The sequence below is a fragment of the Nocardioides sp. S-1144 genome, from assembly GCF_005954645.2.
GTDB lineage: Bacteria > Actinomycetota > Actinomycetes > Propionibacteriales > Nocardioidaceae > Nocardioides > Nocardioides dongxiaopingii.
The window spans coordinates 511,243-626,585 of sequence record NZ_CP040695.2; the positions used below are offsets into that span (position 1 = coordinate 511,243).

Annotated in this window: 94 protein-coding genes and 1 pseudogene (1 of these 95 running past the window's edge); 63 read left to right on the forward strand and 32 right to left on the reverse strand. The window is 73.4% G+C overall.

Features of this window, described 5'->3' with window-relative positions; genetic code table 11:
• Positions 1–59: 59 nt before the first annotated feature.
• Positions 60–521: a MerR family transcriptional regulator gene (locus FE634_RS02485; protein WP_138874985.1), complete on the reverse strand. Its 462-nt coding sequence runs from the start codon at positions 519–521 to the stop codon at positions 60–62.
• Positions 522–619: 98 nt separating this feature from the next.
• Here FE634_RS02485 and FE634_RS02490 point away from each other — a divergent pair, with 98 nt between their 5' ends.
• Positions 620–1,054, forward strand: a complete 435-nt coding sequence (locus FE634_RS02490) for a hypothetical protein (protein WP_138874986.1) — start codon at positions 620–622, stop codon at positions 1,052–1,054.
• 280 nt (positions 1,055–1,334) lie between these two features.
• On the opposite strand, the gene FE634_RS21835 is transcribed toward FE634_RS02490, so the two are convergent.
• From FE634_RS21835 to FE634_RS02500, 3 genes and pseudogenes are all read right to left on the reverse strand, one after another.
• Positions 1,335–2,405, reverse strand: coding sequence for a PP2C family protein-serine/threonine phosphatase (locus FE634_RS21835; RefSeq protein WP_396954639.1), 1,071 nt, complete (start codon positions 2,403–2,405; stop codon positions 1,335–1,337).
• Between the two features lie 304 nt (positions 2,406–2,709).
• A pseudogene (locus tag FE634_RS21840) lies at positions 2,710–3,153 on the reverse strand (PAS domain-containing protein); the annotation flags it as partial.
• A 504-nt stretch (positions 3,154–3,657) separates the two neighbouring features.
• Positions 3,658–3,840, reverse strand: coding sequence for a hypothetical protein (locus FE634_RS02500; protein ID WP_137294421.1), 183 nt, complete (start codon positions 3,838–3,840; stop codon positions 3,658–3,660).
• A 212-nt stretch (positions 3,841–4,052) separates the two neighbouring features.
• On the opposite strand from FE634_RS02500, the gene FE634_RS02505 reads away from it, so the two are divergent.
• The 11 genes from FE634_RS02505 (at position 4,053) to FE634_RS02555 (ending at position 21,940) form a co-directional block, all read left to right on the forward strand.
• Positions 4,053–5,171, forward strand: coding sequence for a response regulator transcription factor (locus tag FE634_RS02505; protein ID WP_138874989.1), 1,119 nt, complete (start codon positions 4,053–4,055; stop codon positions 5,169–5,171).
• Between the two features lie 110 nt (positions 5,172–5,281).
• Positions 5,282–7,291 carry a BTAD domain-containing putative transcriptional regulator gene (locus FE634_RS02510; protein ID WP_138874990.1) on the forward strand — a complete coding sequence of 670 codons (2,010 nt, stop codon included), beginning with the start codon at positions 5,282–5,284 and terminating at the stop codon, positions 7,289–7,291.
• A complete protein-coding gene (locus tag FE634_RS02515) occupies positions 7,288–9,351 on the forward strand; it encodes a transcriptional activator protein (protein ID WP_148240322.1) in 2,064 nt (687 codons plus the stop codon). The genes FE634_RS02510 and FE634_RS02515 overlap by 4 nt, the downstream gene beginning before the upstream one ends.
• Positions 9,348–11,306 (forward strand): TOMM precursor leader peptide-binding protein, encoded by a 1,959-nt coding sequence (locus FE634_RS02520; protein ID WP_137294425.1) that lies wholly within the window; start codon positions 9,348–9,350, stop codon positions 11,304–11,306. The genes FE634_RS02515 and FE634_RS02520 overlap by 4 nt, the downstream gene beginning before the upstream one ends.
• Positions 11,307–11,342: 36 nt before the next feature.
• The gene (locus tag FE634_RS02525) at positions 11,343–12,959 is read left to right on the forward strand and encodes a SagB family peptide dehydrogenase (RefSeq protein ID WP_148240323.1); all 1,617 of its coding nucleotides are present in this window, start codon (positions 11,343–11,345) and stop codon (positions 12,957–12,959) included.
• Positions 12,959–15,799, forward strand: coding sequence for a lantibiotic dehydratase (locus FE634_RS02530; RefSeq protein WP_148240324.1), 2,841 nt, complete (start codon positions 12,959–12,961; stop codon positions 15,797–15,799). The genes FE634_RS02525 and FE634_RS02530 overlap by 1 nt, the downstream gene beginning before the upstream one ends.
• Positions 15,796–16,857: a lantibiotic dehydratase C-terminal domain-containing protein gene (locus tag FE634_RS02535; RefSeq protein ID WP_137294428.1), complete on the forward strand. Its 1,062-nt coding sequence runs from the start codon at positions 15,796–15,798 to the stop codon at positions 16,855–16,857. Before FE634_RS02530 ends, FE634_RS02535 begins: the two co-directional genes overlap by 4 nt.
• Positions 16,854–18,140: a M50 family metallopeptidase gene (locus tag FE634_RS02540; RefSeq protein ID WP_138874995.1), complete on the forward strand. Its 1,287-nt coding sequence runs from the start codon at positions 16,854–16,856 to the stop codon at positions 18,138–18,140. The genes FE634_RS02535 and FE634_RS02540 overlap by 4 nt, the downstream gene beginning before the upstream one ends.
• A gap of 83 nt (positions 18,141–18,223) precedes the next feature.
• Complete coding sequence (locus FE634_RS02545; RefSeq protein ID WP_138874996.1) at positions 18,224–19,204, forward strand: ABC transporter ATP-binding protein; 981 nt, start codon at positions 18,224–18,226, stop codon at positions 19,202–19,204.
• A complete protein-coding gene (locus tag FE634_RS02550) occupies positions 19,201–20,010 on the forward strand; it encodes an ABC transporter permease (RefSeq protein ID WP_137294431.1) in 810 nt (269 codons plus the stop codon). Before FE634_RS02545 ends, FE634_RS02550 begins: the two co-directional genes overlap by 4 nt.
• The gene (locus FE634_RS02555) at positions 20,003–21,940 is read left to right on the forward strand and encodes a TOMM precursor leader peptide-binding protein (RefSeq protein WP_148240325.1); all 1,938 of its coding nucleotides are present in this window, start codon (positions 20,003–20,005) and stop codon (positions 21,938–21,940) included. The genes FE634_RS02550 and FE634_RS02555 overlap by 8 nt, the downstream gene beginning before the upstream one ends.
• Before the next feature lie 233 nt (positions 21,941–22,173).
• On the opposite strand, the gene FE634_RS02560 is transcribed toward FE634_RS02555, so the two are convergent.
• From FE634_RS02560 to FE634_RS02570, 3 genes are all read right to left on the reverse strand, one after another.
• The gene (locus FE634_RS02560) at positions 22,174–22,362 is read right to left on the reverse strand and encodes a hypothetical protein (protein WP_138874998.1); all 189 of its coding nucleotides are present in this window, start codon (positions 22,360–22,362) and stop codon (positions 22,174–22,176) included.
• Between the two features lie 47 nt (positions 22,363–22,409).
• Positions 22,410–22,574 (reverse strand): thiazolylpeptide-type bacteriocin, encoded by a 165-nt coding sequence (locus FE634_RS02565; protein WP_134767766.1) that lies wholly within the window; start codon positions 22,572–22,574, stop codon positions 22,410–22,412.
• Positions 22,575–22,718: 144 nt separating this feature from the next.
• Positions 22,719–23,942 carry an amidohydrolase gene (locus FE634_RS02570; protein WP_138874999.1) on the reverse strand — a complete coding sequence of 408 codons (1,224 nt, stop codon included), beginning with the start codon at positions 23,940–23,942 and terminating at the stop codon, positions 22,719–22,721.
• A 61-nt stretch (positions 23,943–24,003) separates the two neighbouring features.
• Between FE634_RS02570 and FE634_RS02575 the strand changes: the two genes are divergently transcribed.
• On the forward strand, positions 24,004–24,567 hold the full coding sequence (locus FE634_RS02575) for a hypothetical protein (RefSeq protein ID WP_138875000.1): 564 nt from the start codon (positions 24,004–24,006) through the stop codon (positions 24,565–24,567).
• Between the two features lie 76 nt (positions 24,568–24,643).
• Positions 24,644–24,886 carry a DUF3072 domain-containing protein gene (locus FE634_RS02580; protein ID WP_137294435.1) on the forward strand — a complete coding sequence of 81 codons (243 nt, stop codon included), beginning with the start codon at positions 24,644–24,646 and terminating at the stop codon, positions 24,884–24,886.
• A 108-nt stretch (positions 24,887–24,994) separates the two neighbouring features.
• On the opposite strand, the gene FE634_RS02585 is transcribed toward FE634_RS02580, so the two are convergent.
• Complete coding sequence (locus FE634_RS02585) at positions 24,995–25,258, reverse strand: hypothetical protein (protein WP_137294436.1); 264 nt, start codon at positions 25,256–25,258, stop codon at positions 24,995–24,997.
• A 169-nt stretch (positions 25,259–25,427) separates the two neighbouring features.
• On the opposite strand from FE634_RS02585, the gene FE634_RS02590 reads away from it, so the two are divergent.
• Positions 25,428–25,616, forward strand: a complete 189-nt coding sequence (locus FE634_RS02590; RefSeq protein WP_137294437.1) for a hypothetical protein — start codon at positions 25,428–25,430, stop codon at positions 25,614–25,616.
• On the opposite strand, the gene FE634_RS02595 is transcribed toward FE634_RS02590, so the two are convergent.
• Entirely contained in the window at positions 25,613–27,082 is a 1,470-nt protein-coding gene (locus tag FE634_RS02595) for an MFS transporter (RefSeq protein WP_138875001.1), read from the reverse strand. The two genes, FE634_RS02590 and FE634_RS02595, sit on opposite strands and share 4 nt — an antisense overlap.
• Positions 27,083–27,313: 231 nt before the next feature.
• Between FE634_RS02595 and FE634_RS02600 the strand changes: the two genes are divergently transcribed.
• Positions 27,314–27,793, forward strand: a complete 480-nt coding sequence (locus tag FE634_RS02600; protein ID WP_137294439.1) for a pyridoxamine 5'-phosphate oxidase family protein — start codon at positions 27,314–27,316, stop codon at positions 27,791–27,793.
• 84 nt (positions 27,794–27,877) lie between these two features.
• Here FE634_RS02600 and FE634_RS02605 read toward each other — a convergent pair whose 3' ends face one another.
• Positions 27,878–28,525, reverse strand: a complete 648-nt coding sequence (locus FE634_RS02605; RefSeq protein ID WP_138875002.1) for an NAD(P)H-binding protein — start codon at positions 28,523–28,525, stop codon at positions 27,878–27,880.
• Positions 28,526–28,664: 139 nt separating this feature from the next.
• A complete protein-coding gene (locus FE634_RS02610; protein ID WP_148240326.1) occupies positions 28,665–29,492 on the reverse strand; it encodes an alpha/beta fold hydrolase in 828 nt (275 codons plus the stop codon).
• Positions 29,493–29,658: 166 nt separating this feature from the next.
• Here FE634_RS02610 and FE634_RS02615 point away from each other — a divergent pair, with 166 nt between their 5' ends.
• The 4 genes from FE634_RS02615 (at position 29,659) to FE634_RS02630 (ending at position 34,094) form a co-directional block, all read left to right on the forward strand.
• A complete protein-coding gene (locus FE634_RS02615) occupies positions 29,659–30,657 on the forward strand; it encodes a phosphatase PAP2 family protein (protein ID WP_187366806.1) in 999 nt (332 codons plus the stop codon).
• Positions 30,658–30,860: 203 nt separating this feature from the next.
• Entirely contained in the window at positions 30,861–32,075 is a 1,215-nt protein-coding gene (locus FE634_RS02620; protein WP_246060811.1) for an acyl-CoA dehydrogenase family protein, read from the forward strand.
• A gap of 31 nt (positions 32,076–32,106) precedes the next feature.
• Positions 32,107–33,279 (forward strand): acyl-CoA dehydrogenase family protein, encoded by a 1,173-nt coding sequence (locus FE634_RS02625; RefSeq protein ID WP_138875005.1) that lies wholly within the window; start codon positions 32,107–32,109, stop codon positions 33,277–33,279.
• Between the two features lie 14 nt (positions 33,280–33,293).
• Entirely contained in the window at positions 33,294–34,094 is an 801-nt protein-coding gene (locus tag FE634_RS02630; protein WP_138875006.1) for a crotonase/enoyl-CoA hydratase family protein, read from the forward strand.
• Between the two features lie 60 nt (positions 34,095–34,154).
• On the opposite strand, the gene FE634_RS02635 is transcribed toward FE634_RS02630, so the two are convergent.
• The 3 genes from FE634_RS02635 to ppgK form a co-directional block, all read right to left on the reverse strand.
• Complete coding sequence (locus FE634_RS02635) at positions 34,155–37,505, reverse strand: PAS domain-containing hybrid sensor histidine kinase/response regulator (protein WP_148240329.1); 3,351 nt, start codon at positions 37,503–37,505, stop codon at positions 34,155–34,157.
• A gap of 155 nt (positions 37,506–37,660) precedes the next feature.
• Complete coding sequence (locus FE634_RS02640; RefSeq protein ID WP_138875008.1) at positions 37,661–38,527, reverse strand: class I SAM-dependent methyltransferase; 867 nt, start codon at positions 38,525–38,527, stop codon at positions 37,661–37,663.
• Between the two features lie 7 nt (positions 38,528–38,534).
• On the reverse strand, positions 38,535–39,290 hold the full coding sequence (gene ppgK / locus FE634_RS02645; protein ID WP_138875009.1) for a polyphosphate--glucose phosphotransferase: 756 nt from the start codon (positions 39,288–39,290) through the stop codon (positions 38,535–38,537).
• A 101-nt stretch (positions 39,291–39,391) separates the two neighbouring features.
• Between ppgK and FE634_RS02650 the strand changes: the two genes are divergently transcribed.
• Together FE634_RS02650 and FE634_RS02655 are read left to right on the forward strand one after the other, a co-directional pair.
• Positions 39,392–39,976: a TetR/AcrR family transcriptional regulator gene (locus tag FE634_RS02650; protein WP_137295586.1), complete on the forward strand. Its 585-nt coding sequence runs from the start codon at positions 39,392–39,394 to the stop codon at positions 39,974–39,976.
• Between the two features lies 1 nt (position 39,977).
• Positions 39,978–41,162, forward strand: coding sequence for a GDSL-type esterase/lipase family protein (locus tag FE634_RS02655; protein ID WP_138875010.1), 1,185 nt, complete (start codon positions 39,978–39,980; stop codon positions 41,160–41,162).
• Positions 41,163–41,185: 23 nt separating this feature from the next.
• Here FE634_RS02655 and FE634_RS02660 read toward each other — a convergent pair whose 3' ends face one another.
• Positions 41,186–42,232, reverse strand: a complete 1,047-nt coding sequence (locus FE634_RS02660) for a zinc-dependent dehydrogenase (protein ID WP_137295588.1) — start codon at positions 42,230–42,232, stop codon at positions 41,186–41,188.
• A gap of 222 nt (positions 42,233–42,454) precedes the next feature.
• Here FE634_RS02660 and FE634_RS02665 point away from each other — a divergent pair, with 222 nt between their 5' ends.
• Complete coding sequence (locus tag FE634_RS02665; RefSeq protein ID WP_138875011.1) at positions 42,455–44,458, forward strand: PTS mannitol transporter subunit IICBA; 2,004 nt, start codon at positions 42,455–42,457, stop codon at positions 44,456–44,458.
• Between the two features lie 113 nt (positions 44,459–44,571).
• Here the strand turns inward: FE634_RS02665 and FE634_RS02670 are convergent, their stop codons facing one another.
• Positions 44,572–45,429 (reverse strand): calcium-binding protein, encoded by an 858-nt coding sequence (locus tag FE634_RS02670; protein ID WP_138875012.1) that lies wholly within the window; start codon positions 45,427–45,429, stop codon positions 44,572–44,574.
• Between the two features lie 199 nt (positions 45,430–45,628).
• On the opposite strand from FE634_RS02670, the gene FE634_RS02675 reads away from it, so the two are divergent.
• Complete coding sequence (locus tag FE634_RS02675; RefSeq protein WP_138875013.1) at positions 45,629–46,558, forward strand: enoyl-CoA hydratase-related protein; 930 nt, start codon at positions 45,629–45,631, stop codon at positions 46,556–46,558.
• 28 nt (positions 46,559–46,586) lie between these two features.
• Here the strand turns inward: FE634_RS02675 and FE634_RS02680 are convergent, their stop codons facing one another.
• On the reverse strand, positions 46,587–47,087 hold the full coding sequence (locus FE634_RS02680) for a thioesterase family protein (RefSeq protein ID WP_138875014.1): 501 nt from the start codon (positions 47,085–47,087) through the stop codon (positions 46,587–46,589).
• 51 nt (positions 47,088–47,138) lie between these two features.
• Here FE634_RS02680 and FE634_RS02685 point away from each other — a divergent pair, with 51 nt between their 5' ends.
• From FE634_RS02685 to FE634_RS02700, 4 genes are all read left to right on the forward strand, one after another.
• On the forward strand, positions 47,139–48,176 hold the full coding sequence (locus FE634_RS02685) for a phosphotransferase family protein (RefSeq protein WP_138875015.1): 1,038 nt from the start codon (positions 47,139–47,141) through the stop codon (positions 48,174–48,176).
• Between the two features lie 99 nt (positions 48,177–48,275).
• Complete coding sequence (locus FE634_RS02690; protein ID WP_137295593.1) at positions 48,276–49,547, forward strand: acyl-CoA dehydrogenase family protein; 1,272 nt, start codon at positions 48,276–48,278, stop codon at positions 49,545–49,547.
• A 4-nt stretch (positions 49,548–49,551) separates the two neighbouring features.
• The gene (locus FE634_RS02695) at positions 49,552–50,658 is read left to right on the forward strand and encodes a phosphotransferase family protein (protein WP_148240330.1); all 1,107 of its coding nucleotides are present in this window, start codon (positions 49,552–49,554) and stop codon (positions 50,656–50,658) included.
• A 34-nt stretch (positions 50,659–50,692) separates the two neighbouring features.
• Positions 50,693–51,781, forward strand: coding sequence for a CaiB/BaiF CoA transferase family protein (locus FE634_RS02700; RefSeq protein ID WP_138875016.1), 1,089 nt, complete (start codon positions 50,693–50,695; stop codon positions 51,779–51,781).
• A gap of 32 nt (positions 51,782–51,813) precedes the next feature.
• Here the strand turns inward: FE634_RS02700 and FE634_RS02705 are convergent, their stop codons facing one another.
• Positions 51,814–52,560 carry a TetR/AcrR family transcriptional regulator gene (locus FE634_RS02705; RefSeq protein ID WP_138875017.1) on the reverse strand — a complete coding sequence of 249 codons (747 nt, stop codon included), beginning with the start codon at positions 52,558–52,560 and terminating at the stop codon, positions 51,814–51,816.
• A gap of 166 nt (positions 52,561–52,726) precedes the next feature.
• Between FE634_RS02705 and FE634_RS02710 the strand changes: the two genes are divergently transcribed.
• The 5 genes from FE634_RS02710 to FE634_RS02730 all read left to right on the forward strand — a co-directional run bounded on the left by FE634_RS02710 (position 52,727) and on the right by FE634_RS02730 (position 59,024).
• Positions 52,727–53,962: an ABC transporter substrate-binding protein gene (locus tag FE634_RS02710; RefSeq protein ID WP_137295594.1), complete on the forward strand. Its 1,236-nt coding sequence runs from the start codon at positions 52,727–52,729 to the stop codon at positions 53,960–53,962.
• Positions 53,963–54,059: 97 nt separating this feature from the next.
• Positions 54,060–54,929, forward strand: coding sequence for a branched-chain amino acid ABC transporter permease (locus FE634_RS02715; RefSeq protein ID WP_137294214.1), 870 nt, complete (start codon positions 54,060–54,062; stop codon positions 54,927–54,929).
• A complete protein-coding gene (locus FE634_RS02720) occupies positions 54,926–56,983 on the forward strand; it encodes a branched-chain amino acid ABC transporter ATP-binding protein/permease (protein WP_137294215.1) in 2,058 nt (685 codons plus the stop codon). Before FE634_RS02715 ends, FE634_RS02720 begins: the two co-directional genes overlap by 4 nt.
• Positions 56,980–57,693, forward strand: coding sequence for an ABC transporter ATP-binding protein (locus FE634_RS02725; protein WP_148240331.1), 714 nt, complete (start codon positions 56,980–56,982; stop codon positions 57,691–57,693). Before FE634_RS02720 ends, FE634_RS02725 begins: the two co-directional genes overlap by 4 nt.
• A 41-nt stretch (positions 57,694–57,734) precedes the next feature.
• Complete coding sequence (locus FE634_RS02730; protein ID WP_137294217.1) at positions 57,735–59,024, forward strand: acyl-CoA dehydrogenase family protein; 1,290 nt, start codon at positions 57,735–57,737, stop codon at positions 59,022–59,024.
• A gap of 42 nt (positions 59,025–59,066) precedes the next feature.
• Here FE634_RS02730 and FE634_RS02735 read toward each other — a convergent pair whose 3' ends face one another.
• The gene (locus FE634_RS02735) at positions 59,067–59,876 is read right to left on the reverse strand and encodes an IclR family transcriptional regulator (protein WP_137294218.1); all 810 of its coding nucleotides are present in this window, start codon (positions 59,874–59,876) and stop codon (positions 59,067–59,069) included.
• 209 nt (positions 59,877–60,085) lie between these two features.
• Between FE634_RS02735 and kduI the strand changes: the two genes are divergently transcribed.
• The 10 genes from kduI to FE634_RS02785 all read left to right on the forward strand — a co-directional run bounded on the left by kduI (position 60,086) and on the right by FE634_RS02785 (position 76,881).
• On the forward strand, positions 60,086–60,868 hold the full coding sequence (kduI, locus tag FE634_RS02740; RefSeq protein ID WP_246060749.1) for a 5-dehydro-4-deoxy-D-glucuronate isomerase: 783 nt from the start codon (positions 60,086–60,088) through the stop codon (positions 60,866–60,868).
• Positions 60,865–61,620 carry a 2-dehydro-3-deoxy-D-gluconate 5-dehydrogenase KduD gene (gene kduD, locus FE634_RS02745; protein ID WP_148240332.1) on the forward strand — a complete coding sequence of 252 codons (756 nt, stop codon included), beginning with the start codon at positions 60,865–60,867 and terminating at the stop codon, positions 61,618–61,620. Before kduI ends, kduD begins: the two co-directional genes overlap by 4 nt.
• A 107-nt stretch (positions 61,621–61,727) precedes the next feature.
• Positions 61,728–62,825 (forward strand): sugar ABC transporter substrate-binding protein, encoded by a 1,098-nt coding sequence (locus FE634_RS02750; protein WP_137294221.1) that lies wholly within the window; start codon positions 61,728–61,730, stop codon positions 62,823–62,825.
• 62 nt (positions 62,826–62,887) lie between these two features.
• Positions 62,888–63,835, forward strand: a complete 948-nt coding sequence (locus FE634_RS02755) for an ABC transporter permease (protein ID WP_138875023.1) — start codon at positions 62,888–62,890, stop codon at positions 63,833–63,835.
• Positions 63,832–65,394: a sugar ABC transporter ATP-binding protein gene (locus FE634_RS02760; protein WP_137294223.1), complete on the forward strand. Its 1,563-nt coding sequence runs from the start codon at positions 63,832–63,834 to the stop codon at positions 65,392–65,394. Before FE634_RS02755 ends, FE634_RS02760 begins: the two co-directional genes overlap by 4 nt.
• A complete protein-coding gene (locus FE634_RS02765; protein ID WP_137294224.1) occupies positions 65,395–66,387 on the forward strand; it encodes an ABC transporter permease in 993 nt (330 codons plus the stop codon). It abuts the gene before it with no gap.
• A gap of 98 nt (positions 66,388–66,485) precedes the next feature.
• Complete coding sequence (locus FE634_RS02770) at positions 66,486–67,985, forward strand: aldehyde dehydrogenase family protein (RefSeq protein ID WP_137294225.1); 1,500 nt, start codon at positions 66,486–66,488, stop codon at positions 67,983–67,985.
• On the forward strand, positions 67,982–68,638 hold the full coding sequence (eda, locus tag FE634_RS02775) for a bifunctional 4-hydroxy-2-oxoglutarate aldolase/2-dehydro-3-deoxy-phosphogluconate aldolase (protein ID WP_138875024.1): 657 nt from the start codon (positions 67,982–67,984) through the stop codon (positions 68,636–68,638). The genes FE634_RS02770 and eda overlap by 4 nt, the downstream gene beginning before the upstream one ends.
• On the forward strand, positions 68,635–69,732 hold the full coding sequence (locus FE634_RS02780; protein WP_138875025.1) for a sugar kinase: 1,098 nt from the start codon (positions 68,635–68,637) through the stop codon (positions 69,730–69,732). The genes eda and FE634_RS02780 overlap by 4 nt, the downstream gene beginning before the upstream one ends.
• A gap of 363 nt (positions 69,733–70,095) precedes the next feature.
• Positions 70,096–76,881 (forward strand): LamG-like jellyroll fold domain-containing protein, encoded by a 6,786-nt coding sequence (locus tag FE634_RS02785; RefSeq protein WP_148240333.1) that lies wholly within the window; start codon positions 70,096–70,098, stop codon positions 76,879–76,881.
• A 175-nt stretch (positions 76,882–77,056) separates the two neighbouring features.
• Here FE634_RS02785 and FE634_RS02790 read toward each other — a convergent pair whose 3' ends face one another.
• Positions 77,057–77,284 carry a tautomerase family protein gene (locus FE634_RS02790; protein WP_137294229.1) on the reverse strand — a complete coding sequence of 76 codons (228 nt, stop codon included), beginning with the start codon at positions 77,282–77,284 and terminating at the stop codon, positions 77,057–77,059.
• A 258-nt stretch (positions 77,285–77,542) separates the two neighbouring features.
• Between FE634_RS02790 and FE634_RS02795 the strand changes: the two genes are divergently transcribed.
• The 5 genes from FE634_RS02795 (at position 77,543) to FE634_RS20900 (ending at position 83,556) form a co-directional block, all read left to right on the forward strand.
• On the forward strand, positions 77,543–79,249 hold the full coding sequence (locus tag FE634_RS02795) for a copper resistance CopC/CopD family protein (protein ID WP_262347554.1): 1,707 nt from the start codon (positions 77,543–77,545) through the stop codon (positions 79,247–79,249).
• A 4-nt stretch (positions 79,250–79,253) separates the two neighbouring features.
• The gene (locus FE634_RS02800; protein WP_138875027.1) at positions 79,254–80,069 is read left to right on the forward strand and encodes a phosphotransferase; all 816 of its coding nucleotides are present in this window, start codon (positions 79,254–79,256) and stop codon (positions 80,067–80,069) included.
• A gap of 16 nt (positions 80,070–80,085) precedes the next feature.
• The gene (locus FE634_RS02805; RefSeq protein WP_138875028.1) at positions 80,086–81,471 is read left to right on the forward strand and encodes an NAD(P)/FAD-dependent oxidoreductase; all 1,386 of its coding nucleotides are present in this window, start codon (positions 80,086–80,088) and stop codon (positions 81,469–81,471) included.
• A complete protein-coding gene (locus FE634_RS02810; RefSeq protein ID WP_138875029.1) occupies positions 81,468–81,944 on the forward strand; it encodes a hypothetical protein in 477 nt (158 codons plus the stop codon). Before FE634_RS02805 ends, FE634_RS02810 begins: the two co-directional genes overlap by 4 nt.
• A 592-nt stretch (positions 81,945–82,536) precedes the next feature.
• Positions 82,537–83,556, forward strand: coding sequence for a hypothetical protein (locus FE634_RS20900; RefSeq protein WP_187366807.1), 1,020 nt, complete (start codon positions 82,537–82,539; stop codon positions 83,554–83,556).
• A 20-nt stretch (positions 83,557–83,576) separates the two neighbouring features.
• On the opposite strand, the gene FE634_RS02820 is transcribed toward FE634_RS20900, so the two are convergent.
• Both FE634_RS02820 and FE634_RS02825 read right to left on the reverse strand, forming a co-directional pair.
• On the reverse strand, positions 83,577–84,323 hold the full coding sequence (locus tag FE634_RS02820; RefSeq protein WP_138875030.1) for an SDR family NAD(P)-dependent oxidoreductase: 747 nt from the start codon (positions 84,321–84,323) through the stop codon (positions 83,577–83,579).
• 50 nt (positions 84,324–84,373) lie between these two features.
• Positions 84,374–85,354: an LLM class F420-dependent oxidoreductase gene (locus tag FE634_RS02825; protein WP_138875031.1), complete on the reverse strand. Its 981-nt coding sequence runs from the start codon at positions 85,352–85,354 to the stop codon at positions 84,374–84,376.
• A gap of 133 nt (positions 85,355–85,487) precedes the next feature.
• On the opposite strand from FE634_RS02825, the gene FE634_RS02830 reads away from it, so the two are divergent.
• The gene (locus FE634_RS02830) at positions 85,488–87,080 is read left to right on the forward strand and encodes a class I adenylate-forming enzyme family protein (protein ID WP_187366808.1); all 1,593 of its coding nucleotides are present in this window, start codon (positions 85,488–85,490) and stop codon (positions 87,078–87,080) included.
• A 49-nt stretch (positions 87,081–87,129) separates the two neighbouring features.
• Entirely contained in the window at positions 87,130–87,738 is a 609-nt protein-coding gene (locus FE634_RS02835) for a TetR/AcrR family transcriptional regulator (protein ID WP_137294237.1), read from the forward strand.
• A gap of 15 nt (positions 87,739–87,753) precedes the next feature.
• Here FE634_RS02835 and FE634_RS02840 read toward each other — a convergent pair whose 3' ends face one another.
• On the reverse strand, positions 87,754–89,205 hold the full coding sequence (locus tag FE634_RS02840; RefSeq protein WP_148240335.1) for a glycoside hydrolase domain-containing protein: 1,452 nt from the start codon (positions 89,203–89,205) through the stop codon (positions 87,754–87,756).
• Positions 89,206–89,326: 121 nt separating this feature from the next.
• Positions 89,327–91,222 (reverse strand): zinc ribbon domain-containing protein, encoded by a 1,896-nt coding sequence (locus tag FE634_RS02845; RefSeq protein ID WP_138875034.1) that lies wholly within the window; start codon positions 91,220–91,222, stop codon positions 89,327–89,329.
• 290 nt (positions 91,223–91,512) lie between these two features.
• Between FE634_RS02845 and purL the strand changes: the two genes are divergently transcribed.
• From purL to FE634_RS02860, 3 genes are all read left to right on the forward strand, one after another.
• Positions 91,513–93,819, forward strand: a complete 2,307-nt coding sequence (gene purL / locus FE634_RS02850; protein WP_262347555.1) for a phosphoribosylformylglycinamidine synthase subunit PurL — start codon at positions 91,513–91,515, stop codon at positions 93,817–93,819.
• A gap of 67 nt (positions 93,820–93,886) precedes the next feature.
• On the forward strand, positions 93,887–94,210 hold the full coding sequence (locus FE634_RS02855; protein WP_137294239.1) for a GNAT family N-acetyltransferase: 324 nt from the start codon (positions 93,887–93,889) through the stop codon (positions 94,208–94,210).
• 44 nt (positions 94,211–94,254) lie between these two features.
• On the forward strand, positions 94,255–95,130 hold the full coding sequence (locus tag FE634_RS02860) for an alpha/beta hydrolase family protein (RefSeq protein WP_212721756.1): 876 nt from the start codon (positions 94,255–94,257) through the stop codon (positions 95,128–95,130).
• Between the two features lie 22 nt (positions 95,131–95,152).
• Here the strand turns inward: FE634_RS02860 and FE634_RS02865 are convergent, their stop codons facing one another.
• From FE634_RS02865 to FE634_RS02875, 3 genes are all read right to left on the reverse strand, one after another.
• On the reverse strand, positions 95,153–95,869 hold the full coding sequence (locus FE634_RS02865; RefSeq protein WP_138875035.1) for a hypothetical protein: 717 nt from the start codon (positions 95,867–95,869) through the stop codon (positions 95,153–95,155).
• Positions 95,870–96,025: 156 nt separating this feature from the next.
• Positions 96,026–96,844 carry an ABC transporter permease gene (locus tag FE634_RS02870; RefSeq protein WP_148240336.1) on the reverse strand — a complete coding sequence of 273 codons (819 nt, stop codon included), beginning with the start codon at positions 96,842–96,844 and terminating at the stop codon, positions 96,026–96,028.
• Positions 96,841–97,866, reverse strand: a complete 1,026-nt coding sequence (locus tag FE634_RS02875) for an ABC transporter ATP-binding protein (RefSeq protein WP_138875036.1) — start codon at positions 97,864–97,866, stop codon at positions 96,841–96,843. Before FE634_RS02875 ends, FE634_RS02870 begins: the two co-directional genes overlap by 4 nt.
• Before the next feature lie 62 nt (positions 97,867–97,928).
• Between FE634_RS02875 and FE634_RS02880 the strand changes: the two genes are divergently transcribed.
• Positions 97,929–98,882, forward strand: coding sequence for a helix-turn-helix transcriptional regulator (locus FE634_RS02880; RefSeq protein WP_212721757.1), 954 nt, complete (start codon positions 97,929–97,931; stop codon positions 98,880–98,882).
• Between the two features lie 14 nt (positions 98,883–98,896).
• Here the strand turns inward: FE634_RS02880 and FE634_RS02885 are convergent, their stop codons facing one another.
• The 4 genes from FE634_RS02885 to FE634_RS02900 form a co-directional block, all read right to left on the reverse strand.
• The gene (locus FE634_RS02885) at positions 98,897–99,676 is read right to left on the reverse strand and encodes a helical backbone metal receptor (protein ID WP_138875037.1); all 780 of its coding nucleotides are present in this window, start codon (positions 99,674–99,676) and stop codon (positions 98,897–98,899) included.
• Positions 99,673–100,017: a DUF4333 domain-containing protein gene (locus FE634_RS02890; RefSeq protein ID WP_138875038.1), complete on the reverse strand. Its 345-nt coding sequence runs from the start codon at positions 100,015–100,017 to the stop codon at positions 99,673–99,675. The genes FE634_RS02885 and FE634_RS02890 overlap by 4 nt, the downstream gene beginning before the upstream one ends.
• Positions 100,018–100,113: 96 nt before the next feature.
• Entirely contained in the window at positions 100,114–103,341 is a 3,228-nt protein-coding gene (icmF, locus tag FE634_RS02895) for a fused isobutyryl-CoA mutase/GTPase IcmF (protein WP_187366809.1), read from the reverse strand.
• Positions 103,342–103,463: 122 nt separating this feature from the next.
• Positions 103,464–104,081: a TetR/AcrR family transcriptional regulator gene (locus FE634_RS02900; protein ID WP_262347556.1), complete on the reverse strand. Its 618-nt coding sequence runs from the start codon at positions 104,079–104,081 to the stop codon at positions 103,464–103,466.
• An 81-nt stretch (positions 104,082–104,162) separates the two neighbouring features.
• Between FE634_RS02900 and FE634_RS02905 the strand changes: the two genes are divergently transcribed.
• Positions 104,163–105,587 carry an MFS transporter gene (locus FE634_RS02905; RefSeq protein WP_148240337.1) on the forward strand — a complete coding sequence of 475 codons (1,425 nt, stop codon included), beginning with the start codon at positions 104,163–104,165 and terminating at the stop codon, positions 105,585–105,587.
• Between the two features lie 9 nt (positions 105,588–105,596).
• On the opposite strand, the gene FE634_RS02910 is transcribed toward FE634_RS02905, so the two are convergent.
• The gene (locus FE634_RS02910) at positions 105,597–106,622 is read right to left on the reverse strand and encodes a LacI family DNA-binding transcriptional regulator (protein ID WP_137294246.1); all 1,026 of its coding nucleotides are present in this window, start codon (positions 106,620–106,622) and stop codon (positions 105,597–105,599) included.
• A gap of 169 nt (positions 106,623–106,791) precedes the next feature.
• Between FE634_RS02910 and FE634_RS02915 the strand changes: the two genes are divergently transcribed.
• The 8 genes in view from FE634_RS02915 to FE634_RS02950 are tightly spaced (at most 58 nt apart) and all read left to right on the forward strand, a layout consistent with a single transcriptional unit that may run on beyond the window.
• On the forward strand, positions 106,792–108,327 hold the full coding sequence (locus FE634_RS02915) for a sugar ABC transporter ATP-binding protein (RefSeq protein WP_222847657.1): 1,536 nt from the start codon (positions 106,792–106,794) through the stop codon (positions 108,325–108,327).
• Positions 108,324–109,367: an ABC transporter permease gene (locus FE634_RS02920; protein ID WP_137294248.1), complete on the forward strand. Its 1,044-nt coding sequence runs from the start codon at positions 108,324–108,326 to the stop codon at positions 109,365–109,367. The genes FE634_RS02915 and FE634_RS02920 overlap by 4 nt, the downstream gene beginning before the upstream one ends.
• Complete coding sequence (locus FE634_RS02925) at positions 109,364–110,467, forward strand: ABC transporter permease (protein ID WP_137294249.1); 1,104 nt, start codon at positions 109,364–109,366, stop codon at positions 110,465–110,467. Before FE634_RS02920 ends, FE634_RS02925 begins: the two co-directional genes overlap by 4 nt.
• Positions 110,468–110,494: 27 nt before the next feature.
• Positions 110,495–111,535 (forward strand): rhamnose ABC transporter substrate-binding protein, encoded by a 1,041-nt coding sequence (gene rhaS, locus FE634_RS02930; RefSeq protein WP_137294250.1) that lies wholly within the window; start codon positions 110,495–110,497, stop codon positions 111,533–111,535.
• Positions 111,536–111,593: 58 nt separating this feature from the next.
• A complete protein-coding gene (locus FE634_RS02935) occupies positions 111,594–111,938 on the forward strand; it encodes an L-rhamnose mutarotase (RefSeq protein WP_137294251.1) in 345 nt (114 codons plus the stop codon).
• 2 nt (positions 111,939–111,940) lie between these two features.
• On the forward strand, positions 111,941–113,125 hold the full coding sequence (rhaI, locus tag FE634_RS02940; RefSeq protein WP_137294252.1) for an L-rhamnose isomerase: 1,185 nt from the start codon (positions 111,941–111,943) through the stop codon (positions 113,123–113,125).
• Between the two features lie 58 nt (positions 113,126–113,183).
• Complete coding sequence (locus FE634_RS02945; protein ID WP_138875040.1) at positions 113,184–115,244, forward strand: bifunctional aldolase/short-chain dehydrogenase; 2,061 nt, start codon at positions 113,184–113,186, stop codon at positions 115,242–115,244.
• Positions 115,241–115,343: the 5' end (the start) of a rhamnulokinase gene (locus FE634_RS02950; RefSeq protein WP_138875041.1), read on the forward strand. 1,376 nt of this gene lie beyond the right edge of the window; only the first 103 of its 1,479 coding nucleotides appear in the window; the start codon lies at positions 115,241–115,243; its stop codon lies off the right edge, out of view. Before FE634_RS02945 ends, FE634_RS02950 begins: the two co-directional genes overlap by 4 nt.

The following is a 115,343-nucleotide window of genomic DNA, read 5'->3' on the forward strand; positions in this document are numbered from 1 at the left end:
GGACCGCGGCGTCCAGTGGGGTCGGCCCGGTCAGGCGCGGGCCGGGAGGGGTGGCGCGGTCAGGGGCGCCGGGTCTCCTTGAGCTGGTCGGCGAGGACGCGCGCCTCGCCCGCGAGCAGCGCGGCCCGGTCGGCGTCGCCGGCCTCGACCGCGTGCCAGTAGTCGATCTTCAGGCGCACGTAGCGCTGACGCAGGGCGATCGCCTCGGCCTCGGCGGCCAGGCGCCGCTCCTGGGCGGCGAGCAGCGCGGCCTGGTCGCCGGCCGCGGACGGGCCGACCTGGCCGTTGGCGACGTAGCGCCGCATGTCACCGACCGACATGCCGGTCGCGGCGAGGCAGGCGATCCACATCAGCTGGTCGAGGTCGGCCTCGTCGTAGACCCGGTGCCTGCTGCTGGCGCCCCGGGCGATGGGTGCGACCACGCCGATGGACTCGTAGTAGCGCAGCGTGCTCGCCGGCAGGCCGGTCAGCGTGGCCGCCTCCTTGATCGTGTACCCGCGCTGCGTGGTCCTGGCCTCCATGCTCACGACGGTAGGAACTTCGAGTACTTGAAGTCAAAGGTCGACCAGGTCACACGGGCCCGGGGAACCAGCGGCCGCGCGCCGGCGTCGGAGCAGGTATGACGACCACCACTCGCCACCTGCTCGTCGCCGTCGTCCTGGGCCCGCTCGCGCTGACCGGGTGCGGGGACGACGCCGGTGCCGGGGCGGCCGACGTCCCGGCGCAAATGCTCACGATCGAGGCCTCCGACTGGAACGGCTGGGACCCCGAGCACCAGGCGACGCCCGAGGTCACGACCCTCGAGGTCGAGGTCGGGGCCACCGCCACGGTCGAGAGCGTCGGCGAGGAGATCACCTTCGAGGTCACCGAGGTCGGCGACGGCGAGGTCGAGGTGTCCAGCGACCAGCGGCTGGCGCCGTCCGGCGAGTCGGGCGGGAGCAACCTCAACGACCTGGTCGAGGAGTTCACGGTCGTGACCGGCGAGGAAACCTCCCTCGCCACCCCGACCCTCGACGCCGGCTACTCCTACCTCCTCACGCTGACCCGTCGCTGATCAGCGACGGGTCAGCGCAGAAACCAGGTCGACCCGTCAGTGATCAGCGACGGGTCAGCGCAGAACCCAGGCTGACCCGTCAGTGATCAGCGACGGGTCAGCGTAGAAACCAGGCTGACCCGTCAGTGATCAGCGACGGGTCAGCGAAGAGCCAGCGCCCCACGTCCGTCTGGGGGGGATTGCGGACGCGGGGCGCTGGTCGGCCGTGCCCGGAGGCGGGCCGGTCGAAGCGTAACGGGGCGGGCGCCGTCGTGCCCGAGGATCCCCGCGACCGGTCCGGCTAGTCCAGCCGGACGGCGACCAGGGCGATGTCGTCGTCGTGGTCGGAACCGCGCGTGAGGTGCTCCACCAGGTGCTCGACGAGGCCGGCAGGGTCGGCGGGGCCGACCCGCACGTGGTGCAGCAGCCGGTGCAGACCCAGGTCGAGGGACTCCGTGCGGCGCTCGACGAGCCCGTCGGTGTAGCCCAGCAGCAGGGTGCCGACGGGCAGGGTCGCGGACTCCTCGTGGCGGTCGGGGTGCCCGACGCCGATCAGGGGGTCGTTGCCGTCGGTCCGGCCGAGCAGCTCGACGCGGCCGTCGGGGTACCGGACGGCGAGCGGCGGGTGCCCGGCGCACGACCAGACGAGGTCCCAGCCGTCCGGCGTCCGGGTCAGGAACACCTGGAGCATGGAGGCGATCGTGCGCAGCTGGAGGTCGACGAGCAGCCGCTCGACCCGTGCGATCACGCTCGACGGGGTGGCGTCGGGGTCGTGCACGCAGGCGCGCAGGAGCCCGCGCAGCTGGCCCATCGCGGCCGCCGCGAGGATGTCGTGCCCGACGACGTCGCCGACCGCGAGGGCGATGGTGCCGTCGGCGAGGGTGGTGAGGGTCGTAGAAGTCGCCGCCGACCTGCGAGCCGACCGCCCCGGCGTGGTACTGCGCCGCCGAGCGGATCCCGCGGATGACGGGCAGGTCGGGCAGCAGGCTGCGCTGCAGCACCTCGGAGTTGCTGCGCTGGAGCTCGTGGAGCCGGGTGTTCTCGACCAGGACGCCGACGCGGCGGCCGAGGTCGGCGGCCACCTCGACGTCGTCGCGGGTGAACTGCGGGCGGTCGGGGGAGCGACCCAGGACCAGCACCTCGGTCGCGGGGCCACGACCGGGCAGCGGCACCAGGACGGCGGAGCGCACCGGGAACGCCGCGCTGGCGGCGAGGTAGTGCTCGTCGGCGATGTAGTCGCGGCGGGTGTCGCTGCCCTCGGGGGTGTCGAGGTCGGTGAGCAGGCGCCCGCCGTCGGCGCCCACGAGGACGTCGACCGGGGGCCCGGCGACGAGCGCGGCGGCCAGGCCGTCGGCCACGTCGCGGAGGTCACCGACGAGCTTCTCGGTGCTGTGCTGGGCGGCGAGGACGCCGAGGTCGTCGGTGCCGCTCGGCCCGAGGACCAGGGCGAAGTCGGCGACCCGCGGGACGAGCAGGTCGATCAGCCGGCGGTGGGCGTCGGCGACGTCGGTGGCGCCGACCAGGCCGCTGCTGGCGTCGACGAGCAGCTGGAGCCGCTCCTCGGCGGCCTCGGACGCCGCCCGGGCCCGGCGCTCGGCGAGCAGCGCGGCGTCGCGGGCGCGGTCGGCCTCGATCCGCCCGGTCACGTCGGTCTGGATGCCGACGAAGTGGGTGAGCGCGCCCTCGGGGCCGTGGACCGGGCTGATGTGCACCTGGTTCCAGTACGCCGTGCCGTCCTTGCGGTAGTTCAGCACGGTGCACGTGACGTCCTCGCCGGCACGGACGGCCCGGCGGATGCGGTCGACGTCGGCCGGGTCGGTGCCGGCGCCCTGGAGGAACCGGCAGTTGCGACCGACCGACTCCTCCAGCGTGTAGCCGGTGGTGGCGGTGAAGGCGGGGTTCACCCAGACCAGGGGCAGGTCGGGGTCGGTCGCGTCGGCGAGGGTGAAGGACAGCCCGGTGGCCACCACCGCGCGCGAGTGCAGGTCGAGGCTCGTCGCCGGCGGCACCTCCTTGCGCCGTCCGATCGGCAGCATCACGACCAGCGCGTAGGACTTGAGCATCGGCGAGTCGAGCATCGGCAGCGCGACCACCCAGAGCGGCTGGCGCTGCTGACCCATGTCGCTGCCGCGGAGGGCCGAGACCGCCTGGCCGTTCACCGGCTCGGTGCGGGCCAGGCGCGACAGCGGGTGGGTAGTCTCGGAGAGCAGACCGCCCTCGAGGTCGCGCAGCCCGGCCGCGTCGGACCAGACGTCGAGCGGGCTCGGGAGCTGCAGCCCGGGTGCGAGCTGGCGGGCGACGGCGTTTGCGTGCACGACGTCGCGGGAGCTCAGGTCCACCAGGAGGACGGCGGACGGCTCGTTGCCCACGAGGTAGCCGAGCTCGTCGAAGGAGCTCTCCAGGTCGGCGGTGAACGCCTGGTCGGCGCGGCTGGTCGACGATGTGATGGTGGTTCCACTCCTCAGGCCGGATGACCCCACGATGAGAGGAAACCGTCAGCGAGGTCGTGTGCCCGACGAACGGAGGTGCGGCAGCACGGGCAACGTTGCTGCGAGAACGCTCGACGATTGTACGTGGCCCCGCGCCACCCGCCGGGGTGGCCGGGGGCGCTCACGAGCAGTCGCTCACCAGCAGTCGATGCAGGGCGACTGCGGCACGTGGGGGCGCCCCTCGAGCACCTGCACGGCGGCGGCCGCCGCCTTGAGCACGGGGTCGGTGCCGGCGGCCGAGGCCGGTGCTGCCGAGCCCACCGCGACCCCGGTGCAGAGGACGACCCCGACGATTCCCGACATGATCCTGGTGCGCATGGTTGGTGTCCCTTCGTCGTGATGTGCGGTCCCTGGCTTCGTTACCACCATGCTCCGCGGGGTATGCCTGGGTCACGGGTCGACCGGGGGGTAGAAGGTGTCAGGACACAAGTCACCCCCGGGCGGCACGGGTCACACCAGCCGGTCCGGGGCGACCCCAAGGGGTCGTCGACGACTTGTACAGTGCGCTCAACTCGGGTGGAGGAGAAGAGATGGTCGCGACCACCGATGCCGTGGGCACCGGTCCCTCCGACGAGCCCGTCGTCGCCAGGAGCGGTCCGTCCGCGTCCGGCGCCGAGCGCACGCCGCTCACCGAGCGCGACGTGGAGTCCTTCGCCGCCCTGGGTCTCGACCCGGTGGCGCTGCGGGTCTACCAGCAGACGCTGCTCGCCGACGAGTGGTCGCCCCAGCAGCTGCGCGAGCACCTGCAGGTCGGGGAGGACGCCGTCACCCCGGCCATCGCCTCCCTGGTCGCCAAGGGGCTGCTGGTCCCGTCGCAGGAGGTCGACGGCACGCTGCGGCCGGTAGGCCCCCGCGTGGGCCTGACCCGGCTGATCGAGGAGCGCGACCGCACCCTCCGGTTCGCGCAGGAACGACTCAGCCAGACCCGGCAGGCGACCCAGCAGCTGATCGAGCTCGTCGACGACCACGACACCCGCCAGCGCAGCAGCCTCGAGCAGGTCGAGGGCCGTGACCACGTGGCCGACCGGATCTCCGAGCTCCTCGGGCAGGCCACGAGCGAGGTCCTCACCGTCCTGACGATGCTGCCGAGCCCCGAGGCGATGGAGACCGCGCGCCGGGGCGACACCGTGCTCCTCGAGCGGGGGGTCCAGACCAGGATGCTGGTGCTCACCGGGCACGTGCGCCGCTCCCGCGAGTACGCCGCCTACCTCGCCGAGCTCGTCGGGCTCGGCGCCGACGTGCGGGTCGCGGCCACCCTCCCGACCCGGATGATCCTGGTCGACGACTCCGCGGCGATCATGCCCACCGACCCCGACGACCCGGGGGCCGGAGCCACGATCGTCCGCCACCACAGCCTGATCCGGCTGATGCGCGAGACCTTCGAGTCGCTGTGGCGCGGAGGTCGCCCGCTCGGGGACGACGAGGACCGTCCCGACCGCTGGGAGCCCAACGAGCTCGAGCTCGAGGTGATCCGGTTCCTCGGCCGCGGCAACAAGGACGAGGCGATCGCCAGGCGCGTGGGGATGTCGCTGCGCTCGGTGCGCCGGCTGGTGTCCCAGATCAGCCAGGAGCTCGGCTCCAACAGCCGTTTCGAGCTCGGCGTGATCTGCTGCGACCGGGGCTGGGTCGAGGCCACCGAGCGCCGCTGAGACCTCCCGGCGCGCGGCTCGCCCGCTCGCCGTGCAGAAGGTGCCACGTCCGGTTGTGCCCCCGCCGGCTCCCTTGTCGGGGGTGCTGACCCGGCCGCAGTGTCGAGGACATGAACCCCGACCACCTGCCGGCCCCCCACCCGACGTTCCGGGTGCTCGGACCCGTGAGCGTGTGGGACGGGGAGAGCTACCAGCCGCTACCGGCGTCGAAGCCGGTGAGCATGCTCGCCACCCTGCTCACCTCGCCCAACGAGGTCACCTCGAACGAGTTCCTGTTGCGGGCCGTGTGGGGCGACGAGGCCGACGTCGACGCCCGCTCGGCCCTGCGCACCTGCACCACCCGGCTGCGCAAGCTGCTCGTGCGCCACAACCTGGGCGACGACCTCATCCAGACCGTGTCCGGCGGCTACCGGCTGCGGGCCGGCGTCGAAGAGCTCGACCTCCTCCTCTTCCGCGAGCACGTCGTCGGCTCGACCCGCCTCGAGGGCGTCGACCCGCAGGTGCGCGCCCTCCGCGGCGCGCTCGACCTCTGGCAGGGCTCGCTGCTGTGCAACGTCGGCTCCGACGTCCTGCACCGCGGCGTGGTCCCGCTGCTGGAGGAGGAGCGGCTGCAGGTGCTCGAGCGCATCGTCGACCTGCTCGTCCGCGACGGCCGCGACCAGGAGGCGCTGGCCGAGCTGCAGCTGCTCACCCGCAGCCACGAGGGCCACGAGCGCTTCGCCCTCCAGCTCGTCGGGGTGCTCTACCGCGCCGGTCGCCGCGAGGACGCCCTGGCCGAGTGCACCCGGATGAAGCAGTACCTCTCCGACGAGCTCGGGCTCGACCCGACGCCCGAGCTGACCGCGGCCGAGATGGCGATCCTCACCGGCCAGCCGATGGTCCCGGGCGCCACCGCGCCGCCCGCCCCGACGGCGACCTCGTTGTCGGTCGCGGCGCCCGCCGTCGACGACACCACCGGCCCGGCCGCGGCCGGCCCGGTCGCCTCGGGCGTGGGCGACGCCGGCGGCACCGGCGGCACCGTCCACCTCCTGCGCCCGGCCGCGGTCGTCGAGGAGCAGCCGCCCGCCCCGGCGCCCACCCTGCCCACGTCCCGGTCGCTGCTCGGGAGCTCCGGCTTCGTCGGCCGCGAGGACGAGCTCGACCGGCTGGTGAACCAGCTGACCGGGCGCGACGGCGTCCGCTCGCTGTGCCTGCTCGTCGGCTCGCCCGGCGTCGGCAAGACCTCGCTCGCCCTGCACGCCGCGGCCCGCGTCGCCGAGCACGTGGCCGGGCACGGCGCCGGTGGCTCGGTGCAGGCCATGGTCCGGATGCGCGACCACGACGACCGGCCCCGCGACCGCGAGGACGTGGTGGCCGACCTCGCCGCCCAGCTCGGCCCCGGCGCCCACGACACGTCGACGTCGCCCGGGCTGCTCCTCCTCGACGACGCCGTGCGCGAGCAGGACGTCGCCGCCATCGCCGACGCCTACCCGCACCGCTCGGTGCTGATCACCACCGGGGCGCCGATGCTGCGGCTGGTGCGCACCCACGGGGCGCTGGTCCACCGCGTCGAGGAGCTGCAGATGGCCGACGCCCTGGCGCTGCTCGGCCGGCTGCTCGGCCCCGCCGGCGTCGCGGAGGACATGCTGGCCGCCTACGACATCGTCACCCACTGCTGGCGCAACCCGCTCGCGCTGCGCGTCTTCGCGGCGACCCTCCAGACCCGGCCGGCCTGGGGCCTGTCCGCGGCGGCGCAGTGGCTGCGGGAGGACCCGGTGGCCCGGCTCTCCGGCGGCGCGGGAGACCTGTCGCTCGCGGCCTACTTCGACCTGGCCATGCTGCGCCTGGAGCCCCCGCTGCCCGACGTCGTGACCCGTCTGTCCGCGCTCGACGACGACGGGTTCTCGCTGCGCGAGGCCGGGGACGCCCTCGACGGCGACCGGTTCGGGCCGCCCCACCAGCACCTCGACGACCTCGTCAACCGCGGCTGGCTCGACGAGCTCGCCCCGGGGACGTTCCGGGTCGACCCGCTCGTGCGGGCCTTCGCCCTCCGGAGCCCGGCCCCGGCGCGCGGCCCGAGCGCCGTCCCCGTCCTCCGCCCCTGTCCCGCCCTCGATCCGCCCCAGGAAGGTGCCCGATGACCACGTTCGACCAGATCGCCCCCACCCGCCCCCGACTCCAGCGCGACGTCCTCTTCACCGAGACCCCGCAGGGGGTGCTCTTCCACAACTCCAAGGGCGGCTTCCACCTCAACTCCGGGAGCGCCTACCGCTTCGCCTCGCTCGTGGTCCCGCACCTCGACGGTCGCGCCAGCGTCGCCGAGCTCGGCGGCGGGCTCGGCGAGGCCCAGCGCTCGATGATGGCGACCCTGGTCTCCTCGCTCCTCGAGCGCGGCTTCGCCCGCGACGTCGCCGCCACCGGCGGCGACCTCGAGCTCGACGACGCCGCGGTCACCGAGCGCTTCGGCGCCCAGCTCAACTACATCGACCACTACGTCGACGACGCCTCGCGCCGCTTCGAGCGCTTCCGCTCGGCCCGCGTGGCCGTGCTCGGCACCGGTGACGTCGCCACCTGGTGCGTCCGGGCCCTGGTCCGCAACGGCGCGAGCACGCTGGTGGCGGACGTCGCCGGCGACCCCGAGGTGGGGGCGACCGTCGCCGAGCTCGCCGCCGCCGGCGTCACCACCGTCCTGCAGCCGCTCGACGCCGGCACGGGGCCGCGCGGCTGGGCCGACCTGGGCGACGTCGACGTCGTCGTGGTCGCCGGGACCGGCGCGGTCGCGCAGGCCCACCGCCTCGAGGCCGAGGCCGGGGCGGCGCCGTCCGGCGTCGTCGTGCTGCCGGCCTGGGTCATCGGCCGTCGCTCGGTGATCGGCCCGATCATCGAGCCCGGCAGCCAGACCACCTGGGCCGGCGCCGTCCGCGCCCTCGGGCGCGGCCGCCAGGCCGACGAGGCGGCGGTCTGGGAGCAGGTCGCGCAGCCCGCCCTCGGCTCGCCCGTCGGTCCGGAGGGCCCGATGGCCGCGATGATCGGCAACCACCTCGCCTACGAGGTCTTCCGGGCCGTCACCGGCTGCCTGCCCGCCGAGACCCGCGGCGGCGTCGTCATCCAGGACCTCGACTCGCTCGACGTCGTCGCCGAGGGGCTGCTGCCCGACCCGGCGCTGCCGACGACGCGGCCGCTCGACCCCGACGACACCATCGACTGGACCCTGCTCGACCCGCCCTACGACGCCCACGCCCACGAGGGCGCGGCCGACGAGGACCCGGTCGCGGTCGCCCTCAACCAGCGCTCCCGGCTCGTGCAGCAGCACACCGGGCTGGTCCCGGAGTTCACCGACGACGCGTGGACCCAGACCCCGCTCAAGCTGAGCAGCGCCACCCTCTCGACCGGCCGGGACCGCACCGAGACGCTCGTCGTGGCCGACATCGACCACGTGGCCGCCGCGCGGCTGCGGGTGCTCGACCGGGTCGCCGTGCGGCACGCGGCCACGGCCCGCACCCGGCCGACCCGCGGTCGGTCGCTGGCCGACGCGGTCGAGGTGGAGGCGCCCGCGACCGGCGAGCACACCGGCCACGCCGCCGGCGGCACCCTCGGCGCGGCGACCGTGCGGGCCCTGGCCCGGGCGGTGGCCCACCGGGGCGTCGTCGACGCCCTGCGCGGCGCGCCGGTGCACCGCGTCGACCTCGACGCCTGCCTGACCCAGGACGCCGTCCCGGGCACCCGCCGCGGCGCCGAGGTCACCTTCCTGCTGCGCTCGGCCGAGCTGCTCGGCGTCGAGCTCGAGGTGCTCGAGGTCGCCGCGCCCGCCGGCGCCGCCCGGGTCGCCCTGGTCCGCTCGCCCAGCCACCGCGACGTCCACGCCGTCGCCGCCGCGCTCGACCTGCCCACCGCCGTCCGCGACGCCGTGGTGGACGTCGTCGGCACCGTCCAGGCCCGCACCGACGCCGCCGGCACCGCCGCGGAGCCCGCGTCGTGCAGCGTGGTCGAGCCCGTCGTGCCGGCCCTGGACCCGTGGACCCTCCAGGTGCGCGACGACGCCGGGACCCGGCCGACCGCGCCCACCTGGGAGGAGTCGGTCACCCGGCTGGCGGTCTCCGGGCTGTCACCCGTCGCGGTCCGCACGACCACCGCGGCGCTCGCCCCGGCCGGGGTCGAGACCGTCGCGGTCACCCTCGTCGAGGACGGCTCGGCCCGATGACCATCACCCCGGCCCGACCGGGCGTGGCGCCGCCCGACACCCAGCGCCGGGCGCGGCCGCTGCCCGGCCTCGCCGCCGCCGTCGCCGCCGTGGGTGCCGGGGGTCGGCCGAGGACCGCGTGGCTCGGTCTCGACGACGCCTTCCGGGTCGCCCCGGACCTCGACGACACCGCGGGCCCCGACGGCACCGACGGCACCGACGGCACCGACGGCCCGCCGGTCCTGGTGCACGACCGCCAGGCGCTGGTCGGCCCGGTCGCCCCCGTGCCCGGCGAGGCCTGCCCCACCTGCCTGGCCCGCCGCTGGCAGGCGGTGCGCCCCGAGACGCTGCGCACCGCGCTCGAGCTCGGCCACGGCGCCCGCCACGGTGTCGACGAGCCGTGGGCGAACCCCTTCGCGGACCTCACCGTGGCCTCGCTCTCGGCCCTGGTCGGGCCGCGGCCCGGCACACTGCACGCCGAGGTGCACGACGTCGACCTGGAGCGGCTGCACGTCACCCGGCACGCCGTCGTCGCCGACCCCGAGTGCCAGTCCTGCGGCGCGCTGCCCGAGGACGCCCCGTGGCAGCCGCACCTCGCGGCCTCGCCGAAGCCGGCCCCCGACAGCTACCGCGGCCGCTCGATCTTCGACTACGACCTCGACCTCGACGCCTACGCCAACCCGGTGTGCGGCGCCCTGGGTCCCGGCATCGTCCGCGACGTCACCTCGACGACGACGTCGGCCACGGTCGGCTGCCTGATGGTCCGGTCCGCCGAGTACCTGCGCGAGACGTTCTGGGGCGGGCACGACGACCGGTTCGACGTCAGCGCCCGGATCGGCGTCCTGGAAGGCCTCGAGCGGGCCGCCGGGATGCGCCCGCGCGGCGTCACGACCGCGGTCACGGCCAGCTACCACGAGGTCGCCGCGGACGCCGGCGGCGCCGGGGTGCTCGACCCGCGCACGTGCGGGCTCTACGACGACGCCTTCCACGCCGAGCACCCCTGGATCCACCCCTTCGACCCCGACCGCCCGATCCGCTGGGTCTGGGCGCACTCGCTGCGCGACGACCGCCCGGTCCTGGTGCCCGAGGTGCAGGCCTACTACCACATCCCCGGCCAGGAGAACCGGTTCGTGCAGGAAAGCTCCAGCGGCTGCGCGACGGGGGCCAGCGAGGTCGAGGCGACCTGGTTCGGGCTCCTCGAGGTCCTCGAGCGCGACGCCTTCCTGCTCGGCTGGTACGGCGGACGCCCGCTCCCGGAGATCGACGTCGCGAGCAGCGCCAACCTCTCCACCCGGGCCACCGTCGAGCGGCTCGCGCTGCACGGCTACCGCGCCCGCTTCTTCGACGCCCGGGTCACCTTCCCGGTGCCCGTCGTCATCGGCGTCGCCGAGCGCGTCGACGGCGGCATGGGCCGCCTGTGCTTCGGCGCCGGCGCCTCGCTCGACCCGGAGGTCGCCATCGAGGGCGCGCTCTGCGAGATCGCCACCGACGCCCCCAACAGCCGGCTGCGCTGCACCAACCACGAGCCGCGCCTGCGGGCCATGGTCGACGACTTCGCCCACGTCCAGTCGCTGCACGACCACCCGCTGCTGCACGGCATCCCGGAGATGCGGGGCTACTCCGACTTCCTGCTCGCCGAGCAGCCGACGAGCACCGTGCACCAGCGCTTCGAGGTCGACCGGCCGCGCCCGCGCCCCTCGCTCGACCTGCGGACGGACCTCGACACGGTGCTGGGCCTGGTCACCGACGCCGGCTTCGACGTGCTGGTGGTCGACCAGACGATGCCCGAGCAGCGGGCCCTCGGCCTGCACACGGTCAGCGTGCTGGTGCCCGGCCTGCTGCCGCTCGACTTCGGCTGGTCGCGCCAGCGGGCGCGCTCGCAGCCCCGGATGCTCACCGCGCGCCGCGAGGCCGGCCTCGACGACCGCGACCTCACGGCCGAGGAGCTCACCCCGGCCCCGCACCCCCTGCCCTGACCCCCGCACCACCTGCCGACACCCCAGGAGAACGCGATGACGACCTTCGCGCACGACTACACCGAGCAGATCCTGCACCGCGGACGGGTCTACATGGATCCCGTCGACTTCGTCCCGAACTGGAGCGACAAGCCGCGCAAGCAGAAGTTCTACCCCGACGCCGACCGGCTCCCGCTGGGCACAGCGCCCTACCCGGGCGACGCGAGCGTCGACGCCGGCCTGCACGGCGCGGAGACCCACCGCCTCGGTCACGACCTCGACACCCTCGGCGCGCTGCTCCAGGACTCCTACGGGCTCTCGGGTCGCCGGCTCGGCATCCAGGCCAACACCGACCTCGGCGGGCTGCCCTGGTACGTCGACGCCAACTGGTCGCGCGGCACGGCCTCGGGCGGCGGTCTCTACCCCGTCGCCGTCTACCTGGTGGCCGGTCCCTCCTCGGACCTGGTGCCCGGCGTCTACCACTACTCACCCTCGCACCACGCCCTGCAGCGGCTGCTCGTCGGCGACGTCAGCGGCGACGTCCGGGCCGCGCTGGGCGGGCGCTGCGACGACACCGACACCTTTCTCGTGCTCGGCATCAAGTACTGGCAGAACGCGTTCAAGTACAACAGCTTCAGCTTCCACGCCGTGACCATGGACGTCGGCACCGTGCTGGGCACCTGGCGGCTGTGGAGCCGGGCCCGCGGGGCGGCCGTCGAGCCGCACCTGTGGTTCGACGAGCCCGCGCTGGCCCACCTGCTCGGCGTCGAGCCGAGCCTCGAGGGCATCCACGCCGTGGTGCCGCTCGGCGGTCCCGGGGCCGTCACCACCGCCGCCCCCACCGGTGCCCGGGTCGCGCTGCGCGACCACGAGAAGTCGCGGGTCAGCTTCGGGTTCGAGGCGGTCGAGACGATGCAGGCCGAGACCCAGGCCGGGTGCCTCGACGTGCCGACGCCGGCGTCGCTGGACGCGGCGCGGCCCACCTTCCCCGCCCCCGACGACGGGTCGCTGGTCGCGCTGCCGCCGGCGCGGCCGATGCCGGTCGACGTCCGCGCGGCCCTGCGCCGGCGCCGCAGCAGCTTCGGTCGCTTCCAGGGCGACCCGATGCCGGCCGAGGAGCTCGGCGCGCTGCTGGCCGCCGGCCAGGCCGGCGCGGTCGCCAGCGAGGCGACGCCGTCAGGCGCGGACGCCCGGGGGATCACCACGCTCTACGCCTTCGTCAACCACGTCGAGGGCGTCGCCCCCGGCGCCTACCGCTACCACCCGGCCGAGCACGCGCTCGAGCCGGTCGTGGCCGGCGGGCAGGGGCGCTTCCTCCAGGACAACTACTTCCTCTCGAACTACAACATGGAGCAGGCCGGCGCCGTGATCGTGCCGACCGTGCGCACCCACGCCGTGCTCGACGCCGTCGGCTCCCGGGGCTACCGCCTCGTCAACGCCACCATCGGCGCGGTCTCGCAGGCCACCTACACCGCGGCCGCTGCGCTCGACACCGGCTGCGGCGTGGCCCTCGGCTTCGACAACATCTCCTTCATCGAGCTCCTGGGGCTGGAGGAGTCGGGCGAGAAGCCACTGCTCGTGATGGCCGTGGGCCGCGAGCGGGGCTCCGAGGGCGACTTCGGGTCGTCGCTCGTCCCGGCCGAGGTCCCGGCGCACGTCGAGGCGGGTGCGTGATGACCGCGACCTACGACGCCGACCTCGCCACCCGCGCGCTGCTGCGCCGCACCCTGCGCCCCGGCCTGGCGCCGATGGCCCTGGCCCGCATCGGCGGCCTGCCCGTCGACGTCCTCGACGCCCTGCGCGACGAGGTCGCCACGGCCTGGGCGACGTCGGTGCTGGCCCTCGAGGTGTCGGTCTCCGCCCTGGCCACCGGCCTCAGCGACGCCCTGCACCCGCTCGTCGGCGACAACGCCGACCAGGAGCAGCGTCGCTTCCTGGTCAACCTGCGCCGCCGGGTCTTCCGCGGCCAGCCGCTCGCCGACCCGGTCGCCGACATCGCCCTCGTCGCCGGGCTGCACGCCGGCACCGGCCGGCTCCTCGAGCAGTGGCACCTGGCCGAGCGCGCCCTCGTCGCTCGGGTCGCCGCCGGCCCGGGCATCGTCGACGCCGACGTCGCCGCCAGCCGGGTCGCGCTGCAGCGGCTCGCCGACCGGCCCGAGCTCCGTGCCGGCGTCCTCGTCGCGTCGCCGCCGCTGTCGAACCAGCTCGGCGGGTTCCTGCGGATGCCGCCGGAGAAGGTCGACAAGAAGCGCCGCAAGCTCGAGCGCTCGGTGCTGTCCTACGTCGGGCGCACGGTGGTCAAGCCGAGCCCGTTCGGCACCTTCACCCCCGTGCAGGTGGCCACCTTCGGCCCCGACGGCGCCGGCACCGACGGCTACCCGGTCGACGCCGCGACCCGCTCGCACGTGCGGCTCAACGTCGCCGTCCTGAACCGGATCTGCCGCCTCGTCCTCGACGACGCCGACAAGCGTGGCGACCTCCCGGTCGCCGCCACGGCCGGCTGGGTCCACGACGACGACCGGATCCGCTACGTGCGGCGCTGGATCGAGGGCGGCGAGGAGCAGCAGGCCGTCACCTTCGACGCCGTCACCGACAAGCTGTTCTTCCTGCGCAACGGCGAGGCGCTCGACGAGCTGCTCGACCTGCTCGGCGGCGCCGGCCCGGCCCCCACGTTCGCCACGGTGGCCGCCTGGCTCGCCGTCCGGCACGACGCCGACCTGGAGGCCAGCGAGTCCTACCTCGCCGCGCTGCTGCGCCTCGGCCTCGTCGAGGTGCCCGGCCTCCAGGTGCCGGTGCACGCCGCCGACCCGGTCGCCGCGCTCGCCGAGGTGCTCCGCACCCTGGTGACCCTCGGTCCCGGCGGCACCGCGAACCCGGTCGCCTGGGCCGTCGCCATCGGCGACCGCCTCGACGACGTGCGGGCCCGGCTCGCCGACCACGCCGAGGCCGACGTCGCCGGCCGCGCCGTCGTGCTGGCCGAGGTGCGCGCGATGGTCGCCGAGGTCTTCGCCACCCTCGGCGACGACTCGCCGGACGCCGTGCCGCAGACCCTCGTCTACGAGGACTGCGTCGCCGGCGCCGACCCGATCGTCCTCGACGAGCAGGGCTGGGACCGCGACGTCCTCGAGCCGCTGCGCGCCGTCGACCCGCTGCTGCGCGCCTGGGACGTCACCCTCGCCCAGCGGCTGACCTTCCAGGCCTACTTCGTGGCCCGCTTCGGGACCGGCGGCCGGGCCGAGGACCTCCTGGAGCTGCTGCACGACTTCTCCGAGGACTTCTTCGAGCAGTACCAGACCATGTCCGGGCAGCGGAAGGCCTACGGCGACGACGGCAGCTACCAGCCGGAGATCAACTGGCTGCGCTCCGAGGACGTCGACCGCCTCGACACCGCACGCGTCACCCTCACCGACGCGCTCCGCGACGCCTATGCCGGTCAGGAGCTGGCCGAGGAGCTGGTGATCGCCCCCGAGGTGGTCGCCGACGTGGCCGCGCACACCGCCCGGCTGCCCTTCGGGGACGAGCCCCGCAGCCACCTCGTGCAGCTCGTGCCCCAGCCGGGCGGGGCGCCGCGCGTGGTGCTCAACCAGGGCTACGGCGGGCTGCACTTCCCGTTCAGCCGCTTCGCCTACGCCTTCGACGGCACCGACGGCACCGACGGCTCGGGTGACACCGGCGGCGCCCTCGACCTGACCGCCCGGCTGCGCGAGCGGGCCCGCGACGCCGCCGCCGACGGCGTGGTGCACGCCGAGGTCACCGGGGGACCGGTCACCAGCAACCTGAACCTGCACGACCGGCTCACCGACCACGAGATCGTGTGCCCCGGCGAGCAGAGCTCGGTCCCGGACGAGCAGCAGATCCACCTCGACGACCTCTACGCGGTGCACCTGCCCGACGAGGGCCGGGTGGCGCTGCGCTCGCGGCGCCTCGACGTCGAGGTGGTGCCGACCTACCTCGGCTACCTGATCCCGCTGGCGCTGCCCGAGATCCCGCGCTCGATGCTGCTGTTCGCCCAGACGTCGATGAGCCAGTTCGACCCGTGGGGCGGGCTGCCCGCCGCTCCCGTCGAGGACGGCGTCGGCTACCGGCCCCGGGTCAGCTGCGGCAACGTCGTCCTGCGGCGGCGCTGCTGGGCCGTCGGCGCCGCCGACCTCCCGGTCGGCGCGCACGTCGCGGCCCCGGCCGACGACGCCAGCCGGCTGCTCACCTGGCAGCGCTGGCGCGCACGGCACCGGATGCCGCGCCAGGTCTTCGTCAAGACCCAGGTGGCCTCCGGCTTCCGCGGGGCCGGCAGCTCCAAGCCGATGTACGTCGACTTCGGCAGCGTCCTGTCGCTGCAGGCGCTCGAGGGCGTCCTGGAGCAGGAGGCCCTGGTGCTGTTCACCGAGATGCTGCCCGACCTCGACGCGGCACCGGGCCGGTCCGCCGAGGGACGCCACGTCGTCGAGCTCGCCATCGAGCACCAGCCCCGCCCCACGTCCGACACGCACGTCCAGCCCGAGAGGACCACGTCATGACCACCCTCACCGCCGAGCCGACCCGGGACACCGACGACCAGCCGGGGGAGTGGCTGGCCATGCACGTCTACTACGCCGCCAACCCGCAGCCGCTGCTCACCCGGTGCATCCGCGACGTCTTCGCCGAGCTCACCGAGCGCGACCTGCTCGACGGCTACTTCTTCATCAATTACTGGCTCGAGGGGCCGCACGTGCGGATGCGGCTCAAGCCGCGGCGCGCCGCGGACACCGAGCTGGTCAAGGAGCTCGCCGAGAAGCGCGTGCGGGAGTACCTGGCCCGCCGCCCGGCCCTCTACGACGTCGACACCGGCTTCCTGGGCGACCTGTACCAGCAGCTGTTCTCGATGGAGTTCAGCGAGGACGAGAAGCAGGAGTACCTGGCCGAGGACGGGACGATGAACCTGCGTCCCAACAACGACCTCGCCTACCTGCCCTACGAGCCGGAGAACGGCAAGTACGGCGGCCCGGCCGGCGTCGAGCTCGCCGAGTGGCACTTCCAGCACTCCTCGGACCTGACGATCGAGATGCTGCGCACCAACAACCTGCACCTGCGCTCGGTCCTGCTGGGCACCTCCGCCCAGCTGATGATGGTGATGGCGGCGTCCTTCCTCGACGACCGCGACGAGCTGGCCACCTTCCTGCGGCGCTACCACGACTTCTGGCAGTCGCACTTCGCCGGCACCGACTTCATCGCCGACGAGGAGTACGCCACCGGTTTCGCCGACAACGTCGAGCGGATGGGCGGGCTGTTCGACCGGGTGCGCTCGGCGGTGCGGCGCGACGCCCTCGACGAGCTGCCGCCGCACCTGGCCGGCTGGGCCGCCCACTGCCGCGAGCTGCGCGGCCGGGTCGCCGAGCTGGCCCGCGCGGGCCGGCTGACCTTCGGGTCCTGGGACCGCACCCGCACGACGGTCGTCACCGAGCCCGGCGAGGCGCTGGTCATCCTGCTCTCGCCGTACCTGCACATGACCAACAACCGCCTGCACGTGACGATTCGCGACGAGGCCTACCTCGCCTACCTGCTGGGTCGGGTGCTCACCGACGGCGCGCCGACATGACCAGCCTGGCCGACCGTCGCGCCGACGTCGACGGCGCCGCCCCGGCGTTCCTCGACGCCCGGCCGGTGCTCCGCGCCGACCTCCAGGTCAGCGACCGGGTGTGGCACGGACCGCGCGCGGTGCGGCTGGTGCGCGACCCGGTGACCGACCGGACCCACGAGATCGGCCTGCGCGAGCACTTCCTGCTGACCCGGCTCGACGGGACCAGCACCCTGGCCCGGATCGGCCGCGACTACGAGAGCGAGCTCGGCCAGACGATCGACGCGACCGGCTGGCAGCAGCTGCTCGGGCTCGCCCACGCCCGGGGGATGCTCGTCGTCCCCGGCGCGGAGCCGGTCCCCGCGGCCGTCGCCGCCGGCCCGGCCGGGTCGGGACGCCGGTGGAGCGGGTCGGTGCTCAAGGGCGAGGTCGCCGTCGTCCGCGACGGCCAGGCGCTCACCGCTCGGCTGCTCGGCCTCCTGTCCCCGCTGCGCCACCTGCCCACCGGGCCCTGCGTGCTCGCGGTCCTGGCCGGCCTGGCCACGATGCTCGGCGTGCTCGCCGCGGACCTGCCGGCCCTGCTCGACGGGCTCGGGGACGCCGTCGCCCGGCCCGGCGTGGTCGTCGCCACGGTCGCCGTGCTCTGGGTGAGCGGCGCGCTCCACGAGCTCGGGCACGGCCTCGTGGCCCGGGCCCACGGCGGCAGCGTCCGCGAGCTCGGCATCAGCTGGTGCCTGCCGCTGTTGATCCCGTTCTGCCGCGTCGAGGACTACCGCTACCTGCCGGGACGACGGGCCCGCCTGGCCACGGCCGGCGTCGGCTGCGTGGTCAACCTCGCGGTCCTCGTGCCGTTCGCGACCGCCTGGTGGGCCACGTCCCCGGACGCCGCCGTCCGGCCGTTCCTCGCCGCGGTGCTGGTGCTGGGCACGGTCTTGGGCCTGGTGAACCTGGTGCCGCTCGCCCCGCTGGACGGCTACGTGCTGCTCACCCACGCCACCGGCACCCTCGGCCTGACCGCCGCCAGCCAGGGGTACGCGACGCTCGCCGTCGGTGCCCGCCTCGGCGGCCGCCGCGCCACCGACCAGCGACTCGCGGTGGCCCGCTACCCGCGTGGCCTGCGCCGGCTCTACGCCGCCTACGCGCTGGCCTCGCCGCTGATCGTCCTGGCCTGCGCCGCGTTCGCGGTGTGGGTGGCGGCCTCGGTGATCCCCGACGCCGCCGGTCCCTGGCGGTGGGCCGGCCCGCTCGCCGTCGCCGTCCTCGTCGTGGCCGGCCTGGCCACCACCCAGCGGAGCCGGACGTGAGGCCGGCCGCACCCACCCCCCAGCCGGCCCCCCAGCCCGTCCCCCAGCCCGCCCGACAGTCCGCCCGACAGAAGGAGCCCACGATGAGCACCACCAGCATCGACCGACGAGCGGCCGACCCCGCGGCCCCGGCGCAGGACGTCGCGATCCAGGTCCGCGGCGTGCGCAAGTCCTACGGCGCCCGGGAGGTGCTGCGCGGCATCGACCTCGCGGTCCGACCCGGCGAGTTCTTCGGCATCCTCGGCCCCAACGGCGCCGGGAAGACCACCCTGGTCGAGATCATCGAGGGTCTGCGCCGCCCCGACGGCGGCGACGTCGAGGTGCTCGGCGCCTCACCGCACCGGCGCCGCTCCGGCCTGCTGCGCCGCGTCGGCGTGCAGACCCAGAAGGGCGCCTTCTTCACCCGGCTCACCGCCCGCGAGCACCTGCTCACGATGGCCTCGCTGTACCGGGTCTCGCCGGTCCAGGCCGACCGCACCCTCGCGCTGGTCGGACTGACCGGTCAGGGCGACGTCCGGGTCGAGAAGCTCTCCGGCGGGCAGAAGCAGCGCCTGGCCATCGCCGGCGCCCTGGTGCACGAGCCGGACGTGATCTTCCTCGACGAGCCGACCGCCGCCCTCGACCCCCAGGCGCGGCGCGACCTGTGGACGGTGCTGCGCGACCTGCGCGCCCAGGGCCGCACGATCATCTACACCACCCACCACCTCGACGAGGCCGAGGCGCTGTGCGACCGGGTCGCGATCCTGGTCGCCGGCGAGATCCGGGCCCTCGACACCCCCCACCTGCTCAAGGCGGCGAGCCACGGCCTGGGCCAGGTGCGCGTGCCGGTCGGCCGGCTCGACGCCGCCCGCGGCGCCGACCTGGTCGGCGTCGTCGGGATCCGCACCGAGGGCGGCGCGCTGGTGCTCGAGACCGAGCGGCCCAGCGACGTCCTGCTGCAGGTCAGCGAGATCTGCGCCCTCGACGGCGTCGAGACCCGCACCCCTAACCTCGAGGACGTCTACCTCGAGCTCACCGCAGACCAGCCCGAGCACGCACCCCAGCACGAGGAGGCCGTCCGATGAGCACCGCCACCCTGGATCCCGGCACCACGACCGGCACGTCCGGCGAGAGCCCGACCCGGGTCTTCCCGACCCTGGTCTCCGCGCACCGTCGCGCGGCCGCCCGCGACGTCACCACGATCTTCTTCACCTTCGCGTTCCCGCTGATCTTCCTGCTGCTCTTCGGCTCGATCTTCAGCGGCCAGGACGTCGAGCAGTCCGGCAAGAGCTACATCCAGTACATCGCGCCGGGGGTGCTCACCTGGGGCGTCGCCAACGCCGCGGTGTTCTCGATCGCCTTCGCGCTCATGCAGTGGCGCGAGAGCGACCTGCTGCGCATCATCCGGATGACGCCGACCCGGGTCGGCACGCTGCTCTCCTCCAAGCTCGCGATCGCCCTCGTCATCGCCCTGGTGCAGACCGCGCTGTTCGTCGGCGTCGCGATGGTCCCGTTCTTCGGGCTGCGCCCCGCGGGCTCCTCGTGGGAGGCCCTGCCGCTGCTGGCGCTGGGTGTCGTGACGTTCTTCGCCCTCGGCGCCGTGATCGGGTCGGTGACCAACACCGCCGAGTCGGTGGCCGCCGTCAGCAACGTCATCATGCTGCCGATGGCCTTCCTGTCGGGCTCGTTCTTCCCGCTCGACATGATGCCGGACTGGCTGCAGAAGGTGGCGCAGGTCTTCCCGCTGTACTACCTCAACGACGGGGTCGGCCACGCGCTCAACGGCACCGGCTCGACGTCCGACGTGCTGCTCTCGCTGGGCGTGCTGGCCGGCTTCGCGCTCGTCTTCGCCGCGGTCGCCGTCAAGGTCTTCAGGTGGAGCAATGACTGAGCTGCTGGAGCCGACGGCCGCCGGGGTCGCCGGGCTGCCCGTCGACGAGGTCGTCGCCGCCCTCCGCTCCCGGCTCGTCTCGCACGACGGCGGTCCCGTCGGCGTGGTCGCCCTCGGTGCCCGCGGGGTGCAGGACGACCCCGCGGACGCCGTCCGCGCGCAGGCGTCGGTGCACGTCACCGGGGAGGCCGTGCTGGTCGGTCCCTGGGGCGGTGCGGACGGCGCCTGCGGCCAGTGCCTCGGCATCCGCTGGCAGCGCCTGCGCACCCGGTCCGAGCGCGAGGCGCTCGAGCACGGCAAGGTGCCCGAGCCGCTCGGCAGCTGGCCGGTGCTCACCGACTTCCTCGTCGCCGCCGTCCAGGCCCAGGTCTGGCTCGCGCAGGCCCGGCAGCCCGAGCCGTCGCCCTGGGGGTCGGGCTGGCAGCGGCCGGCCGACCTGCGCCAGCGCCAGGTGACCCGCATCGACCTCGAGACGCTGGGCCTGCTGACGGTGCCGGTGCTGCGGGAGCCGACCTGTCCGTCGTGCGGTCCCGACGGCGTCGACGACCCGCTCGCCGCCGGCGACCTCGCCGAGCAGCCCAAGCCGCGCCCCGACGTCTACCGAACCCGTGGCATCGACGACCTCGACCTGCCCTCGGCGGCCCTGGCCAACCCGGTCGCCGGGGTGATCGGCACCAAGACGTGGCTCAACCACCTCTCGCCGACCACCGCCCCGGTGGCCGGCGGCGGGTTCGTCCGCGGGTACGCCGGCCTGGTCGACGTCACGTGGAGCGGCCAGGGCGCGTCGTACGACCGCAGCCGCACCCTGGCCTTCGTCGAGGGTCTCGAGCGCTACGCCGGCACCCACCGGCGGCACGGCCGCGAGGTCGTGGTGGCGTCCTACGACGACGTCCGCGACCACGCCGTGCACCCGCTGTCGTGCGGCGACTACGACCCGGCGACCTACGCCGAGGAGTCGCTGCTCGACCCGTTCGACCCCTCCCGCCCGATCCCGTGGGTCTGGGGCCGGTCGCTGACCCACGACCGGGCGGTCCTGGTGCCGTCGCGGCTGGTCTACTACAGCGCCGGCGTCGCGGCCGACAACTTCGTCTTCGAGTGCTCCAACGGCTGCGCCACCGGCAGCAGCCGCGAGGAGGCGACCCTCTTCGGGCTGCTCGAGCTGCTCGAGCGCGACGCGTTCCTGCTCGCCTGGTACGGCGGGCTCGACCTGCCGCGGATCGACCTCGACGACCTCGACGACCCGCGGATCAGCGCGATGCGCGCCCGTGCCGGGCTGCTCGGCTACGACCTGCACGTGCTCGACAACCGGATCGACATCGACGTCCCGGTGATCACCAGCGTCGCCGTGCGGCCGGACGGGTCGATGGGCACGCTGTCGCTGGCGGCCGGGGCCAGCCTCGACCCGCGCGAGGCGGTCGAGGCGGCTCTGTCGGAGACCCTGACCTACCTGCCGCACCTGCCGAACCAGGCGCGCGAGGGGGAGGCCGAGCTGCGCGCGATGATGGCCGACTACGGGCTGGTGCGCCACCTCACCGACCACGCCCGGATGTACGGGATGCCCGAGATGGGCGTGCACACCCGGCGCTACGTCGCGCCCCGGTCGAGCACCACGTTCGGCGCGGCCTTCGGCGCCCACCTCGACCGGCCCGGACGCACCGACCTGCGCGAGGACGTCGCCGACGTCGTCGACCGGATCGCCGCAGCCGGCCACGAGGTGGTGGTGGTCGACCAGACCTCGCCCGAGCAGGCGGCGGCCGGGCTGCACACCGTCGCCACGCTCGCCCCCGGACTGCTACCGATCGACTTCGGCTGGAACCGGCAGCGCGCCCTGCGCATGCCGCGGCTGCGCACGGCCCCGGCCCGCGCCGGTCTCGTCGACCACGTCCTGACCGACGAGGAGCTGGTCCGCGTCCCGCACCCCTTCCCCTGACCTTCCGCACCAACCCCGCACGGCCCCCGGCTCACGCCGGGGGCCGTTCGCGTGCGCCGGGCGGCGGCGTCGTCCGGTCGGCCGGCCGCCGCCGTCAGACCGCCCCCAGCTGTGCAATTGCCGCGGATCGCTCAGCTCGGCGCCGCGGAACTGGCCAGGTCGCGGCAATTGCGCGCCAGCGTCACCGCCCCGCCCCCGACGTTGCCCTCACCCGTGCAATTGCCGCGGATTGCTCAGGTCGGCGCCGTGGAAGTGGCCAGGTCGCGGCAATTGCGCGCCAGCGCCACGGTCCCGCCCTGACACCGCCCCCAGCCGTGCAATCGCCGCGGATCGCTCAGCTCGGCGCCGCGGAACTGGCCAGGACGCGGCAATTGCGCGCCACCGGCCACCACCACGTCGTCGTCAGGGCGCGAAAAAGCCACGAAGGGCCTGTCCCGGAGGACAGGCCCTTCGTGCGCGGAGACTCGGGTCAGGCCGAGCAGCTCGTGGTCGAGGTCGTCGACGAGCAGGTGGAGGTCGAGGAGGAGCTGGTGCAGCCCGCGAGGACCATCTCGGCGTCGTCGGCGTAGTCAGCGATCTCGAAGGTGTCGGCCTCGAGGGCGACGAGCTCACGGTTCAGGGAGTTGTTGATCATGTCGATTCTCCTTCAGGTGATGTTCCCGGGAGTTCCGGGTTGTCGTTCTGACAAGGAGTACGTTGCCGGGCCGGGCGAGCAGGGCCGGTGCACCTGCGGGGCACCCCGCGGGCAGCGCGGACGCACGCCGGTGACCGGCCTGTGTCACGTCGGTGTCACCGGCGCGAGCCCGCGGACGGCGGCGGTGAGGGCCTCGGTGCCGGTCCGGAGTGCCACCTCGGCGTCCGGGGCGAAGCGTGGCGAGTGGTTGGGCACCTGGGCGGCGAGCCGGGTGCCGGCGTCGCCCTCGACCGCGGCCCAGTCGGCGGTCGCGACGCTGCCGAGCATCCAGTAGACGAGGCGGACGTCGGGGCAGCCGTGCAGGTCGGCCCCGCCGGCGCCGAGGACGCCGACGTCCTCGGTCGCCATCGACGGCACCCAGCCGATCACGGCGCCCGCGCCGAGCGCCTCGCGCTGCGCGGCGGCGACGGCCCGGGCGGTGGCCGGGTCGCTCGCGGTGACGTCCGAGGCTGCGGTGCGGACGACGTCCGGTGCGGTCGGGTACCCGGAGGCCTCGGCCTCGGCCCGCACGATCCGCCGGACGGCGGCCTCGAGCCGGTCGAGCGCGGCGGTCGTCATCGCGCGCACCGAGACCTCGAGGCCGAGACTCTCGGGCACGACGTTCGCCGGCGCGGGCGCGTCGAAGCCGCCGACCGACACGACCGCCGGCTCGGCCGGCCCCGTCTCGCCGGCCACGAGGGCCTGGAGCCGCAGCACGATCGCGGACGCCGTCACCACCGGGCTGAGGGTCCCGGTGCCGCCGGCCGCGTGGCCGCCGGTGCCGTGCAGGGTCACGTGGAGGGTGCGGCTGCCGGCCAGGAGCGGTCCGGCCCCGTGGGCGACGTACCCCGCCGGGAACGGCGCGAGGTGCTGGGCGAGCAGGACGTCGGGCCGCCACCGGTCGTAGACGCCGTCGGCCGCCATCGCCCGCGCGCCCGACAGGGTCTCCTCGGCGGGCTGGAGGAGCACCAGCACGGTGCCGGACCACGAGCCCGGGTCGGCGGCCAGCTCGCCGGCCGCCGCGACGACGCACGCGAGGTGGAGGTCGTGGCCGCACGCGTGCATCACGCCCGGTCGCTCGCTCGCCCAGGGGAGCCCGGTCTCCTCGGTCACCGGCAGCGCGTCGAGCTCGGCGCGCAGCGCGACCACCGGTCCCGGACCGTTCACGAGCGCGGCCACCACGCCGTGACCGCCGACGCCGGTGCGGACGTCGAGGCCGGCGTCCCGGAGCAGCGCGGCCAGGGTCGCGGCCGTGCGCTCCTCCTGTCCGGACGGCTCCGGGTGGCGGTGCAGCAGCTGGTACAGCTCGAGCGGCTTCGGCGACGGCATGGCGTGATCCTGCCCGACCCGGTGCTCGGGGCGCCGGGGCGCGTCTGGGAGCGTGACGGGCGTGGTTGACCTCGAGCGCACCCGGGACCTGTTCATGGTGGCCGCCATCTTCGGCACCTTCGGCTTCGCCTGGGCCGGGTGGGCGCAGGAGGCGCCCCCGCCGCGGCTGCGACCGCTGCTGGGCGCGCTCGGCGCGGCCTCGCTGCTGGTCGGCGTCGCCGGCGGGCTGCTCGCCTGGCAGGGCTGGGACGAGCCCTCCTCGTTCTCCGGCGCCGACGACGGCGTCCGGTTCGGGATCGTCGTGGGGATCGAGGTCGTGCTGTGCCTGGTGGGCTCCGCGGTGCTCGCCGCCCGCAGGCGCGCCGGGCTCATCGCCGCGTGGGTGTCGCTGGTCGTCGGCGTCCACTTCGTGCCGCTGGTGTTCCTCTTCGACAACCTGACCCTGCTCGCCCCGGCCGCGGCCATGGTGGTCTCGGCCGTGGTGGCCTGGCGCCGCTCCCCGGCGGCGGGGTCGCCCGACGGCGGTGGAGCGATGGCCGCGAGCGCCGTCACGGGCCTGGTGAACGCGCCCGTGCTGCTGCTCACCGCCGCGCTCAACCTGGTGCTCGGCCTCACCTCGTCGTGAGCCGCCCGTGCGCCGCCCGCGATCACCACCTGATCGGGTGGGCGCCCGGGTGGTCGCCGCGACGTAACGTGGCGCCATGACCGAATCGAACACGCATTCGACCGACGACGTCCTCGGCGGCGACCAGCCCGGCACCACCGAGAAGGACCCCCAGGACTGGGCCACCGGCGACGAGCCGATGACCGGGGCCCAGCGCAGCTACCTCGACACCCTGGCGCGGGAGGCCGGCGAGACGATCTCGGCCGACCTCACCAAGGCCGAGGCCTCCGAGCACATCGACCGCCTGCAGGCCGCGACGGGTCGCGGCACCGACTCCTGATCGTCCGATTCCGAGAAAGTTCGGCGATTCTGCTGCACGCACCGCACGGCATGTCGTACTGTTCACCTCAGAAGCCCGCTGGAGACCCGAGACTCCGGCGGGCTTCTTCTATTTCCCGGCACCGCCCGGCCCGCCCCGCTGGTGCGGGTGGCCGGGGGGCACGGCCCGCACGATGGCGGCGGCCGGCACCCACGCCTGCCGGACGTAGGGTCCGTCCTGTCGCGCGGGGGTCCCGACCGAGGCGGTGACGACCCACCCCTCCCACCTCCCGTCGCGGGCCCGGCGCCAGCCGAGCAGCAGGCCGGGCGAGCGGCGGTCGCCCCACACCTCGACGCCGGTCACCCAGACGTGCTCGGCGCGGGGGTGCAGCATGGACCAACAGTAGAACGTGTGTTCGACTGGAGCGAGCGGCAGGCGCCCAGCGCGGCGGGCCCGGCGGCAGCCACCTGTGCGGGTGGGTGCGCCCGGGCCCGGCGCGCGGGAGCGTGGGACTCGACGCCGGCGCCCGCGCCGGCGCGAACCCACCAGGAGCTGCGTGAGCATGGGCGACACCTCAGACCTCGCCGGGTCGGACCGGCGTCCGCCGTTCCTGGCCAGCGTCGGCGGCTTCCTCCGCCCCGGGCACGACACCGCCCGTGAGGGCGCGGCCGGCAGCACGCTCCTGGCCGTCGTCGGCGGGGTCGTGGCGCTGGCGGTCGTCGTCGTCGCCGCGCGCCGCCGCTCCCGCTAGGGCCGGACGGCGCTCGCGACCGCCGCCGCCTCGGCCTCCGCGTCGGCCTCCGCGTCGGCCTGCGGGCCGGCGACGACGTGCGTGCGCGCCTTGACGACGGGCACGAAGACGGCGACCAGTGCCGCGAGCGCCGAGGTGACGACGAGGACCGTGAAGCCGTTGGTGTAGCCGGCCTCGACCGGCAGGCCGTCGGGGCGGGCGTTGGCGGTCACGACGCTGGCCAGCACGGCGCTGCCGAGCGCGCCGCCCACCGTGCGGATGTTGGCGTTCATCCCGCTGGCGACCCCGGTCTGCGACTGCGGCACGGCGTCGACGATGAGGTTCGACAGGGCGGCGAAGGCGAGTCCGAAGGCGAGGCCGAGCAGGGTCGTCTCGGCCACGACCAGCCACAGCGCGTCGTGGGCGACGACGAGCCCGAGCGTGCCGATCGACGTGAGCCCCGCGCCGGCCACCAGCACCGCCTTCGAGCCGAAGCGCACCGCGAGCCGGCCCGAGAAGACGCCGGCCAGGAAGGTCGCGACGGTCTGCGGCAGGAGCAGCAGGCCCGACTGGGTCACCGTGGCGCCGAAGCCGTAGCCGGTGAGCTCGGGGGTCTGCAGGAACTGCGGGAGGAAGGCGAACATCGAGTACATGCCCATGCCGAAGAGCAGGGCGACGAGGTTGACGGTCCACACCGTGGGGATCCGCATCATCCGCATGTCGATGAGCGGGCTGTCGCTGCGCGCCTCGGCCCACACCCACACCGGCAGCGCGACGGCGGTCGCGGCGAAGAGCCCGACGGTCACCGGGGAGGCCCAGCCCCAGCTGTGCCCCTGGCTCACGGCGAGCAGCAGGGTGACCAGCCACGTCGACATGAGCAGCGCGCTCGTGACGTTGATCCGGCCGGGGGTGCGCTCGGGGGACTCCGGCACGTAGCGGTGGGCGGCCAGCGCGGCAAGCACGGTCATGATCATCGGCAGCCAGAACAGCCAGTGGTAGCTGAGCGCGTCGACGATCGGGCCGGCCAGCACCAGGCCGAAGCCACCGCCGACGGCCAGCAGCGCCGCCGACGTCCCGACGGCCCCGGCGACCTTGTCGCGGGGGAACTCGTCGCGGATGATCCCGAAGGTCAGCGGCAGGACGCCGCCGCCGATGCCCTGGATCGCCCGCGCCACGATGAGCACCCCGATGGAGGGGGCCAGGGCGGCCAGCAGCGAGCCGACGGCGAGCGCCGACAGGGCGAAGACGAGCATCCGCTCCTTGCCGACCTTGTCGCCGATCCGCCCGATGATCGGCGTGCAGACCGACGCCGAGAGCAGGTAGGCGGTCAGCACCCACGTGACCGTGGCCTGGTCGGTGTCGAGCGCGGCCTCGATGGTCGGGAGGACCGGGTTGACCATCGACTGCAGCAGCGAGAAGGCCGCCACGCCGGCGCAGAGGACCACGAAGGTCACCCGGTAGTCGGTGCGCTGGTGCGTGCCTGCCATGAGAAGTTCCTGTCGGTGGTCGGGCGAGGGGTGACGACCCGTCGACACGGCGAGCGCACAACCCCTCTTAGCAGCGCGGGGCGCCGTCTTGTTCCGAGGCGCGGGTCACACGTCGTCGTGGCCGGCCGCGCTTCCTCACCCGGGCGGGCAGGTGCGTCGGGGTGAGCCGGGGCCGCGCCGCTCGTCGTTAGCGTCGGGACGACAGGTCCCACGACGCGCGAGGAGCGACAGATGAGCACCGACGAGACGACCCGGCTGGCCGACATGGTGAAGGACATCCCGATCGCGATGCTCACCACGCACGACGCGAACGGTCAGCTCGTGGCCCGGCCGATGAGCCACCAGCGCGTCGAGGACGACGTCGACCTGTGGTTCCTCACCCGCCGCGACGCGCACCTGGTGGCCGAGATCGCCGCCGACCCGCGCGTCGGCGTCACCCTGACCGACAGCAGCACGTGGGTCTCCCTGCGCGGCCAGGCCTTCGTGGTCGACGACCACGCCAAGGTCGAGGAGCTGTGGTCGAAGGAGGCCGAGGCCTGGCTCCCCGAGGGGCCGGACAGCCCCGAGGTGGCGCTGGTGCGCGTCCGGGCCGACGGCGGCGAGTACTGGGACGCCCCCGGCGGCCGGGTGCTGACCGCGATCAGCTTCGCGAAGTCGAAGCTGACCGGCTCGACCACCGACCTGGGCGACAACGCCACCGTCGACCTCTAGGTCGAGGCACGCGTCGACCTCGGGTCGGCGACCGCGGGTGCGAACCGGGAGTCCCGGGGCGCACCCCGCGCACGTGCGGAGGGGTCAGCCGCCGGTGACGACCCGGGCGACGTCCTGGTCGCCGTCGTTGAACGTGATGACGCGGCCGGTGGCGGCGGCCCGCTCGGCGACGACCGTCGCGACGACCCGGGCGACGGTGGCCCGGCTGACCTCGCGCCCCTCGGCGTCGTCGGCGGCGATGCCGCCCTCCGGTCCGTCGGTGAGGGTGCTGGGCCGCAGGATCGTCCACCCGACCGGGGCTGCCTCGAGGTGGGCGTCGGCCGCCGTCTTGGCCTCGGCGTAGGCGAAGAAGCTGTTGTCGGACGGGACGCCGTGGTCGGGGCCCGCGCCGAAGTACGACACCATGACGACGTGCTGGACGCCGGCCGCGGCTGCCGCGTCGACGGTCCGGATCGCGGCGTCGCGGTCGACGGCGTAGGTCCGCTCGGGGCTGCCGCCCCCGGCGCCGGCCGACCACACGACGGTGTCGAAGCCCGAGACGAGCTCGGTCAGGGCGGCGGTGTCGAGGTGCTCGACGTCGGCCACGGCGACGGCGGCCCCGGTGGCCCGCACGTCGTCGGCGTGGTCGGGGTTGCGGACGACGCCGGTGACGGCCTGGCCCTCCTCGACCAGCAGCCGCTCCGCGAGCAGGGCGATCTTTCCGTGCGCTCCGATGACGAGTACCTGGGTCACGTGGGCTCCTCCGGTTCGGTGGTTCGTGCTGTCACCCGCCCCAACGACGAGTCGCGCGCTCCTGTTCCGGGCCGAGCCCCGGGGGAGGGGATGGCGGGGGAGAGGACGCCCGGGTCGGGGCCGGCGCGTCCTCCCCGGGTCACCGCCGGAGGAAGTTCAGCAGCGCCGCGTTGAACTCCTCGGCGTGGCTGACGTTGCAGCCGTGCGGGGCGCCGGCGAGGACGACCAGCTCGCTGTCGGCGATCGCGTCGTGGGTGCGCTGCCCCGAGCCCTCGAACGGCACCGTCGCGTCGCTGTCCCCGTGGATCACGAGGGTCGGGACGTCGACGGCGGGCAGGTCGTCGCGGAAGTCGGTGCCACCGAAGGCGTCCATGCAGCCCAGCGCCGCCTCCTGGTCGGACTGCCGCGCCAGGACCAGGGCCTCCTGGCGCTGCTCCTCGCTGACCGCGAGCTCGCCGTCGACGGAGAAGAAGTCGGTGACGAAGCCGTCGAGGAAGCCGTCGCGGTCCTCCTCGAGCTGCGAGCGCATGCCGGCGGCAGCCTCCGCGGGGAGCGGCCCGTCGGGGTTGTCGTCGGACCTCAGCAGGTACGGCGGCACGGCCGCGGCGAACACCACGCTGTGGAGCCGGTCGGTGCCGTACCTGCTGGCGAAGCGCGCGACCTCGCCCCCGCCCATCGAGAACCCGACGATCGTGACGTCGGTGAGGTCGAGGTCGGTCAGCACGTTGTCGAGGTCGCCGGCCAGGGCGTCGTAGTCGTAGGAGTCGCCGGGGTCGGACCTGCCGAAGCCGCGCCGGTCGTAGACGACGACGCGGTAGCCGGCGTCGGTCAGGGCCGGCACCTGCTCGCTCCAGGACTCGCTCGAGAGCGGCCACCCGTGGATGAGCACCACGGGCCGGCCGTCGCCGCCGCTGTCCTTCACGTAGAGCCCGTGGTCGTCGGTGGGTGAGGCGGTGTCGGAGGTCATGGGAGTCCTTCGAGGTCGGGTGCGGAACCGATTGGTCCGGGTTCCTTGCTACCGGTGCGGCGCTCGCTGCCGGACACCCCGGCGGGTGTCCCCGGCCCGCCACCGACCGTGGGGGAGACTGGGCGCCGCCGCACCTCACCCGGAGGGCGGGGAGAGGCAGCAGCCCGTGCAGACGGAACCGACCCACGACCAGGCCTCCGTCGACGCGCCTCCCGCCGACCGGGTCACCGAGCGCGAGACCCGCAAGCCGGCGCGGGTCGCGGCCATGGTGGTGTGGAGCCTGCTCGTCGTGGCGTGGTCCGCGACGATCGGCATCCCGAACGACGCGATCACGGTGCTCATCACGCTCTGGCTCGGCACCATCGCGTGGAACGTCGAGGCGCCCTGGCGGCGCCACCTCGGCTTCCTGCGCGACTGGTCGATCCCGGCGCTGCTGCTCACCGTCTACTTCTTCAGCCGGGGCTGGATCGACGAGTTCGACATCACCGTGCACTGGACCATGCCGATCGACGTCGACCGGTGGATGTTCGGCGGCACGACCCCGACCGAGACCCTGCAGCACGCCTGGTGCGGCGACCCGTGCGAGCTGGACCAGCCGACGCAGTGGTTCGAGGTCCTCTTCACCACCGTCTACGCCACCCACTTCCTCGTCGGGCTGGTCCTGGCCGTGCTGCTCTGGGCGTGGAACCGGTCGGAGTGGCTGGTCTGGATGCGTCGCTACATCGGCCTCAACTTCGGTGGCCTGCTGATCTACATGGCCTACCCGATGGCGCCGCCGTGGATGGCGTCGGAGGAGGGCTACATGGGTGCGGTCACCCGGCTGACCTCCCGCGGCTGGGGCGACCTCGGCGTCCAGCGGGCCAACGTCGTCCTCAACGGCGTCGGCAACCCGGTCGCCGCGATGCCCTCGCTGCACGCCGGCACCGCGATCCTCGTCGCCTGTTACGGCATCTGGCGGCTCCGCTCGCCGCTGCGGTGGCTGCTGCTGGTCTACCCCGCGCTGATGTGCGTCGCGCTCGTCTACTACGCCGAGCACTACGTCATCGACCTCATCGCCGGTGGCGCGCTCGCGGTGCTGGTGATGGTCCTGGCCTCGGCCTGGGAGCGCCGCCAGGCCCGCCGCGAGGCGGCGTCCCCCGAGCCCGTGGACGTCGCGGTCGGGTAGCTCGCGAGCTCCTGCCGACGCCGCGCTGCCTGATCGGTGTTCTGCTCACTGCGAGAGCCCACTGTGCCAACGGCCCGATGGGGGTCAGGATGACCACGGAGGTCGTGTGGAGCCGACTGGGGGTCGCGACCTCCTGGCCGGCGCGGCCTTCCGCGAACGTCGCGCGCCGGCGTTCGAGGACCGATGACCACCCGAGGAGACCAGTGACCAGCACGACGAGCACTCCGACGACCGGCAGCCCGGCGGCCCGGCGGGCCCGCGCCATCGAGGCCGCCCGCGGCGTCGTCGAGTCCCACCCACCCACCACCACGCCGCGCCGCGAGTTCCTCGAGGCGTGCTTCGACGCCGGCCTCGCGTGGGTCCACTTCCCCGAGGGTCTCGGGGGCCTGGGGGCCGAGCCCGGCGTCCAGGCCGCGGTCGACGAGATCCTCCAGGGTGCCGGCGGCCCGATCCCGTTCTGGCTCAACCCGATGGGCTACGGCATGGCCGCGCCGACCGTGCTCCACCACGGCAGCGCCGAGCTGTCGGAGCGGCTGCTGCGTCCGCTGTACGTCTGCGACGAGCTCTGGTGCCAGCTCTTCAGCGAGCCCGGTGCCGGCTCCGACCTCGCCGGGCTCGCGACCCGCGCCGAGAAGGTCGGCGACGAGTGGGTGGTGAGCGGGCAGAAGGTGTGGACCAGCAGCGCGCACCTGGCCCGGTGGGCGCTGCTCCTGGCCCGCACCGACCCCGACCAGCCCAAGCACCGCGGGCTGACCTACTTCGTCCTCGACATGCACGCCCCCGGCGTGGAGGTGCGCCCGCTGCGCCAGATGACCGGGGAGGCCGAGTTCAACGAGGTGCACCTCACCGAGGCGCGGATCCCCGACAGCCACCGGCTCGGCGAGGTCGGCGAGGGCTGGCGGGTCGCCATGACGACGCTGATGAACGAGCGCAGCGCGATCGGCGGGGGCTCGAGCGTGCGCGGCAGCGGGTCGATCGGCTCGGCCCTGCGGCTGTGGCGCGCCCGGCCCGACCTGCACACCCCCGAGCTGCGGGCCCGCCTGGTCGAGCTGTTCGCCCGCGCGGACGCCGCCCGCCTCACCGGCGACCGGTTCCGCGTCGAGCAGGGCGACAGGCCCGCCGGCGCCGAGGGCTCGATCGGCAAGCTCACCGGCGCCGAGCTGAACCAGGAGGTCTACGAGTTCTGCCTCGACCTCCTCGGCCCGGACGCCGCCCTCTACAGCGGGTACGGCCCGGACGGCCCCGACGCCGAGGCGGCGGAGGACTACGGCCGGCTCTTCCTCCGCTCGCGCGCCAACACCATCGAGGGCGGCACCTCGGAGGTGCTCCGCAACATCCTCGGCGAGCGGCTGCTCGGGCTGCCCGGCGACGTCCGCGTCGACACCGGCAAGCCGTGGCGGGACGTGCCCCGTGGCTGACACCGACCCCCGACACCCCGCAGGAGCCCCGATGGAGTTCGACCTCACCGCCGAGCAGCGCTCGCTGCGCGACCTGGCGCGCTCGTTCGCGACCCGCTCCTTCGACGAGACCGCGGTGCGGGCCGAGCTCGACACCGAGCACGGCTTCGACCGTGAGGTCTGGCGCGCCCTCGGCACCGACCTCGGCGTCCTGGGGCTCACCCTCCCCGTCGCGCTCGGCGGCGACAGCGAGCCGGGCGCCCCCGGCCACGTCGAGCTCGCCCTGCTCGCCGAGGAGCTCGGCCGCACCCTGGCCGGCGTCCCCCTCCTGGGCACCGTCGCGCTCGCCGGCACCGCGCTGTCCCACGTCGGCGACCACCCGGACGGCCCGGACGGTCTGGCCGCCGAGCTCGTCGGCGGCGTCGTGGACGGCGGCGCGGTGCTCGCGCTGGTCGCCACCGACGCCCGCGGCCGCTGGTCGCCGGGGGCCACCGACGTCACCGTCGACGCCGACGTCACCGCCGGCGGGGGGAGCGACGTCCGGCTCACCGGCACCGCCTCCCACGTGCTCGACGCCGCGGCGGCCGACACCCTCCTCGTCGTCGCCCAGACCCCCGACGGCCCGCGCCTGCACGTCGTCCGGGCCGACGCCGAGGGCGTGCGGACGACGCCGCAGACGACCCTCGACCAGACCCGGCGGCTCGCCGTCGTCCGGTTCGACGCCACCCCCGCCACCCCGCTCGCCGCCGCCGGGGCGGCCACCCTCGACGCCGTCGCCGCGGCCCGCGACGTGGGCGCGCTGGTGCTGGCCGCCGGCGCGGTCGGTGCCGGGGCCCGGCTGCTCGAGACCTCCGTCGAGCACGCCAAGGGGCGGCTGCAGTTCGGTCGGCCGATCGGGTCCTTCCAGGGCGTCAAGCACCGCTGCGCCGACATGCTGGTGGCGGTCGAGCAGTCCCGCTCGGTGACCTACCACGCGGCGTGGACCCTCGACGGCGCCACCGACGACGAGCCCCGCACCGCCGTGGACCTCGCCACCGTCGTGACCGCCGCCGCCTTCCCGGCCCTGGCCAAGAACACCGTGCAGGTGCACGGCGGCATCGGCTTCACCTGGGAGCACCCCACCCACCTCTACTACAAGCGCGCCGTCGGCGACGCGGCCCTGCTCGGGGGCCGCGCCGCCGCCGCCGAGCGACTCGCCGCGTCGGTCCTCGACGCCGCGTCCTGATCGGGAGGTCAGCCATGCCCAGCGAACCCACGACCCCGACCGAAGACCAGGCCGCCGAGGAGGTGCACGTCGAGGCGGTCGACGGCGTCCTCGTCGTCACCCTCGACCGCCCCCGCGCCCGCAACGCCGTCAACGAGAGCGTCGCCCGCTCGATCGCCGCGGCGATGACCCGCCTCGACGACGACCCGGCGCTCCAGGTCGGCGTCATCACCGGCGCCGGCGGCCACTTCTGCGCCGGCATGGACCTCAAGGCGTTCGTGCGCGGGGAGAACCCCGTCGTCGAGGGCCGTGGCTTCGCGGGCCTGGTGCAGCGGCCGCCGCGCAAGCCGCTGATCGCCGCGGTCGAGGGCTACGCGCTGGCCGGCGGCTTCGAGATCGTGCTGGCCTGCGACCTCGTGGTCGCGGCCCGCGGCGCGGCGTTCGGCATCCCCGAGGCCAAGCGCAGCCTGGTCGCCGCCGGTGGCGGGCTGCTCCGGCTGCCCGAGCGCGTCCCGTACCACGTCGCGATGGAGCTCGCCCTGCTCGGCAACCACGTCGGCGCCGAACGGATGGCCTCCCTGGGCCTGGTCAACCGCCTCGTCGACGACGGTGCCGCGCTCGACGCCGCGCTGGAGCTGGCCCGCGAGATCGCCGCGAACGGCCCCCTCGCCGTCGCGGCGAGCAAGCGGATCATCGTGGAGTCGGCCGACTGGACCGAGGAGCAGCGCTGGGCCGAGCAGGACCGGATCGCGCGCCCGGTGGGGCAGTCCGACGACGCCCGCGAGGGTGCGATCGCCTTCGCCGAGAAGCGCCCGCCCGTCTGGACCGGCCGGTGAGCGCCGTGCTGCTCGCCGACCCGTCAGTGATCACTGACGGGTCGGCGGGGGCGCACGCGGTCAGGGGCTGACGGAGCGCGAGCGGTACCAGGACTGGTAGCGCTCCAGGGCCCGGCAGGCGGCGTCGAGCTCGACGACGAGGTCCGCGAGCAGCGGCGCGAAGCCGGTGGTGGTGTCGAGGCGGCCGAGCTCCTCGAGGGAGGTGGCGAGCCCGGCGACGACGGGGAGCCCGAGGTTGCCGGCGCTGCCCCGCAGCGAGTGCGCCGAGGCGACGAGGACCGTCGGGTCGGCGTCCTGCACGGCCCGGGTCAGGGTCTCGACGACGTCGTGGTGCCGGCCGAGGAAGTTGCCGATCGCCCGGTCGAGGTAGGACGTGTCGTCGGGGCGCAGGTCGAGCAGCATCGCGAGCCGCTCGTGGTCGAGGTGGGCGCTGGCGGGCTCGCCCCGGGCGCCCCGCCCGTCGCCGTCGCCGTCCGCGCCGTCGCCGTCGCCGGCGTCGCGGTCGGGAGCAACACGGCCGTCACCGGGGAGGGCGGCGTCGCCGGGGCCGGGGTCCCGGTCGACCCAGCGGGCCAGGGCGGCGCCGAGGCCGGTCGGTGAGACCGGCTTGGTGATGAAGTCGTCCATGCCGGCGGCCAGGCACCGCTCGCGCTCTCCCGAGACGGCGGCCGCGGTCATGGCGAGGATCGGCAGCCGGCCCCCGCTGCGGTCGCGCGCGTCGGCGCGGCGCAGCGCCCGCGTCGTGTCGTAGCCGTCGAGACGGGGCATCTGGACGTCCATCAGCACGGCGTCGAAGGCGCCGGCCTCGATGCGGACCAGGGCCTCCTCGCCGTCGTCGGCGGTCTCGACGGCGTACCCGAGGGCCTCGAGCAGCCCGCGGGCGACGAGCTGGTTGATCGCGTTGTCCTCGACGACCAGCACGGTGCCCCTCCCGCTCGGGGCGGTCGTCGGCGGAGCCGCGACGTCGCGCTCGGCACGGGGGACGAGGGCGGCGAGGAGGACCTCGCGCAGGATGACCGACGGCACCGGCTTGGTCAGGCACACGGTGATGCCGAGCGCGTCGAGGGTGTCGTCGGGCGGCGCGGCCGCCGAGGTGATCAGGATGACCACCGGGTCGTCGGGGTGCGCGGCCCGGGCGGCCGCCGTGGCGTGCGCGAGCCGGTCGGGGTCGGTCGCGGCCAGGTCCAGCAGGACGACGTCGTAGGGGTGGCCGTCGGGGGTCGTGCCGGTCAGGCCGGCCAGCTCCTCCGGCGAGCCCCCGGCCTCGGCGGTGGCCATGCCCCACCAGCCGAGCTGCTCGCGCAGGATCGTGCGGTTGAGGGCCTCGTCGCCGACCACGAGCACGTGGCGGCCCTCGAGGGCGCGGCGGGCGCGGGCCAGCGTGGCGGTGACCGGGCCGCCGTGCGCCACCCCGAGCCGGGCGGTGAACCAGAACGTGCTGCCGACGCCCTGGTGGCTCTCGACGCCGATCTCGCCGCCGAACGCGGCGACGATCTCGGAGGAGATCGCCAGGCCCAGCCCGGTGCCCCCGAAGCGGCGGGTCGTGGAGGTGTCGCCCTGGGCGAAGGGCGAGAAGATGTGGCGCAGCTGCGCGGGGCTGATGCCCATCCCGGTGTCGCTGACCTCGACCCGCAGCACGGTGCCGGCGTCCGCGGTACCGGCGGCCGGGTCGGCAGCCGGGTCGGCAGCCGGGTCGGCGGGCGGCTCGGCGGTGGCGCGGATCTCGACCGAGCCGGACGCGGTGAACTTCACCGCGTTCGACCCCAGGTTGAGCAGCACCTGCTTGAGGCGGACCGGGTCGCCGGCGAGGACGCCCGGGAGGTCGGGGCTGCAGGAGACGAGGAGCTCGATGTCGCGCGCGCGGGCGCTCTCGGCCAGCACGTTCGCGACCTCGGCGAGGACCTCGCGGACCTCGAAGTCGACGGACTCGACCTCGAGCCGGCCGGCCTCGATCTTGGCGAAGTCGAGGATGTCGTTGGTGAGCTCGATGAGGGAGCGGCTCGACACCGCGATGCCCGACACCAGGTGCTGCTGGCGGTCGGAGAGGTCGGTGGCCTGGAGCAGCTCGTTGAGCCCGATGATGCCGTTGAGCGGGGTGCGGATCTCGTGGCTCATCGTCGCCAGGAAGTCCGACTTGTGCTCCGAGGCCCGCACCGCCCGGTCCCGCGCGGCCGCCAGCTCGCCGGCCGCCCGCTCGCGCTCGGCGACGCGCGTGAGCTGGGCGGCGGCCTGCTCGACCATGCCGCGGATCATGTCGTGCCGGTACAGCGGCGGGCGCGACGTCATCGCCAGGACGGCGAGGACCTCGTCGTCGAGGACCACCGGGAACGCGATCGTGAGGCGGCGCTCGGTGTCCCACACCGGCTCGCCGCGCCGGTAGGCCTCCTCGGCGGTCGCGAGCTCACGGGCGCCGGCGTCGGGGTCGTCGGGGTCCTCGGGCTCCTCGACCGGGGTGTACCCGGCGTCGGGGTCGACGAGGAGCGGCACCAGCGGCGTCGCCCCGGGGGAGGGGACGAAGGCCCGGGCACGGGTCCAGTCGTCGTGCACCAGCACCAGCAGACGGGCCTGGAGGAGGACCTCGTGCAGCGACGTGGCCTCGTTGGCGGCGGTCGCGACGGCCTGCATGAGGGAGTTCTGCGACACCAGGTCGTGCAGCTGGTCCTCGGTGTCGCGGGCGCGGGTCACGTCCTGGTAGGTCCCCGAGGCCTCGACGAGCCTCCCCTCGGCGTCGTAGGTGCCCAGGGCGCGCAGCCGCACCCACATCCACCCCTCGCGACCGTGCTGGCGCACCTCGAGGTCGACGACCGGTGTCGCGCCGGAGGCGAGGCCGTCGATCGCGGCGCCCATCCGCTGGTGGTCCTCGGGGTGGGTGATGGCCAGCAGGGCCTCGCGCCGGCGTCCCATCAGGGCCTCGGTGTGCTCGCCGTAGAGGTCGACCAGGCCGTCGGAGTACGACACGTGCGCGGCCGTGACGTCCCACGTCCAGCTGCCGCTGCGCGCGATCCGCTCGGCGCGCACGAGCCGCTCCCGGCTGGCGTTGACCGCCTCGAGGAGCTGCTTGGTCTCGTGGTTGTCGGTCAGCCGCAGGATGACGCCGGCGATCCGGTCGCCGTCCACCAGGGCGGTCTGGCGCAGCTTGACCCACAGCGGCGAGCCGTCGTGGCGCACCAGCATCGTGTCGAGCTCGCCGCCCACGATCTCCCCGGCGGCGGCGCGCCCCAGGTAGTCGTCGCCGTGCCGCTGGCCGGCCTCGTCGAGGAACTGCGCCATGTGCAGGCCCTGGAGCGGTGCCACGCCGAGCAGCGACTCGGCGCTCGGGTTCGCGAAGCGGATCGTGCCGTCGAGCTCGAGGGCGACGATGCCGTCGGTGAAGGACTCGACGATCTGGCGGTTGAGGTCGCCCTGCGGCACGTCCGGCCCCTTTCCGTGCAGCCAACCGGTGGAGGACCCCGACTCTCACCCTTGAGCCCCCACGATAGTGGTGCCGGTGGGGTCGTCGTGGCCGAGTCCGGCAGATCCGCCGACCGATCCGCCGCCCGGTCAGCCCGGCCGATCAGCCCGGCCGATCAGCCCGGGGTCGCGGTGACGAGCCAGGCGGCGCCGGGGATCCGCAGCCCGCCGCGGTCGTCGAGGTGCGAGAGCAGGTCGGCACGGACCTCCTCGACGAGGGCGGCCCAGCCGTCGGGTCCGAGCTCCGGCTCGAGGACGGCGCGGGCCCGGGCGCCGGTGGAGGTCGCCAGCACGACGGCCAGGCGCTCCTCGACGCCGTCGCCGTGCCCGGTGGGGTCGGCGCCGGCGTAGTCGCACACGAAGTCGAGCGGCGCGACCGTGGGCGCCCAGCCGGCCGCGGACAGCACGGTGCGCAGCCGCGTCGGGTCGGCGAACGTCGTGGGGCCGGGGGCGTCGACCGGCTCGGGCCCGGCCGGTGGCAACCGCCGGGTGAGGACGTCGGTGCCGAGGGTGAAGATCGGGTTCTCCTCGCGGGTGCGCCAGCACACGAGGACCAGGCGGGCGTCGTCGGCGGCGGCGCCCCGGATCCGCGAGAACGCGGCGACCGGGTCGGCGAAGAACATCACGCCGAAGCGGGAAACGACCCGGTCGAAGGGCCGCCCCGGGGCGACCTCCAGCAGGTCGCTGTCCTGGGCGTCGGCGAGCACGACCGTCGCCCCCGGCACCCGGCGGCGGGCCGCCTCGACCATGGTCGGGGAGATGTCGACGCCGACCGCCTCGGCACCGGCCGCCGTCGCGGCGGCGAGCAGCGTGCCCGAGCCGCAGCCGACGTCCAGGACGCGGTTGCCCGCCGTGAGGCCGGCGGCCGTCAGGATGGCCTCGGTCACGGGCGCGAAGGCGGCGTCGAAGACGGCCTCCTGCGCGACCCAGCCGCGCCCGACGTCGGTCCAGTCGGAGCGCTGGCCCTCGTTGTCGCCGCTCACCGGTGCCTCAGGCCCGGCTCGCGTGCAGCGCGGCGCCGATGATCCCGGCCTTGTTGCGCAGCACCGCCGGGATGATCGGGGTCTCGATGCGGACCATCGGCAGGAACTGGTCGGCGTGCTTGCTGACCCCGCCGCCGACGACGAACAGGTCGGGCGAGAGCAGCCGCTCGACCGTCCGGTAGTAGGTCGTGAGCCGCTCGGACCACTCCTCCCACGAGAGGTCCTCCTTCTCGCGGGCGCTGTTGGCGGCGTGGGACTCGGCGTTGCGGCCCTCGACCTCGAGGTGCCCGAGCTCGGAGTTCGGCACCAGGACGCCGTCCTGCAGGAGGGCCGAGCCGATCCCGGTGCCGAGGGTGGTGACGATGACCAGGCCGCGCTGGCCGCGCGCGGCGCCGTACGTCGCCTCGGCCAGGCCGGCCGCGTCGGCGTCGTTGAGCGCGAGCACCCGTCGTCCGGTGACGGTGCCGAAGACGGCGGAGGCGTCGGTGCCGATCCAGGACCCGTCGATGTTCGCGGCGCTGCGCACGACCCCCTCGCGCACCACCCCGGGCACGGTCACCCCCACGGGGCCGTCGCCGCCGAGCTTCTCGAGCACCTCGACGAGCACCGCGGCGACCGCGTCCGGCGTCGACGGGTCCGGCGTCGGGATCCGGGTGCGCTCGCCCTCGAAGTCGCCCCGCTCGAGGTCGACCAGGGCCCCCTTGATCCCGGAGCCGCCGAAGTCGATGCCGACGGGGCTGTGGCTGCTGCTCGTGCTCGTCATGCGTGCATCCCACCACGTCGTCGACCCCGCCAACCACCACCCTCCCCGACGACGCCGCCACGGGATTTACCTAATGCTTGTAGGTGATCTACGATGGGGGTATGGCACGAGCCGGACTGAACGCGCAGCGGGTCACCACCGCCGCGGCGGACCTCGCCGACGAGGTGGGCTTCGCGGAGGTGTCGCTGTCGGCCCTGGCCGAGCGCCTCGGCGTGAGGGTGGCCAGCCTCTACTCCCACGTCGCAGGCCTGGGCGACCTCCAGACCCGGGTCGCGCTCCTCGCGCTGGCCGAGCTCGCGGACCGGGCCGCCGAGGAGCTCGCCGGCCGGGCCGGGCGCGACGCGCTCGCCGCGCTGGGCGGGGTGTTCCGCGACTACGCCCGTGAGCACCCCGGGCGGTACGCCGCCGCGCAGCACCCGCTCGACCACGAGACCGCGCTGGCCAGCGCCGGACCCCGGCACGCGGCGATGACCCGCGCGGTGCTGCGCGACTACCACCTCGCCGAGCCCGACCGGACCCACGCCGTCCGGCTGCTCGGCAGCGTGTTCCACGGCTACGTGAGCCTCGAGCTCCGCGGCGCCTTCAGCCACAGCGCCCCCGGCTCCGACGAGTCGTGGGTGCGCGTGATCGACAGCCTCGACGCGCTGCTGCGCTCGTGGCCCACCACCGACGAGCCGAGGAGCTGACGTGCCCACCCTGACCGAGACCCCCCTCGAGGACCTGGTGCGCGGGGCGGTCGAGCTCGAGCGCACCGAGCGCGGCCTCGTGCCGCACCGGCTCCCCGCGCGGGCCCGCGCACAGAACACCGACCCGCAGCTGGCGATGGCCGAGTCGCAGCCCGCCGGCGTCCGGCTGGCGTTCCGCACCGCCGCGACGGTGCTCGAGCTCGACACGATCCCGACCAAGCGGGTCTACGTCGGGGCCCCGCCCCGGCCCGACGGCGTCTACGACCTCGTGGTCGACGGCGAGCCCGTCGCCCGCGGGAGCGCGGCCGGCGGCGACGTCCTGACCATCGACATGACCACCGGCGCGTTCGGGCACGAGGCCGGCGCGCCGGCGACGGTGCGCTTCGACGGCCTCGCCGCCGGCACCAAGGACGTCGAGGTCTGGCTCCCGCACGACGAGACGACCGTGCTGGTCGCCCTGCGCGCCGACGCCCCGGTCGCGCCGCCGGACCACACCGGACGACGTACCTGGCTCCACCACGGCAGCTCGATCAGCCACGGCTCGAACGCCGCCACCCCGACCGGCACCTGGCCGGTGGTCGCGGCCCGGCTCGGCGGCGTGGAGCTGGTCAACCTCGGGTTCGGCGGCGGTGCGCTCCTCGACCCGTTCACCGCCCGCGCCCTGCGCGACACCCCCGCCGACCTGGTCAGCGTGAAGATCGGCATCAACGTCGTCAACACCGACCTGATGCGGCGCCGCGCGCTCGGCCCGGCGGTGCACGGGTTCCTCGACACCATCCGCGAGGGACACCCCGAGGTGCCCCTGCTCGTCGTCACGCCGCTGCGCTGCCCCCTGCACGAGGACACGCCCGGCCCGCTCGCCCCCGACCTCGCGGCGCTGGCCGAGGGCCGGATGGGCTTCGTCGCCACCGGCGACCCCGCCGACGCGGCGGCCGGCCGGCTCACGCTCCGGGTGGTCCGCGAGGAGCTCGCGCGGGTCGTCGCCGAGCGGACGGCGTCCGACCCGCACCTGCACCTGCTCGAGGGTCCCGAGCTGTACGGCGAGCCCGACGAGGCCGAGCACCCGCTCCCGGACGGGCTGCACCCCGACGCCGCGACCCACCTGCTGGTGGGGGAGCGGTTCGCCGGGCGCGCCTTCGGCCCCGGCGCCCCCTTCGCCCCACGCCGACCCGTCGCTGATCACTGACGGGTCAGCGGTGCGGGTGGTGCCTACGGCTCGACGGTGACCTTGATCGCCTCGCCCTTGGCGACGATGTCGAAGACCGACATGACGTCGTCGAGCGGCACGTGGCGGGTGATGAGGTCCTTGACCGGGACCTGCCCGGTCGAGATGTACTCGAGCGCCCGCTTGTTGTGCTCGGGCGAGGAGCCGTTGGCGCCGTGCACGTGCAGCTGGCGGTAGTGGATCAGGTTCGAGTCGGCCTTGATGAACGGGTCGTTCTTGGGCAGGCCGCCGAAGAAGGAGATCCGGCCCTGGCGCGCGGCCATCGAGATGGCCTGCTCCTGGGTCACGTTCGCCGGGGTCGCGGTGATCACGACGTCCGCGCCGCGGCCGCCGGTGAGCTCCATGACCTTCGCGACGACGTCGACGTCGGCGGCGTTGACGACGTGGTCGGGCCGGACGGCGTCGGCCGACATCTTCAGCCGCTCGTCGTTGATGTCGACCAGGACGACGGTGCCGACCTTGTGGACGCCGCGGGCGATGCGGATGTGCATGCAGCCGATCGGGCCGGCGCCGAAGACGACGACGAAGTCGCCCTCCTCGATGCCGAGCTGCTCCTGGGCGTTGATCGCGCACGCGAACGGCTCGGCGGCGGAGGCCTCGTCGTAGCCGACGTTGTCGGGGATCCGGTTGAGGCCGTCGACCTTGAGGACCTGCTTCGGGACGATCATGTACTCGGCGAAGCCGCCGTCGTACTGGTAGCCGACCGAGGTCTGGTTCTGGCAGACCTCCATCCAGCCCTTCCGGCACTCGTGGCACTCACCACAGGGGACCGCGGCGATGCACTGCACCCGCTCGCCGACCTGGAACCCGCCGAGCGCGTCCGCGCCGACCTCGACGACCTCGCCGGCGACCTCGTGGCCCAGCGTGGTCTCGCCGGTGATGTTGACGTGGCCGTTCTTCTTGATCTTCACGTCGGTGCCGCAGGTCGAGCAGTTCTTGACCTTGATCTTCACCTCGTCCGGACCGCACTCCGGCTCGGGCACGTCGACCAGGCGGACGTCCTCGGGGGCGTAGAACCTCAGGGCCTTCATGGTGTCTCTCCTCACGTCGTGGTCCGGGATGTCTGGGACCCTAACGCACAAATGTGGGATTGGACCCGAACATGTTGGTTCGTTTTGCTTGACGCGGGTTCGGGCCGAAGATATAAAGGCATTCACAGATTCGCGTGATTGCCGTCACAGCCGCCCCCGGCGGGTGCGACGGCGGTCCGTGCCCAGGTCCGGGGCCGAGAGGCCCGTAGGGAGAAGGCGCTCATGGCGACCAGCACCACGCACACGGCGAGCTCAGCCGGGCTCCGCGTCCGCGTCCAGAAGTTCGGCACCGCGATGTCGAACATGATCATGCCCAACATCCCGGCGCTCATCGCCTGGGGTTTCCTCACCGCACTCTTCATCCCGGACGGCTGGCTGCCGAACGCCGACCTGGCCACCATCGTCGGGCCGGCGATCCACTACCTGCTCCCGGTCATCATCGCCGCCACCGGCGGCCGGATGGTCTACGGCGACCGGGGCGCCGTCGTCGGCGCCTTCGCCGTGATGGGCGCGATCGCGGGCTCCGACCTGCTGATCGCCGAGATCAACGCCGACGACCTGGCCGCGTGGCTCGCCGACGGCAAGGCCGAGGCCGACTTCTCCCCGCTCGGCCAGATCCACATGTTCCTCGGCGCGATGATCCTCGGCCCGCTGTCGGCCTGGGTCATGAAGCAGCTCGACGCGCTGTGGGACGGCAAGGTCAAGGCGGGCTTCGAGATGCTCGTCAACCAGTTCTCGGCCGGCATCACCGCGTTCGTCATGGCGATCGTCGGCTTCTTCGCCGTCGCCCGCGTCGTCAACGCGATCACCGACGTCGCCAGCAACATCGTCGAGACGCTGGTCAACAACAACCTGCTGCCGCTCACCTCGGTGTTCATCGAGCCGGCCAAGGTCTTCTTCCTCAACAACGCGATCAACCACGGCGCGCTCACCCCGCTCGGCATCCAGGAGGTCAGCGAGAACGGCAAGTCGGTGCTGTTCCTCCTCGAGGCCAACCCCGGTCCGGGCCTCGGCATCCTGCTGGCGTTCACGTTCTTCGGCAAGGGCCTCGCGCGGGCCTCGGCCCCCGGCGCGGCGCTGATCCACTTCTTCGGCGGCATCCACGAGATCTACTTCCCCTACGTGCTGATGAAGCCCAAGCTGATCCTGGCCGTCGTCGCCGGCGGCGCCACCGGCGTCGCGGTCAACGTCGCCTTCGACACCGGCCTGCGGGCCCCGGCCTCGCCGGGCTCGATCATCGCGGTGTTCGCGCAGACCGCGAAGGGCTCCTACTTCGGTGTCGCGCTCTCGGTGCTCGCCTCGGCCGCGGTGACCTTCGCGATCGCCTCGCTGCTGCTCAAGACCGACCGCGCCGAGGACGACGGCGACCTCGCCGCCGCCACCGCCCGGATGGAGGCCACCAAGGGCAGGAAGTCCTCGGTCGCCTCGATGCTGACCGGCTCGGGCACCGGCCCGATCAACAGCATCGTCTTCGCCTGCGACGCGGGCATGGGCTCCTCGGCGATGGGCGCCTCGGTGCTCCGCAAGAAGATCCGTGCCGCGGGCTTCGCCGACGTCTCGGTCGTCAACAAGGCGATCTCGAACCTCACCGACGACATCGACCTCGTCGTGACCCACCAGGACCTGACGGCGCGCGCCGAGCAGCGCACGCCCTCGGCCCAGCACGTGTCGGTGGAGAACTTCATGAACAGCCCGCGCTACGACGAGATCGTCGAGCTGGTCAAGCAGCGCAACGACGCCGCGACCCCGGCCGCCGCCGCGCCGGCCGAGGCGGACGCCCCGGTCTCGGCCGACTCCCTGCTCCCCGAGGGCTCGCTGGTGCTGGACGCGCCCTCGGAGTCACGCGACGAGGCGATCACCCGCGCCGGTGCCCTGCTCGTCGCCTCGGGGGCGGCCGACCAGGCCTACGCCGACGCGATGCACACCCGTGAGGCCTCGGTGTCGACCTACATGGGCAACCTGCTGGCGATCCCGCACGGCACCAACGACGCCAAGAGCGGCGTCAGCCGGACCGCGATCACCTTCGTCCGCTACGCCGAGCCCGTCGACTGGAAGGGCAAGGAGGTCACGTTCGTCATCGGCATCGCCTCCGCCGGCAACGAGCACCTCAAGCTGCTCGCGAAGATCGCCGAGATCTTCGTCGACCCCGACCAGGTCGCCCGCCTCGAGGCGGCCGGCACCGAGTCCGAGGTCCGCGCGATCCTCGGCGCCCTGCAGCCGGCCTGAGCCGGGCCGCTGCTCCACCGGCACGCCCCCCGCACCGTCGACCACGGTGCGGGGGGCGTCACTCGTCCCGGGGGACGGGCCGGGTGCGGGGGAGTGCCGGTCGCGGTGCCGGCTCAGCGCACCGACTCGACCTCGCGGAACCGGTCGTTCCCCTCGCGGTAGCCGATGTCGTTGCCCGGGCCGCCGACGACGATGTCGTCGGCACCCTCGCCCCACAGGACGTCGTACCCGCCGTGCCCGCCGAGCCGGTCGACGCCGGGGCCACCGCGGATCAGGTCCCGGTCGTCACCGCCCATGAGGCGGTCCCGGCCGGGACCGCCGTCGACGACGTTCGAGCCGGTCCCGACCCGGATCCAGTCGTTGCCGCGACCGCCGGTGACGGTGTCGTCGTCGAACGCGCCGTTGGCGAAGTCGGCGCCGGCGCCGAGGTGGATCGTGTCGTCACCCTCGTCGACCAGCACCCACATGCGGTACTTCGCCGAGAGGGTCGAGCCGTCGACGGTGTCGTCGCCCAGGCGCGGCCACACCTCGAGGAACATCCGGCTGTTGCTGAAGTTCTTCGGGATCCGGCACGACGCGGCGATGCCGACGGCGGCCGGGCGGCGCTGGCAGGTCTTCGGCAGGTGCGCCCAGCGGCGCGCGGCGGCGTCGGCGAAGCGGAGCCGGCGGCCGACCTCGGTGATCGTGACCTGGTTGTCGGCCATGCCGGCCTGGAACCGGTAGCCCCACTTCGACAGGCTGAGGTGGGCCTCGGTCTCCTGCAGCTTGGGCAGCGGGAACTGGCCGACGAGCTCGGTGATCGGGTGGCCGGGCGGCGGTCCGGACGTCGCCCGGGCGGTGGGGCCGTCCGCGCCGGCCGCGGGTGCCGACGCCGTGCCGGTGGGCACCGGTCCGGCGACGACGAGCGCCGTCGCCGCCGCGGCGGCCGCGAGCCCGGTGAGTCGGGCGTGGATCTTCTGGGGAACAGGCATGGGGGTGCCTCCAATGGTGCGTGTCGGGTTGGGGGGATGGACGTCGACCGGCCGGGGGAGCCGGTACGCACGCGACGCCGATCTCCACCGTGCCACGGACCCGGGCGTGAGTACCACCTCCCGCGGCCGTCGCGTCGGTGCGTGACCTCGGCTACGGTTCCCGAACCGAACGAACGTTCAGGAGAGGACGTGGAGCGCCGTGCAGCAGATCGCCCTCGAGGTGGCCGACGGGATCGCCACCGTCCGGTTCGACCGCCCGGACCGGCTCAACGCCTTCACCGACGTCATGGAGGCCGAGCTGATGGAGGTCTGGGACGCCGTCGACGCCGACCCCGACGTCCGGGTCGTCGTCCTCACCGGAACCGGTCGGGCCTTCTGTGCCGGCATGGACCTCTCGGAGTCCTCCGAGGCGTTCGCGCGCTGGCGCACCTCCGACACCGCGCCGCCCGGGACCACCCACGACGTGGCGGGCCAGGACCTGCCGGTGCGCCGCGACGGCGGCGGCCGCGTGGTGCTGCGGATGTTCGACCTCGACAAGCCGATCATCGCCGCCGTCAACGGTGCCGCGGTCGGCGTCGGCGCGACGATCACGCTGCCGTGCGACGTCCGGATGGCCTCGGAGGCGGCCCGGTTCGGCTTCGTCTTCAACCGGCGCGGGTTCGTGCCGGAGTCCTGCTCGACCTGGTTCCTGCCGCGGGTGGTCCCGATGCAGACCGCCCTCGAGTGGGTCTACACCGGCCGCGCCGTCGGGGCCGCCGAGGCGCTCGAGCGCGGGCTGGTGCGCAGCCTGCACGCCCCGGAGGACCTGCTGCCCGCGGCGTACGCGCTGGCCCGCGAGATCGCCGAGGGCACCGCCGCCGTCTCGACCGCGCTCACCCGGCGGATGATGTGGCGGATGCTCGGCGCCGAGCACCCGGTGGTCGCCCACACCGCGGAGACCGCCGCCATCAACCTGCGCGGCGTGAGCGCCGACGCGCACGACGGCATCGCGGCGTTCCTGGAGAAGCGGGCCCCGGTCTTCGTCGACCGCGTGCCCGACGACGTCCCCGACGTCCTGGCCGCCTTCCCCGCCCCCGTCTTCGACCCGGGCGACCTCGGCCCGGCCACCGCCGCCCGCGGCGCCCGCTGAGCCGACCACCAACGACGCCGGGGCGGCCTCAGCGGACCGCCAGGCAGCCCGTCACCGGCCAGTCGAGGACGGCGTGCGCGGCGACCGCGCGGTCGAGCCCGGCGGCGACGTCGCCGGGCCAGGGGCGGGTGCGCCGGGTGGTCAGGTCGACGTGGAGGGTCAGCAGCTCCATCACGTAGGCGAGCGTGCGGTGGGTGTCGTCGAGCAGGTACCCGACGACGTGCAGCCCCCGTGCGGACCGGGCCACGCAGCGCACGCGCACCGACACCTCGGCGCCCACGTGCACCTCGCCGAGGTAGGTGAGGTGGTGCTCGACGCTGAACGTGCCGACCCGCGCCTCGCCCATCCAGCTCTCCGGGACGCCCCAGGAGTGGAAGGCGTGCTGGACGCCCCACGACGTCGTGGTCAGGTAGTGCGCGATGTTCATGTGGCCGTTGTGGTCCTCGAACTCGGGCGGCACCACGAGCCGCTGGTGGGCCGGCAGGAGGTCGGTCCGGGCGGTGAGGTCGGCGTAGGTCGGCTGCGGCATGGGCCATTCATACCCGAACGCTCGTTCGGATTCCACGGTAGCGTGGCCGCCATGTCGCCGCCCGCCGCTGCCCTCGACGCACCCCGGATGGCCGGGCTGCTCGCCCCCTGGGCCCGCGAGCGCCACGGCGCGACGGCGGTGGTGCGCGACGTCGCGCCGATGCCCGGCAACGCGGGGCTGAGCTTCGGCTTCACGGTGGGCCACGACGGCGGCGCCGAGCGTCTCGTCGTCCGGCTCGCACCGCCGGGCGTGCGACGCAGTGGCAACACCGACGTGCTGCGCCAGGTGCCGCTGATCGGGGCGCTCGAGCGGCACGGGGTCGCGGTCGCCCCGGTGCTCTGGTCGACCGACGACCCCGCCTGGTTCGGCACCGACGCCGTCGTCCAGCCCTACCTCGAGGCCCGGCCGCTGCCCATGCACGGGCCGGCCGGCGCCGCGCCGCTCGACCCGGACGTCGTCGCGCACCACCTGCGGCAGGCGGTGGCGGCGCTGGTGCCGCTGCACGCCGTCGACGCCGCGGCCGCCCTGCCCGGCTGGGACGAGCCGCGGACGGCGGCGTCCGAGGTGGCCTTCTGGGGCCGGCTGCTCGAGCGCTCGCCCGAGCCGGACTGGGTCGGGGCCGGACGCCGGCTCGGGGCGGCCCTCGTCGCCCACGACCCCGGGCGGCACCGCGTCGGGGTGTTCCACGGCGACTTCCAGACCCACAACGTGCTCTACGACGCCAGTGGCGCCCTCGCGGCCGTCATCGACTGGGAGATCGCCGGCGTCGGCCCGGTCGGGCTGGACCTCGGCTGGCTGTCGATGATGACCGACCCCGCCTGCTGGCACGCCGAGCGCCGCGCCGTCCTGGCGACCGAGGCCGACCCCGCCGACCTGCTCCGCTGGTACGAGGACGCCGGCGGCGCGCCGCTGCCCGACCACGACTGGTACCGGGCCCTGGCCTGCTTCCGCTACGGCGCGATCGCGGCGTTCAACCTGCACCTGCACCGCACCGGCCGGCGCGTCGACGAGGTCAGCGCCCTGATGGGCGGTGGGGTGCCGGTGCTGTTCGAGCGGGGCCGCGCCCTCCTCGATAATGCAAGTGCATGACTTAATGAGTAGGACGCATTGACTTCGGCTATGTCCGTGTTGCAGGGTGACAACGCCGCGGGAACGACCCGGCGGGCGCGAGAGGACGGTCGGACCGCCATGTGGAGCTTCGAGAACGACCCCGAGTTCCAGCCCGAGCTGGACTGGATCGACACCTTCGTCCGCGAGAAGGTGCAGCCCCTCGACTACCTCCTCGGCAGCCAGTGGAACATCCACGACCCCGAGTTCGTCCGGCTCGTGCGGCCGCTCCAGGCCGAGGTCAAGGAGCGCGGCCTGTGGGCCTGCCACCTCGGCCCCGAGCTCGGCGGCCCCGGCTACGGCCAGCTCAAGCTCGCGCTGATGAACGAGAAGTTCGGGATGTCGCGCTTCGGCCCGATCGTCTTCGGCGCCCAGGCGCCCGACACCGGCAACTCCGAGATCCTCGCCCACTTCGGCACGCCGGAGCAGAAGAAGAGGTACCTCGAGCCGCTGCTGGCCAACGAGGTCGTCTCCTGCTTCTCGATGACCGAGCCCCAGGGCGGCGCCGACCCGCTGCTGTTCCAGACCGCCGCCGTCCGCGACGGCGACGAGTGGGTCGTCAACGGCGAGAAGTGGTTCGCCTCCGAGGCCGAGACCGCGGCGTTCTACATCATGATGGTCGTCACCGACCCCGAGGCCGCGAGCCCGTACGCGCGGGCGTCGATGTTCATCATCGACACCGACACCCCCGGCATCGAGATCGTGCGCAACTACGGCTTCTACGGCGAGCGCGAGGACACCCACGCCCACCTGCGCCTCACCGACGTCCGGGTGCCGCACTCGGCCATGCTCGGCGAGCCCGGCCAGGCCTTCGCGATCGCCCAGACCCGCCTCGGCGGCGGCCGGATGCACCACGCCATGCGCACCCTCGCGCAGGCCACCCGCGCCTTCGACATGACCTGCGAGCGGGTGCTGTCGCGCAGCACCAAGGGCGAGGTGCTCGCCCGCAAGCAGATGGTGCAGGAGAAGATCGCCGACTCGTGGGTGCAGCTGCGCCAGTTCCGGCTGCTCGTGCTCGAGACCGCCTGGATGGCCGACCAGGGACAGGACTGGAAGGCGATCCGCAAGAACGTCTCCGCGGTCAAGGCGATCATGCCGCAGGTCCTCCACGACATCTCCTCGCGCGCCCTGCACCTGCACGGCTCGCTCGGCCTGAGCCACGAGATGCCGTTCGCGGAGTGGGTCATCAACTCCTTCCACGTCGGCCTCGCCGACGGCCCGACCGAGGTGCACAAGATGGTCGTGGCCCGCGAGGTGCTCAAGGACTACAAGGCCGACGACGCCCAGTTCCCCTCCTACATCCGCTTCGAGCAGGAGCGGCACGCCCGCGCGCTGTACGGCGTCGAGGCCTGACCGGGTGAGTGGGCCCGGCACCGACCGCAGCACCGACCGCAGCACCGACCGCAGCACCGACCACAGCACCGACCGCAGGGCCGACCACGGGGTCGACCTCGACGTGCTCGCCGGCTGGCTGGACGCCGAGGGGCTCGGCGCCGGACCGGTCACCGACGTCCGCCCGCTCGGCGGCGGCACGCAGAACATCATGCTGCGGCTGCGCCGGGGCGACGCCGACCTGGTGCTGCGGCGCGGGCCGCGCCACCTCCGGCCGCGCTCGAACGACGCGCTGCGCCGCGAGATCCGGGTCCTCGCCGCGCTCGCCGGCACCGGAGTCCCGCACCCGCGGCTGGTCGCGGCCTGCCTCGACACCGACGTCCTCGACGGCGCGGTCTTCTACGTGATGGAGCCCGTCGACGGCTTCAACCCCGCGCTCGAGCTCCCCGGGCCCTACGCCGGCGACCCGGCCCTGCGCCACCGCTCCGGTCTCGCGGTCGCCCGCGCGCTGGCGGCCTACGGCGCCGTCGACCACGAGGCCGTGGGGCTCGGCGACCTCGGCCGGCCGGTCGGGTTCCTCGAGCGGCAGGTCGAGCGCTGGCGCGGCGAGCTCGCCTCGTACTCCTCGCTCGAGGGTTACGACGGCCCGGACCTCCCCGGCGTCGAGGCCCTCGGCGACTGGCTCGACGCCCACCGTCCGCGCGACTGGACCCCCGGACTGATCCACGGCGACTACCACCTCGCCAACGTCATGCTCACGCCCACCTCGGGCGACGTCGCGGCGATCGTCGACCTCGAGATGGCCACCGTCGGCGACCCCCTGCTCGACCTCGGCGCCCTGCTGGCCACCTGGCCGCGCGGCGACGACGTCGAGGTGGTCGACGCCGCCATCGGCCGCGCCGGCGGGCTCCCGACCCGCGCGGAGCTCGTGCGCCACTACGGCGAGCACTCGACCCGCGACCTGGGTGCCCTCGACTGGTACGTGGCGATGGCCTGCTTCAAGCTCGGCATCGTGCTCGAGGGCACCTACGCCCGCTCGCGCGCCGGCCTGGCGCCGCGCGACGTCGGCGACCGCCTGCACGCCGCCACCCTGGTCCTGCTGCACCGCGCCCGCGAGGTCGCCGGCGTCTGAACCACCCCGTCCCCCGATGGAAGCGAGTTCCCGCATGACCCAGCCCCTCACCGGAGTCCGCGTCGTCGAGATGGCCGGCATCGGGCCCGGCCCGCACGCCTGCATGATGCTGGCCGACCTCGGCGCGGACGTCGTGCGCGTCGTCCGGCCCGGCGTCGTGGAGCCGCCGAGCGAGCACACCCTCCGCGGCCGCACGACCGTCGCCGCCGACCTCAAGGACCCGCAGGAGCGCGACCGGGTGCTCGACCTCCTGGCCACCACCGACGTGGTGGTGGAGGGCTTCCGGCCCGGCGTGATGGAGCGGCTCGGCCTCGGCCCGGCGCAGGTGCACGCCCGCAACCCGCGCGCGGTCTACGCCCGGATGACCGGCTGGGGCCAGACCGGCCCGTTCGCGACCACCGCCGGGCACGACATCAACTACATCTCCCTCACCGGCGCCCTGCACGCGATCGGCACCGCCGACCAGCCGCTGCCCCCGCTCAACCTGGTCGGCGACTACGGCGGCGGCTCGATGCTGCTCGTCAACGGCGTCCTCGCGGCGCTGGTGCAGCGCGCGACGACGGGGGAGGGGCAGGTCGTCGACGCCGCCATGGTCGACGGCGCGGGGTTGCTGCTCGCCGGCATCCTCGAGCTGCGGACGACCGGGGACTGGCGCGACGAGCGCTTCGACAACCTCCTCGACGGCGCCGCGCCGTTCTACGGCACTTACCGCTGCGCCGACGGCGGCTCCATGGCCGTCGGGGCGATCGAGCCGCAGTTCTACGCCCTGCTCCTAGAGGGCCTGGGCCTCGACGCCGCCGACCTGCCCGACCGCGACGACCGCGCCACGTGGGCGAGCCTGCGGGAGCGGTTCGCCGAGGTCTTCGCGACCCGGCCGCGCGCGCACTGGGAGCAGGTCTTCGGCGGCACCGACGCCTGCGTCACCCCGGTGCTGACCTTCGCCGAGGCGCCCTCGCACCCGCACGTGGCCGCCCGCTCCTCGCTCGTCGCCACCGCCGACGGGCACGTCGTCGGCGGCGCGGCCCCGCGGCTCTCGGCCGGCGACCCCGTGCCGGCGTCCCCCGGCCGCGCCAGCACCCTCGACGACGTCCTCACCGGTTGGGCCGCCCCCACCCCCACCTGACCCCGCGTCGGGTCGCTGGGGTGGGCTGGGAGCTAGGAGCCGGTGGTGTCGCTGCTCTCGCGCTCGGCGAGCAGGCGCTGGGTCTCCTCGGAGAGCTCGGCGGTGAGCAGGCCGGCGACCATGTCGATGAGCTGGCTGGTGAACAGGGGCACGTTGATCGGCGGGCCGACGCGGGCGCGCCGGCCGATCTCGATGTGCGCGAAGCGGATCACCGCGAAGCGGCGGTGGAGCGGGGCGCCGGTGGAGCCGGCGGGCATCACGCTCTCGAACGTCGCCGACCACCGGTCGAGTGAGCCGAGGGCGTCGTAGATGACCGGGCCGACCGGCTCGTCGGGGTCGATCAGCCGGTGCGTGCGGTTGAGCATCTCGGCGGCGACCTGCAGGAACGCCGGTCCGCCGTCGTCGCTGGTGAGCTTGGCGATGAGGGGCTGCACGAGCATCGAGGCGCCGTCGCGGGCGGTCAGGTCGGTGCGGCCCTCGACGTGGTCGAGGAGCGCGGCGCGGCGCACGGCGACGGTGTCCATGTGCTTCTCGACCAGCGCGCGGAGCAGCCCGTCGCGCCCGCCGAAGTGGTATTGCAGCGCCGTGGTGTTGCGCTGGTTGGCCTCGCGCGTGATCTCCCGCAGCGAGACGCCGTCGATGCCGCGGGCCGAGAAGAGGCGCTCGGCGGCGGCGATCAGCTCGGACGGCGCCCCCGAGCCCTCACGCCGGTCCGCGGCCCGGCTGCGGGGGGCCGGGGCGGGGTCGACGGCGGCAACAGGCGCGACGGTGCGGGGCATGGCGGCAGTCTAGGCATCAATTGCGAAGACATGCGAGCAAAGATTTGGACTACTTGATTCACCTCTTGTGGCAAGTGACTCAATGTGGCTAGGGTCACCTTCGACGTCACTCGGTGCGACCTGCGTCACAGCGAACCGCGAGTCCTCCCAGAGAGAAGAGACCCTCATGAAGATCTGGTCATCCCCGTCCCGGTCCGCGCTCAAGCTCGCGGCCCTGGCCACCACCGCCAGCCTCGTCCTCGCCGCCTGCGGCGGCGGGAGCGACGACGAGGCGAGCGGCAAGGCCGACGCCGACGGGATCATCACCGTCAAGCTCGGCGTGGTCGGCCCCAAGACCGGCCCCGCCTCGCTCTACTACGAGTACATGGCGCAGGACTTCGAGGCGTTCGCGGACGACTTCGAGGAGGAGTACGGCGTCCGGTTCGACGTCGTCTCCGAGGACGACCAGGCCTCCCCGGAGGAGACCGCCCGGGCGGTCAGCAAGCTGATCAACGAGGAGGGCGTGCACGCGATCCTCGGCCCGCCGCTCTCCGGCAACGCCCTCCAGGTCGCCGACACCGTGCAGCGCAGCGGTGTCCCGTGGCTGCTCGCCGGCCCGAACGCCGACGAGATCATCAACTACGAGACCCAGCCCAACTGGGCCTTCCAGACCAACTTCACCAACCAGCAGATCATGTCGATCCTGGGCGAGCGGCTCTGGGCCGAGGACGCCAAGGTCGGCATCGTGTTCTCCGGCGACGGCTTCGGCCAGTCCAACCTCGACCAGCTCAAGCTGTGGGCCGAGGCCAACGGCCACGAGCTCGCCGTCGAGGAGACCATCCAGCCCGGCGCGGCCGACGCGAACGCCATCGTCAAGCGCCTCGAGGACGCCGGCGTCGAGTCGGTGTTCATGGGGATCACCCAGGGCGCCGACACCGCGACCGTGACCCGCTCGATGGAGCAGGCCGGCTACGCGCCGGCGACGGTGATGACCACCGGCACGATCCTCACCAACTACAAGGACGTCGCCGAGCCGTCGCAGTGGGAGAACATCCAGATCGTCGACCCGCGCAACTTCCTCGACGGCGGCGACAAGTGGGTCCTCGACCAGGTGCAGGAGGCCACCGGTGACGCACCGGCGATCCCGACCAACAACATCAGCACCTACGCGATGCTCGACATCTACGCCCAGGCGGTCAAGGAGGTCGGCGACGCCAGCGACAAGGAAGCGGTGCGCCAGGCCATGGAGGACATCCAGACCGTCCACATCGGCCCCGACCTGACCATCGACGCGCCGTTCTCCGCCGACGACCACAAGCTCTACACCGACGACCCGGCCACCTGGTTCACCTACGGCTTCGACGAGGACTTCAACCTCGTCAACCTCGGCACCGCCGCCGAGTGCCTCGAGTCCGGCTGCTGACCCCGCTGCTCCGCCGGCCGGACGACGCCCTCGGGCCGTCCGGCCGGCGGACCGCACCACCCGCCCGCCCGACCCGTCCCCACCTGGGAGGACCGCCATGGAAGCCGTGGTCATCGGACTCGTGCTCGGAGGGCTCTACGCCCTGCTGGCGCAGTCCTTCGTCCTGACGTTCATCACGACCCGCACCCTCAACTTCGCGGTCGGGGAGTTCGTCGCCCTCGGCGCCTTCGCCGCCATCGCGGTGTCGTCGTGGTCGTGGCTGCCCACCCCGGGCAAGGTCGCCGTCGGCTTCCTGGCCGCCGGCGTCGTGGGTGCGCTCGTCTACCGCTTCCTCGTCCTGCCGTTCACCACGCAGGGCGAGCACGACGTCCGCTGGCTGCTGTCGACGGTGGCGGTGTCGTTCGTGATGCTCAACCTGATCACCAACGTCGAGGGACCCTCCCCGCAGCGCTCCGACACCGCGCGGATCGGCGGCACCGTCGACATCCTCGGCGCCGGGGTCGGCAAGCAGCAGCTGCTGCTGGCCGGCCTGGCGGTCGTCGTCTCGCTGCTGCTCATCGTCGTCACCCAGCGCACCAGCGTCGGGCTGATGATGCGGGCGGTCTCGCAGGACCCCGACACCGCCTCGCTGATGGGCGTCTCGCCCCGCGCGGTCGGTGCGGCGTCGTACTTCGTCGCGATGGGCCTGGCCGGCCTGGCCGGTGTCCTCTACGCCGCCACCGTCGGCGCCTCGCCCGTGATGGGGGAGACGCTGCTCGTGGCCTCGATCGCGGTCGCCATCGTCGGCGGCCTGGGCTCGCTGTGGGGTCCGCTGCTCGGCGGCGCGCTGTACGGCGTGCTCAGCCAGGTCGCCAGCTACCAGTGGGGCGCCATCTGGGGCGAGACCGCCGGGCTGCTGCTCGTCATCGTCGTCCTGGTTGCCAAGCCCGAGGGGCTCCTCGGCCGTCGCATGGAGGTCAAGCTGTGAGCACCGTCGAGAAGGACCCGCCCCGCACCGGCGGACGCCGCAAGGCCGGTCCCGGCGTCGCCGACCGCGGCACCCACGTCCGCTCGGCGCTGCGCCGCGACGTCCTCTTCGCCGTGGCCGCCCTCGCCATCGCGATCATCGTGATCCTGCCCGGCCGCAACGGCGAGGGCACCTCCATCTCGACGATGCAGCTCGTCGCCAGCATGGCCGCGATGACCGTCGCCGCCGTGGGCCTCAACCTGCTCGTCGGCTACACCAAGCTCGTCTCGCTGGGCCAGGGCGGCTTCTACGCCATCGGCGCCTACGGCAGCGCCTACCTCGCACTCGACAAGGGCTGGCACCCCGTGCTGGCGATCCTCGGTGCGCTCGCGCTCTGCGGCCTCGTCGGCGCGGTCACCGCGATGGCCTCGATGCGGCTGCGCGGCCCGCAGTTCTCGGTCATCACGCTGGTGATGGCGGTCCTGGTCGAGCGCATCCTCAACGAGGGCAACGCCTTCGGCCGGCTCGCCGGCTACCCCAACTTCGCCCAGCACGGGACGACGGTGACCGAGCCGATCACGTTCCTCGGGATCACCTTCACCCCGCCGATGATCGCCGGCGAGGTCGCCACGGTCATGGTGCCGATCGTCGTGGTCACCGCGCTCGTCGTCATCCTGTCCCGCAACATCGCCCGGTCGCCGTGGGGCGCCTCGCTGAGCGCGATCGGCGAGAGCGAGATGCTCGCCTCCCACCTCGGCGTCCACGTCTTCCGCCGCAAGGTCGCGGTGTTCGTGCTGGCCTCGGTGCTCGGCGGGCTCGGCGGCGTGATGGCCACCCAGGCCTTCTCGCACCTGCAGCCGGAGACCTTCGACATCTTCCTGACCATCACCATCGTGCTCGCCGTCGTGTTCGGTGGCAGCGGCACCGTGCTCGGCCCGGTCGTCGGTGCGGTCGCGATCGTGTGGCTCGAGCAGTCCGACATCCTCGTCGAGGCCAGCCAGTGGCAGCAGGACACCATCTCCGACTCCTGGTTCCTCTCGACCTCGGGCCTGGTCGGCGTGCTCTTCCTGCTCACCCTCTTCCTCATGCCGCGCGGGATCGTCGGGACCGCCGGCGCCGTGGTCGCCGCCCGCCTGCACCGCCGCGACGCCGCCGAGGCCGACGGCGCCGGTGGTCTCGACGAGGCCGGTGACGAGCCCGCCGAGGACCTGAGCCCCGTCGTCCACGAGCGGCCGGCGCCGGGCTCGCTGCTCACCCTCACCGACATGGGCAAGCGCTTCGGCGGGCTGCAGGCGGTCGCCGAGCTCGACCTCTCCGTCGACCGCGGCCAGATCCACGCCATCATCGGCCCGAACGGCGCCGGCAAGTCGACCCTGGCCAACCTGGTCACCGGCGTGTACAAGCCGTCGTCGGGCCAGGTGACCTTCGCCGGCAACGACCTCACCGGCCAGGCGCCGCACAGCGTGTCGCGGGCCGGGATCGCCCGGACCTTCCAGACCCCGCAGCTCTTCCACGACGCCACCGTGCGCGACAACGTGCTCGCCGGCTTCGCCGACACCGGCCGGACGCCGTTGTGGGCGGCGGCGCTCAAGCCGCCCTCGCGCTACCGGCGCGACGCCGAGATGCGCGTCGAGAGCGACCGGCTGCTCGCCCTCGTGGGCCTCGAGGACGTGCCCGACGTCCGGGCCAGCGAGCTGCCCTACGGCAAGCAGCGGGCCCTGGAGATCGCCCGGGCCCTCGCCGGTGGTCCCGAGCTCATCGTGCTCGACGAGCCGGCCGCGGGCCTGCTCGCCACCGAGACCAGCGGCCTCGGCGACCTGCTGATGTCGCTGCGCGACCAGGGCTACGCGCTGGTCGTCGTCGAGCACCACATGGACCTGGTGTCCCGGATCGCCGACCAGGTGACGTGCATGGACCAGGGCCGGCTCCTGGCCCGCGGCACGCCGCAGGAGGTCCTCTCCGACGAGCGGGTCATCGCCGCCTACCTCGGCAAGCCGCTCGACGAGCACGGCCACGCGATCCAGACCCCCGACAGCACGACCACGCCCGGCAGCACCGGAGGAGACCCGTCATGAGCCTCGTCGTCGAGAACGCGGAGTCCGGCTACGACCGGGCCCCGATCCTGTCCGGCGTCAGCCTGCGGGTCGAGCCGGGCGAGCTGGTGGCCGTGGTCGGCTCCAACGGTGCCGGCAAGACCACCCTCGTCAGGACGGTCGTCGGCCAGCTCGCGCTCCGCGCCGGCGACCTGGCCGACGACGACGGCTCGTTCGCCCGGCTGTCGCCGCACCGGCGGGCCAAGCGCGGCGTCGTGATGGTGCCCGAGGGGCGCAAGCTCTTCCCGCGGCTCACCGTCGGCGAGAACATCGCCCTCGGCCGGCGCGCCGCCGGCCGGCGCGCCGGCGGCGAGGACCCCGTCGACGCGCTCCTCGACGCCTTCCCCATCGTCCGCGAGCGCTGGGGCCAGCAGGCCAACCTGCTCTCCGGCGGCGAGCAGCAGATGGTGGCGCTGACCCGGGCGGTCGCCGCCCGGCCGCGCTACCTGCTCCTCGACGAGCCCTCGCTCGGGCTCAGCCCGCTCAAGACCCTCGACGTGTTCCGCCTCATCGAGCTGATCCGCGAGCGCACCGGCGCCGGCATCCTGCTCGTCGAGCAGATGGCCGACCAGGCCCTGGCCGCCGCCGACCGTGCCTACGTGCTCGAGCACGGCCGGATCGTCATGGAGGGCGACGCCGCGAAGCTGCGCTCCTCCGACGAGGTGCGCCGCGCCTACCTCGGCGTCTCCTGACCCGCGCCGTCCGCCCACCCCCACCGCCCGAGGAGGGCCCCATGTTCGACCTCACCCCCCGTGCCGCCGACCTGGTCGGGACGATGACCGGGTTCCTCGCCGACCACGTGTACCCGGCCGAGTCGCTCCACGAGGAGCAGCAGGCCGCGGCGGGGGAGACGCCCGGCGAGCAGCACCGCCGTCCGCAGCCGGCGGTGATGGAGGAGCTGAAGAAGACCGCGCGCGACCTCGGGCTGTGGAACCTCTTCCTCCCGCACCCCGAGCCCGGCCACGAGCCGTTGAGCAACCTCGACTACGCGCGGATCGCCGAGCTCAGCGGGCGCAGCCTGCACCTGGCCCCCGAGGCGATGAACTGCTCGGCGCCCGACACCGGCAACATGGAGCTGCTCTCGATGTTCGGCACGCCCGAGCAGAAGCAGCGCTGGCTCCGGCCGCTGCTCGACGGCGTCATCCGCTCCGCCTACGTGATGACCGAGCCGCTCGTCGCCTCCAGCGACGCCAGCAACATCGAGACCACCGTCGAGCGCGACGGCGACGAGTGGGTGGTCAACGGCCGCAAGTGGTGGATCTCCGGGGTCAACCGGGCCAACTGCGAGCTGCTCATCCTGATGGGCGTCACCGACCCCGACGGCGACGCGCCCCGGCACGGGCGGCACAGCATGGTCCTGATCCCGCGCGACACCCCGGGCGTGACGGTCGAGCGCGACCTCCAGGTGCTGGGCTACAACCCGTTCGAGAGCCACGTCGAGATGACCTTCGACGACGTCCGCGTCCCCGCCGCCAACATCCTCGGCGACCCCGGCCGCGGCTTCGCGATGTCGCAGGCCCGGCTCGGCCCCGGGCGCATCCACCACTGCATGCGGATGATCGGTGCCGCCGAGCGGGCCGTCGAGCTGATGATCGCCCGCGCGCGCTCGCGCACGACCTTCGGCACCACGCTGGTCGACCAGGGCGTCGTGCGGGAGTGGATCGCCGACTCCCGCATCGAGATCGACCAGGCGCGCCTCTACACCCTCTACACCGCGCACCTGATGGACACCGTCGGCAACCGGGCGGCCGCGAGCGAGATCTCCGGCATCAAGGTGGCCGTCCCCAACATGGCCTCCCGCGTCGTGGACCGCGCGATCCAGACCTTCGGCGGCGGCGGCCTCAGCCAGGACTACCCGCTCGCGCGGATCTACGCCGAGACCCGCATCGTCCGGATGGCCGACGGCCCCGACGAGGTGCACCGCCGTGGCGTCGCGCGCACCGAGCTCGCGCGCTTCGACGCCGCCACGACCCCCGCGCCGCACGGCGTCGCCGCGCACCTCGCGCACCTGCCCCGGATCTGACGTCGTCCGCGGACGACGTCCGGGCCCCGCCGGCGAGGGGGGCTAGCGGACGAGGCTGTTGTCGTGGACCGAGGCGAGGCGCGCCTTGATGCTGAGGAGCGTCTCGATGATGAAGTCCTCGCGACCGTTGTCGAGCCGGCTGATCGGGACCGCGACGCTGAGGGCGTCGACGGCGTTGCGGGAGAAGGGCAGCGCCACGCCGAAGCAGCGCACGCCCAGGCAGGACTCCTCGCTCTCCCGGGCATAGCCCTGCACCTCGGCCTCGGCGATGATCGCGAGGACGGCGTCCTTGTCGGTGGTGGTGTTGACGGTGATGGCGCTGATCTGGTCGGGGATCATCGCCGCCCGCTCCTCGACGGGGAGCAGCGCGAGCACCGCACGGCCCAGGGAGGTCGAGTACGCGGGGAGCCGGCGGCCGACCGCGGAGTGCATCCGCAGCGGGTGGACCGACTCGCGCTTGGCGGTGTAGATGACGTGGTCGCCGTCGAGGCGGCCGAGGTGGACCGTCTCCCCGGTCGCGGTGGCGACCTCGTCGAGCACCGAGGCCGCGCGGGCCAGGACCGGGTCACCGTCGAGGTAGGCCGAGCTGACGACCAGGGAGTGGATCCCGAGCTGGTAGACGCTGCCGGTCGGGTCGGTGTCGAGCCAGCCGCGGTCGGTCATCGTGCGCAGCAGCGCGTGCAGGCTGCTCTTGGGGATGTTGAGCCGGGTCGACAGCTGCAGCTGGGTGCCGGGCCCGTGGGCGGCGATCTCGTCGAGCAGGTCGAGGGCGCGGGCCGCGGACTTGACGGGTCCCGCGACGGACGCCGCGACCGCGGTCGACGTGCCGTTGATCGTGTCGTGCAGCTGCATCCGAGACGCCTCCTGGGTCGTGATCTGTCGGGACCAATCCTGACATGTGACCGGAGTCTACCCCAGTTCGCATACGTGGACTAGTTTCGAACTCTTGACCAGTGGCCGCCGTCACATGTAGCGTTCGGATTCACATAGCCGAACGTAGTTCATAAGAGCGAGGGAGTTTTCCGTTGATCGAGGTGCGATATTCCACATCGCCGTCGAGCGTGGAGACAGCACGCACCGCGGACCTGAAGGACAACTTCCTCATCGAGGACCTGTTCAGCAAGGGCGAGGTGCACGGCGTCTACACGCACGACGACCGACTGGTCGTGGGCGGCGCCGTCCCCGGCGACGCCGAGCTGGAGCTGCCGGCGTGGACCGAGGTCCTCGGCGTCGAGTCGCACCTCGAGCGCCGCGAGCTGGGCATCATCAACGTCGCCGAGGCCGGGCACGTCCTGGTCGACGGCGAGAAGTTCGAGCTCGGCCACCTCGACGGCCTCTACGTCGCCCGCGGCAGCGAGGTCGTCTTCGCCGGTGCCGAGGCCGCGTTCTACTTCGTCTCCGCCCCGGCCCACGCGACCTACACCACCACGGTGCTCGAGCGCAGCAAGGTCGAGCCGGTCGAGCTCGGCTCGCCGGAGGGCGCCAACGAGCGCAGCCTCTACCGCTACGTGTGGGGCCAGGACGTCCAGTCCGCCGCCCTCCAGTTCGGCATGACGGTCATCGCCGGCGGCTCGGTGTGGAACACCTTCCCGCCGCACCTGCACGACCGCCGCACCGAGGTCTACCTCTACGTCGACCTCGCCGAGACCGACCGGGTCTTCCACTTCATGGGCCAGCCCGGCGCCACCCGCCACCTCGTCGTCGCCGACAAGCAGGCCGTCATCTCCCCGCCCTGGTCGATCCACAGCGGCTCCGGCACCGGCTCCTACGCCTTCATCTGGGCGATGACCGGCGAGAACAACGCCTACACCGACCTCAGCCCGGTCGCCCTGGAGGACCTGTGAGCACCCCCTTCGACCTGACCGGCAGGACGGCCGTCGTCACCGGTGCCGGCCGCGGGCTGGGCCAGGGCGTCGCGCTCGGCCTGGCCGAGGCCGGGGCCGACCTGGTCCTGGTCGGCCTGGCCGGCAGCCAGGACGAGTCGGCGAAGATGATCGCCGACCTCGGCCGCGGGGTCGAGATCGTCGACCTCGACATGAGCGACCACGACGCCGTCCAGCGCGTCGGCGCCGAGCTGGCCTCGAGCCGGCAGGTCGACATCCTGGTCAACAACGCCGGGATCATCGAGCGCGAGGACACCGTCGACCTGACCCCCGAGTCGTGGAGCCGGGTCGTGGACATCAATCTGTCCGGTCTGTTCTTCCTCAGCCAGGCGATCGGCCGGCCGATGGTCGAGCGCGGGCACGGCAAGATCGTCAGCATCGCCAGCCTGCTCGCCTTCCAGGGCGGCATCCGCGTGATCTCCTACGCTGCCAGCAAGCACGGCGTCGCCGGCATCACCAAGGCCCTGGCCAACGAGTGGGGCGAGCACGGCGTGCAGGTCAACGCGATCGCCCCCGGCTACATGGCCACCGACAACACCACGGCGCTGCGCGCGGACGAGAACCGCGCCAAGGCGATCCTCGACCGCATCCCGGCCGGGCGGTGGGGGACCCCCGCCGACATCGCCGGTGCCGCCGTGTTCCTCAGCTCCTCCGCCGCCGACTACGTGAACGGTCACGTCCTCGTCGTCGACGGCGGTTGGATGGCCCGCTAGCGGACCGCCCGCTCCACCCCACGAACCCCCGGCACCACCGCACGACCCGCCCCATCTCGGACCACCACCGCCGGACCATCTGGCACCCAAGAGAACGAGGATCGACGATGAAGTTGAAGTCACGACCCGCTGTTGCCCTTCTCAGCCTGTCCCTGGCTGCGATCGCGCTCGCGGGCTGCAGCGAGGAGGCCGCCGGCGGCGACGACAACGGCAGCGGGGGTGGCGACTCCGCCGCCTGCGCCCCCGAGGACGTCCAGCTGGTCGGCCAGGTCCGCAACGAGTCCAACCCGTACGAGGCCTCGTGGCTCGACGGTGGCGACGCGTTCGCCGAGTCGGTCGACCTCGAGCAGCAGCGCCTCACCTACGACGCGGACTCGACCAAGCAGCAGGAGCAGATCAGCCAGCTCCTCGCCGGCGACACCAACTGCCTGGTCATGAACATCCTGCCGAACGGCGACTCCGACACCCTCCCGATCGTCGAGGGCGCCCAGGACGCCGGTGCCTACCTGGTCACGCAGTGGAACAAGCCGGTCGACCTGAACGTCACCGACTACGACACGTGGCTCAGCCACATCACCTACAACGGCGTCGACTCCGGCAAGCAGATCGGCGACGCGCTCGCCGAGGCCATCGGCGGCTCGGGCGGCATCATCGCCCTGCAGGGCATCCTCGACACCGGTGCGGCCAAGGACCGCTACGCCGGCCTCGAGGAGTCGCTCGCCGAGAACCCCGACGTCGAGCTGCTCGACCAGCAGACGGCCAACTTCTCGCGCGCCGAGGCGCTCGAGGTCACCAAGACGCTGCTCGCCAAGCACGGCGACGACATCAAGGGCATCTGGACCGCCAACGACGACATGGCGCTCGGCGCGCTCGAGGCCCTCAAGGCCGCGGGCAAGGAGGGCGAGGTCGCCGTCGTCGGCATCGACGCCGTCCCCGACGCGCTGACCGCCATCGAGTCCGGCGCGATGACCGCCACCGTCTCCAGCGACGGCCCGTGGCAGGGCGGCATCGGCCTGGCCATCGGCTACTGCGTCGCCACCGGTGAGCTCGACGCCGCCGACATCACCGACGACGAGCGCGCCTGGTTCGCCGAGCAGTTCCTGATCACCGACGAGAACGTCGGCGACTTCACCTCGCCGAGCGTCGACGACTCCGAGTTCGCCTGCGACAACCTCTTCAACCGGTCGCAGGGCGCGATCTCGTGACCATGACATCCCCCGCCGAGGACGTCGACGTTGTCGCGGCGCGCCCCCAGCCTCGGCGGGGGGTGTCGTTCCGGGACGCCGGTCCTCCGATCGCCCTGGTCGTCATCTTCGTGGTCTTCGCGGCCATCAGCCCTGACTTCCGGACGTTCGGCAACGTGCAGAACATCATGGACACCGCCGCGGTCCTCGCGGTCGTCACCTGCGGCATCACCTTCGTGCTGATGATGGGGTCGATCGACCTCTCGGCACCGGGGGTGATGGGCGCGGCCGCGATCGCGGTCTCGCTGCTCGTCCTCAACAACCGCAACGACAACGACCTCGGCCTGCTCGGCGTCCTGCTCGCGGTGCTCCTGGCCGCCGGGCTCGGCTGCGTGAGCGGGCTGGCCCTGGTGATCCTCAAGGTGCCGTCGTTCATGACGACGCTCGGGGTCTCCGCCATCGGGCTCGGCGTCGCGACGCTCCTCTTCAACGGGGTGCAGCCCAACATCTCCGACGAGACCCTGGCCAGCTGGGCGGTGGACCGGTTCCTCGGCTTCTCCTACCTGACCTGGATCGCCGCCGGCTGCGTGCTCCTCGGCTGGCTGGTCCAGCGCTACTCGCGGCTGGGACGCTACGCGTTCGCGATCGGCGGGGCCGAGGAGGTCCTGGCCCTGTCGGGGGTGAAGGTCGCCCCCTACAAGGTCGCCGTCTTCACCCTGGCCGGCGCGTTCTACGGGCTGGCCGGCGTCATGGTCACCAGCCAGCTCAGCGCCGGGCTCGTCCAGGCCGGCAAGGGCTACGACTTCGCCGCCATCACCGCCGCCGTCGTCGGGGGCACGCTCCTGACCGGTGGCCGGGGCGGCGTGCTCCACTCCGCCGTCGGCGTCCTGCTCGTCACCGTCCTGACCAACGGTCTGGTCCAGGTCGGGGTCAGCCCGTACTGGCAGGGCGGGGTGCAGGGCCTGATCGTCGTCGCCGCGGTGGCCGCCGCGGTGTTCCCCCAGCGTCGAAGGAACCAGGTGACCAAGTGAGCACCGATCTCCAGAAGGGCCCCGACACCACCGGTGCCGCCCCGGTCCACGCGCTCGAGGTGCGTGGCCTCGTCAAGCACTACCCGGGCGTCAAGGCCCTCGACGGCGTCGACTTCCACGTCAAGCAGCACGAGGTGCTCGGCCTGGCCGGCGAGAACGGCGCCGGCAAGTCGACCCTGCTCAAGGCGCTGGTCGGCCTGGTCAAGCCCGACGGCGGCGACATCTACGTGCGCGGCGAGAAGGTCCGGCTGCGCAGCGTCGTCGAGGCCGCCGGTCACGGGATCGGGATGGTGTTCCAGGAGCAGTCGCTGGTCCCCAACCTCACCGCGGCCGAGAACATCGTCCTCGGCTCCGAGGCGGCCGGGGTCCGCGGCGGCCTCTACCGCTGGAAGACGATGCGCGCGCTGGCCCAGGAGCAGCTCGACAAGATCGGCTCCGACATCAACCCGCTCGCGCGCACCGACACGCTCACCTTCGCCGAGCGGCAGATGGTCGAGATCGCGAAGGTGCTGCGGATCGAGCAGCGCAGCCAGCACGCCCCGGTCATCATCCTCGACGAGCCGACCTCGGTGCTGGAGTCGAAGGAGATCGAGACCCTCTTCGCCCAGGTCCGCCGGCTCAAGGAGTTCGCCTCGGTCGTGTTCGTCTCGCACCGGCTCGACGAGGTGCTCGACGTCTGCGACCGCGTCACCGTGCTGCGCGGCGGCCAGTCGGTCGGCGACGTGGCCACCGCCGGCGCCGTCCCCGGCGACCTGCACCGGATGATGATCGGCTCCACCGGCTCCGACGACCACTACCACGACGGTGCGTCCGAGCGCGGCGGCAAGCCGCTCGAGCCGATGCTGAGCATCCGCGGTCTGTCGGGCGCCACGTTCAACGGCGTCGACCTCGACGTCCACGCCGGCGAGATCGTCGGGATCGTCGGCGTCCACGGCTCCGGCCGCGAGGACGTGTGCCGGGCGCTGTTCGGTGCCGAGCCGGTCTCCGGCGGCGAGGTCACCCTCGACGGCGTCAAGCTCGCCCTGACGAGCACCCGCACCGCCGTCGCGGCCGGCATCGGCTACGTGCCGGCCGAGCGCAAGATCGAGGGCATGGTCGGTCCGATGTCGGTGGCCGACAACATGACGCTCACCAAGCAGAAGTCGCGCTGCTCGGGCCCCCTGGTGGTGCCCCGGAAGCAGGCGACGCTGGTCGACGGCTGGATCGAGCGGCTCTCGATCCGCACGCCGAACCGGGGGACCGCGATCCAGCGGCTCTCCGGCGGCAACCAGCAGAAGGTCGTCCTGGCGCGCTGGCTCGTGGCCGGCGACATCAAGCTGCTGCTGCTCGACCACCCGACCCGCGGCCTCGACATCGGGGCCCGCTCGGAGGTCTACCGGCTGATGCGCGAGCTCGCCAACAGCGGCGTCGCCACCGTCCTGCTCGCCGACAGCCTCGAGGAGGCGATCGGCATGTCCGACCGGATCGTCGTGATGAGCGACGGCAGGGCGACCAAGGAAGTCCACTGCCCCTCCGGTGGCAAGCCGACCCCGCTCGACCTCGTGAAGGAGATGGTCTAGGTGTCCACGCCCGTCCTCGCCCAGCCGGCGGCCGACGTGGTCGTCGGCGGCGGCCCGACCCTCGCGCAGCGGCTGACGTCGTTCATGCCGGTGATCGCGCTCGTCGCGCTGCTGGCGGCGCTGAGCATCGCCGACCCCGACTTCCTCACCCAGCGGAGCCTGACCGCGGCGGTCCGGACCTCCGCGCCCCTCGTGGTGCTGGCGGCCGGCGCGACCCTCGTCGTGCTGTGCGGCGGCATCGACCTGTCGATCGCCGCGCTCGCCTCGCTCTCGACGGTGTTCTTCGCCATGTGGCTGCCCGACCTCGGCGGGCTCACCACGCTCGCGGTCATCGCCGTCGCCGGTGCGATCGGGGCCGTGCAGGGCCTGGCCCACGTGTTCCTGCGGATCCCGTCGTTCATCGTCACCCTCGGCGGGATGAGCATCTTCTCGGCCGTCGCCCTGGTCATCTCCGACGCCGGCCCGATCCGCGTCGTCGACCGCGAGGCGACCAACTGGCTCACCACCTACGTCGCCGGCTACGTGCCGATGGCCTTCGCCGTGGCCGTCATCGTGGTCGCCGCGATCGCGCTGGTCCTGCGGCTGACGCCGCTGCAGAGCTACCTCAACGCGACCGGCTACTCCGAGTCGGCCGCCCGGCTGGCCGGCACCCCGGTCGACCTGGTCAAGATCGGCGCCTTCACCGTCTCGGGCGCCTGCGCCGGGCTGGCGGCGGTCATGCTGGTCTCGCGCAACTTCAGCGGCAGCCCGACGATGGCCGACAACCTGCTGCTGCCCGCCGTCGCGGCCATCGTCGTCGGCGGCACCGCGATCACCGGCGGCCACGGCAGCATCTGGCGCTCGCTCGTCGGCGCCCTGGTCATCACGCTGCTGCGCGTGGGCCTGCCGATCGTCGGTGTTCCCTCGGCCTACGAGCAGATCCTCTACGGCACGATCATCGTCGTCGCCGTGGCGCTCACCCTCGACCGCTCGAAGGTGCTGATCATCAAGTAGCGCGCGACGTCCACCCCCGCACCCCGTACCCCGCACCCGAGCTCCCGTGCGTGGGCAACGAGCCCCGCACCCGTTCACGTCACCTGGAAGGCCCCGACATGACCGTCACCTCTGACCGCACCGAACTCCTGCCCGCCGTCCGCGAGTTCCTCTCCGCCCCGAAGCAGCTGCTCATCGGCGGTGAGTGGGTCGACGCCGCCGACGGCAAGACCTTCGCCACCGTCAACCCCGCCACCGAGGAGGTGCTGGTCGAGGTCGCCCAGGCCTCCGCGGCCGACGCCGACCGCGCCGTCCAGGCGGCCCGGGCAGCGTTCGAGTCGCCCTCGCCGTGGTCGCGGTTCACCCCGCGCGAGCGCTCGCACCTGCTGTGGCGCATCGGCGACCTGATCGACGAGCACCTCGAGGAGTTCGCCCAGCTCGAGTCGCTCGACAACGGCAAGAGCCTCGACTCCGCCCGCGGTGACGCCGGCGTCGCCGCCGAGCTGTTCCGCTACTTCGCCGGCTGGGCCACCAAGATGGAGGGCACCACCATCCCGATGTCGGTGCCCGGGCGCGAGTTCCACGCCTACACCCGTCGCGAGGCCATCGGCGTCGTCGCCGGCATCGTGCCGTGGAACTTCCCGCTCACGATGGCGGCGTTCAAGATCGTCCCGGCCATCACCGCCGGCAACACCGTCATCCTGAAGCCGGCCGAGCAGACCCCGCTCACCGCGCTGCGCCTGGGCCAGCTGCTGCTCGACGCCGGCCTGCCCGCCGGCGTCGTCAACGTGCTGCCCGGCTTCGGCGACGCGGGTGCCGCGCTCGTCGACCACGCGGGCGTCGACAAGGTCGCCTTCACCGGCAGCACCGAGGTCGGCAAGAAGATCGCGGCCGGCGCGTCGAAGAACCTCAAGAAGGTCTCCCTCGAGCTCGGCGGCAAGGCCCCCAACATCATCTTCGCCGACGCCGACCTCGACGCCGCGATCGCCGGCGCCGCCCTGGCCGGCTTCTTCAACGAGGGCCAGTGCTGCGTCAACGGCTCGCGCCTGTACGTGCAGCGCGAGGTGTTCGACCAGGTCGTCGAGGGCGTCGCCAAGGCCGCCCGCGCGATCACCGTCGGCGACGGCTTCGACGCCAGCACGACGATGGGCCCGCTCGTCTCGCAGGAGCAGCACGAGAAGGTCATCGGCTACGTCCGCGGCGCGGTCGCCGACGGCGCGACCCTGGCCGCGGGCAGCGCCGATCCCGCTGCCGACAAGGGCTTCTTCTTCGCCCCGACCCTGATCACCGGCGTCACCGAGGACATGGCGATCCAGACCGACGAGATCTTCGGCCCGGTCGTCACCGCGATCCCGTTCGACACCGAGGACGAGGTCGTCGCCGCCGCCAACAACACCGTCTACGGCCTCGCCGCCGGCGTCTGGTCGCGCGACCTGGGCACCGCCCACCGCGTGGGCTCCAAGCTGCGCGCCGGCACGGTGTGGCTCAACACCTGGCACGCCGACGACGTGACGCTGCCGCGCGGCGGCTTCAAGCAGTCCGGCTGGGGCCGCGAGCTCGGCTCGTTCGGTCTGGACGACTACACCGAGCTCAAGACCGTCATCGCCGAGCTCCGATGACCGCGACCGACGTCCTGGGTCCGCACCGCATCGTCCCCGTCGTCGTCCTCGACGACCTCGCACGGGCCGACGACCTCGGTGCGGCCCTGGTCGCCGGCGGACTGCCGGTGGCCGAGGTCACCTTCCGGACGCCGGCGGCCGGCGCCGTCATGGGCGCGCTGGCCGCGCGCGGCGACCTCGTCGTCGGCGCGGGCACCGTGATCACCACCGAGCAGGTCGACCTCGCCCACCGGGCCGGGGCCACCTTCGTGGTCTCGCCCGGCCTGAGCGCCGCGGTCGTGCGCCGCTGCCAGGAGCTGGACCTCGCGGTGCTGCCCGGCGTCTGCACGGCCTCCGAGATCATCGCCGCGCTCGACCTCGGCCTCGACACCGTCAAGTTCTTCCCGGCCGAGGCCTACGGCGGGCTGGCGACGATCAAGGCCCTCGCGGCGGCCTTCCCCCAGGTGCGCTTCGTCCCCACCGGGGGCATCACCGCCGACAGCGCGCCGTCCTACCTCGCCCACCGCGCGATCGCGGCGGTCGGCGGAAGCTGGATGGTCGCGCCCGACCTGCTCGCCGCCGGCCGGTGGGACGAGGTCGCCGCGCGCTGCGCGGGCGCCGTCGGTCTCTACGCGCCGTCCGCGAGCGCCGAGCTGCAAGGAGCCTCCTCATGATCGAGACCCGTCCCGCCGCCGAGTGCGAGTTCGACATCGTCGCCCTCGGCGAGGTCATGCTGCGCCTCGACCCGGGTGACACCCGGATCCGCACCGCCCGCCGCTTCGAGGCGTGGGAGGGCGGCGGGGAGTACAACGTCGCCCGCGGCATGCGCAAGGTCTTCGGCCTGCGGGCCGGCGTCGTCACCGCCCTGGCCGACAACGAGATCGGCCACCTGGTCGAGAACCTCGTCATGCAGGGCGGCGTCGACACCTCGCTGATCCGGTGGGACGCCTACGACGGCATCGGGCGCACCGTGCGCAACGGCCTGAACTTCACCGAGCGCGGCTTCGGCGTCCGGGGGGCCCTCGGGGTCTCCGACCGGGCCAACACCGCGATCGCGCACCTGGCCCCCGGCACCGTCGACTGGGACGACCTCTTCGGACGCCGCGGCGTGCGCTGGCTCCACACGGGCGGCATCTACGCCGCCCTGTCGGAGAACGCCGCCGCGGTCGCCGAGGAGGCCATGGCGGCCGCGCAGAAGCACGGCACCGTGGTCTCCTTCGACCTCAACTACCGCCCCAGCCTGTGGGCGGGGATCGGTGGCGAGGAGTTCGCCCGTGACGTCAACACCCGGCTCGCCGGGCACGTCGACGTGATGATCGGCAACGAGGAGGACTTCACCGCCGCGCTCGGCTTCGAGGTCGAGCACGTCGACGAGAACCTCAGCAGCCTGCCGATGGACAGCTTCGAGGCGATGGTCGCGACCGTCGCGGAGAAGATGCCGTGGTTCAGGGCGATCGCCACCACCCTGCGCACGGTCCACACCGCCAGCGACAACGACTGGCAGGCCATCGCCTGGTCGCCCGGGACCGGCGTGCTCGCCTCGAGGGCGCGCGACCACCTCGACATCTTCGACCGCGTCGGCGGCGGGGACGGCTTCGCCTCCGGCCTGGTCTTCGGGCTGCTCTCGGGCGAGGAGCTCCAGACGAGCCTCGAGCTCGGGGCCGCGCACGGTGCCCTGGCCATGACGACGCCCGGCGACACCTCGATGGTGACCGAGGCCGAGGTCCGCGCCCTCGCCGGCGGAGGCAGTGCCCGCGTGCGTCGCTGACGACCCGCTCGTCGTCCCGGACCCCCCGGGACGGCCCGAACCCCGTAGCCAGGCGCCCTCACGCCTGGCTGCGGCCCCCAGACCCGGCCGGGTCGCACCTCCCTAGGGTGCGGCCCGGTCGGCTGCGTTTTCGGTCCCCCACCCGGGTGTCCTGTCGTCGTTCCGCTGCGTGACGACCGTCGCATCGGTACAGTCGGCCGGTCAAAGATTCACAAGCGTGGACACACCCGGATTTCAGTTCACGAATCTGGACGTAGTTCTTGACTCTGTGTGACGGTGCTCATACGGTCGCCTCAGGGAGTGTCGGGAACTAGGGATACCGGCACTCGAGTCATGCACGACCGATGTCAAGGAATCCCCACCATGAAACTGCTTCGCAGGTCTCATCGTGGGCGCCCAGGAGTCCGGCCTCGCCGCTCCGGTGCCCACCTCGTCGCCGCGGTCGCCGCGCTCGCCGTCACGGCCTCCGTGCTCGGTGTCGTCTCGGCGCCCGCCCAGGCGGCCGCTCCGGCCGCCCCCTCCGCCGTCGCCGACGACGGCAAGCTCAAGGTCCTGCTGTTCTACAAGGACAACTTCCACGCCTCGCACGTGCAGGCCCGCCAGGCCGTGCGCGACCTCGCCGGCGAGCTCGCGACCGCGAACGGCCTGACCCTGGAGATCCAGGAGACGCAGGACCCGGCGGCGTTCAACGCCACCAACCTGAGCACCGTCGACACCCTCGCGTTCGCGCAGACCGGCGGCGTGCTGTTCAACGCCGCGCAGCGCACCGCGCTCGAGGACTACATCCGCGCCGGCGGCGGCTTCGCCGGCCTGCACTACACCGGGTGGTCGGTCGGCAACAGCGAGCACGACGAGAACCCCTTCTACCTGCAGCTCGTCGGCGCGATGTCCGAGGGCCACCCGGAGAACCCCGGTGTCCGCCCCGGTCGCGCCTACGTCAACGACCCCACCGACCCGCTGGCCGCCGGCCTGCCGGCCGACGTCAACCGCAGCGACGAGTGGTACGACTGGGTCGTCAACCCCGCCCAGAACGTGCACACCATCGTCTCGGCCGACGAGTCCTCCTACGGCAGCCTCGGTCGCCAGGGCACCGCGCACCCGTCGACCTGGTGCCAGACCATCGACGAGGGCCGTTCCTGGTACACCGGTCTGGGCCACGAGGGCACCGCCTACTCCGAGCCCTTCATGCGCACCATGATCAAGAACGGCCTGGCCTACTCCTCCGGACTGCTCGCGGCTGACTGCTCGCCGCCGGCCAAGGACGAGGAGGGCGCCTTCAGCGCCGTCACCCCGTGGCCCAACGTCCCGATCAACGCCTCGCTGACCGCCGACGGCACCGTGCAGACCTTCGGCAGCGTGTCGAGCGGCTGCACCGACGCCTCGCCGTACGACTGGACCGGCAACGCGTGCATCGTGCAGGGCGGCCAGACCGAGTTCGACATCTGGGACCCGGCCGTCCCGAGGACGCTCGCGAACGTCCGCGACGGCGTCTCGGCCAACAACACCTACACCGACCTCTTCTGCTCGATGCAGGTGCAGGACCCCAACCGCCGCTCGGTGATGACCGTCGGCGGCGACGACCAGCTCGGCGGCAACGCGCCGAACGACGCCGCCATCGGCGTCACGAGCTACCGCAAGGGCAAGGGGATGGTCAACGAGGCCCCGATGAACTACCCGCGCTGGTACCCGACCGGCACCACGATGCCCAACGGTGACATCGTCGTCCAGGGCGGCAGCATCAGCGGCGGACCCGGCGGAGCCGGCGTGCTCACCCCCGAGATCTACACCCCCGACGCCGGCAGCGGCTGGAAGCTCCTGACCGGCGCGACCAGCGCCCTCGCCTACGGTGACGGCCAGGTCGCCGGCCCCGACGAGAACCGCTGGTGGTACCCGCGGGCCTTCGTCGCGCCGACCACCGGCACGCTGTTCAACATCACCGGAACCCAGATGTACGAGCTGGACCCGGCGGCCAACGACGGCCTCGGCGCGATCACCGACCGCGGCCGGCTCCCCGCCGCCGCGGCCAACCAGGGCAACCTGGGCAACCCGGTCGGCGCCACCTCGACCGCCGCGATGTACGCCCCCGGCAAGATCCTCCAGGTCGGCGGCGGCACGTGGTCCAACGGCGGCGGCCCCGCCGGCGCCCGCGCGGCGTTCACCGTCGACATCACCGGCGGCACGGCCAACCCGGTCGTCACCCCGATCGCGCCGATGCAGTACGCCCGGCACTGGCCGACCGCGACCACGCTGCCCAACGGCGAGGTCCTCGTCACCGGCGGCAGCCGCGAGAACAACGGCGACGGTGGCTACGTCACCAACGCCGAGATCTGGAACCCGACGACCGGCCAGTGGCGCACGGTGAAGAACCCCTACGCCCACGCCCGGCTCTACCACTCGACCGCCCTGCTGCTGCCCGACGGCCGCGTCATGGTCGGCGGCGGCGGCGCCCCGGGCCCGCGGAACTACACCGACGTCGAGTACTACTCGCCGGCCTACCTCTTCGACGGCGACGAGCCGGCCGTGCGGCCGACGCTGAGCGCCCCGAAGAAGATCGGCTACAACGGCACCTTCGCCGCCTCGGCGTCCGAGCCGATCACCCGCGTCACGCTGATGCGCAACGGCTCGGTGACCCACGGGTTCAACAACGACCAGAGCTTCCAGGAGCTGTCGTTCACCCAGTCGGGCAACAACCTGACGATCACGGCCCCGCAGAACGCGAACTACGCGGTGCCCGGCGCCTACATGCTGGTCGCCTGGAACGCCGCGGGCACGCCCTCGGTCGCCTCGATGCTCGACATCAACCCGACCGTCAAGCTCGACAGCCGCACCCCGAAGCTCGTCGACCAGTTCGAGTTCCCGGCCCGGCCCGACAACTGGATCGCCGCCAACCCGGCGAACCTCGTCGACGTCGCCGCCGGCAACGGCCGGATGGCGCCGTGGACGGTCACCAACGCCGTGCAGCTGGTCCGCAGCACCACGGCCAGCCAGGGTGGCTTCGGCCGCGTCGGCTACGCCCTCGCACTCGGTGCCACCGGCAGCCTCGAGCGCACCCTGACGGGCCTCGACCCGGGCCGCGAGTACCGGGTGTCGTTCAAGTACGCCCGCGACAGCCGCTCCGCGGGTGCCGCCGACGGCAAGGCCGTCGTCGGCGTCGCCGACCTCGACGAGACGATCACCGCGACGACGGCCAACCCGTCGCAGAGCGGTGGCGCCCTGACCTACCTGACCTTCGTCGACACGTTCACGGCGTCGGCGCGGTCGGAGAAGCTGACCCTGTCGGCACCGGGTGGTGCGGCCGGCGTGATGATCGACGACCTCGTCGTCGCGGCCTCCGAGCCCGGCCTCTCCGAGCCGGCCGTGCACTACACCCTCGACGAGGGCAGCGGGACGACGGCGGCCAACAGCGGCACCGACGTCTCCGTCGGTGCGGCCACGCTGACCGGCACCACCGGCTGGGGCCCGACCGGCGTCCTCGGTGGCGCGGTCAACCTGCCCGGCGGCACCAACGCCAACGCCGTCGACCTGCCGGACAACCTGCTCCAGAACGCGGGAAGCTTCACCACCTCGTTCTGGGTGCGTCCGGACACCAAGGCCAACTGGATCGGCATGTTCCACATCGGCGACGGTCTCGAGGGTGCCGGGAGCTTCTTCCAGGTGCAGATGCAGACCCAGGCCAACGGCAACACCGGTCTCGCGGCGACCTTCAAGAAGAAGGGCAGCAACCTCGAGGAGCGCGTCTTCGCCACCCCGACCAAGGACGTGCTGGCCAACCAGTGGAACCACGTGACGTTCACCCGTGAGGGCGCCACCGGCGTGCTCTACCTCAACGGGGTCGAGGTCGCCCGGCGGGCGAACCTGACGCTGACCATGACCGACGTCGGCCCGACCACCAACAACTGGCTGGGTCGCAACGGGTTCCCGGACCCGGCCTACGACGGCCTGATGGACGACGTCCGCCTCTACGAGTCGGCGCTCAACGCCTCCGACGTCGCCGCTCTGTACGCCGAGGGCACCTCCGTGCGCACCACCACCGCCGTCACCGTGACCCCCGCGTCGCCGTCGGCCTTCGGTGAGGCGCTCACGGTCGCGGCCACGGTCACGGGCGAGAACAACGAGCCCGTCCAGGGCACGGTGCAGCTCGTCGTCGACGGCGCCGCCGTCGGTGACCCGGTCGCCGTCACCGCCGGTGCCGCGTCGTTCCCGGCCCTTCCGGCCAACCTGAGCCCGGGTGCGCACCAGATCGAGGTCCGGTTCACCCCGGCCGAGGGCTGGCGCAGCTCGACCGCGACGGTCACCCACACCGTGAACCGGCCGCCGGTCGGTGAGGGCGTCCCTGCGCACTACACCTTCGACGAGGGCACGGGCACCGTCGCGGCCAACACCGGCAGCGACCCCTCGATCGGCAACGCCACCCTCGGTGGCACGACCGGCTGGACCCCGAACGGCAAGTACGGCGCCGGGGTCAACCTGCCGGGCGGCGGGTCCGGCACGGGCAACCAGGTCAACCTGCCCAACAACATCGAGGACGGCATGACGGAGGACTTCACCGTCTCCCTGTGGGCCCGTCCCGACGCCCTGCCGAACTGGGTGCCGCTGCTGCAGATCGGCAGCAGCACCGACACGTTCTTCCTGCTGCAGTCGTCGATGGAGAACGGCACCCGCGGCTTCGGTGCCACCTTCAAGGCCGCCGGCAACCCCAACCAGGAGCGACTGTTCCTGCCGGGCGAGACGGACCTGCCGCTGAACGCGTGGACCCACGTCGTGTTCACGATGGACGACAACGTCGGCAAGATCTACTTCGACGGCGTCCTGATGGCCACGCGCAACGACTACTCCATCACCATCGGCGACATCGGCGTGAACGGCACCACCACGGCCAACTACATCGGTGGCACCAGCTGGGGCGACCCGCGCTTCGACGGTCTGGTCGACGACTTCCAGATGTTCGGCTACGAGCTGTCGGCCGACCAGGTGCTGGAGGTCTTCGAGGGCGGGGCGAACGACGCCCCGGTCGCCGTCGACGACGCCTACTCGACCGACGAGGACGCGCCCCTCGAGGTCGACGCTCCCGGCGTCCTGACCAACGACACCGACACCGAGGGCGCCACCCTCACCGCGGCGATCGGCACCCAGCCGACCCACGGCGACGTCACCCTCGACGCCGACGGCTCGTTCACCTACACGCCGGACGCCGCGTTCTTCGGCACCGACACCTTCACCTACACCGCGAAGGACGCCTCCAAGACGTCCGCCCCGGCCACGGTGACGATCACGGTGGACGAGGCCGAGCTGACCGACACGACCACCGTCGTCACGGTCACCCCCGGCTCGCCCTCGGCGTTCGGTGAGGACCTCACGGTCAAGGCCACGGTGACCGCCGCCGGCGCCACCCCGGCCACCGGCACGGTCGAGCTGCTGGTCGACGGCGAGCGCGTCGGTGACGCGCTCACCCTCACCGCCGGCACGGCGACGTTCCCGGCGCTCACGGGCACCGACCCGGGCACGCACGAGATCGAGGTCCGCTACCTGCCGGCCGCGGGCCTGCGCCTGTCGTCCGACACCGTCACCCACGTCGTGGACCGTCCCTACGACGGCTCCGACACCCCTGTCCACTACGCCTTCGACGAGGGCACCGGGACGACGGCCGCCAACACCGGCACCAAGCCCGTCGGCGACGCCACGCTCGTGGGCGCCACCGGGTGGACGCCGGACGGCCAGTACGGCGCCGGGCTCTCGCTGCCGGGCGGTGCGTCGACGACGAACAACCACGTCAGGCTGCCCGACAACGTCGACGAGGGACTCTCCGACGAGTTCACCGTGTCGCTGTGGGCCCGTCCCGACGCCCTGCCGAACTGGGTGACCCTGCTGCAGATCGGCAGCAGCACGGACACCTTCTTCCTGCTGCAGTCCTCGACGCAGGCCAACGGGCCCACCGGCTTCGCGGCGACGTTCAAGGCGCCGGGCAACCCGACGCAGGAGCGGCTGACGCTCGGAGCGGGCAAGGACCTGCCGCTCGACGAGTGGACGCACGTCGTGTTCACCATGGAGGGCTCCGTCGGCAAGATCTACTTCGACGGCGTGCTGCAGGCGACCCGCACCGACTACAGCCTCGACCTCAGCGACATCGGGGTCGGCGGCAACACGGTGGCGAACTTCATCGGCGGGACCAGCTGGCCCGACCCGAGGTTCGACGGACTGGTCGACGACTTCCAGCTCTTCGACTACGAGCTGGACGCCGGCCTCGTCACCGAGCTCTACGAGGGTGGTCCGGTCGCTCCCGACAACACCGCCCCGGTCGCGGCCGACGACAGCTACGAGACCGGCGAGGGCGCCGCCCTCGAGGTCCCGGCTCCTGGCGTCCTCGCGAACGACACCGACGCCGAGGGCGACGACCTGACCGCCACGTCGGCGACCCAGCCGGAGCACGGCTCGGTGGTCCTCGCGGCCGACGGCTCGTTCACCTACACCCCCGACGCCGGCTACGTGGGCACGGACACCTTCACCTACCTCGCGGGCGACGGCGACCTCGAGTCCGAGGCCGCGACGGTGACCATCACGGTCACCGAGGTCGACGAGCCGCAGGAGCCGGTGACCACCTCGGTCACGGGCGCGGCGGCCACGGTGGTTTACGGCCGGGCCGGCACCGTCTCGGTGTCGACCGACCCGGCCACGGCCACCGGCCAGGTGCAGGTGCTCGACGGCGGCACCGTCCTGGCCTCCGGCACCCTGTCGGCGGGCAAGGCCTCGCTGGCCATCGCGGCGAGGTCGCTGAAGCCGGGCAGCTACCGGCTGACGCTGCGCTACGCCGGGGACGCGGGTCACACCGCGGCCACGGGTGCGGTGAGCCTCGCTGTCACCAAGGCCACGGCGGCGATCACGGTCAAGGCACCGAAGCAGGTCAAGGCCGGCGCCCGGGCCAAGGTCACGGTCAAGGTCACCGCCCCCAGCGGTGTCCCGGTCACCGGCAAGGTCACGGTGAAGGTCGGCAGGAAGACCTACTCCGGTGTCGTGAGGAACGGCAAGGTCGTCATCACGCTGGCCAAGGCTCCCAAGAAGGGCAAGCTCAAGGCCAAGGTCACCTACGTCGGCAGCGACGTGCTGACCAGCGCGAGCAGGACCGTCACCATCAAGGTCAAGCCCAGGCGATGACCAGCACCACCCAGCAGTGACGGCGCGGGCCCGGAGGATCTCCTCCGGGCCCGCGTCGCGTCCGAGACGAGTCCCACGACGAGCCCGGACAAGCAGAAGAGGCCGGACGGCGACCCGTGGGTCGCCGTCCGGCCTCGTCGTGGGTGCTCGGGGTGCTCGGGGTGCTGCGGGTCGCTCAGGCCTTGTCGGCCAGGCCGGCGACGACGCCGGCGCGGCTCTCGTCCTCGCTGGCCAGCACGCCGCCGTTGGCGACGATGTCGGGGGTGATCTCGCTGAAGACCATGCGGACGTCCTGGCGGCGGGCGCCGAGGATCTCCACGGCGCTCTCGGCGACGGCCTGGGCGAAGTCGCGGCGCTGCTCGACGGTGCGGCCCTTGAGCAGCTCGACGGTGATGTTGGGCATGGGGGAGTCCTTGTCGTGGGCGGTCGCTCACGCACGGACGTGTCCACAAGAGCGACCTGGGTTCGATATCCTGAACCGCATCGTACGGCGAACGTGACGGTCGCGACAACCGAGCGCGGCTCCGCCGAGACGATGGTTCACATCCTTGACAATGGTTCAGCGGGCTGCGACCGTGACGACGGTCACCACCGTGGACGGCGTTCACGTCGTCGAACCGTCGTCGCGGTGGCCGAGCCGTCGAGTCCCGAGGAAGTGACCGTGAACCGGAGCCGTGCTGCTGCGGTCGGACGTGCCCGGGTCGGCGTCGGCGGCGCGGTCCTGCTCCTCCTCGCCCTCGTCGCCGCGCTCGTGCTCGGGGCGGCGGCACCGGCGAGTGCCCACGCCACGCTCGTCACCACCGACCCGGCCGAGGGGGCGGTGCTCGAGGCCGCGCCGGAGACGGTCACCCTCACCTTCAGCGAGGCGGTCGGCGGCGTCCCCGACGGCGTGCAGGTCTTCGACGCGCAGGGCGGCTCGATCGCGTCGTCGTCCGCGGCGAGCGGCCCCGGCCTCACGGTCACCCTCGACGAGGAGGTCGGCGACGGCACCCTCGTCGTGGTGTGGCGCGTCGTGTCGGAGGACGGCCACCCCATCAGCGGCTCGCTGAGCTTCTCGGTCGGCGCGCCCAGCGCCATCGTGGAGACGCCACCCGGCGGTGCGGGCGCCGACGGCTCGAACCCACCCTGGGTGCTCAGCCTGTTCCGCTGGCTCGGCTACGTCGCGCTCCTCGTCGCGGTGGGCGTCATCGGCTTCGTCGTCGTCCTGCTCCCCAGGACCAACCTCGCCGACCGCTCCCGCGGATGGCTGGTCCGGACGGCGCGGGTCGGCGCCGTCGCGACCGCCGTCGCGTGGCTCATCGGGCTGCCGCTCACCGCGATGTACCTGCTCGGCGGCGACACGGGATCGCTGACCCGGGGCAGCACCTGGGCCATCCTGTCGACCACCGAGTACGCCGTCACCACGGTCGTCGTCCTCGGCGTCGGCCTGGGCGCCGTGCTGCTCGGCGCCGGGCTCCCCGACGCCGTCCGCGGCCGCGTCGCGCTCGTCGCGGTCGTGGTCGCCGCGTGCGCGCCCGCCCTGGTCGGACACACGCGCGCCGAGAGCCCGGAGTGGCTGGTCGTGGGCGCCGACATGCTGCACCTGCTCGCCGGCAGCGTGTGGCTCGGCGGACTGCTCGCCCTCGCCCTGACCCTGGTCGACCTCGCCGAGCGCGGCACGCTCGGCGCCGAGGTGCTCGCCCGGTTCTCCGGGATCGCCGCCGGCGTCCTGGCCGCGCTCGTGATCACCGGGTCGTTCCTGGCCTGGCGGATCATCGGCTCGGTCGGCGCGCTCTTCGACACCGGCTACGGCCAGCTGCTGCTCGTCAAGATCGTCGCGGCCCTGGTCGCGGTCGCCATCGCCGCCTGGAACCGCTGGCGGCTGCTGCCCGCGATGCAGCAGACCGCCCGCCGCAAGGAGCGCCGCGCCGGCGCCCGGGTCGTGGCGCGCGCGACCGCCGCCGAGGCCGGGGTCCTGGTCGTCGTCCTCCTGCTGACCGGCTTCCTCGTCGACCGCAGCCCCGAGTCCGAGCAGACCGCCGTGCCGACCAGTGCCCGGGTCGGTCCGCTCGAGGTGCAGACCGCCGAGCTCGGCGACCTCACCGTGCGCGCCACCATGTCGCCCCAGCTGACCGGACCCAACACCTTCACCATCGAGCTGCTCGACGCGGGCGGCCAGCCGGGCGAGGGCGTCGAGCCGCCCGTCGTCAGCCTGGCCTCCGGCGACGTCGACCTCGGCGCGCTGCCCCTCATCTACTACTCGCCCGGCAACTTCTCCGCCGACGCCGTCGTCCCGACGCCGGGCACGTGGACCCTGCAGGTCTCGCTCCGCCTGACCGAGTTCGAGAACCCGGTCGCCACGCTCGAGTTCGAGGTTGAGGCACCATGACGGGGTGCACACCCACGCGTTGAGCCTCGGCGCCGACGTCGTCCGCAAGCGCTACGTGTCGTGGGACGACGACGAGGCCGACCGCGAGTGGACCGGGCTCACGGCGCTCGCCGAGCACGCGCCGGGGCTGGCGCCGGTGCCGATCGCCCGCGAGGTCGAGGACGGCGCCCCGGTCGTGGTGATGTCGCGGCTCGCGGGGGAGCCGCTCGGTGGAGCGCCGGTGCCGGCCGCGGCGGTGGCCGCGCTGGCCGTGGCGCTGCGGCGGCTGTTCGCGGTGCCGGTGGCCGGGCGGGAGCGGGTCCACGGACCCTCGACGATGCGGGCCGCCGTGCGCGACCGGGCGGCGCGGCCCCACGACGTGGCGACGTGCCAGGACCCGGCCCTCGTCGCTGCCGCGCTGGACCGGACCCGGGCGTGGCTGGCCGTCGAGCACGCGTGGGACCGCGTGCACGACTCGGTCGCCGCCCGTGGTGACGGCAACCTGGACAACCTGCTCTGGGACGGCGCCTCCTGCCGGCTGGTCGACTTCGAGGAGTTCGGCGTCTCCGACCTGGCCTTCGAGGTCGCCGACGTCGTCGAGCACGCCTCCTCGCGCCTGCACGGACTGCTCGACGTCGAGGGGCTGCTCCACGCCGTCGACCACGCCGTCGACCTCGACGGCGCCCGCCGGGCCCGGCTGGCCCACTTCCGCCGCCTGCTCGCCGCGTTCTGGTTCGTGATGCTGCTGCCCGGCAACGGGGGCTTCGCCCGGAACCCGGCCGGCTCGACCGAGCGCCAGGCCCGGCACCTCGTCGACCTCCTCGACGATCCGGCACGATGAGCCGATGGTGTCCCCGATGAGCCCGCGGAGCGGCCCCGCCAACGGCGAGGTGTCGTTCTGGTGGTCCGACCTCGGCCGCCCGGCGGCGCGACCGAGCCTGCCGGGCGACACCGACGTCGACGTGTGTGTCGTCGGCGCCGGCTTCACCGGCCTCTGGACGGCCTACTACCTCAAGCGGGCCGACCCGACGCTGCGCGTCGTGGTGCTGGAGTCGCGCTTCGCGGGGTTCGGCGCGTCCGGGCGCAACGGTGGGTGGCTGACCAACTCGGTGACCGGGGGAGTGGGGCAGTACGTCGCCACGCACGGCCGCGACGCCGCCGTGCGGCAGCAGCGGGCGATGAACGACGCCGTGGCCGAGGTCGTCGCCACCGCCCGTGCCGAGGGCATCGACGCCGACATCCGGCTCGGCGGCGAGCTGAACGTCGCCCGCACCCCCGCCCAGCTCGCCCGGCTCCGCTCGACGGCGGCCGCCGAGGCGCGGTGGCCGGGCACCGACTGGCAGGTCCTCTCGGCCGGCGAGGCGGCCTCGCGGGTCGACGTCACCGGCGTCCTCGGCGCGATGTGGCACCCGCACTGCGCGCGGATCCACCCCGCGAAGCTCGTCCGCGGGCTGGCCGAGGCGGTCGAGCGGCTGGGCGTGGTGATCCACGAGGACACCCACGTCGAGCAGATCAGGCCCGGCGTCGTCGAGACCCGGCACGGCCGGGTGCGCGCGGGTCGCGTCGTCCGCGCCACCGAGGGCTTCACCGCCCGGCTGCCCGGCGAGCGGCGCACCTGGCTGCCGATGAACTCCTCCCTCGTCGTCACCGAGCCGCTGCCCGACGACGTCTGGGCCGCGATCGGCTGGGAGGGCGCCGAGACGCTCGGCGACCTCGCGCACGTCTACATGTACGCCCAGCGGACGGCGGACGGCCGGATCGCCCTCGGCGGCCGCGGGGTGCCGTACCGGTTCGGGTCGCGCCTCGACACCGACGGCCGCACGCCGCGCTCGACCGTCGAGGCGCTGACCGCCGTGCTGCACGACTTCTTCCCCGCGGCCCGAGGCGTCCCGGTCGCCCACGCCTGGTCGGGCGTGCTCGGCGTCCCGCGCGACTGGTCGGCCACCGTGGGCCTCGACCGGTCGACGGGGGTCGGGTACGCCGGCGGCTACGTCGGCACCGGCGTCACCTCGACGAACCTCGCCGGGCGCACCCTCGCCGACCTCGTGCTCGACCGGACGACTGACCTGACGACGCTGCCTTGGGTCGGGCACCGCGCGCGCCGCTGGGAGCCCGAGCCGCTGCGCTGGCTCGGCGTCTCCTCGATCTACGCCGCCTATCGCTCCGCCGACCGTGCGGAGGGCCGTGGGCGCGCCACCACCTCGCGCTGGGCGCGGGTGGCCGACCGGGTGGCGGGGCGGTGAGCGGCGTGCGGGCGACGCGGGTCGTCGGGACCGTCGCCGTCGTGGCCGCCGTCGCCGGTTCGTGGGCCGTGCTCGGGCCGCTGGCCCCGGGCCGCGACGTGGCGATGCCGGCCGCCGGTGCCAGCGCCGAGGACGTCGTCGAGGCCTACCTGGACGCGATCGACGGCCACGACTGCGCGACGGCCCGCGCCCTGTGGGTGCCCGAGCGGCGCGACGACGTCGCGCGGTGGTGCGGTGCGGTCGAGGACCTCGGCGAGTTCGAGGTGCGCGACGCGTCGGACTCCTCCGGGACGGCACCCGGGGCGACCCCCGGCACGGTGGAGGTCGTCGTCCTCGCGTCGTACGACCTGGACTGGCGTGCCTTCCAGGACGACGCCGACCCCCCGGAGGGCGACACCGTCCGCGGCTACCACGTGGTCCGCTCCGGTCCCGGCGACCCGTGGCGGATCGCCGAGGAGGAGGCGCGGGGGTAGCGGTGCCTGGCCGGGCTCAGTCGAGGACCGACACCCGAACACCCCACGGTCCACCGAGCCACGCCGGGGTGGTCTCGACTCGGCTCGCTGACGCTCGCCGGCTCGACCAACGGGGTGTCGCCTGCGGTGGTCGACCGACGGGGTGTTGCCTGCGGTGGTCGACCAACGGGGGTGTCGCCTGCGGTGGTCGACCGACGGGGTGTTGCCTGCGGTGGTCGACCGACGGGGTGTTGCCTGCGGTGGTCGACCGACGGGGTGTTGCCTGCGGTGGTCGACCGACGGGGTGTTGCCTGCGGTGGTCGACCGACGGGGTGTCGCCTCGGGTGGTCGACCAACGGGGTGTTGCCTGCGGTGGTCGACCAACGGGGTGTTGCCTGCGGTGGTCGACCAACGGGGTGTTGCCTGCGGTGGTCGACCAACGGGGGTGTCGCCTCCGGTGGTCGAGCCGCGGGGACGGAGTCACCGCGAGTCGAGACCCTGGCGGGGTGTGGGGCGGTGGTCAGGGTTCGGCTGGCGGCGGGTCGCAGCTTGGCGAGCACGCATCGCTGCCAGAGGTCGAGCGTCATGATCGGACCGCCAGTACCGTCGCCACGTGCCCCCGGACAGCGACCTCGCCCAGCGACTGCTCGACGCGCAGGTCGCCTTCCACCTCGACCGGCTGGCCGGGGACGAGCTGGCGGTGACCGCGCGCCGCGCAGCCGAGGCGCTGCTGGACGCCGCCGGGCGGACGCCGCTGGAGGTGCTCGTCGACCGCGACGTCGTGGCGGACGTCGTCCGCCGGGCGCTGGGCACGGTGCCCGGGAGCGCCGCCGTCGGCGGGATCGTCGAGCTGGCGACCGAGGTCGTCCTCGCCGGGCCGGCCGAGCCGTTCCCGGTCGGTGAGCTGGCCGGGCGCGAGCAGGTCGAGGCGGTGCTCGACGCGGCGCTGGCGCTGACGCCGGTCGTCGAGCGGGCGCTGGACCGGCTCACGGACAACCCGCTCGCCGGCGCGCTGGCCTCACGGTTCACCGCGCGGATCGTCGCCGAGGTGCTCCAGGCCAACCGGGCGGTCGCCGACAAGGTTCCGGGCCTCGGTGCGCTGATGTCGTTCGGCACGAGCGCGGCCTCGCGGATGGTGGGCGTGGCCGACAAGCAGCTCGAGGGCCTGCTGGGCGACGCCGCCGGCCGGGGCGGCACCTACGCCGTCCAGGGTCTCAACCGCATCGTCGTGGAGACCCTGCGCGACCCCACGACCCGCGCCGCCCTGCTCGAGGCCTGGGACGAGCTCGCGGCCGCCGACGTCGACGGCCTCGGGCGGCACGTCGAGCGCGACGAGGTCACCGACCTCGTCGACGGCGTCCACGCCCTGGTGGTCGGCGCGCTGGCGACCGAGCACGTCGGCCGGCTCGCCGAGGTGGTCGTGCACGCGGTCTTCGACCGGTTCGGCGGGTACGCGCCGGCCGAGCTGCTCGACGAGCTCGACCTCGACCGCGCCGACCTCGTCGAGGACGTCGTCCGGCTGGCCCCGGGCGTCGTCACGGCGCTGCGCGAGTCCGGCGACCTCGAGCGCGCGCTGCGCGCCGAGCTGGCACCGTTCTACGCCTCGGCCGCGGTCACCGACCTGCTCCCCTGAGGCGCCCGCGGGGGTGCGGACTACTGCCAGCCGCCGTCGACGCGCAGGCACGCGCCGGTCGTGTACGACGACCCCGGGCCGGCGAGGTGGAGGACGGTGCCGACGACCTCGTGCGGCTCGGCGCACCGGCCGAGTGCGATCTTGGGCTCCATCTCCTCGCGCAGCCCGTCGGGCCAGTTCTCCGAGATGTCGGTGAGGAACGCACCCGCCTGGATCGTGTTGACCCGCACCGAGGGGCCGTAGGCGCGGGCGAAGCCCTCGGTGAGGGTGTGCAGGCCGGCCTTCGCGGCGGCGTACGGCAGGGCGAGCGGCTGCGGGCGGATCGCCTCGATCGAGCCGATGTTGATGATCGAGCCGCCGTCGCCGGCCGCCATCCGCTCGCCGATGACGGCGGTGAGCCGGAACGGGCCGCGCAGGTTCACCGCGACCACCTTGTCGAACAGCGCCTCCGACACCTCGGTCAGGCTCGGGTAGAGCGGCGAGAGCCCGGCGTTGTTGACCAGCACGTCGACCCGGCCGAGCTCGGCGTAGACGGTCTCGACCAGCGCGTCGCACTCGTCCCACGACGACACGTTGAAGGCGACGGGCAGGGCGCGGACGTCGTGCTGCGCGGTCACCTCGCCGGCGACCGCCTCGCAGTTCTCGAGCTTGCGGCTGGCGATGACGACGTCGGCGCCGCGGGCGGCGAAGGCGTGCACCATCTCGCGGCCCATCCCGCGGCTGCCGCCGGTGACGACGACGACCTGGCCGGCGAAGGTCTGCTCCATGGACGGGCTCCTGGGGGTGAGGGTGCGGGTGGCGGTGCGGATGGGGAGGGTCAGCGGGGGGCGAGGTCGCGGCAGGCCTGCAGCGGGTCGACGCCGGGCACGGGCAGCAGGGCAGCGACCGGCACGGTGACGCCGTGCGCCACGTGCTCGAGCATGCCCTCGCGGACCTGCTCCGGCGACCCGTGCAGCACGAGGGCGTCGACGACGTGGTCGGGGATCGCGGCCAGGGCCTCGCGGCGCTCGCCGGCGGCCCACGCGGTCCACATCGGCGCGAGCTCCTCCGAGCGGCCCAGCCACTCGTGGAAGGCGCGGTAGACCGGGACGTTGAGGTAGGCGGTGATCATCCGGCGCCCGATCGCGCGGGCCACCTCGGCGTCGTCGGTGGGCACGACGAGGATCCGCGCCACGACCTCGCGCGGGCGGTCGACACCGGCGGCACCGGTCACGATCGGCGCCACCCGGGTGACGTCGGTGGCCGAGAGCCAGTTCAGGATGGCGCCGTCGGCCTCGGCGCCGGCCAGCTCGAGCATCCGGCCGCGCAGACCGGCGAGCAGGATCGCCGGCGGCTGCTCGACGGCGACGCCGACCCGGGCGCCGCGCACGGTGAAGGTGTCGTAGGCCCGGTCCACGCGCTCCCCGGTCAGCGCGACCCGCAGGTAGCGCACCAGGTCTCGACAGCGCGACAGCGGCCGGTCGAAGGCGAGGTCGTTCCACTCGTGCACGAGCACGCTGGAGGAGGCCCCGATGCCCAGCGTGAACCGTCCGGGCGCGGTGGCCGCGAGGGTCGCGGCGGTCTGGGCGAGCAGGGCCGGGCCCCGGGTGAACGCGGAGGCGATGGCGATGCCGAGGTGCACGTCGCGGGTCACCGCGGCGGCGACGGCGAGCGGGGTGAAGCCGTCGGTGCCCATGCCTTCGGCGCTCCACAGGTCGGTGTAGCCGAGGTCCTCCAGCTCCCGGCAGACGTCGCCCTGCTCGGCGAGCGGGACGCCGTCCAGGGGGATGGTCATGCCCCACCGGGTGCTCGTGGCCATCGGCGTACCCCTCCCGGGAAACCATCAGAATCAGGCGGTTGCATTAAACCGAACGATCGCTAGGCTAGTGACGTTCGACACCCGCCGCAACCGGTGTCGCGCACCGTCCCCGGTCCGCCACCAGGAGAGTCCCATGACGCTCGCCCGCAACGTCTTCGGTCTGCTCGACCGCTCCGCCGAGAGCAGGTACGGCGCCCGGCCCGCGTTCGGCTTCGCCGACGAGACGGTCACCTTCGTCCAGGTGCGCGACCGCGCGCTGCAGGTGGCCGGCGGACTGGCCCGCGCCGGCGTCGGCCGGGGTGACACCGTCGCGGTGATGATGGGCAACCGCCGCGAGTGGGTCGAGACCTTCTTCGGCCTCGCCGCCCTCGGGGCCGTCTGCGTGCCGGTCAACGTGCTGCTGACCGGTCGCGAGATCGAGCACGTCTGCCGCGACAGCGGCGCGCGGGTGCTCGTCGTCGACGAGATCGGCAGCCGCAGCACCGCGCACCTCGACGTCGACTTCGACGCCTTCGTCACCGTCGGCTCCGCCGTCGCCCCGGACGGCGTGCGGGCGGTCTCGTGGGCCGACCTGGTCGCCGGCGAGCCGCTGTCGGGCGCGCAGCGCTGGGCCGGTCCGGCCCTGGAGGACCGGTTCATCCTCTACTACAGCTCCGGCACCACCGGGCTGCCGAAGGCGGCGGTGCACACCCACAACGGCGTCCTGTGGAACGCGATGGGGCAGGTGCAGGGCCTGGGTCTCAAGCCCGAGCACCGCTACACCGTCATCCCGTCGCTGTCGTGGGCGGCCGGGTTCCACAACCTCGTGCTCGCGCTCTGCTGGATCGGCGGGTTCTCGCAGGTCCGGCCCACCGGCGGCGCGACGATGGAGGGTATCGTCGCCGAGCTGGAGGAGCACCGCACGACCCACGTGATGCTGGTGCCGAGCCTGCTGCGCGAGCTGGTGACCCGCCCGGACCTGATGCAGCGGCTCTCCGACAGCGCGCTGACCTGGATCGTCACCGGCGCCGAGCCGGTGCCGCGCTCGGTGATCGAGGCCGTGTGTCGCGGCATCCCCGGGGTCGACGTCTGCCAGGGCTACGGGCTCTCGGAGTTCCCGACCATCACCACCGTGCTGATGGCCGACGAGGTCTTCGACCACGAGGGCTCGGCCGGGCGCGCGCTGCCGCACACCGACCTCGCCGTGCGCGACGCCGACGGCGAGATCCGCCGCTCCGGCACCGGCGAGCTGCTGGTGCGCTCACTCGCCACGATGGTCGGCTACCACGACCGGCCGGAGCAGACGGCCGAGGCGTTCCGCGACGGCTGGCTGCACACCGGTGACCTCGTCGAGCTCGACGACGACGGCTTCATCACCATCGTCGGCCGCACCAAGGACATGATCATCTCCGGCGGGCTCAACGTGTACCCGAAGGAGATCGAGGACGTCATCAGCCGGCTCCCCGGCGTCGTCGAGACCGCCGTCGTCGGCGTGCCGCACGAGCGGTTCGGCGAGAGCGCCGTGGCGATCGTGGTGACCGACGACCCCGCCTTCGACGTCGAGGACGTCGCCCGGGCCTGCGGCGAGCAGCTGGCGTCGTACAAGCGTCCGCGCCGCACGCTGGTGCGCAGCGAGCCGCTGCCGCGCAACGCCAACGCCAAGCTCCTCAAGCGCGAGCTGCGGCCGTGGGCGGCCGAGGTGCTGGCGAGCCAGGAGGAGCGGGCGGTCGAGGGCACGACGCCGTGAGGGTGCCACACTGACCGCTCAGCCAGGCGGTCGGTGAGGAGGAGAGACGGTGGCACGACCCCGAGCCCAGGTGCGCGGCGGACGCGTCGTCCTGGTCGAGTCGGCGGTGCAGAACTTCACCGAGCTCGGCTACCACGGCACGTCGATGCGCGACCTCGCGCGCACGGCCGGGGTCACGGTGGCCAGCATCTACCACCACTTCAGCTCGAAGCAGGAGATCCTCCAGCAGATCATGGTCGGCACCATGACCGACGTCCTCGCGCTGACCGGGGCCGCGCTCGACGAGGCCGGCCCGACGCCGACCGAGCGCCTCGGCGCCCTCGTCGAGGCCTGGGTGCTCTTCCACACCGGCCGCCAGGCCGAGGCGCTGATCGGCGCCTCCGAGCTGCGCAGCCTCGACGAGGGTGGCCGCGCCGCCGTCGTCGCGCTGCGCGACGAGCAGGAGGCGGTCTTCCGGGCCGTCGTCGAGGCCGGGGTCGCCGACGGCGAGTTCGCCACCACGCACCCGCTCGAGGCCGCCCGCGCGATCATCAACATGGGCTACTCGATCGCGACCTGGTACCGCGCCGGCGGCCCGGTCACCCCCGAGGAGATGGCCGGGCGCTACCGCGACCTCGCCCTGGCCACCGTCCTGGCCAGGTCGGTCACCGGGGCCTGAGCGGCGCCGTCCGGGTCAGCGGACGCCGGCGCGCAGCCGGGTCCAGGTCGGGGTGTCGGCGATGCCGGACGCCGTGATCCCGACCCGGCGCTGGTAGGTCTTCACGGCCTCGGCGGTGGCGCCGTCGAAGGTGCCCGAGACCGCGAGCTTGGTGCCGATGTTGGCGCTGTTAAGGGCACGCTGCACGCGCCGCACGTAGCCGCTGGCCGAGCCGATCTTGAGGATCGGCGCGTTGCCCCACGACAGCAGCGTCATCCAGTCCCGCGGGAACCAGTGGTCGCTGGCCGGCTGCGCGCGGTCGGCCTTCCACCGGCGCACCGAGTCGAGCACGGCGGGGGAGTAGCGCCCGTCGACGGCGCCGCGGTAGTAGCCGTGCTCGCTCAGCAGGCACTGCAGCGCCCTGACCTTGCCGGGAGCCGGGGCGCGGGTGCCGCTGGGTGCGCGCAGCGTCCCGTAGCGGCGGAAGCTGACGGTGACGCCGCCGCAGTGGGTCTCGCCCGGGGCGACCGACCCGCGGCCGACGTCCAGGAAGTTGCTGTCGATGTTGATCCGGACGCCGCCCCACACCTCGTCGTGGCCGCCGCGGTACTGCTTGACCCGGCCGCCGGGCACCCAGCCGTCGCCGCGGAGGTAGGAGGTGGAGGTGTTGGCGACGCCGTCCCAGCGCGCGACCCAGATCTGGTCGGGCAGGGCGAAGGCGCCGGGGCGGTTCACGCGGGCGTCGTCGAGGACCTTGATCCCGGAGCCGGCGCTGGAGTAGACGCCGGTGACGTAGCCGAGGCGGCGGACGTTGATCACCCAGGTGCTGACGAAGGCCAGGGCCGACTCCCGGCAGTGGGTGTTGGTGTGGTCGAAGCCCTCGAGGTCGTACCAGAGCGTGCTGCCGGCCGGGATGCCGAGGCGCTGCGCGTCGACCACGGTGGAGGCGGCGGAGTCGCGCGCCATCGCGCGAGCCTTCGGGTAGCGGTTGCGGGGGCCGGGGTCCGGGCTGATCTTGAAGTCGTCGGAGTAGCGCGGGAAGCGCGGCTGGCACGACGCCTGCGGACCCAACGTGATCGGCAGCAGCCGCCAGCCCTTGAGCAACTGGTTGCGGACCCAGGTCGGCGTCAGGTTGGGCTGCGAGCGGCAGGCCCGGGAGTCGCCGGAGATGTAGATCCCGACGGCGAGGAACGGCGACCTCTGCAGCCAGGTGTTCATCGTCGCCTGGGTCGGGGTCAGGCACTGGTCGAAGCCGTAGCCGGTGAAGTCACCCGGGGTGACGGGGAGCGGGGTGTCGGCCCGGGCGGCGCTCGGGACGGCGGTGGGTGCGGCGGCGCGCGACGTGCTCGACGCGCTCGTGGTGGGTGCGGCGGCGGTCGCGGCGGGCACGACGGTGGCCGTGGTGGCGGCCAGGACGAGGGCGCCGAGGGCGGTGGTCGCGGTGCGCAGCACCGTCCGGGGGCGGCGGGCGCGCAGGGCGGAACTCATGGCGGGACTCCAGGGGGAAGAGGGGGCGATCCGTCGTGCGGAACCGCACTCTAATCACAGGAGTCACACCAGTAACAGCGATCGGATTGAACTACATTCCTGTAGTTCTCGGGCGCTGCTCTCAGGGGGTCGGTGGTGGCGTCCAGCCGCCGGGCGGCGGGCCCTGACCGGGCGGCGGCTGCGGCTGCGGGGGCTGGCCCTGCTGCGGCGGGAAGGGCTGCGGCGGGTAGGGCTGGGGCGGGTAGGGCTGGGGCGGGTAGGACTGCGGTGGGTAGGGCTGGGGCGGGTAGGACTGCGGTGGGTAGGGCTGGGGCGGGTAGGACTGCGGTGGGTAGGGCTGGGGCGGGTAGGGCGGCTGCTGCGGCTGGGCCGGCGGGTAGCCCTGGGGCCGGCCGTGCGGCGCCGAGCCCCCGGACTGCGTCACCAGCGGCCCGAGCGCCGAGCGGACGCCGGGCGGCACCGTGAGGGCGTAGGCGGCCAGGCACGGCAGCGAGAGCCAGGCGGCGACGGTCCAGCCGTTGCTCGCCTCGGTCAGGTCCTCGCCGTTGAGGATCCCGAGCGCGACCAGGCCGACGAACACGATCCCGGCCAGGACGCCGAGCAGCACCACCCGGTGGGCACGCAGGTCGCCCAGGAGGGTCAGCGCGTAGCCGGCGCCGCCCGCGGCGGCGAGGAGCAGCACGACGACCACGACGGGGCCGGCCCCGAAGCCGTCCTCGATCGCGTCGAGCAGCAGCGCGACCGCGGTGAGGGCCGATCCTGCCGCCGACAGCTGGAGGGCGGCCGAGACGGTCCCGCGCCACGACGCGAGCGCGTCCGGGGTCGCCGTGGCCCGCTGCTGGGCGCGGGAGACGGCGAGCGCCGCGGCCGCCCCCGCGAGGAGGCCGCCGCCCCCGGGCACGAGGCCACCGGCGACGCCGTTCCACTTCTCCGGCGTGAACCAGGTGAAGAGGCCGTCGCCGTCGGAGGCGCGCGAGAGCAGCGCGACGACCACGACGGTGAAGCCGGTGGTGGCGAGCACCCGGCGCCAGGCGTCGGAGCGGTCGCCGAGGACCGACTGGAAGACCGGGTAGCCGAGCATGGCCAGCGGGGTGAGCAGGAACAGCACGACGGCCACCACCACCGACAGGAACGGGTCGAAGAGGTCGAGGTCGTCGGTGACGACGCCGTGCAGGAACCACGTGGTGAACAGCACGACCGTCAGCGCGACGGCGGCCACAGCCGTGGCGGACGCGACCCGGGTCCAGAGCCGGTCGCCGCCGCGGTCCGGCGACTCCTCGGCCGCCCGTGGCTGCACGGCGAGCGCGACCCCGGTCAGCGCCATGGCGACGGCGCTGCCGAGGCCGCCACGCCAGTCGTCGTTGATCTCGATCAGCTCGAGGAGCACCGCGGCGAGCACGCTGAGCACGAGCGGGGCGTTGAGCGCGAGCTTGGCCAGCGTGTAGTGCGTCTGGCTCCAGCCGGGCACGACGCGCGCCTTCGCGAGGTAGGGAACCGCGAGCGAGACGACCCCGAGCAGGACCGCGATGACGACCCACCAGCGCTCGCCGCCGTGGTGGTAGATCTCGAAGTCGTCCAGGTCCCACGGCATGCCCAGGGTCGAGAACAGCGCGAACGCGGCGGCGGCGTCGCGCAGGTAGTCGGCGACCGGCCAGCCCTGGAAGGGGTTCACGCGGGGTGCGGCCGGCTGCTGCGGGTAGCCCTGCGGCGGGTAGCCGGGCTGGGGCGGGTAGCCGGGCTGGGGCGGGTAGCCGGGGGGCGGCTGGTGGCCGGCCGGCGGGTGGCTCGGCGGGTGGCTCGGCGGGTGGCTCGGCGGGTGGCTCGGGGGCGCAGCGGCTTGCGGCGGGGGAGCCGCCTGCGGCGGCACCGACGGGAACCGGGTGGTCGGGTCCGGCGCCGGCGGGCCGCCCGGGACGATCGTCGGCGGTTCCGGCGCCGCCCCGAGGGGTCGTCCGCACGCGCCGCAGAAGGCGCCGCCCTGGTCGGGGGCGCCGCAGTGAGCACAGGAGCTCGCCATGTCGTCAGCCTTCCTCGGCCGTCGCGCGGCCCGTCGTCTCTCCCACGACACGGCAACCTATCCGGTGGCGGCGCCGTGCGGTCGCAGGCGTGGACGGGCGCGACGGCGGGGAGCCCGACCCTCGACCCCCCAGTCCCAGGGGCGGGCCTCCCAGCCTTCAGGGACAAGGAGTGGGGACGGACCCGCCTGATACACCGAGTTTCCGCCAACTTCCGGCGGACTCCGCGCCGACGGTGTCCGAACGCCGACGCGGGGCGTGGTGCCGACACGGCGACCGATAGATTGGCGCCGTGCCCGAGCCCCGGATCGTCGCCCTCGACACCGTCTCCGTCGCCGCCGAGGACCCCGGGCGCGAGCAGCCCTGGGCCGACCTCGGTCTCAAGGCCGACGAGTACCAGAGGATCCGCGAGATCCTCGGCCGCCGGCCCACCGGCGCCGAGCTCGCGATGTACTCGGTGATGTGGAGCGAGCACTGCTCCTACAAGTCCTCCAAGGTGCACCTCAAGCAGTTCTCCGAGATCCCGCAGGTCACGCCGGTCGGGGCGATGCTCGCGGGCATCGGCGAGAACGCCGGCGTCCTCGACATCGGTCAGGGCTACGCCGTCACCTTCAAGGTCGAGAGCCACAACCACCCCTCCTACGTCGAGCCCCACCAGGGTGCCGCGACCGGCGTCGGCGGCATCGTGCGCGACATCCTCGCCATGGGTGCCCGCCCGATCGCGGTGATGGACCCGCTCCGCTTCGGCCCGCTCGACGCCCCCGACACCCGGCGCGTGCTGCCCGGCGTCGTCTCCGGCGTCGGTGGCTACGGCAACTGCCTCGGCCTGCCCAACATCGGCGGCGAGGTCGTCTTCGACGAGAGCTACCTCGGCAACCCGCTGGTCAACGCGCTCTGCGTCGGCGTCCTGCGCCACGAGGACCTGCACCTGGCCAAGGCCAGCGGTGCCGGCAACCAGGTGATCCTCTACGGCGCCCGCACCGGCGGCGACGGCATCGGTGGTGCGTCGATCCTGGCGTCGGTGACCTTCGACGAGGACGGTCCGGCCAAGCGGCCGAGCGTCCAGGTCGGTGACCCGTTCATGGAGAAGCTGCTCATCGAGTGCACCCTCGAGCTGTTCCAGGCCGGCGTCGTGGCCGGCATCCAGGACTTCGGCGCCGCCGGCATCTCGTGCGCGACGTCCGAGCTGGCCGCGGCCGGCGACGGCGGCATGCACGTCGAGCTCGACAAGGTGCTGCTGCGCGACCCCCGGCTCTCGCCGGAGGAGATCCTGATGAGCGAGAGCCAGGAGCGGATGATGGCGGTCGTCGAGCCCGGCGACGTCGCGACGTTCCTCGAGATCTGCCAGCGGTGGGACGTCGAGGCGACCGTCGTCGGCGAGGTCACCGGCAACGGCCGGCTGGTCATCGACTGGCACGGCGAGACCGTCGTCGACGTCGACCCGCGCACCGTCGCCCACGACGGCCCGGTCTACCGGCGTCCGCTCGCGCGCCCCGACTGGCAGGACACCCTCCAGGCCGACGACGCCGGGTCGCTCGCGCGGCCGGCGTCCGGCGACGAGCTCCGCGCCACCCTGCTGCGGCTCGCGGCGAGCCCCAACCTGTGCGACAAGTCGTGGGTCACCGACCAGTACGACCGCTACGTGCGCGGCAACACCGTGCTCGCCCAGCCGAGCGACAGCGGGATGATCCGGATCGACGAGACGACCAACCTCGGCGTCGCCGTCTCCACCGACTGCAACGGCCGCTTCGCCAAGCTCGACCCGTACGCCGGTGCGCAGCTCGCGCTGGCCGAGAGCTACCGCAACGTCGCCACCAGCGGCGCGGTGCCCCTCGCGATCAGCGACTGCCTCAACTTCGGCTCGCCCGAGGACCCGGCCGTGATGTGGCAGTTCGCCGAGGCCTGCCGCGGTCTCAAGGACGCCTGCCTCGAGCTCGGCATCCCGGTCACCGGCGGCAACGTCAGCCTCTACAACCAGACCGCCGAGAACGCGATCCTCCCGACCCCGGTCGTCGCGGTGCTCGGCGTCGTCGACGACGTCACCCGGCGCACGCCGTCGGCCTGGCCCTCGGTCGAGGGTGAGCAGCCCGGTCACCGCGTCCTGCTGCTCGGCGAGACCCGCGAGGAGCTGAGCGGCTCCGAGTGGGCGCACGTCGTCCACGGTCACCTCGGCGGCCTGCCGCCGGCCGTCGACCTCGCCGCCGAGAAGCGGCTCGCCGAGCTGCTGCACGAGGCCGGCCAGCAGCTGCAGCTGCTCACCGGCGCGCACGACCTCTCCGACGGTGGCCTGGCCCAGGCGCTCGTCGAGGCCTCGATCAGCAACATGTGCGGCGTCGAGGTGGCCCTCGACGGCGTCCACGCCGACCCGTTCGTCGCGCTGTTCTCCGAGTCGACGGCCCGGGTGCTCGTCAGCGTCGCCGCCGACGACGTCGACCGGCTCGTCGAGCTGGCCGGGCGGCACGGCGTCCCGCTGACCGACCTGGGCCGCACCGGCGGCGACGTGCTCGCGGTCGGCCACGCCGGCGCCGACCTGTTCGACGTCAACCTGCTCGAGCTGCGCTCGAGGTGGATGGCCACGCTGCCCCTCGCGATGGCGTGACCCGGTGCGGGGCCCGCCCGGCGCGGGCCGCTCGCCTGCCGGTGGGCCGACCGGGCAGGATGGAGACGTGACCACGACGCCACCCGCCGCCCTCGACGTCGTCCGCAACGACGACGAGTCCCGCTACGAGATCCGGGACGGTGACACCCTCCTCGGTTTCGCCGCCTACCAGGAGACCCCCGAGCTGGTGGTCTTCACCCACACCGAGGTGTTCCCGGGCTCCGAGGGCAGGGGTGTCGGCGGCCAGCTCGTCGGCGGTGCGCTCGACGACGTCCGGACCCGCGAGCTGCGGGTGCTGCCGGTCTGCCCGTTCGTCCAGGCCTACCTCCAGCGGCACCCCGAGCACGCCGACCTCGACTACCGCGCACCCCGGTCGACCGCCACGGACTGACCCGTCCGGGCCACGGCCGTGGCCCGGTGCGGCAGGATCGTGGGGTGCACCGACGGACCCTGCTGCGCCTGCCGGCCCTCGGCGCGCTCGCGGCCGCCGGCGCGTCCCTGACCGCCTGTGGAGAGGACCCGCCCGTGGCCGAGAACGACGCCCCACCGCCCGGCTCGCCCGGCTCGCCCGGGCGGCCCGAGGCCGTCCGCACGGCGTACGGCGCGGACCCGAGCCAGTTCGGCGAGCTCCACCTGCCCGCGGGGACGCCGCGCGGCGTCGTCGTGGTGATCCACGGCGGGTTCTGGAGGGCCGCCTACGACCACACCCTCGGGACGCCGCTCGCGGCGTCGCTCGCCGCGGCCGGGTGGGCGGCGTGGAACCTGGAGTACCGCCGCGTCGGCGACGGGGTCGGCGGGGGTGGGGGCGCGCCGGCGACGTTCGACGACGTCGCCGCGGGCATCGACGCGCTGGCCGACCTCGACGTCGACACCTCCGTCGTGGTGACGCTCGGCCACTCGGCCGGCGGGCACCTCGCCGCCTGGGCGGCGGCGCGCCAGCGCCACGACTGGCCGGCGCGCGTCGGCGTCACCCACGTGGTGTCGCAGGCCGGCGTGCTCGACCTGCGGGCGGCGGCGTCGTCGGATCTCGGGGGCGGCGCCGCGACGGCGCTGCTCGGCCACGAGCCGACCGCCGACGACGCGCGGTACGACCCGGCGCAGCAGCTGCCGCTCGACGTCCCGCTGTGGTGCGTGCACGGCGTCGACGACGCGATCGTGCCGCTCTCTCAGTCGGCCGACTACGTCGCCACGGCCATTGCTGCGGGGGCGCGGGCCGAGCTGGTCGAGGTCGAGGGCGACCACTTCGTCGTCATCGACCCCGAGTCCGCGGCGTGGGCGCGCACGCTCGACGTGCTCGACACGATCGCGTAGCCGCCCTCAACGATGTGCCGGATCACGCCCGGTCGAGCATCGAGATCTTCTGCCAGATCTTGCGGCTCAACGAGGTCGTGAGGGTCTCCAGGTCACCGACGGCGTCGAGGACGAGGGCGTCGCGGGACTCCTCGGCGACCAGGGCCGCGGCCTTGCCGAGCAGGCTGAGGATCTCCGAGCAGTACTCCAGGTAGTGCACCATCTCGGTGGCACCCAGGCGCGGGTCGACGCTGCTCGGGGTGCCGACGTAGTCGGCGCGGAACCGCTCGGGGTCCTTGGTCAGCTGGTGCATGTCGACGACGTGCGCCAGCGAGCGCAGCCGGTGCAGCAGCGCGAGCGAGCGACCGCGCTGGAGCCGGTCGGGGATCGAGTACAGGAACCACAGGGCGATGGCGGCGAAGACGACGTCGTTGATCGTGGTCTCGATGAGCGGCAGCCAGTCGGTGCTGCGCCCGACGCCGTCGCCGTCGCCCCAGCCGGCGGCGTCGCGGAGCGCGATTGCCAGACCGACCACGGTCGCGAGCAGGACGACGCCGGCCAGCACCCGCGAGACGACCCGCGTCCGCCGCAGCTGCCGGTTGATGCCGGGCGTCGTCCCCTCGAGCTCGGCGACCAGCTCGCCCACACGGCCCACCACGCGCACGATCCCCCGGCCCGCGAACCGCGCCGCCACCCGCTGCTCGAGCCGCACCACCGTCTCGCGGACCCGCGTGGCGTCGAGCCGGTCGAGGTCGGTCACCCCCGCAGCGTAGGGGCCAACCCCCGCTGACCCGTCAGTGATCAGCGACGGGTCACCGCAAAACCCACGCTGACCCGTCAGTGATCAGCGACGGGTCACCGCAAAACCCACGCTGACCCGTCAGTGATCAGCGACGGGTCAGCGTGGGGGGTGGGGTCAGCTGGATCGCTTCATGGTGCGCAGGCCGACGAGGAGGCCGAGGGCGGCGACGGCGGCGGCCGCGAGCGCGCCCTGGGCGACCGTGCCGGCGGGGAGGGTGCCGGCGAACAGGGCGCGCTCGGCCTCGATGATGTAGCCGAGCGGGTTGAGGTCGGCGAGGAGGCGCAGCCAGCCGGGGGCGCTCTCGTCGATCGGCAGCAGGACGCCGGCGAGCAGCAGGAGCGGGAAGATCAGCGTCTGCTGGACCGTCCAGAACAACCAGTCCTGACCGGCGGAGACGAGGGCGAGGGCGAAGGAGAGGGCGCCGATGCCGACGCTGAAGAGCGTCAGGATCGCGAGCCCGAGCAGCACCCCGCCCGGGTGCAGGTCGAAGCTGAACGGCGTCACGACGGCCACGATCAGCAACGCCTGCGCCAGCATCGGGACGACCTCCTTGAGCGCCCGGCCGACCAGCAGCGACGAGCGTCGCAGCGGGGAGACGAGGAGCCGCTCGTGCGAGCCGGTGTTGATCTCCAGGCTGAGGTTGGAGCCGGTCATCGAGGCGCCCATCAGCGCGGTCATCGCGATGATCCCCGGCACGAACCACTGCAGCGCCGAGCCGCCGAGGCCCTCGTCCGGGAGCAGCGGCGCGAAGAGCGCGAGGAAGACCAGCGGCTGCACCATCGCGAACAGCACGGACGCCGGCTCGCGCAGCATCGGCCTCAGCTCGCGCAGCATGACGTTCCAGGTGTCGGCCAGGAAGCCGGGGGCGTCGGGGGTGCCGGTCGTGACGGCGTCCGCCGGGGTCGCGGTACCGGTGCGGGTCAGGGTGCTCATGCTGCTGCTCCTTCGGTCTCGGTGGTGCCGCTCTGGGTCTCGCGCAGGCTGCGCCCGGTCAGGTTCAGGAAGACGTCGTCGAGGGTGGCGCTGGCCACCTCGATCCGCCGCACGGGCGTGCCGGACGCCGCCAGCTCGGTGACCAGGTCGGCGGCCAGGTCGCGGCCGTGGGCGACCCGGAGGGCGACGTCGGTGCCGTGGGCGCCGACGACGTCGACGACGCTGCCCTCGATCCGCGCGGCGCGGGTGGCCGCCGCGGCGGCGTCGTCCGGGGTGGCGAAGCCGAGCGAGACGAGGTCGCCGAGCCCGGACTTGAGCCGCTGGGCGCTGTCGTCGGCGATCACCAGGCCGTGGTCGATGACGACGACGCGGTCGGCGATCGCGTCGGCCTCCTCGAGGTAGTGGGTGGTGAGCACGATCGTGGTGCCGAGCTCGCGGTTGAGCCGCTGCACCTGCTCCTGGAGGTTCACCCGGTTCTGCGGGTCGAGCCCGGTCGACGGCTCGTCGAGGAACATCAGCCGGGGCTGGTGCACGAGCCCGATGGCGACGTCGAGGCGGCGGCGCTGGCCGCCGGACAGCGTGGAGACCGGACGACCGGCGTGCTCGGCGAGGTCGAAGGCCGCCAGCAGCTCGTCGGCGCGGGCGTTCGCCTCGGCGCGGCCCAGGCCGTGGGCCCGGGCCTGGCTGACGACCTCGTCGCGCCCGCGCTGCTGGTGCCCGGCGGCGTTGCCCTGCCCGACGTAGCCGATGCAGCGGCGCACGGCGCGCTGCTCGGTGACGACGTCGTGGCCGGCGACCTGGGCGGTGCCCGACGTCGGCGCGACGAGCGTGGTGAGCATGCGCAGCGTCGTCGACTTGCCGGCGCCGTTCGGGCCGAGGAAGGCGACGAGCTCGCCGTCGGTGACCTCCAGGTCGAGGCCGCGGACGGCGTCCACGGTCTGCTTGTGACGGGTGAAGGTCTTGGTCAGTCCCTGCGTCCGGATGACCGGACCTGGCTGGTGGGGGTGGGGTGAGGTGGTCATGCCGACCACGCTAGGAGCGATTCCGGTCAGGTACTGGCCTCAATGCGACCTATCGTGGAGTCATGTCCACCAGCGCCCGGATGCTCTCGCTGCTCTCCCTGCTCCAGACCCACCGGTACTGGCCCGGTGAGGAGCTGGCGGCCCGGCTGGAGGTGAGCGGGCGCACGCTGCGCCGCGACATCGAGCGGCTGCGCGACCTCGGCTACTGCGTCGACGCCTCGCGCGGGGTGGCCGGCGGCTACCAGCTGCGCGCCGGCGGCCAGCTGCCGCCGCTCCTGCTCGAGGACGACGAGGCGGTCGCCATCGCCGCCGGCCTGCGGTCGGCGGCCGCCGGGTCGGTCGGTGGCCTCGAGGAGACGTCGGTCCAGGCCCTCACGAAGGTGGTCGCGCTGATGCCGCCGGCGCTGCGACGCCGGATGGACGCGTTGGCCACGCAGACCGACGCGCCCGGTCCGTGGCGCGAGGGCCCGGGCGTCGACGCCGTCCTGCTGACGACGCTGGCCCAGGCCTGCCGCGACGACGAGCCGCTGGCCTTCGCCTACCAGGCCCGCGGCGCCGACGTCACCCGGCGGCGGGTCGAGCCGCACCGGCTGGTCTCCCTGGGACGCCGCTGGTACCTCGTCGCCTACGACCGCGACCGCCAGGACTGGCGCTCCTTCCGCGTCGACCGGATCACCGACGCCGCCGCGACCGGCCAGCGCTTCCGCCCGCGCGACCTGCCCGCCGAGAGCGCCCTGGCCTTCGTCCGGTCCGGCTTCCGCCGGATCCCGCACCGCCACGACGTCCGCGTGCGGGTGACCGCCCCCGCCCCGCGGGTGGCCGACGCCGTGGGCCAGTGGGGCACGGTGACGCCCGACGGCGAGGACGCCTGCCTGCTCGAGATGAACGTCGACGCGCTCGAGTGGCCGGTCATGGTCCTCGCCCGGCTCGCCGTCCCGTTCACCGTCGACTCGCCGCCCGAGCTCCGCGCCGCCTGCTCCTCGGTGGCCGAGCTCTTCTCGGCCGCCTCCGCCTGAGGTTCCCGGAGTGCTCAGGCGCGCAGCGCGGCGGCCTCGACGAGGGAGGGGCCGTACCAGGTGATCAGCCGGCCCGACACGAGCTCGGTCGGGGTCCGGGTGAAGGCCTCCGGGCCGTCGTCGGCGGTGAAGACGTAGGGCTCGTCGGGCAGCAGGACGACGTCGGCGCCGGCGGCGTCGAGGTCGGCCAGGTCGACGGCGGGGTAGCGACCGGCCGCCCGGCCCGGCAGCGCGCCCGACAGCGGGCCCGACGTCGCGGGGTCGGCGTACACGTTCGCCCACCCCAGCCGGCGGAGCAGGTCGGTGGTGAACGTCGGGGCGCCGACCACCATCCAAGGGTCGCGCCAGATCGGGACGGCGACGGTGCGGGTGACCGGGGGCAGCGGGCCGCACCAGAGCCCGTGCGACTCGGTGAGCCAGGCGGGCGTCGTCCAGCCGAGGGCGCCGAGCAGCCGCTCCATCGAGGCGACCGCCTGCGGGACGGTCTCGATGTCGGTCACCCAGACCGCGACCCCCGACTCCCTCAGGCGTCGCACGTCGAGCTCGCGGTTCTCCTCCTTGTTGGCGACCACGACGTCGGGCGCCAGCGCGCGGATCGCCGCGAGGTCGGGGTTCTTGGTGCCGCGGACCCGGGTGACGTCGAGGTCGGCGGGGTGGGTGCACCAGTCGGTCGCACCGACCACGGCGTCCGGCTCGACGGAGACCAGGGCCTCGGTCAGCGACGGGACCAGCGAGACGACGCGCCGGGCCGGCCCGGCGAGCGGGACGGCGGTGCCGAGGTCGTCGAGGCTCACATGACCTCGTCGTCGACCTGGATGTCGAAACCGACGTCGGTGCCGTCGACGTCGGTGACCGTCACGGTCACCCCGACCTCGTCCTCGCCGGCGGTGAGCACGCACCGCATCGTCTCGTCGACCTCGCCCTCGAGGTCGCCCGGGCAGGCGACGGCGTCGGGGGCCTGGCCGACCTGCGCCTCGAGCTCCTCGCTGATCTTGGTCTCGACCTCGGCCTGGTCGACGCTCGGCGTGTCGGAGCCGACCGACACCTCGGCCGAGCAGCCGCCGAGCACGAGCGCGGCCGCGCCGACGAGGAGGAGCGGGCGCAGCAGGACGAAGTGGCGCCGGGGGGAGGTCATGGGCTCACGGTAGGGGTGCGGTGACCCCCTCCGTCGCCGAACCCCACCATCTCGTGCCGACCCAGGTCGTGGGGGGACGCGTCGCTCGTCCGCCGCTCAGACGTTGCGGCGGTACTGGCCGCCGACCTCGAAGAAGGCGTCGGTGACCTGGCCGAGGGTGCAGACGCGGGCGGCGTCCATGAGGACGGCGAACACGTTCTCGTCGGTGGTCGCGGCCTCCTTCAGGCGCGCCAGGGCGGCGGCGGCCTCCTCGGTGTGGGCCTCCTGGAAGGAGCGGACGCCGTCGAGCTGCGACTGCTTCTCGGTGTCGGTGGCGCGGGCCAGCTCGACGTGGGTCGGGGTGCCGCCGTCGCCGGCCGGCTTGCGGAAGGTGTTGACGCCGACGATCGGGAGCGAGCCGTCGTGCTTGCGGTGCTCGTAGAGCATCGACTCGTCCTGGATCCGACCGCGCTGGTAGCCGGTCTCCATCGCGCCGAGGACGCCGCCGCGCTCGTTGATCGCGTCGAACTCCTCCAGCACCGCCGCCTCCACGAGGTCGGTGAGCTCGTCGATGATGAACGAGCCCTGGAGCGGGTTCTCGTTCATCGCCAGGCCCCACTCGCGGTTGATGATCAGCTGGATCGCGAGCGCACGACGCACCGACTCCTCCGACGGCGTCGTGACGGCCTCGTCGTAGGCGTTGGTGTGCAGCGAGTTGGCGTTGTCGTAGATCGCGATCAGCGCCTGCAGCGTGGTGCGGATGTCGTTGAAGTCCATCTCCTGGGCGTGCAGGGAGCGGCCCGAGGTCTGCACGTGGTACTTCAGCTTCTGCGAGCGGTCGTTGGCGCCGTACTTGTCGCGCATGGCGACGGCCCAGATGCGGCGCGCGACCCGCCCGATCACGGAGTACTCCGGGTCCATGCCGTTGGAGAAGAAGAACGACAGGTTCGGCGCGAAGTCGTCGATGTCGAGACCGCGCGCGAGGTAGGACTCGACGTAGGTGAAGCCGTTGGCCAGGGTGAAGGCGAGCTGGCTGATCGGGTTCGCCCCGGCCTCGGCGATGTGGTAGCCGGAGATCGAGACCGAGTAGAAGTTGCGCACCTTGTTCTGGATGAACCACTCCTGGATGTCGGCCATCATCCGCAGCGAGAACTCGGTGGAGAACAGGCAGGTGTTCTGGCCCTGGTCCTCCTTGAGGATGTCGGCCTGCACCGTGCCGCGGACGTTGGCCACGGCGTGCGCGGCGAGCATCGCGCGCTCCTCCTCCGACGGCTCGCGGCTCTCCCGCTCCCGGAAGGCGTCGACCTGCTGGTCGATCACGGTGTTGAGGAAGAAGGCCAGCACGGTCGGGGCCGGGCCGTTGATCGTCATCGAGACGCTCGTGGACGGCGCCACGAGGTCGAAGCCGCCGTAGAGCACCTTCATGTCGTCGAGGGTCGCGACGCTGACGCCGGACGTGCCGACCTTGCCGTAGATGTCGGGGCGCTCGTCGGGGTCGCGCCCGTACAGCGTCACCGAGTCGAACGCCGTCGAGAGCCGCTTGGCGTCGCCGTCGGCGCTGAGGATCTTGAAGCGGCGGTTGGTGCGCGCCGGGTCGCCCTCGCCGGCGAACATCCGGGCGGGGTCCTCGCCGTCGCGCTTGAACTGGAACACGCCGGCGGTGTACGGGAACAGGCCCGGCAGGTTCTCGCGGCGCCAGAACCGGACCAGCTCGCCGTGGTCGGTGTAGGTCGGCAGCGCGACCCGGCGGATCTTGTTGCCCGACAGCGACTCCCGCACCAGCTGGGTGTGGATCTCCTTGTCGCGGACCACGACGACCTGCTCGTCGCCGGAGTAGGCCTCGACCACCGAGGACCAGTCGTCGATCTGGTCGCGCACCTCGCGGGGCAGGTCCTCGCGCGCGGACTCGAGCAGCCGGTCGACCTCCTCACGGTCGCGGAGCTCCTCGGCCACCGCGGCCAGGCGCTGCACGCGCCGGGCGGCCTCGGCCAGCTCGTCGGTGCGCCGGTGGTAGCCGCGCACGGTCTCGGTGATCTCGGAGAGGTAGCGGATCCGCTCGCCCGGGATGACCTGCTTGATCGCCGACGACGTCTTGGTGTCGACCGCGGCGAGGGTGCCGTCGGCGACCGGGAGCCCCTGCTCGGCCAGGAGGCCGCGCAGGTGCTGGTAGAGCGAGGTGACGCCGTCGTCGTTGAACCGCGCGGCCGAGGTGCCGTAGACCGGCATGTCGGCGGGCTGCTGGCCGAAGGCCTCGCGGTTGCGGACGAGCTGGCGGCCGACGTCGCGCAGGGCGTCGGCGGCGCCGCGGCGCTCGAACTTGTTGATCGCCACGACGTCGGCGAAGTCGAGCATGTCGATCTTCTCCAGCTGCGAGGCGGCGCCGAACTCGGGCGTCATGACGTACATCGAGGTGTCGACGAACGGCACGATCGCGGCGTCGCCCTGGCCGATGCCGGGGGTCTCGACCACGACGAGGTCGAAGCCGGCGGCCTTGAGGACGTCGATGACGTCGGGCAGGTGGTCGGGCAGCTCGTGCGCGCCGCGGGTGGCCAGCGAGCGGAAGTAGACGCGGTCGCCGTCGAGGGAGTTCATCCGGATCCGGTCGCCGAGCAGCGCCCCGCCGCCCTTGCGCCGGGTCGGGTCGATGGCGACGACGGCGACCCGCAGCTTGTCCTGCTGGTCGACGCGGAAGCGGCGCACGAGCTCGTCGGTCAGCGACGACTTGCCCGAGCCGCCGGTGCCGGTGATGCCGAGCACGGGGGCGGGGTGGCGGGCCGCGGCGGCGCGGACGGCGTCCAGCACCTCGCCGTCGAGGCGACCGAGCTCGGCGCCGGTGATCGCCCGGGCCACGGCGAACCGGTCGCCGCTGATGACCTGCTCGGCGGTGACCTGCTTGGTCTCCCACAGGTCGCTGTCGCAGTCGGCGACGACGGAGTTGATCATCCCGACCAGGCCCATCCGCTGGCCGTCCTCGGGGGAGAAGATGGTGACGCCCGAGGCCCGCAGCCGCTGGATCTCGTCGTGCACGATGACGCCGCCGCCACCCCCGACGACCTTCACGTGGTCGGCGCCCTGGGCGCGCAGCGACTCCACGAGGTACTCGAAGTACTCGATGTGGCCGCCCTGGTAGGACGAGACGGCGACGCCCTGGACGTCCTCCTCCAGCGCGGCGTCGACGACCTCCTGCACGGAGCGGTTGTGGCCGAGGTGGACGACCTCGCACCCCTGGCTCTGGAAGATCCGCCGCATGATGTTGATCGAGGCGTCGTGGCCGTCGAACAGGCTGCTCGCGGTGACGAGGCGGACGGGGTTCTGCGGCACGTGCAGGGCGGGGCGGTCGGGCACGGTGGCTCCCAGGGGGCGGCGCGGCGGGGCGAACTGGTAGGACGCCGCACCAGATTACTAGGAAGTCCAACCAGTTACCAGACGAGTCCGACGCCGTCGCCGGCCCGTCCTGCCCCGCGGGCCTACGCGGTGGCGGTGCCGGTGACGAACGGCAGTGCGTCGCCGAACGCGCAGGCCGTGAAGGGGGCGACCGCCGCCCCGGGACCGGCCTCGTCGACGTGCTCCGGGGCGCGCATCGAGAGGAGCACGTTCATCAGCATCCCCTGGGCGACGAAGTCGCGGATCCGCTCCTCGCTGCCACCGGCGTCCCGGAGCGTCGCGACCACCGCGCCCATGCAGGCCCGGCTGCGCTCGGCGATCTCGTCGATGCCCCCGGCCGCGAACCCGTGCATCATCACCATCAGCAGGTCGCGGTCGGCCATCAGGTCGGTGTAGGCCAGTCCGAGCCGGCCCCAGTCGTCGTCGCTGTCGGCGTCGAAGGGCTGGGCGGTGAGGACGTCGGTGAACGCGCGGCCGATCCGCTCCATCGAGCGCTCGAAGACCTCGAGGAAGAGCTCGAGCTTGGTCCCGAAGATGCGGACGACGTAGGGCTGCGACACCCCGGCCTGCCGGGCGACGGCGTCGGTGCTGGTGCCGTGGTAGCCGCCGAGCGCGAACGCGCCGGTGGCGGCGTCGAGGACCAGCTCGCGGCGGTCCTCGGCGCTCATCCGGGGGACGGGGGCGGCGGCTCTCGGCTTCACGCTTGACAGGTTATCAGTCGATTACCTAACGTCTGCGTCATAAGTAATCATTCAATGCCTTTTACGAAGCGGAGCTCGCCGATGACCGTCCTCGACACCACCCCGGAGCGCCGCGGACCGGTGGCCGACCCGCCGAGCCGTCACTCCCGCGTGCCCGTGTGGCTCGCGATCGTGGCCGCCTCGCTGCCGATGTTCATGGCCACCCTCGACAACCTGGTGATGACCAGTGCGCTCCCGGTCGTCCGGGCCGACCTCGACGCGAGCGTCGGCCAGCTGTCGTGGTTCCTCAACGCCTACACCCTGACCTTCGCGACCTTCATGCTGCCGGCCGCGACCCTCGGCGACCGGCTCGGCCGGCGCCGGGTGATGCTCGCCGGCATCGCGGTGTTCACGCTGGCCTCGATCGCGGCCGCGCTGAGCGGCTCGGCGGAGGCGCTCATCGCGGCCCGCGCCGTCCAGGGCGTCGGGGCCGCGGCGATCATGCCGCTGTCGCTGACCCTGCTCGCCTCCTCGGTGTCGGTGGCCATGCGCCCGGTCGCGATCGGGGTGTGGGGCGGGGTCTCCGGCCTCGGTGTCGCGCTCGGACCGGTCGTCGGTGGTGCCGTCGTCGAGGGCATCAGCTGGCAGGCGATCTTCTGGCTCAACGTGCCGGTCGCCCTGGTCGCCGTCCCGCTGCTCGTCCTCGCCGTCCGCGACTCGCGCGGCGCCTGGCAGCGCCTCGACCCGGTCGGCACCCTGCTGATCGGGTCCGCGGTGCTCGCCGGCGTCTGGGGTGCGGTGCACGGCAACGACGACGGCTGGGGCTCGGTCGGCGTGCTCGGCCCGCTGCTGCTCGCGGTGCTCCTGGTCCCGGGCTACGTCCTCTGGGCCCGCGGTCGCTCCTACGCCGTGCTGCCGCTGCGGCTCTTCGCCTCCCGCGGCTTCGCGGTGGCCAACGTGATCGGCCTGACCTTCACGATGGGCATGTTCGGCGCGGTCTTCCTGCTCGCGCAGTACCTCCAGGTGGTGCAGGGCTACAGCCCGCTCGAGGCGGGCCTGCGCACCCTCCCGTGGACCGCCGCGCCCATGGTGGTCGCGCCGATCGCCGGGGCCCTGGCCTCCCGCACCGGGCTGCGGTCGCTGCTCCTGGTGGGGCTGAGCCTCCAGACCGCGGCGCTGGTGTGGTTCGCCGTGGTCACCGAGCAGGGTGCCGACTACGGCGCGTTCGTCGTCCCGCTCGCCCTGGCCGGCATCGGGATGGGCCTCACCTTCGCCCCGAGCGCCACGATGGTGCTCGACGGGCTGCCCGACGACGACTTCGCGATGGCCAGCTCGGCCAACTCCACGATCCGCGAGTTCGGCGTCGCGCTCGGCATCGCGCTGCTCACCGCGGTCTTCCTCGGCAACGGCGGCCAGATCAGCCCCACGGGCTACGACGGCGCGGTCGGGCCGGCCCTGCTGACCGGCGCCGCCGCCGTCGGCATCGCCGCGCTCGCGGCACTGCTCGCCCCGCGGCGGGCCCGCTGACTCCCGGACTCAGGCGCGGCTGGACTCGCGGGCGACCAGCTCGGGGGTGAAGACGACCTGGCGGTGCTGGTGGTCGGGGTCGGTCGCCTCGGCGATCGCCAGCCCGGCCGCGGCCCGGCCGAGCTCGGTGCGGGGCTGGCGCACCGACGTCAGGGGCACCGCGGCCGCGGCCGCGAACTGGATGTCGTCGTAGCCGACGATCGCCAGGTTCTCCGGCACGCGGACGCCGCTGCCGATGGCGTGCTGGAGCAGGCCGAGGGCGGTCATGTCGTTGGCGCAGAACGCCGCGGTCGGTCGACGCGACGCCGGCAGGCCGGCCAGCCGCTCGCCGGCCTGGCGGCCCGCCTCGACGTCGAGGGTGGGGGTGATGACGGCGAGCAGGCCGTCGTCGGGGAGCCCCGCGTCGGCCCAGGCCGCGCGGGCCCCCTCGAGGCGGTCGCGCACCTGGCCGAGACCGGTCGGCCCGCCGACGAAGGCGACCCGCGTGTGGCCGCGGTCGATGAGGTGCTCGAGGGCGAGGCGCCCGCCGAGGACGTCGTCGACGGCGACCGAGCAGAACGTCGCGTCGTCGCGGGTGCGGTCGACGATCACCACCGGCGTGCCCCGGTCGCGCACGGCGTCGAGGGTGGGGGAGTCGGGGTCGACCGGCGTGACGAGCAGGGCCTGGACCCGCTGCTGCTGGAACAGGTCGAGGTGCGCGGCCTCGCGGTCGGCGCGCTGGGAGCTGTTGCAGAGCACCAGCGAGAGGCCCTCCTCCTCGGCCGCGGTCTCCATGCCCTGGGCGACGTCGGTGAAGAAGGGGTTGCCGGCGTCGAGGACGACGTAGGCGAGCGTGCGGCTGGTGCCGGCGCGCAGCTGGCGCGCGGACTCGTTGCGCACGAACCCGAGGGCGGCCATCGCCTGCTCGACCCGGGCGCGGGTGGGCGCGCTGACCCGGTCGGGCCGGTTGAGCACGTTGGAGACCGTGCCGAGCGACACACCGGCCGTCGCGGCGACGTCCTTGACCGACGCCGAGCGCGCTGCGCCGTTGACCATGTGGTGCCCTGTCCTCCGGGGGAAGTGAAACGTACGACACACCCTACGGGTCGGCGCGGTGTCGGTGGCCCCGACGCCGCTCCGGGAGAATCTTTCCCGAAACACTTGCGCTCTGTGATGGCAGTCACCTACCGTCGTCCTCGTGAATGAAACCTTTCAATCGCCGACGGTGGTGTTGGAGCTCGCCGACGTCCGCAAGTCGTTCGGTGCGGTCCAGGCACTGCGCTCCGGCAGCCTGCGCGTCGAGGCCGGCTCGATCCACGCGCTGATCGGTGAGAACGGCGCCGGCAAGTCGACGCTGGTCAAGATCGTCGCCGGCGTGCACCGCCGCGACGGTGGCACCTTCCGGTTCCGCGGCGACGACGTCGACTTCGGCTCGACCGCCGACTCCAAGGGGTCCGGCATCGCGGTGATCTACCAGGAGCCGACCCTGTTCCCCGACCTGTCGGTCACCGAGAACGTCTTCATGGGCCGGATGCCGCTGGGCGCCGGCCGCCGCATCGACCGGGCCGCCATGCACGCCGAGGTCGAGGGCCTGTTCGAGCGGCTCGGCGTCCACATCGACCCCCGGCGCCCCGCGCGCGGGCTCTCGATCGCCGACCAGCAGATCATCGAGATCGCCAAGGCCATCTCCCTCGACGCCGCGCTGCTCGTCATGGACGAGCCGACCGCCGCGCTGAGCGGGGTCGAGGTCGACCGGCTCTTCGCCGTCGCCCGCTCGCTGCGCGACGAGGGTCGCGCCCTGGTCTTCATCTCCCACCGCTTCGACGAGGTCTTCGACCTCTGCGACACCGTCACCGTGATGCGCGACGGCGCCTACATCGGCACCCACCAGGTCGCGGAGACGACCGTCCCGGCCCTGGTCGCGGAGATGGTCGGGCGCGAGGTCGGCGACCTGTTCCCGAAGACCGAGGCCGAGATCGGCGACGTCGTCCTCTCGGTCGAGGGGCTGACCTCCGCCGGCGTCTTCCGCGACGTGTCCTTCGACGTCCGCGCCGGCGAGATCGTCGCCCTGGCGGGTCTGGTCGGCGCCGGGCGCAGCGAGATCGCCCGGGCCGTCTTCGGCATCGACCGCTACGACAGCGGCACGGTCCGGCTCGACGGGCGCGGCGTGCGCCCCGGCCGTCCCAGCGTCGCGATCAAGGCCGGCATGGCGTTCGTCCCCGAGGACCGCCGCCAGCAGGGCCTGGTCGTCGACTCCTCCGTGGCCCACAACGTCGCCGGGGTCATCCGCTCGCGGCTCTCGATGCTCGGCCTGATCAGCACCGCCGCCGAGAACAGGGCGGTGCGGCCGTGGGCCTCGCGCCTGGAGGTCAAGACCAACGCGCTCGACATGCCCGCCACCACCATGAGCGGCGGCAACCAGCAGAAGGTCGTCATCGCCAAGTGGCTGGCCACCGAGCCGCGGCTGCTGATCATCGACGAGCCGACCCGCGGCATCGACGTCGGCACCAAGTCCGAGGTGCACCGGCTGCTCTCCGAGCTCGCCGGCCAGGGCCTGGCCGTCCTGATGATCTCCAGCGAGCTGCCCGAGGTGCTCGGCATGGCCGACCGCGTCCTCGTGGTCTGCGAGGGCCGGATCACCGCCGAGCTCGACCGCTCCGAGGCGACGCCCGAGACCGTGATGGCCGCGGCCACCGGCACGACGCCCGACCGGATCCACCTCGAGCACGACGCCGAGATGGTCCAGGAAGTGACCGCATGAGCACCCTCGAGAAGACTCCGCCGCCCGCACCGGCGACGCGCCGCGGCCCCGACCTGGCCAAGGTGGCCGGCGACCTGCTCCGCTCGCGCGAGCTCGCCGTCCTGGTGGTCCTGCTGCTCCTCGTCGCCGTGGCGACGGTCAAGAGCGACGGGTTCCTCAGCGGCGACAGCTGGCGCGACCTGCTGCTGACCCCGAGCATCCTGCTCCTCCTCGCGGCCGGGCAGATGCTGGTGATCATCACCCGCAACGTCGACCTCTCGGTCGGCTCCACGCTCGGCATCACCGCCTACGCCGCCGGCGACCTGATGTCGTCGGGGAGCTCGCCCTGGGTCGCCGCCCTCGGCGCGGTGGCGCTGGGTGCCCTGCTCGGCGCGGTCAACGGCGTCATCATCGCCTTCGGCCGGGTCCCGGCCCTGGTGATCACGCTCGGCACGATGCTCGTCTTCCGCGGCATCCTGCTGCACTGGGCCGGCAGCGACCGGGTCAACGCCGGGGAGATGGACGCCGGCTTCCTCGACCTGGGCACCGCGCAGGTCCTCACCATCCCCGTCCTGACGATCATCTCGCTCGTCGTCGTCGTCGCCGTCGGCTACTACCTGCGGACCACGCGCGGCGGTCGCGAGCTCTACGCGATCGGCTCCGACCCCGACGCCGCCGCCCTCTTCGGGCTGCCGATCCGCCGCCGGGTCCTCGGCGCCTTCATCGCCTCGGGCGCCCTGGCCGGTCTGGCCGGCGTCTTCTGGGCCACCCGCTACGGCGGGGTGTCCTCCAACGCCGGCGAGGGCATCGAGCTGCAGGCCGTCGCCGCCGCCGTCATCGGCGGCGTGGCGATCTTCGGGGGCAGCGGTTCGGTGTGGGGCGCCGCGATCGGCGCCTTCCTCCTCGTCACCATCGACCGGGTGCTGCCGATCCTCGGCGTCCCGGACTTCTACCAGCAGGCCGTCGTCGGCGCCCTGATCATCGGGGCGATCGTGCTCGACCGCGTGCTCGCCTCCCGGGCTGAACGCCGGCTCGCCGTGGAACGTGAGGTCGCCCCATGAGCACGTCAACCATCGACCGCGCGGTCGACCAGCGCACCTACGCCTCCTACGCCCGACCGCTCCTGTGGCGCCTCGTCGCCACCCGCGAGTTCGCGGTGTTCGCGCTCCTCGCCATCGTCTACGTCTACGCCCGCGGCTCGATCGTCGGCTTCGACGGGCCCCTGACGATCTACTTCCTCTTCCTCGAGTCGGCGCCGATCATGCTGCTGGCCCTGCCGATGACGCTCATCATCATCACCGGCGAGATCGACCTGTCGGTGGCCAGCACGATGGCGCTCACCGGGGCGATGCTCGGCATCGCCTACACGAAGTGGGACCTGCCCTTCCTCGCCGCGGTCGGCGTGGCCCTCGTGGTCGGCCTGCTGTGCGGGCTGCTCAACGGCTTCCTGGTCGCCTACGTGAAGCTGCCCTCCCTGGCCGTCACGGTGGGCACGCTCGCCCTCTTCCGCGGACTCGCGGAGGGCTTCCTCGGCACCGAGTCGATCAGCGGGTTCCCCGACCGGTGGACCGACCTGCTCAAGGACCGCATCGGGGGCGACTCCAGCTACCCGCTGTTCGTGATCCCGCTCGTGGTGCTCGCGGTGGCCTTCGGCGTGCTGCTGCACTTCACCACCTTCGGTCGCGGCGTCTACGAGATCGGCCTGAACGACGAGGCGGCCCGGTTCACCGGCGTCGACATCGCCCGCACCAAGCTGATCCTCTTCATGCTGGCCGGCGGCGTCGCCGCCCTCGCCGGGATCTACCAGTCGCTCTACACCGTCGCCCGCGGCGACTCCGCGGTGAACCTCGAGCTGCAGGTGATCGCGGCCGTGCTCCTCGGCGGCGTGTCGATCTTCGGCGGCCGCGGCAGCCTGCCCGGCGTCCTCGCCGGTGTGCTCCTCATCGCGGTCATCAACTCGGCGATGCGCCTCGACGGCGTCCGCGGCGAGGTGACCGAGATCGTCATCGGCTGCCTGCTGGTCGCCTCGGTGATCGCCCCCACGCTCCTGACCTGGATCTCCGGGCTCGTCCCGGGTCGGGCTCAACGGCCGGCGGCCGCGCCGCCGGCCGGCACCACCCCCGAGCCTCCCGCCTCCGGCGGATCGTCGCTCACGTCGTAACCACCACCTCGAAAGGCAATGACGCTCATGAAGATCAAGAAGAGGCGGCTCTCCGCCCTGGCCGTGCTCGCGCTGACGGCGTCCGTGGCCCTCACGGCGTGCGGCAGCGACGACGGCGGCGACGACGGTGACGGCGGCAGCGGCGGCGGCGGTGGCGGCAGCAGCTCGATCACGATGATCCCCAAGTCGCTCGGCAACCCCTACTTCGAGGCCAGCACCGCGGGCTCGCAGCGCGCGGCCGAGGAGTTCGGCGGCTCGGTCGACGAGGTCGGCCCGACCGGCGACGCCGGCCCCGACTCGCAGGTCCCGTTCATCCAGACCGCCACCCAGCAGGGCGTGGGCGCCCTCATCGTGTCGGCCAACGACCCGAGCGCGCTGTGCGACTCGATCGAGCAGGCCCAGGACGTCGACATCAAGGTCGTCACCTTCGACTCCGACACCGAGTGCCGCGACCTGTTCGTGAGCCAGGCCGACGCCCAGGGCATCGCCACCAAGCAGATCGAGCTCATCGCCGACCAGATCGGCGGCTCGGGTGACATCGCGATCCTCTCCGCGGCGGCCAACGCCACGAACCAGAACGAGTGGATCAAGCTGATGGAGGAGGACCTCGCGGCCAACTACCCCGACATCAACCTCGTCGACACCGTCTACGGCGACGACGACGACCAGAAGTCCTTCGACGAGACCGCCGCCCTGCTGCGGGCGAACCCGAACCTCAAGGGCATCGTGTCGCCGACCACCGTCGGCATCGCCGCCGCGGCGCGCTACCTGTCGACCTCGGAGTTCAAGGGCCAGGTCGCGCTGACCGGCCTGGGCGCCCCGAGCCAGATGAAGACCTTCATCGACGACGGCACCGTCACCGCCTTCGCGCTGTGGAACCCCGACGACCTCGGGTACCTCGCCGCGTTCGCCGCCGACGCGCTGGCCAAGGGCGACATCTCCGGCGAGGAGGGCGACACCTTCACCGCCGGTGACCTCGGCGACTACACCGTCGGCGCCGACGGCGTCGTCGTGCTCGGTGACCCCTACGTCTTCGACTCCTCCAACATCGACGAGTTCGACTTCTGATCCACCCCGATCACCCCTGATCGACCCACCCACCCACGCAGGAACAGGGAGCCACGTCGTGCCGCGCTACTGCTTCACCCTCCAGGTCCGCCCGGAGCGACAGCAGGAGTACGCCGAGCGTCACGCCGCGGTCTGGCCGGACATGCTCGCCGCGCTCGCGGCGACCGGCTGGCGCAACTACTCCCTGTTCCTGCGTGAGGACGGCCTCCTCGTGGGGGTCGTCGAGTCCGACGACCTCGCCGCCGCGCAGGCGGCGATGGCTCGCACCGAGGTCAACGCGCGCTGGCAGGCCGAGATGGCCCCGTTCTTCAGCGACCTCGACACCGCCCCCGACGAGGGGTTCGTCCAGCTCCGCGAGGTGTTCCACCTCGAGGACCAGCTCACCACCACCACCGAAAGCTGATCATGACCGACACCCAGGCCGCCTTCGCGCAGATCGCGCCCCTCCTCGAGGGCCAGGCGATCGAGCTGCCCTCGTGGGCCTTCGGCAACTCCGGCACCCGCTTCAAGGTCTTCGGCACCGCCGGCACCCCGCGCAGCGTCGAGGAGAAGATCGCCGACGCCGCCACCGTCCACCGCTTCACCGGCCTCGCCCCGACCGTCGCGCTCCACATCCCGTGGGACCTCGTCGACGACTTCGGCGCGCTGCGCACCTTCGCCACCGACCACGGCGTCGAGCTCGGCACCATCAACTCCAACACCTTCCAGGACGACGACTACAAGTTCGGCGCCCTGACCCACGTCGACCCGAAGATCCGCCAGAAGGCGATCGACCACCACTTCGAGTGCATCGACGTCATGAACGCCACCGGGTCGCGCGACCTCAAGATCTGGCTCGCCGAGGGCAGCAACTACCCGGGCCAGGCCGACCTCCGCGGTCGCCAGGACCGGCTGGCGGAGTCGCTCGCGACGATCTACGACCGGATCGGCGAGGAGCAGCGCCTGGTGCTCGAGTACAAGTTCTTCGAGCCGGCGTTCTACCACACCGACGTCCCGGACTGGGGCACGTCCTACGCCCAGGTCAGCGCCCTCGGCGAGCGGGCCCTGGTCTGCCTCGACACCGGCCACCACGCGCCCGGGACCAACATCGAGTTCATCACGATGCAGCTGCTGCGCCTGGGCAAGCTCGGCTCGTTCGACTTCAACTCGCGCTTCTACGCCGACGACGACCTGATCGTCGGTGCGGCCGACCCGTTCCAGCTCTTCCGGATCCTCTTCGAGGTGATCCGCGGCGGGGGCTACGGCCCGGCCAACCCGGAGTCGGAGGTCGCCTTCATGCTCGACCAGTGCCACAACGTCGAGGACAAGATCCCCGGCCAGATCCGCTCGGTCCTCAACGTCCAGGAGATGACGGCGCGGGCCCTGCTCGTCGACCGTGACGCGCTGGCCGCCGCGCAGGAGGCCGGCGACGTCCTCGGCGCCAACGAGGTCTTCATGGACGCCTTCCAGACCGACGTCCGCGCCGACCTGGCCGCGTGGCGCGAGGAGCGCGGCCTCCCAGCGCACCCGATGAAGGCCTACGCCGCCTCGGGCCACCAGCAGGAGATCGAGGCCGCCCGCGTCGGCGGCACCCAGCTCAGCTGGAACTGACCCTCCTCCCTCCCGACCCCTCGACCTCTCGACCCTCACCACACCACGGACAGGAACCATGACCTCCCCTCAGAGCAGCCCCCAGGGCAGCAGTGCAGCGGCCGAGCTGATCGCCCGGTCGAACCGCCTGGGCAGCGACCCGAAGAACACCAACTACGCCGGTGGCAACACCTCGGCCAAGGGCACCGAGACCGACCCGGTCACCGGCGAGCCGGTCGAGCTGCTCTGGGTCAAGGGCTCCGGCGGCGACCTCGGCACGCTGAAGGAGTCGGGCCTGGCGGTCCTGCGCCTGGACCGGATGCGCGCCCTCGTCGGCGTCTACCCCGGCCTGGAGCGCGAGGACGAGATGGTCGCGGCGTTCGACTACTGCCTGCACGGCAAGGGTGGTGCCGCGCCGTCGATCGACACCGCGATGCATGGCCTCGTGGACGCCGCGCACGTCGACCACCTGCACCCCGACTCCGGCATCGCCATCGCCACCGCGAAGGACGGCCAGGAGCTGACCGCGACGATCTTCGGCGACCAGGTGGTCTGGGTGCCGTGGCGGCGCCCGGGTTTCCAGCTCGGTCTCGACATCGCCGAGATCAAGGAGAAGAACCCGCAGGCCCGCGGCTGCATCCTCGGCGGCCACGGCATCACCGCCTGGGGCGACACCTCGGCCGAGGCCGAGGAGGCCTCGCTGTGGATCATCGACACCGCCGCCGCCCACATCGCCGAGCACAGCAAGGCCGAGCCCTTCGGCCCGCCGCTCGAGGGCTACGCCGCCCTGCCGGCCGAGGAGCGCCGCGCCAGGGCGGCCGCCCTGGGCGCGACCATCCGCGGCCTCGCCTCCACCGACCGGGCGATGGTCGGCCACTTCACCGACGCCGACGTCGTCCTGGACTTCCTCGCCGCGAGCGAGCACCCGCGACTGGCCGAGCTCGGCACCAGCTGCCCCGACCACTTCCTGCGCACCAAGGTCAAGCCGCTCGTGCTCGACCTGCCCCCCTCGGCCACGCTCGAGGAGAGCATCGCGCGGCTCAAGGAGCTGCACGTCGCCTACCGCGAGGACTACCAGGGCTACTACGACCGCAACGCCGTCGCGGACTCGCCCGCCATCCGCGGCGCCGACCCGCTCGTCGTGCTGGTGCCGGGCGTCGGCATGTTCAGCTACGGCAAGGACAAGCAGACCGCCCGCGTCGCCGGCGAGTTCTACGTCAACGCCATCAACGTGATGCGCGGCGCCGAGGGCCTCTCGACCTACGCCCCGATCGACGAGGCGGAGAAGTTCCGCATCGAGTACTGGGCGCTCGAGGAGGCCAAGCTGCAGCGGATGCCGAAGCCCAAGCCGCTCGCGGGCCGGATCGCCCTGGTCACCGGCGCGGCCGGCGGCATCGGCAAGGCCACCGCCACCAAGCTCGCCGCCGAGGGCGCCTGCGTCGTCCTCGCCGACCTCGACCTCGCCCGGGCCCAGGCCGCCGCCGCCGAGATCGGTGGCTCCGACGTCGCCGTCGGCGTCGCGGCCGACGTGTCGCAGGAGGGCGCCGTCCAGGCCATGGTCGACGCCGCCGTGCTCGCCTTCGGCGGGGTGGACCTCGTCGTCAACAACGCCGGGCTGTCGCTGAGCAAGAGCCTGCTCGAGACGACCGAGGCCGACTGGGACCTGCAGCACAACGTGATGGCCAAGGGCTCGTTCCTGGTCTCCAAGGCCGCGGCGCGGGTGCTCATCGACCAGGGGATGGGCGGCGACGTCATCTACATCTCCTCCAAGAACTCCGTCTTCGCCGGCCCGAACAACATCGCCTACTCCGCCACCAAGGCCGACCAGGCCCACCAGGTGCGGCTGCTGGCCGCCGAGCTCGGCGAGCACGGCGTCAAGGTCAACGGCGTCAACCCCGACGGCGTCGTCGCCGGCTCCGGCATCTTCGCCTCGGGCTGGGGTGCCAACCGCGCCGCCGTCTACGGCGTGGAGGAGAAGGACCTCGGCAAGTTCTACGCCCAGCGCACGATCCTCAAGCGCGAGGTGCTCCCCGAGCACATCGCGAACGCGGTCTTCGTGCTCTGCGGGCCCGACATGACCCACACCACCGGTCTGCACGTGCCCGTCGACGCCGGCGTGGCCGCAGCCTTCCTGCGATGAGCCGGCACCTGCGCGTCGCCGCCGTCGACCTGGGCGCCACCAGCGGCCGGGTGATGGCGGGGCGGGTGGGTCCGGACTCACTCTCGCTCGACGAGCTGC

Excerpts from the sequence above, each read along its gene's own strand:
- FE634_RS02485 (WP_138874985.1), bottom strand. The coding sequence starts at position 521 with ATGGAGGCCAGGACCACGCAGCGCGGGTACACGATCAAGGAGGCGGCC.
- FE634_RS02490 (WP_138874986.1), top strand. The coding sequence starts at position 620 with ATGACGACCACCACTCGCCACCTGCTCGTCGCCGTCGTCCTGGGCCCG.
- FE634_RS02500 (WP_137294421.1), bottom strand. The coding sequence starts at position 3,840 with ATGCGCACCAGGATCATGTCGGGAATCGTCGGGGTCGTCCTCTGCACC.
- FE634_RS02505 (WP_138874989.1), top strand. The coding sequence starts at position 4,053 with ATGGTCGCGACCACCGATGCCGTGGGCACCGGTCCCTCCGACGAGCCC.
- FE634_RS02510 (WP_138874990.1), top strand. The coding sequence starts at position 5,282 with ATGAACCCCGACCACCTGCCGGCCCCCCACCCGACGTTCCGGGTGCTC.
- FE634_RS02515 (WP_148240322.1), top strand. The coding sequence starts at position 7,288 with ATGACCACGTTCGACCAGATCGCCCCCACCCGCCCCCGACTCCAGCGC.
- FE634_RS02520 (WP_137294425.1), top strand. The coding sequence starts at position 9,348 with ATGACCATCACCCCGGCCCGACCGGGCGTGGCGCCGCCCGACACCCAG.
- FE634_RS02525 (WP_148240323.1), top strand. The coding sequence starts at position 11,343 with ATGACGACCTTCGCGCACGACTACACCGAGCAGATCCTGCACCGCGGA.
- FE634_RS02530 (WP_148240324.1), top strand. The coding sequence starts at position 12,959 with ATGACCGCGACCTACGACGCCGACCTCGCCACCCGCGCGCTGCTGCGC.
- FE634_RS02535 (WP_137294428.1), top strand. The coding sequence starts at position 15,796 with ATGACCACCCTCACCGCCGAGCCGACCCGGGACACCGACGACCAGCCG.
- FE634_RS02540 (WP_138874995.1), top strand. The coding sequence starts at position 16,854 with ATGACCAGCCTGGCCGACCGTCGCGCCGACGTCGACGGCGCCGCCCCG.
- FE634_RS02545 (WP_138874996.1), top strand. The coding sequence starts at position 18,224 with ATGAGCACCACCAGCATCGACCGACGAGCGGCCGACCCCGCGGCCCCG.
- FE634_RS02550 (WP_137294431.1), top strand. The coding sequence starts at position 19,201 with ATGAGCACCGCCACCCTGGATCCCGGCACCACGACCGGCACGTCCGGC.
- FE634_RS02555 (WP_148240325.1), top strand. The coding sequence starts at position 20,003 with ATGACTGAGCTGCTGGAGCCGACGGCCGCCGGGGTCGCCGGGCTGCCC.
- FE634_RS02565 (WP_134767766.1), bottom strand. The coding sequence starts at position 22,574 with ATGATCAACAACTCCCTGAACCGTGAGCTCGTCGCCCTCGAGGCCGAC.
- FE634_RS02570 (WP_138874999.1), bottom strand. The coding sequence starts at position 23,942 with ATGCCGTCGCCGAAGCCGCTCGAGCTGTACCAGCTGCTGCACCGCCAC.
- FE634_RS02580 (WP_137294435.1), top strand. The coding sequence starts at position 24,644 with ATGACCGAATCGAACACGCATTCGACCGACGACGTCCTCGGCGGCGAC.
- FE634_RS02585 (WP_137294436.1), bottom strand. The coding sequence starts at position 25,258 with ATGCTGCACCCCCGCGCCGAGCACGTCTGGGTGACCGGCGTCGAGGTG.
- FE634_RS02590 (WP_137294437.1), top strand. The coding sequence starts at position 25,428 with ATGGGCGACACCTCAGACCTCGCCGGGTCGGACCGGCGTCCGCCGTTC.
- FE634_RS02595 (WP_138875001.1), bottom strand. The coding sequence starts at position 27,082 with ATGGCAGGCACGCACCAGCGCACCGACTACCGGGTGACCTTCGTGGTC.
- FE634_RS02600 (WP_137294439.1), top strand. The coding sequence starts at position 27,314 with ATGAGCACCGACGAGACGACCCGGCTGGCCGACATGGTGAAGGACATC.
- FE634_RS02610 (WP_148240326.1), bottom strand. The coding sequence starts at position 29,492 with ATGACCTCCGACACCGCCTCACCCACCGACGACCACGGGCTCTACGTG.
- FE634_RS02625 (WP_138875005.1), top strand. The coding sequence starts at position 32,107 with ATGGAGTTCGACCTCACCGCCGAGCAGCGCTCGCTGCGCGACCTGGCG.
- FE634_RS02630 (WP_138875006.1), top strand. The coding sequence starts at position 33,294 with ATGCCCAGCGAACCCACGACCCCGACCGAAGACCAGGCCGCCGAGGAG.
- ppgK (WP_138875009.1), bottom strand. The coding sequence starts at position 39,290 with ATGACGAGCACGAGCAGCAGCCACAGCCCCGTCGGCATCGACTTCGGC.
- FE634_RS02650 (WP_137295586.1), top strand. The coding sequence starts at position 39,392 with ATGGCACGAGCCGGACTGAACGCGCAGCGGGTCACCACCGCCGCGGCG.
- FE634_RS02660 (WP_137295588.1), bottom strand. The coding sequence starts at position 42,232 with ATGAAGGCCCTGAGGTTCTACGCCCCCGAGGACGTCCGCCTGGTCGAC.
- FE634_RS02665 (WP_138875011.1), top strand. The coding sequence starts at position 42,455 with ATGGCGACCAGCACCACGCACACGGCGAGCTCAGCCGGGCTCCGCGTC.
- FE634_RS02670 (WP_138875012.1), bottom strand. The coding sequence starts at position 45,429 with ATGCCTGTTCCCCAGAAGATCCACGCCCGACTCACCGGGCTCGCGGCC.
- FE634_RS02680 (WP_138875014.1), bottom strand. The coding sequence starts at position 47,087 with ATGCCGCAGCCGACCTACGCCGACCTCACCGCCCGGACCGACCTCCTG.
- FE634_RS02685 (WP_138875015.1), top strand. The coding sequence starts at position 47,139 with ATGTCGCCGCCCGCCGCTGCCCTCGACGCACCCCGGATGGCCGGGCTG.
- FE634_RS02690 (WP_137295593.1), top strand. The coding sequence starts at position 48,276 with ATGTGGAGCTTCGAGAACGACCCCGAGTTCCAGCCCGAGCTGGACTGG.
- FE634_RS02700 (WP_138875016.1), top strand. The coding sequence starts at position 50,693 with ATGACCCAGCCCCTCACCGGAGTCCGCGTCGTCGAGATGGCCGGCATC.
- FE634_RS02705 (WP_138875017.1), bottom strand. The coding sequence starts at position 52,560 with ATGCCCCGCACCGTCGCGCCTGTTGCCGCCGTCGACCCCGCCCCGGCC.
- FE634_RS02710 (WP_137295594.1), top strand. The coding sequence starts at position 52,727 with ATGAAGATCTGGTCATCCCCGTCCCGGTCCGCGCTCAAGCTCGCGGCC.
- FE634_RS02715 (WP_137294214.1), top strand. The coding sequence starts at position 54,060 with ATGGAAGCCGTGGTCATCGGACTCGTGCTCGGAGGGCTCTACGCCCTG.
- FE634_RS02725 (WP_148240331.1), top strand. The coding sequence starts at position 56,980 with ATGAGCCTCGTCGTCGAGAACGCGGAGTCCGGCTACGACCGGGCCCCG.
- FE634_RS02730 (WP_137294217.1), top strand. The coding sequence starts at position 57,735 with ATGTTCGACCTCACCCCCCGTGCCGCCGACCTGGTCGGGACGATGACC.
- FE634_RS02735 (WP_137294218.1), bottom strand. The coding sequence starts at position 59,876 with ATGCAGCTGCACGACACGATCAACGGCACGTCGACCGCGGTCGCGGCG.
- FE634_RS02750 (WP_137294221.1), top strand. The coding sequence starts at position 61,728 with ATGAAGTTGAAGTCACGACCCGCTGTTGCCCTTCTCAGCCTGTCCCTG.
- FE634_RS02770 (WP_137294225.1), top strand. The coding sequence starts at position 66,486 with ATGACCGTCACCTCTGACCGCACCGAACTCCTGCCCGCCGTCCGCGAG.
- eda (WP_138875024.1), top strand. The coding sequence starts at position 67,982 with ATGACCGCGACCGACGTCCTGGGTCCGCACCGCATCGTCCCCGTCGTC.
- FE634_RS02780 (WP_138875025.1), top strand. The coding sequence starts at position 68,635 with ATGATCGAGACCCGTCCCGCCGCCGAGTGCGAGTTCGACATCGTCGCC.
- FE634_RS02785 (WP_148240333.1), top strand. The coding sequence starts at position 70,096 with ATGAAACTGCTTCGCAGGTCTCATCGTGGGCGCCCAGGAGTCCGGCCT.
- FE634_RS02790 (WP_137294229.1), bottom strand. The coding sequence starts at position 77,284 with ATGCCCAACATCACCGTCGAGCTGCTCAAGGGCCGCACCGTCGAGCAG.
- FE634_RS02805 (WP_138875028.1), top strand. The coding sequence starts at position 80,086 with ATGAGCCCGCGGAGCGGCCCCGCCAACGGCGAGGTGTCGTTCTGGTGG.
- FE634_RS02820 (WP_138875030.1), bottom strand. The coding sequence starts at position 84,323 with ATGGAGCAGACCTTCGCCGGCCAGGTCGTCGTCGTCACCGGCGGCAGC.
- FE634_RS02825 (WP_138875031.1), bottom strand. The coding sequence starts at position 85,354 with ATGGCCACGAGCACCCGGTGGGGCATGACCATCCCCCTGGACGGCGTC.
- FE634_RS02830 (WP_187366808.1), top strand. The coding sequence starts at position 85,488 with ATGACGCTCGCCCGCAACGTCTTCGGTCTGCTCGACCGCTCCGCCGAG.
- FE634_RS02840 (WP_148240335.1), bottom strand. The coding sequence starts at position 89,205 with ATGAGTTCCGCCCTGCGCGCCCGCCGCCCCCGGACGGTGCTGCGCACC.
- FE634_RS02845 (WP_138875034.1), bottom strand. The coding sequence starts at position 91,222 with ATGGCGAGCTCCTGTGCTCACTGCGGCGCCCCCGACCAGGGCGGCGCC.
- FE634_RS02870 (WP_148240336.1), bottom strand. The coding sequence starts at position 96,844 with ATGAGCACCCTGACCCGCACCGGTACCGCGACCCCGGCGGACGCCGTC.
- FE634_RS02875 (WP_138875036.1), bottom strand. The coding sequence starts at position 97,866 with ATGACCACCTCACCCCACCCCCACCAGCCAGGTCCGGTCATCCGGACG.
- FE634_RS02880 (WP_212721757.1), top strand. The coding sequence starts at position 97,929 with ATGTCCACCAGCGCCCGGATGCTCTCGCTGCTCTCCCTGCTCCAGACC.
- FE634_RS02890 (WP_138875038.1), bottom strand. The coding sequence starts at position 100,017 with ATGACCTCCCCCCGGCGCCACTTCGTCCTGCTGCGCCCGCTCCTCCTC.
- FE634_RS02905 (WP_148240337.1), top strand. The coding sequence starts at position 104,163 with ATGACCGTCCTCGACACCACCCCGGAGCGCCGCGGACCGGTGGCCGAC.
- FE634_RS02910 (WP_137294246.1), bottom strand. The coding sequence starts at position 106,622 with ATGGTCAACGGCGCAGCGCGCTCGGCGTCGGTCAAGGACGTCGCCGCG.
- FE634_RS02920 (WP_137294248.1), top strand. The coding sequence starts at position 108,324 with ATGAGCACCCTCGAGAAGACTCCGCCGCCCGCACCGGCGACGCGCCGC.
- FE634_RS02925 (WP_137294249.1), top strand. The coding sequence starts at position 109,364 with ATGAGCACGTCAACCATCGACCGCGCGGTCGACCAGCGCACCTACGCC.
- rhaS (WP_137294250.1), top strand. The coding sequence starts at position 110,495 with ATGAAGATCAAGAAGAGGCGGCTCTCCGCCCTGGCCGTGCTCGCGCTG.
- rhaI (WP_137294252.1), top strand. The coding sequence starts at position 111,941 with ATGACCGACACCCAGGCCGCCTTCGCGCAGATCGCGCCCCTCCTCGAG.
- FE634_RS02945 (WP_138875040.1), top strand. The coding sequence starts at position 113,184 with ATGACCTCCCCTCAGAGCAGCCCCCAGGGCAGCAGTGCAGCGGCCGAG.